Origin of the sequence: Modicisalibacter luteus DSM 23508, from assembly GCF_000378505.1 — a bacterium.
Lineage (GTDB): Bacteria > Pseudomonadota > Gammaproteobacteria > Pseudomonadales > Halomonadaceae > Modicisalibacter > Modicisalibacter luteus.
The window spans coordinates 1-114,710 of sequence record NZ_KB899989.1 but is presented as its reverse complement, the minus strand read 5'-3'; the positions used below and the strand labels follow the sequence as shown (position 1 = coordinate 114,710).

The 114,710-nt window shown below is 57.4% G+C and carries 104 protein-coding genes, 8 tRNA genes and 1 pseudogene (1 of these 113 running past the window's edge); 66 read left to right on the top strand and 47 right to left on the bottom strand.

The genetic code is table 11. The features are described from left to right. Both F568_RS0100570 and F568_RS0100565 read right to left on the bottom strand, forming a co-directional pair. Positions 1-492: the start of a YcjX family GTP-binding protein gene (locus F568_RS0100570; RefSeq protein WP_019016752.1), read on the bottom strand. The gene continues 915 nt to the left of window position 1, outside the view; the window shows 492 of its 1,407 coding nt (coding positions 1-492); its start codon is at positions 490-492; its stop codon lies beyond the left edge, outside the window. Between the two features lie 156 nt (positions 493-648). Continuing rightward, complete coding sequence (locus F568_RS0100565; protein WP_019016751.1) at positions 649-2,244, bottom strand: solute:sodium symporter family transporter; 1,596 nt, start codon at positions 2,242-2,244, stop codon at positions 649-651. Positions 2,245-2,636: 392 nt separating this feature from the next. On the opposite strand from F568_RS0100565, the gene fdnG reads away from it, so the two are divergent. From fdnG to F568_RS24770, 7 genes are all read left to right on the top strand, one after another. Next, a complete protein-coding gene (gene fdnG, locus F568_RS0100555; protein WP_479691215.1) occupies positions 2,637-5,729 on the top strand; it encodes a formate dehydrogenase-N subunit alpha in 3,093 nt (1,030 codons plus the stop codon). 9 nt (positions 5,730-5,738) lie between these two features. Beyond that, positions 5,739-6,656, top strand: a complete 918-nt coding sequence (gene fdxH / locus F568_RS0100550) for a formate dehydrogenase subunit beta (protein ID WP_019016748.1) — start codon at positions 5,739-5,741, stop codon at positions 6,654-6,656. Then, positions 6,656-7,336 carry a formate dehydrogenase subunit gamma gene (locus F568_RS0100545; RefSeq protein ID WP_019016747.1) on the top strand — a complete coding sequence of 227 codons (681 nt, stop codon included), beginning with the start codon at positions 6,656-6,658 and terminating at the stop codon, positions 7,334-7,336. Before fdxH ends, F568_RS0100545 begins: the two co-directional genes overlap by 1 nt. A 53-nt stretch (positions 7,337-7,389) precedes the next feature. Further along, on the top strand, positions 7,390-8,280 hold the full coding sequence (gene fdhE / locus F568_RS0100540; protein ID WP_019016746.1) for a formate dehydrogenase accessory protein FdhE: 891 nt from the start codon (positions 7,390-7,392) through the stop codon (positions 8,278-8,280). Between the two features lie 94 nt (positions 8,281-8,374). Then, positions 8,375-9,835, top strand: a complete 1,461-nt coding sequence (selA, locus tag F568_RS0100535) for an L-seryl-tRNA(Sec) selenium transferase (RefSeq protein WP_229804276.1) — start codon at positions 8,375-8,377, stop codon at positions 9,833-9,835. Beyond that, positions 9,832-11,760 (top strand): selenocysteine-specific translation elongation factor, encoded by a 1,929-nt coding sequence (gene selB / locus F568_RS0100530; protein WP_019016744.1) that lies wholly within the window; start codon positions 9,832-9,834, stop codon positions 11,758-11,760. Before selA ends, selB begins: the two co-directional genes overlap by 4 nt. 16 nt (positions 11,761-11,776) lie before the next feature. Then, positions 11,777-11,872: transfer RNA gene (locus tag F568_RS24770), tRNA-Sec, on the top strand. A gap of 87 nt (positions 11,873-11,959) precedes the next feature. Here F568_RS24770 and F568_RS24765 read toward each other — a convergent pair. From F568_RS24765 to F568_RS0100510, 4 genes are all read right to left on the bottom strand, one after another. After that, entirely contained in the window at positions 11,960-12,112 is a 153-nt protein-coding gene (locus tag F568_RS24765) for a hypothetical protein (RefSeq protein ID WP_019016743.1), read from the bottom strand. 88 nt (positions 12,113-12,200) lie between these two features. After that, positions 12,201-12,497 (bottom strand): hypothetical protein, encoded by a 297-nt coding sequence (locus F568_RS0100520; RefSeq protein ID WP_019016742.1) that lies wholly within the window; start codon positions 12,495-12,497, stop codon positions 12,201-12,203. Between the two features lie 470 nt (positions 12,498-12,967). Further along, positions 12,968-14,518, bottom strand: a complete 1,551-nt coding sequence (locus tag F568_RS0100515; protein WP_019016741.1) for an alkaline phosphatase D family protein — start codon at positions 14,516-14,518, stop codon at positions 12,968-12,970. A 117-nt stretch (positions 14,519-14,635) separates the two neighbouring features. Continuing rightward, positions 14,636-14,857 carry a hypothetical protein gene (locus tag F568_RS0100510; protein WP_019016740.1) on the bottom strand — a complete coding sequence of 74 codons (222 nt, stop codon included), beginning with the start codon at positions 14,855-14,857 and terminating at the stop codon, positions 14,636-14,638. A gap of 108 nt (positions 14,858-14,965) precedes the next feature. On the opposite strand from F568_RS0100510, the gene F568_RS0100505 reads away from it, so the two are divergent. Both F568_RS0100505 and katE read left to right on the top strand, forming a co-directional pair. Then, entirely contained in the window at positions 14,966-15,514 is a 549-nt protein-coding gene (locus tag F568_RS0100505) for a DUF924 family protein (protein ID WP_019016739.1), read from the top strand. Between the two features lie 203 nt (positions 15,515-15,717). Further along, positions 15,718-17,868, top strand: coding sequence for a catalase HPII (gene katE, locus F568_RS0100500; RefSeq protein WP_019016738.1), 2,151 nt, complete (start codon positions 15,718-15,720; stop codon positions 17,866-17,868). A 176-nt stretch (positions 17,869-18,044) separates the two neighbouring features. Here katE and gabT read toward each other — a convergent pair whose 3' ends face one another. Continuing rightward, the gene (gene gabT, locus F568_RS0100495; RefSeq protein WP_019016737.1) at positions 18,045-19,343 is read right to left on the bottom strand and encodes a 4-aminobutyrate--2-oxoglutarate transaminase; all 1,299 of its coding nucleotides are present in this window, start codon (positions 19,341-19,343) and stop codon (positions 18,045-18,047) included. A gap of 33 nt (positions 19,344-19,376) precedes the next feature. Further along, positions 19,377-20,825, bottom strand: coding sequence for an NAD-dependent succinate-semialdehyde dehydrogenase (locus tag F568_RS0100490; RefSeq protein WP_019016736.1), 1,449 nt, complete (start codon positions 20,823-20,825; stop codon positions 19,377-19,379). Positions 20,826-21,042: 217 nt separating this feature from the next. Here F568_RS0100490 and F568_RS0100485 point away from each other — a divergent pair, with 217 nt between their 5' ends. Both F568_RS0100485 and F568_RS0100480 read left to right on the top strand, forming a co-directional pair. Further along, complete coding sequence (locus F568_RS0100485; protein WP_019016735.1) at positions 21,043-23,502, top strand: DUF1266 domain-containing protein; 2,460 nt, start codon at positions 21,043-21,045, stop codon at positions 23,500-23,502. Positions 23,503-23,610: 108 nt separating this feature from the next. Further along, positions 23,611-24,195, top strand: a complete 585-nt coding sequence (locus F568_RS0100480) for a C40 family peptidase (RefSeq protein WP_019016734.1) — start codon at positions 23,611-23,613, stop codon at positions 24,193-24,195. A gap of 28 nt (positions 24,196-24,223) precedes the next feature. On the opposite strand, the gene F568_RS0100475 is transcribed toward F568_RS0100480, so the two are convergent. Further along, entirely contained in the window at positions 24,224-25,111 is an 888-nt protein-coding gene (locus F568_RS0100475; RefSeq protein WP_019016733.1) for a LysR family transcriptional regulator, read from the bottom strand. A gap of 88 nt (positions 25,112-25,199) precedes the next feature. Here F568_RS0100475 and F568_RS0100470 point away from each other — a divergent pair, with 88 nt between their 5' ends. After that, the gene (locus F568_RS0100470) at positions 25,200-26,402 is read left to right on the top strand and encodes an MFS transporter (protein WP_019016732.1); all 1,203 of its coding nucleotides are present in this window, start codon (positions 25,200-25,202) and stop codon (positions 26,400-26,402) included. Positions 26,403-26,415: 13 nt separating this feature from the next. Here the strand turns inward: F568_RS0100470 and msrA are convergent, their stop codons facing one another. Beyond that, a complete protein-coding gene (gene msrA / locus F568_RS0100465) occupies positions 26,416-27,030 on the bottom strand; it encodes a peptide-methionine (S)-S-oxide reductase MsrA (RefSeq protein ID WP_019016731.1) in 615 nt (204 codons plus the stop codon). Between the two features lie 148 nt (positions 27,031-27,178). After that, entirely contained in the window at positions 27,179-27,661 is a 483-nt protein-coding gene (locus tag F568_RS0100460) for an FKBP-type peptidyl-prolyl cis-trans isomerase (RefSeq protein WP_019016730.1), read from the bottom strand. A 387-nt stretch (positions 27,662-28,048) separates the two neighbouring features. Here F568_RS0100460 and F568_RS0100455 point away from each other — a divergent pair, with 387 nt between their 5' ends. Then, positions 28,049-28,333 carry a hypothetical protein gene (locus tag F568_RS0100455; RefSeq protein ID WP_019016729.1) on the top strand — a complete coding sequence of 95 codons (285 nt, stop codon included), beginning with the start codon at positions 28,049-28,051 and terminating at the stop codon, positions 28,331-28,333. Between the two features lie 89 nt (positions 28,334-28,422). Here F568_RS0100455 and F568_RS0100450 read toward each other — a convergent pair whose 3' ends face one another. The 9 genes from F568_RS0100450 to F568_RS0100410 all read right to left on the bottom strand — a co-directional run bounded on the left by F568_RS0100450 (position 28,423) and on the right by F568_RS0100410 (position 37,091). Further along, positions 28,423-28,890: an outer membrane lipoprotein gene (locus tag F568_RS0100450; RefSeq protein ID WP_019016728.1), complete on the bottom strand. Its 468-nt coding sequence runs from the start codon at positions 28,888-28,890 to the stop codon at positions 28,423-28,425. A gap of 208 nt (positions 28,891-29,098) precedes the next feature. After that, positions 29,099-30,697 (bottom strand): isocitrate lyase, encoded by a 1,599-nt coding sequence (locus tag F568_RS0100445; protein WP_019016727.1) that lies wholly within the window; start codon positions 30,695-30,697, stop codon positions 29,099-29,101. A gap of 371 nt (positions 30,698-31,068) precedes the next feature. After that, a complete protein-coding gene (locus tag F568_RS0100440; protein WP_019016726.1) occupies positions 31,069-31,500 on the bottom strand; it encodes a GNAT family N-acetyltransferase in 432 nt (143 codons plus the stop codon). Further along, positions 31,497-32,675: a cupin domain-containing protein gene (locus F568_RS0100435; protein WP_019016725.1), complete on the bottom strand. Its 1,179-nt coding sequence runs from the start codon at positions 32,673-32,675 to the stop codon at positions 31,497-31,499. The genes F568_RS0100440 and F568_RS0100435 overlap by 4 nt, the downstream gene beginning before the upstream one ends. Before the next feature lie 88 nt (positions 32,676-32,763). Then, positions 32,764-34,128: an adenylosuccinate lyase gene (gene purB, locus F568_RS0100430; protein WP_019016724.1), complete on the bottom strand. Its 1,365-nt coding sequence runs from the start codon at positions 34,126-34,128 to the stop codon at positions 32,764-32,766. A gap of 67 nt (positions 34,129-34,195) precedes the next feature. Further along, positions 34,196-34,834 carry a high frequency lysogenization protein HflD gene (gene hflD / locus F568_RS0100425; RefSeq protein WP_019016723.1) on the bottom strand — a complete coding sequence of 213 codons (639 nt, stop codon included), beginning with the start codon at positions 34,832-34,834 and terminating at the stop codon, positions 34,196-34,198. Further along, positions 34,831-35,973, bottom strand: coding sequence for a tRNA 2-thiouridine(34) synthase MnmA (mnmA, locus tag F568_RS0100420; protein WP_026300232.1), 1,143 nt, complete (start codon positions 35,971-35,973; stop codon positions 34,831-34,833). The genes hflD and mnmA overlap by 4 nt, the downstream gene beginning before the upstream one ends. 72 nt (positions 35,974-36,045) lie before the next feature. Next, positions 36,046-36,495 carry an NUDIX domain-containing protein gene (locus tag F568_RS0100415; RefSeq protein ID WP_019016721.1) on the bottom strand — a complete coding sequence of 150 codons (450 nt, stop codon included), beginning with the start codon at positions 36,493-36,495 and terminating at the stop codon, positions 36,046-36,048. Then, a complete protein-coding gene (locus tag F568_RS0100410) occupies positions 36,495-37,091 on the bottom strand; it encodes a pseudouridine synthase (RefSeq protein WP_019016720.1) in 597 nt (198 codons plus the stop codon). The genes F568_RS0100415 and F568_RS0100410 overlap by 1 nt, the downstream gene beginning before the upstream one ends. Before the next feature lie 360 nt (positions 37,092-37,451). Here F568_RS0100410 and clpS point away from each other — a divergent pair, with 360 nt between their 5' ends. Together clpS and clpA are read left to right on the top strand one after the other, a co-directional pair. Then, positions 37,452-37,814, top strand: coding sequence for an ATP-dependent Clp protease adapter ClpS (clpS, locus tag F568_RS0100405; RefSeq protein ID WP_019016719.1), 363 nt, complete (start codon positions 37,452-37,454; stop codon positions 37,812-37,814). A gap of 96 nt (positions 37,815-37,910) precedes the next feature. Beyond that, positions 37,911-40,178 (top strand): ATP-dependent Clp protease ATP-binding subunit ClpA, encoded by a 2,268-nt coding sequence (gene clpA / locus F568_RS0100400; protein WP_019016718.1) that lies wholly within the window; start codon positions 37,911-37,913, stop codon positions 40,176-40,178. A gap of 209 nt (positions 40,179-40,387) precedes the next feature. On the opposite strand, the gene infA is transcribed toward clpA, so the two are convergent. The 3 genes from infA to aat all read right to left on the bottom strand — a co-directional run bounded on the left by infA (position 40,388) and on the right by aat (position 42,183). Beyond that, entirely contained in the window at positions 40,388-40,606 is a 219-nt protein-coding gene (gene infA / locus F568_RS0100395) for a translation initiation factor IF-1 (protein WP_013332816.1), read from the bottom strand. Between the two features lie 127 nt (positions 40,607-40,733). Continuing rightward, a complete protein-coding gene (locus tag F568_RS0100390) occupies positions 40,734-41,471 on the bottom strand; it encodes an arginyltransferase (RefSeq protein ID WP_019016717.1) in 738 nt (245 codons plus the stop codon). After that, positions 41,461-42,183: a leucyl/phenylalanyl-tRNA--protein transferase gene (gene aat / locus F568_RS0100385; RefSeq protein WP_019016716.1), complete on the bottom strand. Its 723-nt coding sequence runs from the start codon at positions 42,181-42,183 to the stop codon at positions 41,461-41,463. Before aat ends, F568_RS0100390 begins: the two co-directional genes overlap by 11 nt. 243 nt (positions 42,184-42,426) lie before the next feature. Here aat and F568_RS0100380 point away from each other — a divergent pair, with 243 nt between their 5' ends. Beyond that, the gene (locus F568_RS0100380; RefSeq protein WP_019016715.1) at positions 42,427-45,774 is read left to right on the top strand and encodes a DNA translocase FtsK; all 3,348 of its coding nucleotides are present in this window, start codon (positions 42,427-42,429) and stop codon (positions 45,772-45,774) included. 163 nt (positions 45,775-45,937) lie between these two features. Further along, positions 45,938-46,570, top strand: a complete 633-nt coding sequence (gene lolA / locus F568_RS0100375) for an outer membrane lipoprotein periplasmic chaperone LolA (protein WP_019016714.1) — start codon at positions 45,938-45,940, stop codon at positions 46,568-46,570. A 64-nt stretch (positions 46,571-46,634) separates the two neighbouring features. Here the strand turns inward: lolA and F568_RS0100370 are convergent, their stop codons facing one another. Further along, complete coding sequence (locus tag F568_RS0100370) at positions 46,635-47,972, bottom strand: replication-associated recombination protein A (protein WP_019016713.1); 1,338 nt, start codon at positions 47,970-47,972, stop codon at positions 46,635-46,637. A 310-nt stretch (positions 47,973-48,282) separates the two neighbouring features. On the opposite strand from F568_RS0100370, the gene F568_RS0100365 reads away from it, so the two are divergent. From F568_RS0100365 to F568_RS0100335, 7 genes are all read left to right on the top strand, one after another. Beyond that, complete coding sequence (locus F568_RS0100365; protein WP_040475743.1) at positions 48,283-48,828, top strand: hemerythrin domain-containing protein; 546 nt, start codon at positions 48,283-48,285, stop codon at positions 48,826-48,828. A gap of 313 nt (positions 48,829-49,141) precedes the next feature. Next, positions 49,142-50,035 carry a LysR family transcriptional regulator gene (locus F568_RS0100360; protein ID WP_019016711.1) on the top strand — a complete coding sequence of 298 codons (894 nt, stop codon included), beginning with the start codon at positions 49,142-49,144 and terminating at the stop codon, positions 50,033-50,035. Continuing rightward, a complete protein-coding gene (murI, locus tag F568_RS0100355; protein WP_019016710.1) occupies positions 50,032-50,829 on the top strand; it encodes a glutamate racemase in 798 nt (265 codons plus the stop codon). The genes F568_RS0100360 and murI overlap by 4 nt, the downstream gene beginning before the upstream one ends. A 52-nt stretch (positions 50,830-50,881) precedes the next feature. Beyond that, positions 50,882-51,988, top strand: coding sequence for a tRNA (uridine(54)-C5)-methyltransferase TrmA (trmA, locus tag F568_RS0100350; RefSeq protein ID WP_019016709.1), 1,107 nt, complete (start codon positions 50,882-50,884; stop codon positions 51,986-51,988). 207 nt (positions 51,989-52,195) lie between these two features. Beyond that, positions 52,196-57,034 (top strand): NAD-glutamate dehydrogenase, encoded by a 4,839-nt coding sequence (locus F568_RS0100345; protein ID WP_019016708.1) that lies wholly within the window; start codon positions 52,196-52,198, stop codon positions 57,032-57,034. A gap of 164 nt (positions 57,035-57,198) precedes the next feature. Beyond that, a complete protein-coding gene (locus F568_RS0100340; protein WP_019016707.1) occupies positions 57,199-58,239 on the top strand; it encodes a hypothetical protein in 1,041 nt (346 codons plus the stop codon). A gap of 120 nt (positions 58,240-58,359) precedes the next feature. Further along, positions 58,360-59,364, top strand: a complete 1,005-nt coding sequence (locus F568_RS0100335; protein WP_019016706.1) for a quinone-dependent dihydroorotate dehydrogenase — start codon at positions 58,360-58,362, stop codon at positions 59,362-59,364. A 135-nt stretch (positions 59,365-59,499) separates the two neighbouring features. Here the strand turns inward: F568_RS0100335 and rmf are convergent, their stop codons facing one another. Beyond that, positions 59,500-59,706 (bottom strand): ribosome modulation factor, encoded by a 207-nt coding sequence (gene rmf, locus F568_RS0100330; protein WP_019016705.1) that lies wholly within the window; start codon positions 59,704-59,706, stop codon positions 59,500-59,502. A 272-nt stretch (positions 59,707-59,978) separates the two neighbouring features. Here rmf and rlmKL point away from each other — a divergent pair, with 272 nt between their 5' ends. Together rlmKL and F568_RS0100320 are read left to right on the top strand one after the other, a co-directional pair. Further along, complete coding sequence (rlmKL, locus tag F568_RS0100325; RefSeq protein WP_019016704.1) at positions 59,979-62,156, top strand: bifunctional 23S rRNA (guanine(2069)-N(7))-methyltransferase RlmK/23S rRNA (guanine(2445)-N(2))-methyltransferase RlmL; 2,178 nt, start codon at positions 59,979-59,981, stop codon at positions 62,154-62,156. Beyond that, positions 62,153-62,482 (top strand): glutaredoxin family protein, encoded by a 330-nt coding sequence (locus F568_RS0100320; RefSeq protein ID WP_019016703.1) that lies wholly within the window; start codon positions 62,153-62,155, stop codon positions 62,480-62,482. Before rlmKL ends, F568_RS0100320 begins: the two co-directional genes overlap by 4 nt. A 2-nt stretch (positions 62,483-62,484) precedes the next feature. Here F568_RS0100320 and F568_RS0100315 read toward each other — a convergent pair whose 3' ends face one another. Then, positions 62,485-62,763: a hypothetical protein gene (locus tag F568_RS0100315; protein ID WP_019016702.1), complete on the bottom strand. Its 279-nt coding sequence runs from the start codon at positions 62,761-62,763 to the stop codon at positions 62,485-62,487. A gap of 105 nt (positions 62,764-62,868) precedes the next feature. Here F568_RS0100315 and pdxB point away from each other — a divergent pair, with 105 nt between their 5' ends. Further along, positions 62,869-64,020: a 4-phosphoerythronate dehydrogenase PdxB gene (gene pdxB, locus F568_RS0100310; RefSeq protein ID WP_019016701.1), complete on the top strand. Its 1,152-nt coding sequence runs from the start codon at positions 62,869-62,871 to the stop codon at positions 64,018-64,020. A gap of 70 nt (positions 64,021-64,090) precedes the next feature. On the opposite strand, the gene F568_RS0100305 is transcribed toward pdxB, so the two are convergent. The 11 genes from F568_RS0100305 to msrB form a co-directional block, all read right to left on the bottom strand. Beyond that, positions 64,091-64,513 carry a DUF2267 domain-containing protein gene (locus F568_RS0100305; protein ID WP_019016700.1) on the bottom strand — a complete coding sequence of 141 codons (423 nt, stop codon included), beginning with the start codon at positions 64,511-64,513 and terminating at the stop codon, positions 64,091-64,093. Between the two features lie 250 nt (positions 64,514-64,763). Continuing rightward, the gene (locus F568_RS0100300; RefSeq protein ID WP_019016699.1) at positions 64,764-66,281 is read right to left on the bottom strand and encodes a tripartite tricarboxylate transporter permease; all 1,518 of its coding nucleotides are present in this window, start codon (positions 66,279-66,281) and stop codon (positions 64,764-64,766) included. 6 nt (positions 66,282-66,287) lie between these two features. Next, on the bottom strand, positions 66,288-66,767 hold the full coding sequence (locus F568_RS0100295; protein WP_019016698.1) for a tripartite tricarboxylate transporter TctB family protein: 480 nt from the start codon (positions 66,765-66,767) through the stop codon (positions 66,288-66,290). A gap of 56 nt (positions 66,768-66,823) precedes the next feature. Further along, positions 66,824-67,804, bottom strand: a complete 981-nt coding sequence (locus F568_RS0100290) for a Bug family tripartite tricarboxylate transporter substrate binding protein (RefSeq protein ID WP_019016697.1) — start codon at positions 67,802-67,804, stop codon at positions 66,824-66,826. Positions 67,805-67,935: 131 nt separating this feature from the next. Next, positions 67,936-69,594 (bottom strand): thiamine pyrophosphate-binding protein, encoded by a 1,659-nt coding sequence (locus tag F568_RS21885; protein ID WP_211213414.1) that lies wholly within the window; start codon positions 69,592-69,594, stop codon positions 67,936-67,938. Positions 69,595-69,615: 21 nt separating this feature from the next. Continuing rightward, the gene (locus tag F568_RS0100280) at positions 69,616-69,933 is read right to left on the bottom strand and encodes an NIPSNAP family protein (protein ID WP_019016695.1); all 318 of its coding nucleotides are present in this window, start codon (positions 69,931-69,933) and stop codon (positions 69,616-69,618) included. 466 nt (positions 69,934-70,399) lie between these two features. Next, complete coding sequence (locus F568_RS25210) at positions 70,400-70,543, bottom strand: hypothetical protein (protein WP_019016694.1); 144 nt, start codon at positions 70,541-70,543, stop codon at positions 70,400-70,402. Between the two features lie 238 nt (positions 70,544-70,781). Then, positions 70,782-71,681 carry a protease HtpX gene (gene htpX / locus F568_RS0100270; RefSeq protein WP_019016693.1) on the bottom strand — a complete coding sequence of 300 codons (900 nt, stop codon included), beginning with the start codon at positions 71,679-71,681 and terminating at the stop codon, positions 70,782-70,784. A 116-nt stretch (positions 71,682-71,797) separates the two neighbouring features. Next, positions 71,798-73,030, bottom strand: coding sequence for a pyridoxal phosphate-dependent aminotransferase (locus F568_RS0100265; protein WP_019016692.1), 1,233 nt, complete (start codon positions 73,028-73,030; stop codon positions 71,798-71,800). 121 nt (positions 73,031-73,151) lie between these two features. After that, positions 73,152-74,102 carry a ribosome biogenesis GTPase YlqF gene (gene ylqF, locus F568_RS0100260; protein WP_019016691.1) on the bottom strand — a complete coding sequence of 317 codons (951 nt, stop codon included), beginning with the start codon at positions 74,100-74,102 and terminating at the stop codon, positions 73,152-73,154. Between the two features lie 75 nt (positions 74,103-74,177). After that, positions 74,178-74,579, bottom strand: a complete 402-nt coding sequence (msrB, locus tag F568_RS0100255; RefSeq protein WP_019016690.1) for a peptide-methionine (R)-S-oxide reductase MsrB — start codon at positions 74,577-74,579, stop codon at positions 74,178-74,180. A gap of 186 nt (positions 74,580-74,765) precedes the next feature. Between msrB and F568_RS0100250 the strand changes: the two genes are divergently transcribed. The 24 genes from F568_RS0100250 to F568_RS0100140 all read left to right on the top strand — a co-directional run bounded on the left by F568_RS0100250 (position 74,766) and on the right by F568_RS0100140 (position 90,017). After that, positions 74,766-74,841: transfer RNA gene (locus F568_RS0100250), tRNA-Glu, on the top strand. 31 nt (positions 74,842-74,872) lie between these two features. Continuing rightward, positions 74,873-74,947, top strand: a tRNA-Gly gene (locus tag F568_RS0100245). A gap of 95 nt (positions 74,948-75,042) precedes the next feature. Continuing rightward, a tRNA-Glu gene (locus F568_RS0100240) sits at positions 75,043-75,118 on the top strand. A 29-nt stretch (positions 75,119-75,147) separates the two neighbouring features. After that, positions 75,148-75,222, top strand: a tRNA-Gly gene (locus F568_RS0100235). A gap of 3 nt (positions 75,223-75,225) precedes the next feature. Further along, positions 75,226-75,301: transfer RNA gene (locus F568_RS0100230), tRNA-Glu, on the top strand. Between the two features lie 22 nt (positions 75,302-75,323). After that, positions 75,324-75,398: transfer RNA gene (locus F568_RS0100225), tRNA-Gly, on the top strand. A 296-nt stretch (positions 75,399-75,694) separates the two neighbouring features. Continuing rightward, positions 75,695-76,660 (top strand): ABC transporter ATP-binding protein, encoded by a 966-nt coding sequence (locus F568_RS0100220; RefSeq protein ID WP_019016689.1) that lies wholly within the window; start codon positions 75,695-75,697, stop codon positions 76,658-76,660. Next, positions 76,660-77,433 (top strand): ABC transporter permease, encoded by a 774-nt coding sequence (locus F568_RS0100215; RefSeq protein WP_019016688.1) that lies wholly within the window; start codon positions 76,660-76,662, stop codon positions 77,431-77,433. Before F568_RS0100220 ends, F568_RS0100215 begins: the two co-directional genes overlap by 1 nt. A gap of 4 nt (positions 77,434-77,437) precedes the next feature. After that, the gene (queF, locus tag F568_RS0100210; RefSeq protein WP_019016687.1) at positions 77,438-78,271 is read left to right on the top strand and encodes an NADPH-dependent 7-cyano-7-deazaguanine reductase QueF; all 834 of its coding nucleotides are present in this window, start codon (positions 77,438-77,440) and stop codon (positions 78,269-78,271) included. Positions 78,272-78,320: 49 nt separating this feature from the next. Then, positions 78,321-78,881 carry a nitroreductase family protein gene (locus F568_RS0100205; protein ID WP_019016686.1) on the top strand — a complete coding sequence of 187 codons (561 nt, stop codon included), beginning with the start codon at positions 78,321-78,323 and terminating at the stop codon, positions 78,879-78,881. Positions 78,882-78,887: 6 nt separating this feature from the next. Beyond that, complete coding sequence (locus F568_RS0100200; RefSeq protein WP_019016685.1) at positions 78,888-79,409, top strand: YiiD C-terminal domain-containing protein; 522 nt, start codon at positions 78,888-78,890, stop codon at positions 79,407-79,409. Positions 79,410-79,500: 91 nt separating this feature from the next. Then, a tRNA-Ser gene (locus F568_RS0100195) sits at positions 79,501-79,588 on the top strand. A gap of 266 nt (positions 79,589-79,854) precedes the next feature. After that, complete coding sequence (locus F568_RS21880; RefSeq protein ID WP_308428046.1) at positions 79,855-80,337, top strand: isochorismatase family protein; 483 nt, start codon at positions 79,855-79,857, stop codon at positions 80,335-80,337. Positions 80,338-80,534: 197 nt separating this feature from the next. Next, positions 80,535-81,284: an alpha/beta fold hydrolase gene (locus tag F568_RS0100185; protein WP_244874804.1), complete on the top strand. Its 750-nt coding sequence runs from the start codon at positions 80,535-80,537 to the stop codon at positions 81,282-81,284. A gap of 197 nt (positions 81,285-81,481) precedes the next feature. Continuing rightward, the gene (locus tag F568_RS0100180) at positions 81,482-81,940 is read left to right on the top strand and encodes a RidA family protein (protein ID WP_019016682.1); all 459 of its coding nucleotides are present in this window, start codon (positions 81,482-81,484) and stop codon (positions 81,938-81,940) included. A 336-nt stretch (positions 81,941-82,276) separates the two neighbouring features. Continuing rightward, positions 82,277-82,663, top strand: coding sequence for an isochorismatase family protein (locus F568_RS26015; protein WP_268247046.1), 387 nt, complete (start codon positions 82,277-82,279; stop codon positions 82,661-82,663). A gap of 19 nt (positions 82,664-82,682) precedes the next feature. Beyond that, entirely contained in the window at positions 82,683-82,964 is a 282-nt protein-coding gene (locus F568_RS26010; RefSeq protein ID WP_268247045.1) for a cysteine hydrolase family protein, read from the top strand. Between the two features lie 47 nt (positions 82,965-83,011). Next, entirely contained in the window at positions 83,012-83,590 is a 579-nt protein-coding gene (locus F568_RS0100170) for a putative antibiotic biosynthesis monooxygenase (protein ID WP_019016681.1), read from the top strand. Next, positions 83,571-84,047 carry a hypothetical protein gene (locus tag F568_RS25345; RefSeq protein ID WP_189459631.1) on the top strand — a complete coding sequence of 159 codons (477 nt, stop codon included), beginning with the start codon at positions 83,571-83,573 and terminating at the stop codon, positions 84,045-84,047. Before F568_RS0100170 ends, F568_RS25345 begins: the two co-directional genes overlap by 20 nt. Before the next feature lie 9 nt (positions 84,048-84,056). Beyond that, a complete protein-coding gene (locus F568_RS0100160) occupies positions 84,057-84,833 on the top strand; it encodes an alpha/beta fold hydrolase (protein ID WP_040475739.1) in 777 nt (258 codons plus the stop codon). Positions 84,834-84,964: 131 nt separating this feature from the next. After that, the gene (locus tag F568_RS21870; RefSeq protein ID WP_019016678.1) at positions 84,965-87,907 is read left to right on the top strand and encodes a sensor histidine kinase; all 2,943 of its coding nucleotides are present in this window, start codon (positions 84,965-84,967) and stop codon (positions 87,905-87,907) included. 4 nt (positions 87,908-87,911) lie between these two features. Then, positions 87,912-88,547, top strand: a complete 636-nt coding sequence (locus F568_RS0100150; RefSeq protein WP_019016677.1) for a response regulator — start codon at positions 87,912-87,914, stop codon at positions 88,545-88,547. Positions 88,548-88,683: 136 nt separating this feature from the next. Next, positions 88,684-89,298, top strand: a complete 615-nt coding sequence (locus F568_RS0100145; protein ID WP_019016676.1) for a helix-turn-helix domain-containing protein — start codon at positions 88,684-88,686, stop codon at positions 89,296-89,298. Beyond that, positions 89,295-90,017 (top strand): pirin family protein, encoded by a 723-nt coding sequence (locus F568_RS0100140; RefSeq protein ID WP_019016675.1) that lies wholly within the window; start codon positions 89,295-89,297, stop codon positions 90,015-90,017. Before F568_RS0100145 ends, F568_RS0100140 begins: the two co-directional genes overlap by 4 nt. A gap of 420 nt (positions 90,018-90,437) precedes the next feature. On the opposite strand, the gene F568_RS23740 is transcribed toward F568_RS0100140, so the two are convergent. The 5 genes and pseudogenes from F568_RS23740 to F568_RS0100115 form a co-directional block, all read right to left on the bottom strand. Further along, on the bottom strand, positions 90,438-90,698 hold the full coding sequence (locus F568_RS23740; RefSeq protein WP_019016674.1) for a putative antibiotic biosynthesis monooxygenase: 261 nt from the start codon (positions 90,696-90,698) through the stop codon (positions 90,438-90,440). A gap of 81 nt (positions 90,699-90,779) precedes the next feature. Continuing rightward, positions 90,780-91,433 (bottom strand): SDR family oxidoreductase, encoded by a 654-nt coding sequence (locus F568_RS0100130; RefSeq protein WP_019016673.1) that lies wholly within the window; start codon positions 91,431-91,433, stop codon positions 90,780-90,782. A gap of 52 nt (positions 91,434-91,485) precedes the next feature. Beyond that, a pseudogene (locus F568_RS0100125) lies at positions 91,486-91,803 on the bottom strand (aldehyde dehydrogenase family protein); the annotation flags it as partial. Between the two features lie 156 nt (positions 91,804-91,959). Beyond that, positions 91,960-92,652 carry a type 1 glutamine amidotransferase domain-containing protein gene (locus F568_RS0100120; protein WP_026300228.1) on the bottom strand — a complete coding sequence of 231 codons (693 nt, stop codon included), beginning with the start codon at positions 92,650-92,652 and terminating at the stop codon, positions 91,960-91,962. Positions 92,653-92,734: 82 nt separating this feature from the next. After that, entirely contained in the window at positions 92,735-92,935 is a 201-nt protein-coding gene (locus F568_RS0100115; RefSeq protein ID WP_019016670.1) for a thiamine pyrophosphate-binding protein, read from the bottom strand. A gap of 608 nt (positions 92,936-93,543) precedes the next feature. Between F568_RS0100115 and F568_RS0100105 the strand changes: the two genes are divergently transcribed. The 12 genes from F568_RS0100105 (at position 93,544) to F568_RS0100050 (ending at position 105,285) form a co-directional block, all read left to right on the top strand. Further along, a complete protein-coding gene (locus F568_RS0100105; protein WP_019016668.1) occupies positions 93,544-93,918 on the top strand; it encodes an alcohol dehydrogenase catalytic domain-containing protein in 375 nt (124 codons plus the stop codon). A gap of 31 nt (positions 93,919-93,949) precedes the next feature. After that, positions 93,950-94,603 (top strand): LysE family translocator, encoded by a 654-nt coding sequence (locus tag F568_RS0100100; protein WP_019016667.1) that lies wholly within the window; start codon positions 93,950-93,952, stop codon positions 94,601-94,603. 52 nt (positions 94,604-94,655) lie between these two features. Next, complete coding sequence (locus F568_RS0100095; protein WP_019016666.1) at positions 94,656-95,057, top strand: RidA family protein; 402 nt, start codon at positions 94,656-94,658, stop codon at positions 95,055-95,057. 790 nt (positions 95,058-95,847) lie between these two features. Further along, a complete protein-coding gene (locus F568_RS0100090; protein ID WP_019016665.1) occupies positions 95,848-96,501 on the top strand; it encodes a hydrolase in 654 nt (217 codons plus the stop codon). 362 nt (positions 96,502-96,863) lie between these two features. Then, the gene (locus F568_RS0100085) at positions 96,864-97,685 is read left to right on the top strand and encodes an alpha/beta fold hydrolase (RefSeq protein WP_019016664.1); all 822 of its coding nucleotides are present in this window, start codon (positions 96,864-96,866) and stop codon (positions 97,683-97,685) included. Positions 97,686-97,831: 146 nt separating this feature from the next. Beyond that, on the top strand, positions 97,832-98,518 hold the full coding sequence (locus tag F568_RS0100080; protein ID WP_019016663.1) for a hydrolase: 687 nt from the start codon (positions 97,832-97,834) through the stop codon (positions 98,516-98,518). A gap of 171 nt (positions 98,519-98,689) precedes the next feature. After that, entirely contained in the window at positions 98,690-100,585 is a 1,896-nt protein-coding gene (locus F568_RS0100075) for an amidohydrolase (RefSeq protein ID WP_019016662.1), read from the top strand. Between the two features lie 69 nt (positions 100,586-100,654). Next, entirely contained in the window at positions 100,655-102,277 is a 1,623-nt protein-coding gene (locus F568_RS0100070; RefSeq protein WP_019016661.1) for an MFS transporter, read from the top strand. A gap of 160 nt (positions 102,278-102,437) precedes the next feature. Next, positions 102,438-102,740 (top strand): GNAT family N-acetyltransferase, encoded by a 303-nt coding sequence (locus tag F568_RS0100065; protein ID WP_019016660.1) that lies wholly within the window; start codon positions 102,438-102,440, stop codon positions 102,738-102,740. 44 nt (positions 102,741-102,784) lie between these two features. Further along, positions 102,785-103,732 carry a pirin family protein gene (locus F568_RS0100060; RefSeq protein ID WP_019016659.1) on the top strand — a complete coding sequence of 316 codons (948 nt, stop codon included), beginning with the start codon at positions 102,785-102,787 and terminating at the stop codon, positions 103,730-103,732. A 312-nt stretch (positions 103,733-104,044) separates the two neighbouring features. Then, positions 104,045-104,656, top strand: coding sequence for a flavodoxin family protein (locus F568_RS0100055; RefSeq protein WP_019016658.1), 612 nt, complete (start codon positions 104,045-104,047; stop codon positions 104,654-104,656). Between the two features lie 104 nt (positions 104,657-104,760). Further along, a complete protein-coding gene (locus tag F568_RS0100050) occupies positions 104,761-105,285 on the top strand; it encodes a hypothetical protein (RefSeq protein WP_019016657.1) in 525 nt (174 codons plus the stop codon). Positions 105,286-106,030: 745 nt separating this feature from the next. On the opposite strand, the gene F568_RS0100045 is transcribed toward F568_RS0100050, so the two are convergent. Then, entirely contained in the window at positions 106,031-106,579 is a 549-nt protein-coding gene (locus F568_RS0100045) for a hypothetical protein (protein WP_156817301.1), read from the bottom strand. A gap of 164 nt (positions 106,580-106,743) precedes the next feature. Beyond that, entirely contained in the window at positions 106,744-107,049 is a 306-nt protein-coding gene (locus tag F568_RS0100040; protein ID WP_156817300.1) for a hypothetical protein, read from the bottom strand. 373 nt (positions 107,050-107,422) lie between these two features. Between F568_RS0100040 and F568_RS0100035 the strand changes: the two genes are divergently transcribed. Next, positions 107,423-107,662 carry a hypothetical protein gene (locus F568_RS0100035; RefSeq protein ID WP_019016654.1) on the top strand — a complete coding sequence of 80 codons (240 nt, stop codon included), beginning with the start codon at positions 107,423-107,425 and terminating at the stop codon, positions 107,660-107,662. Positions 107,663-108,141: 479 nt separating this feature from the next. Next, positions 108,142-109,863, top strand: a complete 1,722-nt coding sequence (locus F568_RS0100025) for a catalase (RefSeq protein WP_019016653.1) — start codon at positions 108,142-108,144, stop codon at positions 109,861-109,863. 61 nt (positions 109,864-109,924) lie between these two features. Here F568_RS0100025 and F568_RS0100020 read toward each other — a convergent pair whose 3' ends face one another. From F568_RS0100020 to F568_RS0100010, 3 genes are all read right to left on the bottom strand, one after another. Beyond that, positions 109,925-110,809, bottom strand: a complete 885-nt coding sequence (locus F568_RS0100020) for a DMT family transporter (protein WP_019016652.1) — start codon at positions 110,807-110,809, stop codon at positions 109,925-109,927. A gap of 235 nt (positions 110,810-111,044) precedes the next feature. Further along, positions 111,045-111,497: a SpoIIAA family protein gene (locus F568_RS0100015; RefSeq protein WP_019016651.1), complete on the bottom strand. Its 453-nt coding sequence runs from the start codon at positions 111,495-111,497 to the stop codon at positions 111,045-111,047. A 67-nt stretch (positions 111,498-111,564) separates the two neighbouring features. Then, complete coding sequence (locus F568_RS0100010; RefSeq protein WP_019016650.1) at positions 111,565-113,391, bottom strand: glycoside hydrolase family 15 protein; 1,827 nt, start codon at positions 113,389-113,391, stop codon at positions 111,565-111,567. A 384-nt stretch (positions 113,392-113,775) separates the two neighbouring features. Here F568_RS0100010 and F568_RS0100005 point away from each other — a divergent pair. Beyond that, on the top strand, positions 113,776-114,710 hold a 935-nt coding region (locus F568_RS0100005), incomplete at its 3' end, for a thiamine pyrophosphate-binding protein (protein WP_019016649.1).

Sequence of the window (114,710 nt, the reverse complement as noted above, 5' to 3'; positions counted from 1 at the left end):
CGATAGCGTTGCCTGCTGGCGCTGGCTCCAACTGAAGAAATCATGTTCCAGCAGCGGCAGATCAAGCAGCCATTCGCCGGGGTAGTCGAACAGGTCCAGCGTCAGCGTGGCCGAGTCGCTGCCCAGGGTGCCGAACAGCCCATTGTTCTCGGGGCGATAGCGGATATGCAGACGCAGCTCGCTGATACCCCGTGTAGGTTCCGGCCACTGCGGTGGCCGTTGATTGAGCGATGCGATGGCTTGATCGTAGGGAAAGCGCGGCACCCCCAGGTCCTGCTGGGCGACTCGCTGGGCACCCAGCAAGCGACCTTGACGGGCCGCGGATAGCAGGTCGAGGCGGGCCTCGATGCCGGCATGGCGCAACTGATGCACCAAGGACGTCAAAAAAGCCGTCTTGCCGGCCCGCGACAGTCCGGTGACGGCCAGCCGCAGCTGCCGGTCACGGCTTCGTTCGATGAGGTTGTTGAATTCGCGTGCCAGGCTCTGGCGCATGGAGTGTCCGTTTTCAATCGGGTTCAGTAGCTTAATCTGAGGATGATCAGCGCTGCTGACAAGTCGCGAAACACAAGTTTGCGATATACCAGTCTGAAACGACAACGCCCTGCCTATGAACTGGGGCAGGGCGTTGTTTTGGCGCGGACGGGATGGTTATCCAGCGAACGCCACGTAGATGGCGATGACCAGGATGACCAGTACGATCCCGGCCGGAATGGCGCCTTTCCATGGCGTCAGGTCGACCTGACCGCTATCTTCATGCACCCAGGCGGTAGTGCGCGGACGTACCTTGCCCAGAATCAGCATAATCGCTACCAGCAGAACGAACACCAGGGCCACGAAGTGGAAGTCGTGTATCACGTTCAGGATGCCCGTGAACGGCGGCACGAAGTAGACCAGACCGATGATGGCGCATCCGCCGATCAGCGAGATCTTGGCCCCAATTGCCGGAACGCGCTTGGTCAGCAGCCCCACCAGCACGACGGCAAGGATAGGAATGAAGTACATCGCGTTCATCTTCTGCAGATAGCCGAACAGGCTTTCCTGGCCTGCCAGCAATGGGGCGATGATCATCGAGGAAAAGGCCAGGAGCCAGCCGAAGATTTTGCCGGCACGGACCACTTGCTCCTCGTTAGCGTTCTTGTTGAACACCTCCTTGTACAGGCCGAGGCTGAACAAGGTCGTCGTACTGTTCAGCGCCGAGTTGAACGATGACAGGATCGCACCAACCATCACGGCGGCGAAGAAGCCAGTGAGATAGGGCGGCAGCACGTTGAATACCAAGTGGCCGTAAGCCTCGTCGGCACGCACGTCCTGATCGGCATACAAATAAAAGGCAATGATGCCGGGTAGCACCAGATAAAGCGGTCCGAGTAGCTTGAACAGGCCGGTCAGCAGCACGCCCTTCTGGCCTTCGGCCAGGGTCTTGGCAGCGAAGGTCCGCTGAATGATCTGCTGGTTGGTGGTCCAATAGAACAGGTTGATCAGGAACACGCCGGTGAACAGTGTAGCGAAGGGCACCTGCTGATCCTCGCCACCCACCGAGTTCAGTTTCTCGGGAATGTTCTGCTTGAGGGTATCCCAGCCGGCCAGGACGCCACCGTCATCACTGACCGCCTGCAAACCGAAGTAAACGATCACGAAGCCGCCAACCAGCAGCCCGATGCCGTTGAGAGTGTCCGAGACGGCAACGGTACGCAGACCACCGAACAGCGCATAGATCGAGCCGATCAGACCGACTACCCAGACTGTGGACCACAAAAGCACCGTATTCGATTGGATACCGGTCAGGCCCTGCAGGTCGAGCATGCCGGCCAGTCCCACCGCGCCGGAGTAGAGAATGATCGGCAACAGGATCACGGCGTAGGCGATCAGGAAAATGATGTTGCAGATCAGTTGCGTGGTCTCATCGAAGCGGATGCGCAGTAGTTGCGGCACCGTGGCGATCCCGCTGCGCAGAAAGCGTGGCAGGAAAAACAGTGCCAGGGCGACCAGCGCGATGACGGCAATGACCTCCCAGGCCATCACGCTCAACCCATCATTGAAGGCAGCACCGTTGAGACCGACCATTTGTTCCGTGGACAGGTTGGTCATCAACAACGAACCGGCAATCAAGGGAAAGGTCAGGCTGCGACCGGCGAGGAAATAGCCGCGGGTACTGTTGTGATCGTCACGCCGCGTGACGAACCAGGTGATCAGGGCGACCAACCCGGTAAAGAAGAGAAACGAGAATAGGGTGAGGGCATGCATAAAGGGCATCCTTGTTTGGCTTGACTGGCCTGCGTCCTACCGGAGCAGCGCGAAGCATCGCGCAGCGACAACGCCAACAGGGTTGCTCGAAACAATTCCGGGCAACCCATATTTGGTGCTGTTCGCCGTTGTACGGTACGCGTACATGCTTCGCTGCGGCTCACGATGCGGGACAGTATATAAACGTGAATCGATTCTTCCATCCTCCATTTGTCGGACATACAGGGTTGCATGTCCGGTTATGCAGTGGCAGCGAATATCTCCATAACATATCGTTACGGAAATTATGGTCTTGAATTAGCTAAAGTTTGCCTTGCTGCGTTGTGTATCACTACGCTTGGAGAACAGGACATGGACGAGCTGGGTGCCTTGTTTCCAGGCTTCCTGGCGGCATGGTCCGAGGTGAGGAGAGAAAAATGACACTACGAGTATCAAGGAGGCAGTTCTTCAAGTTGGGAGCTGCAGGGATGGCCTCGTCTAGCATGGCCATGATGGGGTTTGCCCCCGAACCGGCGGTCGCGTCGGTTCGACATTTCAAGCTGAGTGGCGCCAAGATCACCCGAAACACCTGTACCTATTGTTCGGTCGGGTGCGGCTTGCTGCTGTACAGCCGTGGCGATGCCAGCATCAACAACATCGACGACATTTACCATGTCGAGGGCGATCCGGACCATCCGGTCAGCCGGGGTTCGCTGTGTCCCAAGGGGGCCGGCGTGCTCGATTTCATCAAGAGTCGCTCACGCCTGTCGCACCCACTGGTGCGCGAGCCGGGCAGCAACGAGTGGAAGCGGATCAGCTGGAACGAGGCGCTGAACCGTATCGCCCGGCACATGAAGGACGATCGCGACGCCAATTTCGTGACTCAGGACGAGAATGGCAACACGGTCAATCATTGGTTGACTACGGGCTTCCTGGCGGCCTCGGCGTCGTCCAATGAGACAGCTACGCTGACCCACAAGGTGGTACGTAGCCTCGGCATGCTGGCCTTCGACAACCAGGCGCGCGTCTGACACGGACCGACGGTGGCAGGTCTTGCCCCAACATTCGGTCGCGGTGCCATGACCAATCACTGGGTCGATATCCGCAATGCTGATTTGATTCTCTCTATGGGGGGCAACTCGGCAGAGGCGCATCCCGTGGGTTTCCGCTGGGTCATGGAGGCCAAATATCGCAATAATGCTCGTCTGATTTCCGTCGATCCGCGCTTTACGCGTACCGGCGCAGTTGCAGACTTTCATGCCGAAATACGCACCGGCACGGACATTATGTTCTTGGGTGGGCTGATCAATTATCTGATCGAGACCGACCAGATCCACCATGAGTACGTAAGCAACTACACCGATGCTGCGCTGATCGTGCGTGAGGAATTCGGTTTCGAAGATGGCCTGTTCACAGGGTTTGATGCAACGGCCGGGCAATACGACAAGGAGACCTGGCACTACGAGGTCGACGAACAGGGCTTCGCCCGGCGCGACGATACTCTACAGCATCCGCGCTGCGTATATCAGCTGATGCGCCAGCATTACAGCCGCTACACGCTGGATATGGTGGAAACTGTCTGTGGGACGCCTCGCCACAAGATACAGCGTGTCTGGGACATGATCGCCGAGACGGCCAGGACCGGTCAGACCATGACCATCCTGTACGCGCTGGGGTGGACACAGCACTCGATCGGTTCGCAGATCATCCGTACCGGGGCCATAGTCCAGCTGCTGCTGGGCAACATGGGCATGCTCGGTGGCGGGGTCAATGCCCTACGTGGTCACTCCAACATTCAGGGTCTCACCGACCTGGGGCTGCTCTCGAACCTGTTGCCGGGTTACATGAGCCTGGCGAAGGCCGAGGAGCAGGATTACCGGGCCTACATAGAAGAGCGTGTGCGTCAGCCTTTGCTGCCTGATGAGGTGTCTTACTGGCGCCATTACGAGCGGTTCCATGTCAGCCTGATGAAGTCCTGGTTCGGCGATGCGGCGACCGAGGCCAACAACTGGTGCTACGACTGGCTGCCCAAGCTCAAGGCGGATCTCTACGATGTACTGCATACATTCCATCGGATGAGCCTCGGCGAGGTAAACGGTTACTTTTGTCAGGGCTTCAATCCACTGGCGTCGTTCCCGCACAAGGCCAAGGTCACCGCTGCCTTGTCCAACCTGAAGTACCTGGTGGTCATGGATCCTCTGGCGACGGAAACCGCAGAGTTCTGGAAAGATCACGGAGAGTACCATTCCGTGAATCCGGAAGAGATCCAGACCGAGGTATTCCGGTTGCCCACCACGTGCTTCGCCGAAGAGGACGGGGCCATCGTCAACAGCGCTCGTTGGCTGCAATGGCATTGGGCCGCGGCGCCGCCACCGGGAGAGGCGCGGCCGGACGTGGAGATCCTGGGAGGACTATTCCACCGCCTGCAGTACATGTACCGCGAGGAAGGAGGCGTATTTCCCGATCCGATACTCAACCTGACCTGGCCCTACCGGCGGCCTGATTCACCGGGGCCTTCCGAACTCGCGCGCGAGTACAACGGCTGGGCGCTTCAGGATGTCCACGACGAAAACGGCAACCTGCTGTGTCGTGCTGGCGAACAGTTGCCGGACTTCGGGGCGCTGCGGGCAGATGGCAGTACTTCCTGCGGTTGCTGGATCTACTCGGGCGCCTGGACCGAGGAAGGCAACCAGATGGCCCGGCGCGACAACTCCGACCCTTACGGGATCGGCATGACACTGGGCTGGGCCTGGTCCTGGCCGGTCAACCGACGCATTCTCTACAACCGGGCCTCGGCACGCCCTGACGGCACCCCGTGGTCGCAGGACAAGGCGTTGATCTGGTGGAACGGTAGCCGGTGGGTCGGGGCCGATGTGCCGGACTTCCCCAAGCAGACGCCGCCGTCTGCCGGTCTGGGGCCGTTCATCATGAACCAGACCGGGCGTGGGCAACTTTTTGCCAGGGATCGTATGGCGGAAGGCCCGTTCCCCGAGCACTACGAGCCGTTTGAGTCGCCGATCGGCATGAACCCGCTGCATCCCGATAACCCGCTGGCCAAGAACAATCCGGCCGCCAGGGTATTCGAGGTGGACCGGGAAAACTTCGGAACCTTTGAGGAGTTCCCGCATGCAGCCACGACCTATCGCCTGACCGAGCACTTCCACTTCTGGACGACGCACGCGTTGCTCAACTCGATCATGCAGCCTGAGAAGTTCGTGGAAATCGGTTCGACACTGGCCGAAGAGTTGGGTATCGAGCGCGGCGATCGCGTCAGGGTGAGTTCCAAGCGGGGCTACATCGATGCCGTGGCCGTGGTCACCAAGCGCATCCGACCTCTGCAAGTGGCCGGTCAGACGGTACATCAGGTGGGAATTCCGATTCATTGGGGCTTCAAGGGGGTGGCCAAGAAAGCGCGATTGACCAACGAGCTGACGCCTTTCGTCGGTGACGCCAATACCCAGACACCGGAATTCAAGTCGTTCCTGGTCAGGGTCGAGAAGCTCTAAGGAGGCGCTATGCGAGGCGATCAGATCAATCTGCAAAACATCGTGGCGCGTTCGGCGACGACCGAACCGTCTCCCCAGGTGCGACATGGTGGTGTCGAGGAAGTCACCAAGCTGATTGACGTGTCGCGCTGCATCGGCTGCAAGGCATGTCAGGTCGCGTGCTCGGAATGGAATGACCTGCGCGATGATGTAGGGGAATGTGTCGGCGTCTACGACAACCCGATGGACCTCACTCCCGAAACCTGGGAAGTGATGCGCTTCAACGAGTACGAGGACGAGCAGGGCAATCTGGAGTGGCTGATCCGCAAGGACAACTGCATGCACTGCGAGGAGCCGGGCTGTCTGGAGGCCTGCCCGGCTCCCGGCGCTATCGTCAAGTATGCCAACGGTATCGTCGACTTCAATTCCGAGCATTGCATCGGTTGCGGCTACTGTGTGGCAGGGTGCCCGTTCGACATTCCGCGTATCTCGAAGAAGGACGAGAAGGCCTACAAATGCACGTTGTGCTCCGACCGGGTCTTCCATGGCCTGGAGCCGGCCTGCGTCAAGTCATGCCCGACCGGCTCGATCATGTTCGGAACGCGCGAGGACATGCACGAGCTGGCCGCGGCACGCACCGACTTCCTCAAAGGGCGCGGCTACGAAAAGGCCGGTATCTATGATCCTGCCGGGGTAGGGGGTACGCACGTCATCTATGTGCTACAGCACGCCGACAAGCCGGAAATCTATGGTGGCTTGCCGGAAGATCCGCGTATCAGCCCAATGGTGGATGCCTGGAAGGGCGTAACCAAGCCGCTGATGTCGGCGGCTATCGGGCTTGCCGCATTGTCCGGGTTCTTCCATTACGCCACCAAGGGGCCCAAGGAAGAGCCGGAGGATGATCCTGACGAAGAGAAGGCCTCCGAGGCCAGAGAGGAGGATAAGTGATGAGTCACTCCAACCGTGAACGGGGCATTCTCCGCTACCGCTGGTGGACCCGCCTCAACCATTGGACCGTGGCCATCAGCTTCGTGCTGCTGGTGTTGAGTGGACTTGCGCTGTTCCATCCGTTCTTCTGGTCCCTGACCGGCCTGTTCGGCGGGCCGATCATGACACGTGCCTGGCACCCCTTCATCGGGGTGTTCATGACACTCTTCTTCGTGCTGCTGGCCATTCCACTGTTCAAGGACAGTCTAATCAAGCGCTATGATATTCAGTGGCTCAAACAGATCAACGACGTACTCAGCAACCGTGACGAGCGACTCCCGCCGGTGGGCAAGAACAACGCCGGTCAGAAGCTGGTCTACTGGATCATGCTGGGGTGCGTGCCGATCCTGCTGGTCACGGGAATCATCATTTGGCGGCCCTACTTCGCGGAAGGCATGCCTATCTGGCTGCTGCGTTTCTCCGTGATGGTCCATGCCTACACTGCCTTCCTGGCCATCATTACCCTGGTCATCCATATCTACTCGGGGATCTGGGTCAAGGGCTCCATCCGGGCCATGGTCCAGGGGCGGGTCAGCAAGGCGTGGGCCAAGCATCATCACAGCCTGTGGTACGACGAGGTGATGAAGGAGCGCAAACAGCAACCGGCGGCCAAGGATGACTCCTCTGCCCGCCCACAATAATTTCTTAGGGTGATGATGTGAATCATGCATACGGTAGTGCGCCGGAGGGGGTCATGGACCCTCCGGCGGTTTTGCTTCCCGGGCGCGATGTTTTCGCTGCCCGGGCTCAGCGCCTGCGAGACCTCGCCGGTCGAGTAGAGGCGCTGAGCGACTTTCTCGCCTTCATGGCACAGGTTGCCCAGGCTCAGCAGGCCGCCTTGGAGCAGGGGGTGCCGGCCTGGAAGCCCGAACCCGAGGCATTCACCTTGGCGTTGGAGCATGGAATGGCTCCCCTAAGCGTCGATGCCCTGCGTCGTGACGTCGACCTGCAAGGCGAGCTGAGCGTATTGCTCGACGCGCTGGACCTTCATGTCGGAGAAGCACAGCGCCCCCTGATCGAGCGTTTGCGAAACATGCCCAGCGAGGAAAGGGATAGTCTGGTCGTGGCACTGCTGGACGGACAGCCCGGCCCCGAAGAGGATCGGGGTGTCATGCCCTTGCTGGCTGCGGCGTTGCAGGTAGCCTGGGTGCGCCTGGTAGAGGTGTTGCCGGATGTGCCGAAGCGCCCGCCGGCCGAGGCGAGATCGATCTGTCCATGCTGTGGCTCGGCGCCGGTGGCAAGTGTCATTCAGAATGCCCCGGAGTATCGCGGGGCTCGCTATCTGCAGTGCGGACTGTGTGCCACCCAGTGGTACCTTGAGCGTGCACGCTGCAGTGTGTGTGATCAGACGGGCAAGCTGGAATACCTGAGCCTGGAGGACGAGGAGGGTAATCCTTGGCTGCCTGTTCAGGCGGAAACCTGTGGCGACTGCCACAGCTATCTCAAGATCATGCCGCGGGAGATCGACGCCCGTCTCGAAGCAGTGGCCGATGACCTGGCGAGCCTGGCGCTGGACCTCTCGCTTGGCGAAGACGGCACCTTCCAGCGTAGTGGTTACAACCCGCTGCTCATTGTCGGCGACTGAACCGTCGGCGTGGACGGCAGGCTGTCGATCATGCTATGCCATAGGGCTTAACCGGGCTAAGTGCGATAGCCCATAACGCTTTTTTGGCATGGACATGAACACGACAATGGACGTTAGACGCCGCTTGCCTGCCGTTGACGCCTTGATGGCCGACCCAAGCCTGCAAGATACCCTCAAGCGACACAGCCGTTCACTGGTGCGTCGTTCCGTACGCGAAACGCTGGATGATGCGCGCCGGCGATTGCAGAATCAGGCGCTGGATGCCGACTCGTTGCCTATCGAGTTCGGCGATCTCGTACAGCGCTGCGTGTCCCGCCTCGACACCCTGACCCAGCCCAACAGCCGCGCCGTCTTCAACCTGACCGGTACGGTGATTCATACCAACCTGGGGCGTTCGCCATTGCCCGAGCCGGCCATCGAGGCCATGGCTGAGGCAGCGCGTCATCCGATTGCCCTGGAGTACGACCTGGAGAGCGGCGGGCGCGGAGATCGCGATACGCTGGTCGAGTCCCTGCTCTGCGAGCTTACCGGAGCCGAGGCCGCCACCGTGGTCAACAATAACGCTGGGGCGGTGGTGCTGGCGCTAGGGGCGCTGGGGGCGGGCCGCGAGGCGGTCATCTCTCGCGGCGAATTGATCGAGATCGGCGGGGCGTTTCGCATGCCCGACATCATGCAGGCGGCAGGCTGTAGTTTGCACGAGGTCGGCGCGACCAACCGCACCCACGCACGTGATTTTGAAGGGGCGCTCAACGACGAGACCGGGCTGATCGTCAAGGCTCACACCTCCAACTACGCTATCACCGGTTTCACCAAGAGCGTACCCGAGCACGAACTCGCCGAGATTGCCCATCGGCATGGCGTGCCCTTCTTGGTCGACCTGGGCAGTGGGGCGCTGACCGACCTGGCGGCGCTAGGACTGCCTTACGAAGCCCTGCCGCGCGATACCATTGCCGCTGGGGCCGATGTGGTCACTTTCAGTGGTGACAAACTGCTGGGCGGACCACAAGCTGGCATCATCGTCGGCAAGCGCGAGATGATCGAACGCATCAAGCGACACCCGCTGAAGCGAGCGCTGCGGCTCGACAAGTTGATGTTGGCTGCACTCGAGGCGACGCTGCGTGTGTACCGCGACAGCGATACACCCGCGCGCGACATCCCTGCCTTAGCCATGCTCACCCGACCTGAGGTCGACATTGCCGCCTTGGGCGAGAGGCTGCTTCCCTCTGTTCGTACGTTGCTCGACGATGTCGATGTGACGCTGCAGGACTGCATGAGCCAACTCGGCAGTGGCTCGCTACCGGTCGATCGTCTGCCCAGCCGTGCCTTGGTCTGGCGGCCTCAGGCGCAAGAGCGCCAGGCGCGCGAGCGAGCGCTGCGCTGTCTCGAAATGGCCTTCCGTTGCCTGCCGAAGCCGGTCATAGGCCGCCTGCGCGACGGGGCACTGCATCTCGACTTGCGTTGCCTGATGGGGGAAGCCCAGGAGCGGCAATTCGTGGACCAGCTCAAACTACTCAAGTCGCACTACATCGCAAGCCGGACTAGGGAGGAGACATGATTGTCGGTACGGCAGGACATGTCGACCATGGCAAGACCGCGTTGATCCACTGTCTGACCGGCGTCGACACGGATCGTCTCAAGGAGGAAAAGGCGCGTGGGCTGACCATCGAGGCGGGGTTTGCCTATCCCGAGGTCGAGTCGGACATTGAACTCGGCTTCGTCGACGTGCCCGGTCACGAAAAGTTCATTCATAACATGCTGGCCGGTAGCGCGGGCATCGATAGCGTGTTGTTGGTGGTCGCCGCCGATGATGGCGTAATGCCGCAGACCATCGAGCATGTACAAATCCTGACCTTGCTGGGGCTGTCGCAGGGACAGGTAGCGCTGACCAAATGCGATCTGGTGGATGCGACTCGGCTTGATCGGGTCGAAGAAGACATTCGCCAGTTGCTGGAGGCCACTCCGCTGGCAGAGGCTCCTGTATATCGCGTCTCGAGCCGCAGTGGTGAAGGGATTGATGCCTTGCGCGATTCACTGTGGACCCAGGCTGCCAAACGTCATGAAACGCTGGCCTGGGGCGCATTTCGTCTGGCGGTGGATCGTGTCTTTACCAAGACCGGAGCAGGATTGGTCGTGACCGGAACGGCCTTGAGCGGAACCGTGCGGCAGGATGATGTGCTGCGCCTTGAACCGTCGGGTGTACGCGCCCGAGTACGCAGCTTGCGGCGGCAGCATCGCGAAAGCGAACAGGCCCATCAGGGCGATAGGGTGGCCCTCAACCTGACGGGCAGCGGGGTGGAGCGCGATGCAATCGTGCGTGGCGGCTGGGTGGTTGCAGAGTCGCTGGACACACCACTGCTGCAGCGGGTCGATGTCGATCTTACCCTGCTAGGCAGTGTGGCGGCACTCAAGCATTGGACCCCTGTGCACATTCACTTGGGGGTGGCGCGGCTGACCGGGCGCGTATCTCTGCTGGAAGGCCAACGACTGGAACCCGGTAACAGAATGCTGGGCCAGTTGGTTCTGGACCGGCCCGTGCACGCCTGCCTGGGCGATCGCTTCGTGATTCGCGATCATGGCGGCCAAACGACCTTGGGTGGCGGCATCGTGCTTGATGGAGACCCCCCGCGGCGCGGCCAGCGTGCTCCCAAGCGACTGACCTGGTTGTCATCCTTGGCCGAATGTGCAGAGACAGGAAAGCCTTATCGCCTTGACCGTCCGCTGGAGACTGGTTTGACGCTGTGGCCCGATGGGCTGGATCTCGGCATGCTGGCACGTAACATCAATATCGACCAGCAGTACCTGGCGGCACGAGTCGAGGCGTTGGGAGGGCAGGTCATCACGGTGCAGGGGCAGGCCAGGGCCTTTTCTCGCCAAGCCCTGGATAGCCTGAAAGCAAGAACGTTCGAGACACTGCAGCGCAATCACGAAAGTGAGCCTTCCATGCTGGGGACGGAGCGTGAGCGCTTGCGTCGGCAGGTCATGCCTGGCCTGCCTGGGGCATTTTTCCGCCCCTTGTTGAATGCCATGATCGAGGCAGGCGAGATCGAGCGGTATGGACCGTTTCTAGCGTTACCTGGGCACCAGGCGGCATTGGATGAGGCTGACGAGCGTCTATGGCAGCGAGTCCAGCCGTTGATTGTTTCCAGGCCGTTCGAGCCGCCTCGCGTCCGTGATATGGCCGCCGCTGAAGGGATTGATGAGCAGGTGATGCGTCAGTCACTGATGGCCTGTGCGCGTCTTGGGCGGCTCTATCAGGTCCGCAAGGATCACTTCTTCGAGGCCCCAGCGGTCGAATCCTTGGCTCGCATTGTAAAGGAGCTGGAATCCCGTCATGGCGCCGCACGTGCTGCGGATTTCCGTGACTGTATCGGCACCGGACGCAAACTTGCGATTCAAATCCTTGAATTCTTTGATAGAATCGGGTTCACTCGACGTGTCGGTGATGATCATGTGATTCGCCGACATGACCTGTTCGACTAGCACGACATGCACTCGTGGAAGAGGATCGACCCCCGGTGGGGCGGCCAGGCTTCAAACCTGGTAGGGGCTGCCAGCGGTCCCTGGTGGGTTCGACTCCCACGCTCTTCCGCCATTGATGCCTGGATTTCGTACGCAAAGCGCCCCAGCCGCCATAAGACGGCTGGGGCGCTTATGTGATACGTCAAGCAACCTTGTGGCTTTAGTTGCGACGAGTCTCTTGACTGTCAGCGTGCTCGCGTTCGTTTTTCTCATCAAGGCTGTTCCAAGCCTGCTCACCCTTGCGCTTGGCCTTCTGGCGATTTTCGGATTTCCTTAACCACCAGGCGGCACCTGCTGCAAATAAGCCTTTCATGCAAACCTCCTTGCTGCATCAAGTATGTCCCTTTGGTATGGACGTTTGTGGCCGTCAGGTCAAGGGAGGCGAAGCGCAGGCGAGGCGGTTATTTGACGGCATATGCCTGGGCCGGCTTGTGCCACAGGCGGTCGGTCGCCTTGAGCCAGTCTCCGCATTGCGTACCGGCACCCGCCCAGTCCTGACTCATCCGGCTGATGAAAAGTGAATCTCCCCTTTTTATGTATGGCAGCAGGCTATCCCTTAATTCTCCGGATTCGGTGTCTGCTTGGATCAGCCAGAAAGAGTCCATGACATGCACGTGAGGATAGGACTCTAGGCACTCGTAAAAGCCGTTGTATTCTTGAGGTAAGGTCAGGTCATAGGCGATAGCGTAAATGGCCATAATTTTCTCACTGCGTGTTGTTGTAAGCGAGGCGTTTGACATTGATAGAGTAGCAATAACGCTCGCTAATCGACGACAGGAATCTAACCTACGTTAATGATGAGAAAGTCCAGCTTTTTGACTGGCACAGCATGACTAGAGCCGCCACCGAGGAAAACCCCAGCCGGCATGCAGGAAATCGTGGAGTAGAGAGGCAAACGAATTAGGCCCGGCCATTGCTGGCCGGGCCCTGCAGTACTACGTGCTGCATTACGGTAAGCCTTGCTGGGGATCCTTGGCGTTGATGGCGTCCTGCCCTTCGATGCCTACATTCCCATGTCTCGATCATCCTGATCGCGCACAATCCTGAACTGGCAGCCGTTCCATGGCCGCTGCTCACCGTGGCTTTTACTTTAGTCGTAGCCGCTTCGCTTCGTCAAGAAAAAACCATGATTTTCAGTAGCTTAATCTCGATTAAATAGAGTGTTCCATTAAGATGGAGCCAGGCGCTTCTCGAACAGGGAAGCGCCTGCGGTGTCCTTCAGTGTCACTGTCAGCTCACGCGAGTCAGCATCAAAATCGACCTGACCAAAGAACTGGTATCCTGCCGATGGGGGCAAATTGGCCTGTCCCGGTGGCGGTGCCTTGTAAAAGACCGCCTCGGGGCCAAAGGTCGCGTCCAACTCTCCAGGTCCAAACGTACCTGCGTTGAGAGGACCGCTGACGAACTCCCAGAACGGCGTGAAATTCTGGAAGCTTGCTCTCTCTGGGGAGTAGTGGTGGGCGGCCGTGTAGTGCACGTCGGCGGTCAGCCAGACGATGTTTTGCACGTTGGCCTTGTGCAGGCCCTCCAGCAGGCGAGCGATTTCCTGTTCACGTCCCAAGGGCCGTCCCGATTCAGCGTTGGCTACCGCCTCGTAACGCTCGCCATCCTTGACCACCAGCCCGAGCGGCATGTCGGAGGCGATAATCTTCCACGTCGCTTGGGATTGGCGTAGCCCGTCCAGTAACCATTGCAATTGTGCATCACCGAGAAAGGCGGCGCTGCCACCCGGTGCAGTCTGCCGGTTGTCGGAGTTGGCACCCCGATAGCTGCGCATGTCGAGGCGAAAGACCTCCAGGTCGGGACCATAGGTAAAGCGCCGATACAGGCGATCCGGGGCATCTGCCGTTTGTCGTACCGGCATATAGTCCATGAAGGCACGCCGTGCGCGTGCATTGAGCAGAGAAACGTTCTTTTCCGTATAGCGCGGATCGTCGAGCACTTCGCCGGGGTACCAGTTGTTCACCGTCTCATGATCGTCCCACTGGGCGAACATGGGCACCTCGGCATTGAAGCGGCGCAAGTTGTCGTCGAGCAGGTTATAGGCGTATTGCCCGCGATACTCTTCCAGTGTCTCGGCGACCTTGGCCTTGGCTGGAGTCACGATGTTGCGCCAGGTCGTCCCATCCTCCAGCGTGACGCTCTCCTGTAGCGGGCCATCGGCATAAATGGTATCGCCTGAGTGGATGAAGAAATCGGGCTGAACCTGCCGCATCGTCTCATAGATACGCATTCCGCCCAGGTCAGGATTGATGCCCCAACCTTGGCCGACAGTATCCCCTGACCACACGAAACGTACATTGCGTGACTGGGATGGTGGCAGGCGTAGCCGGCCCATCACTGGTTCACTCAGGGCACGTTCGTCTCCCAGTGCGGCATAGCGCACACGGTAGTGCAGGGATTCCATATCCCCAAGTCCGGTGACGTCGAGTTTGGTCGTGTAGTCATCAACCGGCAGGGCGGTGGGGCCAACCAGGCGCCGAGCTCCCTTGAACGACGGATTATCGGCGAGTTCGAGGATCATCTGCGCGGGGCGGTCACTACGGCTCCAGACCATGGTGCGTCCCGGCTGAATGTCGCCGCTCATGATGCCGTGGGTAATAACTGGCCGGCGTGACTCCGCAAGCACGATTGCCGGGGCGCCAAGCAAACTGACGGCACCGAAGGCGGCACCGGCATGCAGGCTGTGCGATAGGAAGCGACGACGGGACAGGGGCATGGTTTCCTCCTAGAACGAGTTGCCTCTCGGCATTGAGAGCTTGGGCGTTAGCCTGCCTGTCGTATATGACAAGGCTCTGACCACGTCGTGAGCCTGTGATGACAAAGAGATGACCGTTCAGCGCGGAGGCGGCGGCGATACCGGTGTGGCCGGGTCTACGAAGCCGAACAGCTGAAGCAGAAGCGGACTGGCTGCAATCAGGAACCCGAGCACGGCGAGGAGCCGGCCCAGCACTCGATGGGAAGGGCGGCGGGCCAGGTGAAGCCCGACGAGACAGACAATGATGCCGATGAGATTGAAAAGATAACCGGCCATGGCCAGTATCTGCGCTAATGTCATGGGAAACTCTAGTTTCGTAAACGCGATCATGAGCGCATGAAAGGCTCGCCGTCGGGACTGGCGTTACCTACGCTCAGGTTATCAATTTGCGAGCATAGGGGTAGAGACATGAGCGAGACGACGGCCCAGGACATTCTTCAGTTCTGGTTCGAGACACTCGAACCGCGGCAGTGGTTCGTCAAGGACGATGCGCTCGATGCAGAGATCACCGAACGCTTTTCGTTCGTGTTGCAAGCTGCCATTGCGGGGGAGTTGTGGACTTGGCGACGCTCGCCGCAAGGTCGTCTGGCCGAGATTCTTGTACTGGACCAGTTCTCGCGCAATATCCATCGTGGTCAGATCAACGCTTTCGCACAGGATCCGCAAGCGCTGGTGCTGGCTCAGGAAGCCGTAATGGCCGGGGCGGATAGGCATCTCGAGGTGCACCAGCGAGCGTTTCTCTACATGCCCTACATGCATAGTGAATCGTTGCTTATTCATGAAGAGGCTCTAAGGCTATTCGACCAGCCCGGCCTCGAAGACAACCTTGACTATGAACATCGTCACCGGGCAATCCTCGAACGTTTCGGCCGCTACCCGCATCGTAATGCGCTGCTGGGGCGTCCCTCGACCCCGGAAGAGCTGGCGTTTCTCGAGCAGCCGGGCTCTTCGTTCTAAAGCAGACACTTAACGAAAGCACCGCGCGAACTTGCGCTGCGTTAATGGGGCTGTCTACCTTGCAAGGGCAGTGATAACCAAAACCAGACAGAATGTTTGCCTGCCGGTAAAGAGCCGACATGGTCATTTGCCATGTTCTTGTTCATGCCGGTGCGGCCTTATGAGGAGGGTGGACCACACAAGCCAACGAGGAGCGTTTGAGCATGGCGAATAACCCCCATACGAACCCCAACAGCAATGGTCCACACGACGAAAAGTTCAAAACGAGCGAGAACAGTAAGTCGGAGAGCCTCGAAACGTATCGAAGCGACGCCGAAGGACATGATTTACGTACCAACCAAGGTGTGCGTATCTCGGATAACCACAACTCGCTGAAAGCCGGCGAACGTGGTCCCACTCTGATGGAAGACTTCATCTTCCGCGAGAAGCTCAATCACTTCGACAACGAACGTATTCCCGAGCGTATCGTTCATGCGCGGGGCTCTGCGGCGCATGGGTATTTTCAACCCTACGAGACGGCGGCGAAGTACTCCAAGGCGGGGGTGTTTCAGGATCCCGGCAAGAAAACGCCGGTCTTCGTGCGTTTTTCCACGGTGCAAGGGCCACGGGGCTCCAACGATACAGTGCGCGACGTGCGTGGCTTCGCTACCAAGTTCTATACCGACGAAGGTAACTGGGACTTGGTCGGCAACGACATGCCGGTGTTTTTCATTCAGGACGCCATCAAGTTCCCCGACTTTGTGCATGCGGTGAAGCCCGAGCCGCATAACGAGATTCCCCAGGGCCAGTCCGCTCATGACACTTTCTGGGATTTCGTGTCATTGATGCCCGAAGCCACACACATGGTGCTGTGGACCATGTCGGATCGAGCCTTTCCCCGGCACTATCGCAACATGGAAGGGTTTGGAGTCCATACTTTCCGCCTGATCGACAAGCAGGGCAAGGCACGTTTTGCCAAGTTTCATTGGAAACCGCTGGCCGGTACCTGTTCGTTGATCTGGGATGAAGCCCAGAAACTCTGGGGCCGCGATCCCGACTTCAACCGCCGGCAGATGTGGGATGATATCGAGAGCGGCAATTTTCTCGAGTATGAGCTTGGCGTGCAGATTGTCGAGGAGGAGGACGAGCATAAGTTCGACTTTGACCTGCTCGACCCGACCAAGCTCATTCCCGAAGAGTTGGTGCCGGTCACTCCCATCGGTAAGATGACTCTCAACCGCAACCCGGACAACTTCTTCGCCGAGACCGAGCAGGTGGCATTCAGCCCTGCCCATGTGGTGCCGGGCATCGATTTTACCAACGATCCATTGCTACAGGGCCGTCTGTTCTCGTACCTGGACACCCAGATGCTGAGACTCGGCGGGCCCAATTTTCACGAGATTCCCATCAACCAACCTGTGTGCCCGGCACACAATAATCAGCGCGATGCCATGCATCGCCAGACCATTAACAAGGGGCAGGCCTCGTACGAGCCCAACTCTATTGACGGCGGCTGGCCAAGCGAGACACCGGCAGCGCCCGAAAATGGAGGTTTCGAGTCCTACCAGGAACGTGTCGATGCGCGCAAGATTCGTGCACGCAGCCCCTCGTTCGGTGATCACTATTCTCAGGCGACGCTATTCTGGAACAGCCAGACCGATGTCGAGAAGGAACATATCATCGGCGCCTATACTTTCGAGCTCTCCAAGGTGAAACGGCCCTGGATTCGCGAGCGGGTGATCAAGGAAATCCTGCCTAACATCGACCTCGAGCTGGCGCGTCGAGTAGGCGAAAACCATGGTATCGAGACACCAACCAGCAAGCCGGCACCTGCTGAGGAACTGGGCGCCAGCACACTGGTGGATTCGCCGGCGCTGAGCCTGATGGCGCGTCTTCCGGGCAATATCAAGTATCGCAAAGTAGCGATCCTGGTTGCCGATGGTGTCGACGCCGACCATGTCGAGGGCACCAAGTCGCGTCTCGAGGCGGAAGGGGCGCAAGCCATGGTCATTGCTCCGAGCATGGCACCGGTAAAGGCAGCCAGTGGCCAGACCGTGTCGCCGGATGGCATGCTCAACAGCGAACCTTCGGTGACCATGGATGCGGTAGTCGTGGCGGGTGGAGCCGAAAGCGTCACGACACTTTCCCAATCCGGCGACGGCGTGTATTACCTTCAGGAAGCCTACAAGCACCTCAAGGCCATCGCCGCTATTGGCGAGGGTAGGGGGCTGCTGGCCAAGGCCGGTGTTCCCATGCAGGAGGATGGTATCTTCCTCGGGGCAACGGTAGATGACATCTTTACGCCCTTTGCCGAGGCGATGGGCAAGCATCGGGTGTGGTCGCGCGATTCGAAGGCCAACACGATGCCGGCTTGACAGCCTAACTTCACTCGACGAAACGGCGTTGAGACCCGCCGCCTCGCGCGCGAGGCCAGTCAGCTTCCCGATCTGTCTTCGCTCATGACGGCGTAAGGGTAAAATAAGAAGCGGTGACTAATAAGCCCCGCTGACTAGGGTCAGCGGGGCTATTTCATTTCTATATCGGGTTGCGGTCAGGCCGTTGTCGCGCTGCGGCTGCTCGCCAGTTCCTTTAGGGCTTCCTCGATGATGCCGAGTCCTTCTTCGAGGATGTCATCCTCGATGGTCACCGGCATCAAGAAGCGAATGGAGTTGCCGTACAGACCACAGGAAAGCAGGATCAGGCCCTTCTCTCGGGCGCGCTTGCAAAGTGCACCGGCCAGGTCGGCATCCGGAGTGTGGCCGTTCCTGTCGGACACCAGATCGAATGCTGCCATGGCGCCCATGTTGCGAGGGTTGTCGATACAGTCGAACTCCTGCTGCCACTGGGCAAAGCGTTCAGCGAGCTTGTCACCCAAGGCTTGGCTTTTCTCGAGGATGTGCTCTTCCTCGAAGACCTCCAGCACGGCGAGGGTTGCAGCACAGGAAACGGGGCTGCCGGTATAGGTGCCGCCCAGCGAGTTGCCGCTGCTGGCATCCATGTGCTTGTCGGTACCGACTACGGCTGAGATCGGCATGCCGTCCGCCATGCTCTTGGCCATGGTGATGATGTCCGGTTCCACGCCGCTGTGTTCAATAGCGAACATCTTGCCGGTACGTCCGAAGCCGCTCTGCACTTCGTCGATGATCATCAGCATGCCGTACTCGTCGCAGATCTCGCGGATCGCCTTGAGGAAACTGGCCGGGGCCGGATAGAAGCCGCCCTCGCCAAGTACCGGCTCGAGTACGATCGCCGCCGTGTCCTTGGGGTTGGCGTCGGTCTTGAGGGCCATCCTTAGGCCACGCAGGGCTTCGTCTTCGCTGACACCGTGATACGGTACCGGATACGGAGCGCGGAAGACATTGCCTGGCATGGTGCCGAAGTCGGTGGCATAGGGCGCGACCTTGCCGTTCATGGCCATGGTCATAAAGGTACGACCGTGGTAGCCGCCGTCGAAGCAGATGACGTTGTTACGCCCGGTGGCCGCACGAGCGATCTTGACGGCATTCTCCAGGGCCTCGGCACCGGAGTTGGCGAGCATCACCTTGGCATGGCCGCGTACCGGCGTGACCTGGCTGAGCTTTTCGGCCACTTTTACATACCCTTCGTAGGGCATGACGGTCTGGCAGGTGTGCATTACCTTGTCGAGCTGGGCCTTTACGGCTTCGACCACCTTGGGATGGCGATGGCCGATATTGAGCACCCCGATGCCGCCGGCAAAGTCGATGATACGGTTGCCGTCGGCATCCCAGATCAGGGCATTCTCGGCGCGGTCGGCGAACTGTGTCGCAGGGCTGGCGGCACCGTTGGCGACATAGCGCTGCTTGAGTTCGTTAAGTTGGGCGTTATTCATTTCTTCCTCCTTGTCATCCCCGGGCGGTGATGATCACAGCCCGCCAACGCAGACATATTTTAGTTCGGTAAACTCATCGAGGCCGTGACGTGACCCTTCACGGCCCAGCCCCGATTCCTTGATGCCGCCGAAGGGGGCCAGCTCAGTGGACAATATCCCTTCATTGACGGCGACCATGCCATATTCCAGGCCCTCCATGACATGCCAGATACGCCGGTAATCGCTGGCGTAGAAATATGCGGCCAGGCCGAACTCGGTGGCATTGGCCATGGCGATCGCTTGCTCGTCGCTCTCGAAGCGGAAGACGGGCGCCAGCGGGCCAAACGTTTCTTCCCGGGCGACCTGCATCGCATCGGTGACGTCAGCGAGCACGGTGGGCTGGAAAAAGGTTCCGCCCAAGGCGTGTGGTTCTCCGCCGCAGACCAGGCGAGCGCCATTACCGAGGGCATCGCCGATATGCGCCTGTACCTTGGCGACGGCAGCAGGATTGATCAGTGGCCCCTGTACGACGCCGTCCTCAAGGCCATTGCCCACCTTTAGTTCGCGGACGCGCTTGGCCAGCTTCTCTAGGAAAGCGTCGTATATTCCTGCCTGAACCAGCAAGCGATTCGTACAAACACAAGTTTGGCCGGAATTGCGGAACTTCGAGGCAATGGCGCCTTCCACGGCCGCATCCAGATCGGCATCGTCAAAGACGATGAACGGCGCGTTGCCGCCGAGCTCCATGGAGGCCTTCTTGACCGTCCCGGCGCATTGCGCCAGCAGCTTCTTGCCCACGGGAGTCGAGCCGGTGAAGGATACCTTTCGAACACGCGGATCCGTGGTCAGTACTTCGCCGATTTCGGCGGGTTGCGATGCCGTTACGACATTCAGTACACCGGCCGGGAGACCGGCGTCTTCGGCCAGTTTGGCCAACGCCAGAGCAGTCAGGGGCGTAGCTTCGGCGGGCTTGATCACGACCGGGCAGCCAGCGGCCAGAGCGGGTGCACATTTACGCGTGATCATGGCCAATGGAAAGTTCCAAGGGGTGATGGCCGCTACCACCCCGATGGGTTCGCGGAAGACCAGAATACGTTTGTCGGCGCCGTGCGAGGGCAGCGTTTCGCCAGCGACACGTTTGGCCTCCTCGGCATAGTACTCGACGAACGAGGCGCCATAACCCACTTCGCCCTTTGACTCGGCGAGCGGCTTACCTTGCTCCAGGGTCATCAGCCGTGCCAGTTCGTCTCCGTGGGCAACGATCAGTTCGTACCAACGACGAAGCAAGGCTGCCCGCTCCTTGGCCGGGCGCTTGCGCCAAGCTGGCCAGGCAGCCTCGGCACTCGCCACGGCAGCGCGGGCATCATCGGCATTCAGATCGGGGATCTCAGCCAGCGTCTGGCCAGTGGCGGGGTTGGTCACGGCGAAGCGACGCTCGGCATCGTGCCACTGGCCGCCGATATAGGCTTTCGGAATCAATAGGTCGGGCAGAGCGAGGGACATAGGGCAATGCTCCAGTAGTCCAGAGGGGCTATCATGTTTGACGGACTGTGCATTATATAAAACATTTTGCCAAGCCCCACTATAAGGGGACCCGGCATAAATAGGTCTTTTCGCTAGGTATCTTCGAAGCGACGTGGCAGCATCGGCGTTGTCTCCGCTTTCCGTTAAACTATGAGGCCGTTAATCCATTCGTTATGAGAGATTCAGAGGTGAGACCTTGGCCGATCCGCTAAAAGCCTGGTGGGCACAGCAACTGGTCCTGTGCGGCTGGGCCTTCGAACCAGATCCCACCGACATGGAGCCGACCATTGCTGTGGCTCGATTGGCGCAGTTGGGGGTGGTCGAACGCGGTGAGCTGGGCTGGCGACTGCTGGAGGCCTTTCCTCCCGGCGTACCGAATCCTCAGTTTCAGCTGGCCGCACTGGAGCTGATCGCATTGGCAGCGTCAGCAGGCTGGTTGACGAATGAGCAGACCGAGGCTTGGGTTCAGCGTGTAGCGAAGAGCATCCATGCCCAATACGCATCTCTGGATGAGTGGTTGGCCGCTTTGAAAAAGGCGCGTCTTGAGGAGGGCTGGTCACACGGTGACGAAGAGTTCGCCTTGGCCGGGGAGGCGTTGGCACAGCTTGAACATCAAGGCGACGGGATCACGTGGGAGGTTAGCGGCGTCCACTTGAACAAGTGCCGGAACCTGCCGCTTTGGCCTGAGCAGGAGAATGAGCGGACCTGGGCGCTACGGGCAATCTTCGCACCGGTTCTGGCTTTACCTCCGCAGCCTGAGCGCGACTGGCCTGATGTCACCGATTGGCTGGAAAACGAATGGCAGATACGCAGTCGCGAAGAGCTGATACGTATCCTGCTGTGGCTCGGTGGGCAGGGACATCGCTATGGCTGGGACCAGGACGCAGCCCGGCTGCTCGATGCCGATGTGACGACGCGTCAATCCTGGCTGCGCGGGCTCAACGATCAACGACGCTATGGTCAGGTGATGCTTGCCTATCTCGAGCAGGGTGAGCCGCTGGAATGGGCCGCCTGGGATTGGTTGCGTCTGGTCGACCTCGCCTATGCCGGTCTGATGCTTGGCTGGTTGAGGGCGGACGAAGCCGAGGATTTTGCTGCGCATGCCGCTGACTTGCTGATGCGGCGTTACAGCGACTGGATGGCGCTGGTTCAAGCCTATCAACGTGGACGAAGCCTGTTCGAGGGACACCGCTATCCCACCGATCAGGCCGTGCCCGAGCTGGCTCTGCTGATGAACTCGCCGGTCAGCCCATGGCGGGTCCCGCTGCAGGGACTAGTGACGGAAGTGCAGCGCGAGCGTTCACGCCTTGCCCTGCGCCGTTGGCGTTCCGATACTCGGCACTGGGTGTTGGCGTTGGCCTCGGTGCGTGAGCCTGACCTGCTTTATCGTCAGGGTATCGGTGTAACTCTCGACGAGGCACGCCGACAGGATGCTCGACGATATCTAGCCGAGACGCTCGGGCTGTTTCCGGACGAAGGTGTCGATGGCCTGGCGCGCTATTGGTTGCCCGCCCAGTCCCATCATCTCAATCAGTTGGCTATCGATGCGGCCCACGGCGCGCTTCCGCCGCTGGACACCGATTTCGGGCGTCCTTCGGAGGAGGCCATTCATCTACGCGAGCGGTTGCAATCGTGTGTTCGACATGCCGCGACGATTCACATGGCCGAGAAATATGCTTTCTATCTGCTGATGGCAGGAGACAGCGGTGATTTCGATGCTGCCGGATTGGCCCGCGTAGCCGAGTCGCTACGTGGCGTGCTGTGCCGGCTATATCCCAACCCAAAACGACTGCTGGAGGCTTGGGCCGCTTGGGAAGCGGCCCTGCCTGAACTGCCCGAGGATACGCTGGTTTACGATATTCGCTGGCATAGGGACGATCCGGGAAGCCCGTTCCACTGGCTGGACTGGCGTCAGGCGGAATGGCAGGAGCCCGGTCCTCGCCCGAGCCTGACGCGCCTGACGGCTCTGTCGCTGGCCGGCCCGCTTAACCCCGGCATCTGGGGGGAGCCCCAGCGGGAGAGCCGGGCGGAGCGTGAGGCACTTCAGCAGTGGCTGGATAGCCACTATGGTTTGCACAGTCCGGAGGGGCTGCAGGAGTTTCTTGGCTTTTTGCTCGAGGTGGGAGACCGGCAGGAGTACCAGATAAATTATGCCCCATACACGCTCAATCGTGCGCGCCTGGAGGAGGAAATCGCCATCCTCGAGTCGGGCGAGTGCGGTGAGGAGGAGCGTAATCACTTGCTACGTCTGCGGCGGGTAAGGGACAACGAGGCAGGCTGCAACGATATCGACATGACCGCCTGGGATCTGGCTCAGGCAGTGGATTTGGCCATCGCCGGTCGTAGCCTGGATTGGGTGAGCACCACCTTATTGGATGATGTGCTCGATACTGCCTTGGCCGAAGCCCAGCGGCATTATGGGAATTGGCGTGACTATGCGCTCGGGCTGTACGCCGGATTTGCCTTCTTCATGGGGGAAACCGAAGAGCGAGAAAGTTTCCTGGCTCGCTTTCGCGAGGGGTTGACGGCATGGTTGAGTGGAGCGCCACCACTTGCCGGTTCCTGGGCAAGCCTGGATTTTCCCGGCGCACGGCCGCGCCATTGGGCACCCTTGCACATCGATACGCTACCGGGTGATGCGCGGACAATGCATTAACGCCGTTCGAGTCGTCATGTACCGGATACACCGCAACGATTTGGGATACGCTGCTTGGCGCCAAGCGCAGCGAGACGTTTTTGCTTTGATGCGAGAGTTTGCTCGGCAATGAATTATCAATTTCTGCTGGCCTGGGCGATGGCTGGCTTACTGGCCGGTTGTGCCGGCACACCGCAGGATAGCGGAAGCCAGACGGAGAGAAGCAGTGGCTTCCATGCTAGTGGCAAAGCGCATGTGATGGGCTCAGCCACCCAGTTGGCGCAACGCTGGGGAACACTTCGGCGTTCCTCATTGAGGACAATGCGCCAGGCATTGCTGAATGAGCATGAGCGCTGGGAAGGCACCCCCTATGTGCTGGGCGGGGAAGGCCTTCGAGGCATCGACTGCTCAGCGCTGGTTCAACAGGTTTATAGAGAGGCGTTTGCGCTGGAATTGCCGCGTACCACAAGCGCCCAGATGCATGAAGGCAAAGTTGTTGCGAGGGATGCCCTGGAGGTTGGCGACCTGGTGTTCTTCCGCCCACCAGGTGTGTACCGCCATGTCGGCATCTACGTCGATGACGGCTACTTTCTGCATGCGTCGACGTCGCAGGGCGTGAAGCTGTCTCGGCTCGATAACGTCTACTGGAATCGACACTACTGGCAGGCCCGGCGTCCCATGCCGCTGAAGGAAATTGCGCAGCGCTTCGAGTAGCGAAAAGACTGGCTACACTTGGCCTCTCTTAGAGACTTGCATGATGTTCGAGTACGAAATCGACGAACGTCTGCTCGGCTCTCGATAGATAGGCGCCGTGCTTCCAGGCAAATGACAGGTCCAGCCAGGCGGCCGGCTCGAACGATACTGCTGCAAGGTCAGGTTCCTCGACGACTCGGCGCAAGAAGGTGGTAATGCCGAATCCCTGTCTTACGATCGCTTTGGTCAGAGGAATCAGGTTGGACTGGAAGGCGACCTGAGGCTGTTGGCCGGTTTCGACGGCTAGGCGGTCCACGAATTCTCGATGAAAGTAACCGTCCTGAAAAAGCACCAAGGGTTCGCCTAGAACTTCCCGGGCCGTTACACTCTCTCTTTTCGCAAAGCGGTGATCCCGGGGCACACAGACGACCATTTCCTCGCGCAGGAAATGGCGTCGCTCCAGCCCTTGGGTCGATACATCGTCTGTGACCACGCCGAGATCGAGTTCTCCATCTGCAATCATACGCTGCAAGCGCCGTGTCCCTGCTTCGACAACGGTCAAGCGAATCCCCGGATGGCGAGACTTGAAGCCCATTAACAGGGGCGGAAAATAATAGGATCCAAGCATCGAGGGGATGCCGATGCGCACTTCGCCTTTTACCAGCCCATGGACTTCTCTCATCGCCAGTTCTATCGACTCGGCCTGACCGAGCAATTCGCGGGCGTGACCCAGCAGCAATTCGCCCTCCGGCGTTAGGCTGATTCGACGTTCATGACGATGGAAAAGGCGCAACTCCAGGCGGGACTCGAGACTGGCGACGGTCTGGCTGACGGCTGATTGCGCAACATGCAGTTCGTGGGCGGCACGTGTAAAGCCACCATGCTCCGCGACCGCCAAGAAATAACGTAACGCCCTAAGGTCGAATGATAACTTCATAAGTAAAAAAGATCGTTGCTATCTCCAAGCCCTATTTGGCTTATTGTTTTGAATACCGGATCATGCCCGAAAGTACAAGGAGTTATTCATGATCCAAGCACATAGCCGAGACTGGTGGAGGGCCACATTGGCACTGTGCCTGGGCTCGTTCACCGTTTTCGTCAATCTCTATGCGGCGCAACCGCTACTGCCGGAGTTGCGGCAGGTCTTCGATGTTTCCACTCTGGCCGTGGCCATGGTCATGGCAGTTTCGACCATTACCCTGGCGGGAGCGCTGCTGGTATTCGGACCGCTCTCCGATGCCATCGGTCGCGGTGGCATCATGCGTTTCACGCTGCTGATCGCCACACTCTGTTCGTTGCTCATTCCCTTCGTCGACAACTTCACCTCGCTTCTCATCATCCGGGCGGTGCAGGGCTTCGTGCTCGGTGGTCTACCCGCCGTGGCAATCGCCTGGATGGGGGATGAGTTCGATAAGCGAGCGCTAATGCTGGCCGTGGGGCTATATATCAGCGCCAATACGCTAGGCGGTATCGGTGGGCGTGTCATGGGCGGGATCGCGGGTGAATACGGTGGATGGCATGCCAGCTTTCTGACCGTAGGATTGGTGAGTCTGGTTTGCCTGGCGGTATTCTGGCGCTTGCTACCTGAGGCGCGTGAGTTCAAGCCGGCCCCGTTACGTCTTGGAGTTGCCCTGAGCTCTCTAAGCGGCCATCTGTGCAACCCTCTGTTATTGGGCGCCTACCTGATCGGTGGGCTGAACTTCTTCATCTTTATCAATCAGTACAGCTACATCACGTTCCGTCTCAATGAGGCCCCGTATTCACTCTCCACTCAGTGGCTGGGCATGATCTTTGTCACGTATCTGGGGGGGACTCTGGGGTCGGCATTGTCGGGGCGTGTCGCCCAACGCTTGGCGCAGCCGGTATGCATGATGCTAGGTATCGGGATCTTCATGGTCGGTACGTGGGTGACAATGAGCGAGGCGTTGCCAGTGATCCTGGCCGGCCTGGTCATTAATGCCTTTGGCTTTTTCTTTTGTCACTCCATGGCTTCGAGCTGGGTGAGCCGACAGGCACAGATGGCCAGGGGAAGTGCATCGTCACTTTATTTAGTATTTTATTATGTAGGAGCCAGCCTTGGCGGCTTCTATCTCGAGCCGTTCTGGCAGGCCGCCGACTGGTGGGGCGTGGTGCTGGCCTCATGGTTGGTACTGAGCGTGACCCTGGCACTTTCCCTCTGGCTGTGGCGAAAAGAGCAACATTCGACGCTGGTCGAAGCGAATTCGTGATCGGTACCGGACATCAAGATTTGCCCGGTAGCCCGGCCTGATTCCCCCATATTTCCTCGAGGCGCTCGGTGCGCCCGCAGCCGGCCTTGTAGAAGCGATAGCGTACCGGATTTTTCTCGTAATAATCCTGATGATACTCCTCGGCAACCCAGAACTTGCCCGCCGGGGCGATACGGGTCGCAATGTCTCGGCCGAAGCGCTGTTCGAGCTCTGATCTGGTCTTTTCCGCCAAGTGTTTCTGCTGTTCATCATGGTAGAAGATCGCGCTACGGTACTGACGACCCGCGTCGCAAAATTGGCGATCCTCCGCGAAGGGATCAATGTTGTGCCAGAACGCCTCGAGCAACGTAGCGTAATCGACTTGCGAGGGATCGTATTCCACACGAACGGCTTCGGCGTGGCCGGTGGCTCCTCGAGCAACCTGCTCATACGAAGGGGATGTCTCCTCTCCCCCGGTATAGCCGGAGACGGTGCGCTGAACGCCTTTGATTTCGTCGTAGGCTTCCTCCACGCACCAAAAACAGCCACCGGCAAAGGTCGCGTTGGCCGTCTCGGTTGTGTCCTGAGCCTGGGCGGGTAGGGGGATGAGAGCTAAGATTGTCCAGCCGAGAGTCAGGATTGATGTCATGACGTCACCTACGTCAAAGGATTTACTGGCTTCGAGCCAGGATAGCTATTCTGGGCCCCATGGGCATGATCGCAAGCAAAAGAAAGGGCAACCGTGAATGGTTGCCCTTTCGTGGCACAGCCGTAGTATCGGCTTGTTGTAGATCAGCTTAGTGCTGATGGCCACCTTCGCCATGAACGTGGCCATGCTCTATTTCTTCAGAGCTCGCCTCGCGCACCTCGGCGATTTCAACATCGAAGTTGAGCTTTTGACCGGCCAACGGATGGTTACCATCCACGGTTACGGTATCGCCTTCGATATTGGTGACGGTGACCATGAGCGGGCCGCCCTGAGTCTGGGCCTGGAACTGCATGCCTGGCTCGACGTTCTCGACACCCTGAAAAGCATCGCGAGGAACTTCCTGCACTAGGGCAGGCTGAGTCTCGCCGTAGCCTTCTTCAGGGCTGACGGTCACTTGCAGCTTATCGCCGCTCTGGCGACCTTCCAGCTCCTTCTCGAGGCCGGGAATGATATTGCCCGCGCCATGGAGATAGGTCAGCGGTTCGCGACCTTCCGAGCTGTCCAGCACCTCACCTGCATCGTTGGTCAGGGTGTAATGGAACGCGACAACGGAATTTTGCGCAATCTGCATGTTGAGATGGACCTTTCGGTGAGTGCATGTCATTTCAATGGTAACGCGTCCATCTGCACCTGTCAGGGGCGCCGAGGATTTTTCATGGTCGAGTAAACTGACTTGACTGCTGTTCAAGCGCGTAGTGGCACGTATTGTCGTCCGTGTCACGCTTTTGGGTTGAGGATAAGGAGGCAAAATCGGCAGGCTGGTTGGGCGACGTTTTTTCTCCGTAGCCCAGTTGCACGGGCATTATCGGCGGGGGTACCCTGCCGATAACCCGATGACAGATCGGGATGTGCGTCGGCACATCAAGGATAAACATTCACTAGATGTCGATGTCGTCAGCGCATTGCCACGTCTGGTGAGTTTGCGATTATGTCTATGATTTATTAGGAGAAATGCCATATGACCGTGACTCTAATCTGGCTGATCGCCTTTGGCGTCATCCTGTTTCTCTCGCTCAAGAGCTGGAACGGTGCACTGGGCAGTGCCTTGGAACGTAGGTTGCCTTATACATCAAGGAGCAGTGAGGACGACCGTTGGATCTGGAGCGTAGGGCTGGCGGTAATTGGCGCAACGTTTATTGTAAGCCCTGTTTCCATGTTGCTGACCCTGCTGTTGATTGGCCTGATCAGCTGGCTCGTGGTGAAACTGGCTCGTTGGGGACTGTCGAAAGCCAAGTCACACTAAGGCCGATAGCCACAACGCCCCCAAGGAAAACCCCCGCAGCACGCTGCGGGGGTTTTCGTTTCTTCAGGACATGGCTACAACGCGCCTCATCAGTAGGGGGCAACGCTCATGTTAGCTCCACTACCGACCAAGCGAACACGTTGTCCAACCTGCCACTGCCGGTCCGCCTTTTGTACGACGATCACGGTATCGCCCACGTCCCGGCGCACCTCGATCTCATAGGCGTTGGTCTGGTTGGCCTTGTCCTCGATCTTGCTGCCAGCCACGCTACCACCGATGGCGCCTGCCGCAGTGGCAATGGTACGGCCCGAGCCCCCGCCGATCTGGTTACCCAGCAAGCCACCGATCACGGCACCTCCCAGCCCACCGATTACGCCACTGTTCTGATCTTCGGCCTGGATGCGAACCGGGCGCAGGGCTGTGATGGTACCGTAGGTCACGGTCTGGCCGGTTTTGGCCTGGCTTCCCCGATAGACGTCTCCCGAGTAGAGGTCGGAGTTGGCACATCCACCTAGGGTCAGCAGGCCCATGGCGATAACGGGAAGAAGACGCTTCATCAAACCCTCCTCAACTTGGCGGAGGCGCCAAGTGATCAATCATTGAAAACGCTGTTCTAAAACAGTGTAGCGAGTCACGACAGCTTAGACCAGAGTCAGGTCGTGTTGGTGCCCGCCGAGATAGTGCAGATTATGTGAAAAAAAAGCCAATAAAAAGGGAGGCCGTAGCCTCCCGGTGTGACGTGAGTCAGCTTGTGCTAGCCAGGCTTCAGGCGAACTGATTCATGGTGTTGTCCTTGCCGCCGGCCTTCAGGGCGCGCTCGCTGGAGAAATACTCCTTGTGGTCGTCGCCCAGGTTGGAGCCGGCCATGTCCTGATGCTTGACGCAAGCCAGGCCTTGGCGAATCTCCTGGCGTTGTACGTTCCTGACATAGGCCAGCATGCCTTCGTCGCCGAAGTAACCCTTGGCCAGATTGTCCGTGGACAAGGCCGCAGTATGATATGTCGGCAGTGTGATCAGATGGTGGAATATACCGGCGTCGCGTGCGGCGTCGCGCTGGAAGTTGCGTGTCCACTCGTCGGCAACGGCAGCGAGCTCGGTCTCGTCGTACTCGGCACTCATCAAGCGGGTACGATCATAGGCAGAAACATCCTTGCCTTCCTGCTCCCAGGCGTCGTAGACCTGTTGGCGGAAGTTGAGTGTCCAGTTGAAGGAAGGTGAGTTGTTGTAGACCAGCTTGGCATCGGGCACGACCTCACGGATCCGGTTGACCATGCTGGCAATCTGCCCGACATGGGGTTTCTCGGTTTCGATCCACAGCAGATCGGCGCCATTCTGCAGGGCTGTAATGCAGTCCAGAACCACGCGATCCTCTCCTGTGCCCGGACGGAACAGATAGAGGCCGTTGGGCATACGCAAGGGTTTCTTCAACTGCCCATCGAGCTTGATGATCATTTCGCCATCGGCGAGGTCGTCATCGTTGCAGATCGGCGTCGTGTGAAGGAAGCTGTTGTACTGTGCCGCCAGGTCTCCCGGCTCAGTGCTGACCGGAATCTTTTGGGTCAGGCCGGCTCCCAGCGAGTCGGTGCGCGCCACGATGACACCATCCTCGACACCCAACTCTAGAAACGCATAACGCACGGCATTGATCTTGGCCAGAAAGTCTTCATGAGGCACAGTCACCTTACCGTCCTGATGGCCGCACTGCTTGGCATCCGACACCTGATTCTCTAGCTGGATACAGCAGGCTCCGGCCTCGATCATGCGCTTGGCTAACAAATACGTTGCTTCTTCGTTGCCGAAGCCGGCATCGATATCGGCAATGATCGGCACGATATGGGTCTCGTAATGATCGATCCTTTCCTGCACGGCGCGGGCCGCGATTTCGTCTCCCTTGGCGCGTGCGGCATCGAGTTCGCGAAACATGTGGCCCAATTCGCGAGCATCGGCTTGGCGCAGGAAGGTATAGAGCTCCTCGATCAGTGCCGGTACAGACGTCTTTTCATGCATCGATTGATCGGGAAGCGGGCCGAACTCGGAACGCATGGCAGCTACCATCCAGCCGGAAAGGTAAAGGTAGCGCCCCTTGGTCGTCCCGAAGTGCTTCTTGATGGAAATCATTTTCTGTTGGCCGATGAAACCGTGCCAGCAGCCCAGCGACTGGGTATAGCATGATGGATCCTCATCATAGGCGGCCATGTCGCGGCGCATGATGCCTGCTGTATAGCGGGCAATGTCCAACCCGGTGCGAAAGCGGTTCTGAAGCGTCATGCGCGCAGCATGTTCGGGGTTGATCGTGTCCCATTTTCCAGCATGCTTTTCACGTAGCTGAGCGAAGTTGTTAACGGTTTCCCGATAGGCTGACATAGTGGCTTCCTTGTTTCGTTGAGTGTCCGGGCGGCACCTTCGCTCGGTGCCTTAGCAATATTTCCTGACGCAGCCGGAGCGGTTCATCGCTACGAATTTGGTGCTGCGTTGCGGAAAAAGCTCGGGATCTGTCCGGCTTGTCCTCTTTTCGCCATGACTTCTCGTGAGTACATGCCTGGACTACAGGCGCCAAAGTTCATGGGCGTTAAACGGCTGTTTTATTGCCGCCTTGTCATGAACTATGGCCCATGGTTGCTGGGCTCAACAATCCACACTTAGGGGCAGGAAGCGTTGTAGTATGACTACAGGAAACGGGCTATTTGCATAATCCTGTAGTCATATTTCGGAGAGAGGCGGTTTCGCCAATAGGATCAGCAGGATAGGGGAAGGCGCATGTTGCGGTGCGGGATGCCGGCGTCGAGGAATTCTTGGCCATAAGCTTGAAAGCCTAGCCTTTCATAGAAAGGCAGGGCATGGATCTGAGCTGCCAGCTGGACTTCGGCATGTCCTTCAAGTTGCGCTGCTTCGATGGCCTTACGCATGAGTGCTAGGCCAATGCCGCGTCCTCTAGCCTGGGCCAGCACGGCAACACGACCGATATGGCCATCCGGCAGCAACCGAGCCGTGCCTACCGGTTGTCCTGCATCGAAGGCAATGAAATGAAGGCATGCGGGATCTTGGCCGTCCCATTCCTCTTCTTCGGGTACGTGCTGCTCGTCGATGAAGACGCGACGCCTGAGTTCAGCCGCTGCCTGGCCCAGCGTCTGCCAGCCCCCCTGGGTAACGTGAACGTCCGCTATCATTCGTCTTCCTGGTCATCCAGCCAGCTCAAGCTGCCGTGGTCGAGTAGGTACGCAAGCAACTCGGCGGCGCCATCATGGTTCAGCAAATCCGCATTGATAGGAGCGTTGCCGGCCAGATCGCGGGCGAGCGGGAAAGGGCAATCTACGGCATCGCCATCGACAAAAAGCGTTGCCATTCCATCTTTCCCGCTACGATAGGCGAAGCGTGAGCCCAGCGTCCGCGCCAATGTCATACCGTTCTGTAGTTCCGCGACAAGGGACTCGACATCCGTCGGGCTATCCTGAGGGACCAGTTGGTCAAGGTACTTGGGCTGAGTCATCGCGCGGCCGAACCATTGAACAAGCTGTGCTGGGTTGTCCAGCGTATCCAGAATCATTGTGCGCATACGCGCCAGCGAGGCATCATCTATCTCACCGGGATGGAGAGCAGGGGTAAGGTCAGGGTCGGCGTAACGCAGTGAGTCGGGTAGCGACTCACCCAGGTAATCGGCATAGGAAGTTACCGATTCGTCGGCGGAAAGCGCACGAAAGCCTACCGAGAAGGTCATGCAATCCTCTGATCGGCTGATGCCGTGATGGGCCCAGCCGGGGGGAAGATACAGCATGTCTCCGGGCGCTAGCTGCCAATGTTGGCCGGGTTCTATCTCGAAGCGCTCTAGAATACGCAGGTCGATGCCTTGAACAATGGGCGTGTCTTCGCGCACCTTGCCACCCAGTTGCCATTCCCGCGTGCCGCTGGCCTGCAACAGAAACACATCGTACTGGTCGACATGAGGGCCGACGCTGCCACCTGGTGGCGCATAACTGACCATGATGTCGTCGAGTCGCCAGCGCGGTAGAAAATCGAAGGCATCGAGCAGGGCGCTCACATCCGGCACGTAGTGATCGACGGCCTGAACCAGCAGTGTCCAGTCGCGTTCGGGCAAACGCGCAAAAGTGGTTTCGTCGAATGGGCCGTGCGAGACCTGCCAGGGTTTTTCGGCACCATGCTCTTCGACAAGGCGGGCCTCGACACCTTCCTCGCAGGCCAGTCCAGCGAGTTCATCCGGTGACAGGGGAGATTCGAAATTGGTGAAGGCGCCACGGATCAACAGCGGTTTCTTCTGCCAGTACTCGGCCAGAAATTGAGCGGGGGTCAGCCCGCCGAGCAGGGACAGTGGGGTATTGGCGGACATGGAATTCTCGCATGAGTGAGTAGAAAAGAGACAGGCACAAGAAAACCTGTGCCTGTGCTCGTTGCCAGCAAGAGTAGCCTGAACGCGTTTACAGCGCCTTGGCCTGCTCGGCCGCATTTCCGATGTAGTTGGCCGGGGTTAATGCCTTGAGCTCGGCCTTGACCGTCTCCGGCAGTTCCAGCGTGTCGATGAAGGCGGCAAAACCGGCCTGGTCGATGCGCTTGCCGCGGGTCAGTTCCTTGAGCTTCTCGTAGGGCTTCTCGATGCCATAGCGGCGCATCACGGTTTGAATCGGCTCGGCAAGGACTTCCCAGCTATGGTCCAGGTCGTCATTGAGCCGCTCGGGGTTGGCCTCGAGCTTGCCAATGCCCTTGAGTGTGGCGTGATATGCAATCAGGCCGTAGGCCAGGCCAACGCCGAGGTTGCGCAGTACCGTCGAGTCGGTCAGGTCGCGCTGCCAACGTGAGATGGGCAGCTTCTGGGCGAGATGCCCAAGCAGGGCGTTAGCCAGGCCGAGGTTGCCCTCCGAGTTCTCGAAGTCGATGGGGTTGACCTTGTGAGGCATGGTCGACGAGCCGATTTCTCCAGCCACGGTCCTCTGCTTGAAATAACCCAGCGAGATGTAGCCCCACACGTCACGATCGAAGTCGATCAGGATGGTGTGAAAGCGGCAAAAAGCGTCGAATAATTCGGCGATATAATCGTGCGGCTCGATCTGGGTGGTGTACGGGTTGAAAGTGATACCCAGACTTTCTATGAACTGACGCGCATTGGCTGCCCAGTCGACTTCCGGGTAGGTAGCAAGATGCGCATTGTAGTTGCCCACCGCGCCGTTGATCTTGCCTAGCAACTCAGCAGATTCGATCTGCTTGAGCTGACGGCGCAGGCGGTAGGCGACATTGGCCATTTCCTTGCCGAGGGTGGTGGGGCTGGCGGTCTGGCCGTGGGTGCGCGACAGCATCGGCTGTTCGGCATGGTCGTGGGCCAGACGCTCCACGGCGGACACGATATCGCGCATTACCGGCAGCAGGACATTCAAGCCGCCCTTGAGCATCAACGCGTGCGACAGGTTGTTGATGTCCTCGCTGGTGCAGGCGAAGTGAATGAACTCGGTAACCGCATGCAACTCGGGGACCGTAGCAACCTTCTCCTTGAGGAAGTACTCCACCGCCTTTACATCGTGGTTAGTGGTACGCTCGATTTCCTTGATACGGGCCGCATCCTCGACCGAGAACTCGGATACCAGCGTATCGAGAAAGGCCTTGGCCTCGGCAGAGAGTGACGGTACTTCCTTGATCTGCGGATGCGCGGCCAGACATTCCAGCCAGCGGACTTCGACGGTGACACGGGCGCGAATCAGACCGAATTCGCTGAAGTGCTCGCGAAGGGCCTCGGCCTTGGCTTCGTAGCGGCCATCGACGGGTGACAGGGCGGTGAGAGGAGAAAGTTGCATAGTAATGTCCGATGCGTCGGGCACCCGTTCATGCAACGAGGGGCGCCACGGTTCAGGTTACGAAAGGTCAGTTCAATCGATCCAGGGCCTTCTTGACCGCTCCGCGCTGGAACAGCAATTTCCAGCGACGGCCGCCTTGCTGATGCCATAGCAATGCAAAGCGAATTCCGCCGAGCAATGCAGTGCGCACCCGCTCCGGCATCATGCGTTGCTGGAGTAGGCTGGGGTCGCCCTGGACGACGATGCGCTGACGAAAGGTCGAGATGGTGTCTTGATAGAGCTCGCCCAGGCTGGCGACGACATTTTCATGAGTTTCACCAAAATGTTCGACCTGGCCCTGGATACGGGTCAGGCGCTGACCCAGCGTATCCATCATCTGAGGTTGCTGGCGAAGCTTCTGCATCAGCATCAGCAGAGAAAACCCATAGCGCAGTACAGCCGGGTCGGAACGATCCCTGCCGACTACGGCATTGAGCACTTCAAGTCCTTGGCGCAGGTTATTGTGATGCCCGCCATAAATGCTCTCGAACGTGGTCGGGTTGGTGTCGACCGTTGCGTGGATCAGAGTATTCCAAGCGCGCTCGTCGCATTGGCCGGTACGCGCCAACTGATCGACGATGGCGGCGGCCTGGAAGACACCGGCCAAGGCAAGGGTCTGGCGAAAAATCGGGTCGTCAGGGGCGGTTTGAATGGGAGTTGCAGTCATGCAGCGTGTGCTCCTCGCTGCCAGGCATCGCGAATCACGCCGCCACCCAGACAAATTTCGCCATCGTAGAGAACCAGCGATTGCCCCGGGGTCACCGCCCGCTGAGGTTCGTCGAAGACAACGCAGACGCCGCCATCTGGACGCGTAGTCATCCGGCAAGCGACGTCTTGCTGACGATAGCGTGTCTTTGCACGTAGGCGAATATCGTGTCCCGGTGGCTCGCCGGCGACCCAGTCCATGGCCTCGGTCGCGAGGGCGTCGGTATAGAGCAGGTCATGATGCTTGCCCTGGACGACGATTAGCACGTTGCGCTCCAGATCCTTACCGGCCACGTACCAGGGGGCGTCGGAATATTCAGCAAGACCGCCGATACCTAGTCCCTGGCGCTGGCCCAAGGTGTAATACATCAGGCCCATGTGCTCACCGATGACGTCGCCTTCCGGCGTTTCGATCCGGCCGGGTTGCGCCGGCAGGTACTGCTGGAGGAAATCTCGGAAACGGCGCTCGCCGATGAAGCAGATACCGGTAGAGTCCTTCTTGCGTGCCGTCACCAAACCGTGTCGCTCGGCAAGTTCGCGCACCGCCGGCTTTTCTAGCTCGCCGACGGGAAACAGCGTACGTGCGATGGCGGCTTCGGGGACGGCATGCAGGAAATAGCTCTGGTCCTTGCCAGTGTCGAGCCCCTTGAGCAGGCGAGCATGTCCATCACGCTCGCCACGCCGAACGTAATGGCCGGTGGCGATATTCTCCGCGCCCAGCATCTCGGCATAGTCAAGGAAGACCTTGAACTTGATTTCCCGGTTACAAAGGATGTCCGGGTTAGGGGTTCTGCCGGCGCGATATTCGGCCAGGAAGTGTTCGAAGACGTTATCCCAGTACTCGGCTGCAAAGTTTGCGGTATGCAGTTTGATACCCAGCTTGTCGCATACGGCTTGGGCGTCCGCCAGATCTTCCTTGGCGGTGCAGTACTCGGTACCGTCGTCTTCGTCCCAGTTCTTCATGAACAGGCCTTCCACCTCGTAGCCCTGCTCGAGCAACAGCAGGGCGGAAACGGAAGAATCGACACCGCCGGACATGCCGACGATGACTTTACCCGTGGCAGAGGGCCCCGTGGGTCTTGACCCCGTGGCTTGAGACATAGTCGCTCTCGGATGGGATACGGTGAAATTGATTGTGCAGAATTATACCTGAAACCAACGTGCAGCTTCGAGTCATCGCTCGCGGATTACGTCCAGAGGAAAGCATTGCCCGCGGCGCAGGTCGCGAATGCGTTGCATGACCAACGGGCTACGCAGGCGCTTGGCCCGGTTGAGGTCGTCGATTTCATCGAGGGTCAGCCAATGCGCTGCCACAACGCCCTTGTCGAGCGTGTTGTCCAGGTGGGCCAATGGCAGGCCGACGAACGAATGGCTATGAAATACCAAGCCGTCGGCAGCGGTAAAAATATAAAGGCCGAGGTAATCGGTAATGGCAACCTGCCAACCAGCTTCCTCGCGGGTCTCTCTGGCGGCAGCATCGGTCAGGCGTTCGCCGGGCTCCAGGTGGCCAGCTGGCTGATTAAACAGGCTGAAAGGGCCACCATGGTCTTCCTCGACGAGCAGGTAGCGCCCACTACGTTCTATTACCGAGGCTACAGTGACTCTGGGGCTCCAGCGTTTCATCAACGTCTCCTTGTTCGGCGGGATGGTGCCTGCCGATGACGTACCGATTGCGGGGCATGCAGCGTTTCACTCCGCCATTCTCCCGGTGACAGGCCATCCAGGCGCCAAGGCCCGATGGCGACACGAATCAGGCGAAGCGTGGGGCAACCGATATGGGCAGTCATGCGCCGGACCTGACGGTTCCGGCCTTCGCTGAGCGTCAATTCCAGCCAGGAGGTCGCCATACCTTGGCGCTGACGAATCGGCGGATGGCGAGGCCCCACGTCGGGCTGTATTAACTTTCTCGCCTTGGCAGGGCGAGTAAGGCCATCCTTTAGTGTCACGCCTCGGCGAAGCGCGTCAAGCCTTTCCTCGTCAGGATCGCCTTCCACCTGTACCCAGTAGGTCTTGGGCTGCTTATGTCTAGGGTCACTGATATGATGGATCAGTGCGCCATCGTCGGTGAGCAGCAATAGGCCCTCGGAATCGTAATCGAGTCGTCCGGCTGCATAGATGCCGGGAACGTCGATCACCTGGGCAAGGGTATCCCGCCCCTGATCGTCGGTGAATTGCGAAAGCATCCGGTATGGCTTGTGCAGCAGATAGATCTTGCTCATCTCATCTCGTGGCAGAGGCGCGGCGGAAAAAGTGATACGAGACTATCCGGGCCTGGAAGAACTGCCAACACCTGACAGTCCCATGAGGCTGTTGCAGGCTTGCTACACTGACGTTGAAGGCTGGGCATGATCCACCATAGGTGGTGTTCCGAGCCCTCGCATCCCGCATTTTCTACTGGTTGATCCGTTTGCGATATGAGCGGGTTATTTTCATTCTGGCTCTTGCAAGGTGCTGCGGCTGCACGCATCTTGCTAGTGAACTCCGAGTGTCTTTCTACGTCTAAGTGAGTGACGTCGTAGCACTTCGGCTTGTGTTGATGGGTTAAGCCTCTTATGTTCAATACAGACGAGAGAATTTCGATGACCGCCGCGGTGCAAGCAATCTGGGCAGGAATGACCCGCCCCCCACGGCCGGGAGAAGAAGATGAGGGGGATCTGTCCGTCAAGTCGGCAGACCCCCAGTTGGAAGAACCGCCGCGTTACAAGGTGGTCCTGCACAACGACGACTTCACGCCGATGGAGTTCGTTGTCGAGGTGTTGCAGACCTTCTTTCATATGGACAATGAGAAGGCCGTTCAGATCATGCTGGCGGTGCACACCCAGGGCAAGGCCACCTGTGGCATCTTTACCCGCGACATCGCGGAAACCAAAAGTCATCTAGTCAACGAATACGCGCGAGAATGCCAGCATCCTTTGCTGTGCGATATCGATAGGGCCGACTGACGCCTGGCAACGTGACAGTCCGGGTTTGCTAAATTTCCCGATGTGCCCGATTGTGAAAGTGCCGACGATGCCCGAGGCGGCGAGAAGGGGACTGCCATGCTGAGCAAAGAACTTGAACTCACCCTGAACACGGCCTTCACGGTGGCGCGCTCCAAGCGTCATGAATTCATGACCGTCGAGCACCTGCTGTTGGCCTTACTGGACAACGCCTCCGCTGCGGATGTACTGCGCGCCTGCGGAGCCAACCTGGACAAGCTACGCTCGGACCTGCAGGACTTCATCAACTCAACGACTCCCTTGATACCTGAAGGGCAGGATGATCGCGAAACCCAGCCGACCCTGGGCTTCCAGCGTGTCCTGCAACGTGCCGTGTTTCACGTGCAGTCTTCAGGCAAGAGCGAAGTGACCGGTGCTAATGTGCTGGTGGCGATCTTCTCCGAGCAAGAGAGCCAGGCAGTTTATTTCCTCAAGCAGCAGAACGTGGCGCGCGTGGATGCCGTCAACTACATCGCCCACGGCATTTCCAAAGTGGCTGGGCACGGTCAGAACCCGTCGCCCTCGCAGGACGCCGAGGAGGGCGAGGAAGGCATGAGCGAAGGCAATGCGCATCCGTTGACCGGTTATGCCACGAATCTCAACGAGCAGGCCCGTCTGGGTAAGATCGACCCGTTGATCGGGCGCGATCACGAGCTTGAGCGCACCGTGCAGATTCTTGCGCGGCGCCGCAAGAACAACCCGCTGCTGGTGGGTGAGGCGGGTGTTGGCAAGACCGCCATCGCCGAGGGCCTCGCCAAGCGTATCGTCGAGGAAGACGTTCCCGATGTCATTAGTGACGCTGTGGTCTACTCCCTCGACATGGGTGCGTTGCTGGCGGGAACCAAGTATCGCGGCGATTTCGAGAAACGCCTCAAGAGCCTGCTTGCCGAGCTCAAGAAGCAGCCCAATTCCATCTTGTTCATCGACGAAATCCATACCGTGATTGGGGCGGGTGCCGCGTCCGGTGGCGTCATGGATGCGTCCAACCTGCTCAAGCCGCTGCTGTCTTCCGGCGAGCTTCGGTGCATCGGTTCCACGACGTTCCAGGAGTTCCGCGGCATCTTCGAAAAGGATCGGGCACTGGCACGTCGCTTCCAGAAAGTCGACGTACTCGAACCCTCAGTCGATGACACTATTCGTATCCTCAAGGGGCTGCGCGGTCGCTTCGAGGAGCACCATCAGCTGAAGTACACCGATACGGCGTTGGAGAGTGCGGTGCGTCTGGCGGATCGCTACATCAACGACCGGCACCTGCCGGACAAGGCTATCGACGTCATCGACGAGGCGGGGGCGCATCAGCGTCTGTTGCCACCGGAAGTACGTGTCTCGACCATCGATGTCGAACAGGTCGAAGCGGTAGTGGCATCGATCGCGCGGATCCCGCCGAAGAGTGTCTCCAGCTCGGATCGCAAGTTGCTCTCCAATCTGGAGCGTGACCTGAAAATGCTGGTATTTGGTCAGGACGAGGCAATCCAGAGTCTGTCTGCGGCGATCAAGCTGTCGCGGGCCGGACTCAAGTCGCCCGACAAGCCGGTGGGTAGCTTCCTGTTCGCCGGTCCGACCGGTGTCGGCAAGACTGAAGTGGCGCGTCAGTTGGCTCAGTTGATGGGGATCGAGCTGGTGCGCTTCGACATGTCCGAGTACATGGAGAGGCATACAGTGTCGCGCCTGATCGGTGCGCCTCCCGGTTACGTCGGTTACGACCAGGGTGGCCTATTGACCGAGGCGATCACCAAGCAGCCACACTGTGTGCTGCTGCTCGATGAGATCGAAAAGGCGCACCCGGAAGTCTTCAACCTGCTGCTGCAGGTCATGGACCATGGGCGACTGACCGACAACAACGGGCGTGAAGCGGACTTCCGTCACGTCATCGTGATCATGACATCGAACGCCGGGGCTGAGCAGATTTCGCGTCGCTCGATCGGTTTCCAGACTCAGGATCATTCCACCGACGGTATGGAAGTCATCCGCAAGACGTTTACGCCGGAGTTCCGGAATCGTCTGGATGGGATTATCCAGTTCCACGGTCTGGTACCCGACGTGGTGCGCAACGTTGTCGATAAGTTCCTGGTCGAACTTCAGGCACAGCTCGACGAGAAGCGTGTCCAGCTCGATGTCAGTGAGGAGGCTAGGGTCTGGTTGGCCGACAAGGGCTATGACCCGGAGATGGGGGCGCGTCCAATGGCTCGTGTGATCCAGGAGAAGCTGAAAAAGCCGTTGGCCGAAATGATCCTGTTCGGTGATCTGGCGGACAATGGTGGCTTGGTCCACGTGACGGTGGAGGGCGATGAGTTGCACCTCGCCACCGAAGCGGAACAGGTGGCCTAAGCTGTTTGTGGCCTGCAGGGTAGCGAGACAGTGCCTTGCAGGCGACACGTCTGACCGAAATCGGGTTAATAACGTTTGCTGATTGACTAACGAAGCGCCCTGTCGCAAGACGGGGCGTTGTTTTTTTCAGGTATCAACCGAATATGCGAGCCAACGATGCCGTGCAGAACGTGCTGCACAGCCGGTCTTGCCCTGAGGTGTCCCGCGTATTAGCGTGAGCGATAGACGATACGGCCCTTGGACAGGTCATAAGGCGTGAGTTCGACCTTGACCTTGTCACCGGTCAGAATACGGATGTAATTCTTGCGCATCTTGCCTGAGATGTGAGCCGTGACCACATGGCCATTCTCTAGCTCGACACGGAACATGGTGTTGGGCAGGGTGTCGACGACAACACCTTCCATTTCGATATGATCTTCTCGTGCCATATAAGGCGTACCCTCGTGGTTGGTCGTTACGCATGACAGCCAGACGTTACGCCTGAGCGTCGCCCGTGCTGATCAAGATAGCCCGATATTGTGCCGCATGCCGAGCATTAAGGCAAAAAGCACAGCTTCAGAGGGGGATGGCTAGACGCCAGTGTCGCCCATCAAGATATTCCAGCGGCTGAAAGGCCCGTTTGTAATTCATCTTGCGTGATTCGCGTATCCAGTAACCGAGATAAACGTGTGGCAAGCCGAGTTCGCGTGCCATCTCGACCTGGCGCAGTACGGCATAGACGCCCAGGGAGCGGCGTTCGAACTCGGGGGCAGGGTCGAAGAAGGTATAGATTGCCGACAGGCCATGGCTGAGGTGATCGATGGCCGCAACCGCCAACAGTTGTTCGTTGAGACGAAACTCCAGTAACCGCGCATAAGGATGGTCGAGTGTCAGGAACGTGCGGTACTGCTCATGGCTTGGGGGATACATGTCGCCGTCAGCATGTCGCGTCCGGATGTAGCGAGCATAAAGCTCATAGTGCTCGGCGTCGAAGGCGGCGGGGCATTCCCTCATCGTCAGGTCGCCGTTGCGCCTTAGAAGCTTGCGCTGCGTGCGATTGGGAGAAAACTCATTGACGGGAATACGTACAGAAATACATGCGCTGCAGCCTTCGCAATGAGGGCGATAGAGGTGGCGACCGCTGCGACGGAAGCCGAGGAGCGCCAAGGCGTCATAGACGTTTTGTCCCGGTGACTCCTGCGGATCCAGAAACAGCGTGGTTGCCTCTCGCTCAGGCAGGTAACTACAGGCATGAGGCACTGTCAGGAAGAAGCGCAGGTCCCGCGCCGGCTGTTGCGGTGCGCTACTGCTCACGTTGGGTGATCTCCTGCATCACTGGCGAAGTGGCGTACATGTCCCAGCTCAAGGCCGGTTGGTCGACATATTCCTCAAGATAGACGATGAAATCGTTGCGGGCGATATCCCTTGCGCCCAGGCTGACGAGATGCGGCGTATGCATTTGACAGTCGATGAGTCCGCCCCCGTTGGCCTGCATGTATCTCGTCAGGTGTACCAGCGCCACCTTGGAGGCATCGCTTTCGACGCTGAACATCGACTCTCCGAAGAACATCCGGCCCAGAGAAATACCGTAAAGGCCACCTACTAACCGCTCGTTTCGCCACACTTCGATGGAATGGGCGTGGCCCAGCCGATGCAATTGGCGATAGGCCTGTTGCATCGGGGCGGTTATCCAGGTTCCCTCGGCATCGGCGCGGCTGGTGGCGCAGGCATTGATGACGCCATCGAAGTCATGGTCACAGGTCACCTTGAATCCTGCGTTGCGCATACGCTTGGCCAAGCTGCGTCGCACACGGACCTCTGCCGGAAACAGCACCAGGCGCGGATCAGGACTCCACCAAAGAATGGGCTGACCTTCCGAGTACCAAGGAAAGATCCCGCGTCGATAGGCGGCAAGTAGCCAGTCGGGCGTCAAGGCACCGCCGGCTGCCAATAGGCCGTCCGGTTCATCGAGTGCGTAATCCAGAGGCGGAAAGGCGACAGGCTGGGAAGGTAGCCAGGGCAGCATAGGCATGGGTCGATTGGCTGATGTGATTGCCGTTCAGTCTGACGGCCTTTTGGAGCGATCTCAATGCCCCCGCCATGCCGTGAAGTGATCGTATGCTAACCCCTGTGCCACGCGGTTCAGGCTCGGTATGATGTATCCCTTGAAAAGATAAGCCATGTTCGCCTGTGGCTCGAGCGATAAGCGCCTGGTTTTGGTGAGCATGGTATTGAAGGGGGTAGTCAATTGAGCGCCAAGAAGAAACCCGTGAGTCGCCGTGCCACGGCGACCCAGGCCAAGGAGAAAGCCCGTCGTTTCGGCCTTCGCCTGCAAGGAGCCACTCGCGAGGGTGCGGTGATCTTGCTGCTCGCCGCATGCGTGTTCCTGCTGTTGGCCATGTTCAGCTATACGCCCCAGGATCAGGCGTGGACCTATAGCGGTCCTGAACAGGAATTAGATAACTGGATGGGGATCATCGGGGCCTGGTTGTCCGATGTGCTCTATTCCCTGTTCGGGGTCAGTGCGTTGTGGTGGCCCGGTATGCTGGGGTTTGCCGCTTGGCGTCTGATGCGCCTTCGCGAGATCCGGTTGGAATGGGATGCCACGGCATTGGCGGTACGGGCCGGCGGCCTGGTTCTATTGTTGCTGGCTACCACGAGTTTGGGGGATATGCATTTCTATAACCCCCAGAGCGACCTGCCATACTCATCCGGGGGAATTCTGGGGCAAGGTCTCAACGATACGCTAGCCCCCCTGATAGGCATGCGTGGGGCCACCTTGCTTGCGCTGGCCTCTTTCCTGTGCGGCTTTCCCTTGTTTACCGGCATGTCATGGCTGACCGTCATGGACGAGATCGGGCTGAGGGTACAGCGGGGCCTTGGTTGGATCGCGCGCCAATTCGGAGGCGCCCGCGATCAACTCGCCACGCGTCGCGAGGCCCGAGAAGAAGCCTTGCAACAGGGGGCGCAGGAGGCTGATGCGGACGAGGCCGGAGGTACCGAGGAATCGATTCCTTGGTGGAAGCGTTGGTTGGGTCGAGGTCGGGCTCCCGAGCTGGAGCGTTGGGAGGCTGAGCCCGCTCTGGCTGGGGGGCAGCGTCTCGAGCCTCAGTTGAACGGGGTCGAGGAGGGGCGAGCATATGCGGAACAGCGCGAATCCCTGCGTACCGAGCGCGATACGTCCATTCCCTGGGATATTCCCGAGCGCACACCCTCGGCAAAGCAGCCAAGCGCTGCGTACACCGCTCAGGAGGCTCGGGTTAACGCAGCTGCCAATACCGCGTCAGCTTCTGCTGCAGGGGACGAACGGCAGCCACAGCAAAAGCCCGAAGAGGATACTTCACGGTCCAATTTCAAGGCGGACGTGACACGCCGCCGCTTTGCCGAGCCCGGGATAGGCGACAAGTCAGCAGAGCGCTCCGTGCATGCGCCTGCCGAACCGATCCTCCCCGAGGATGACGAACCGGAAATTCCGTCCAGCCTGGCACGGCCCATCGCCGCTGAGCCTGGGGATCGACAGGCAGCATCTCCATCACCTGCGGCTGTGGCGAGGCCGGAAGCGTCCCGCCAGGATAGGCAGGCGTCGTCCCTGACACCGTCTGATTCGGAGATGACGTCCTCTGAGCCGGAGATGAATACTTCGGGAAATCGCGTGCCGGAAGCCGAGGCATACACCGATACCCGGCAAGAGCCCGTCATGTCGGAAAATAGTGCAACGACTGACGAGAATGTTTCTGAGCCGCGCCGAGCGGCGCCAGCCATCGGTTGGGATGATTGGGACGAAACGGAAGAGGAAAACCCGCAGCCACCGATGCGTGAGCCACGCATAAGTTGGAACGATGCCATGGCGAGCGACCCTGAAGAGAAGCCTGCTGCCGGTGATTCTAGTGACATGGCCAGCAAGGCGGAGGAGACGGTTCAACGCGAGGAAACCGACCCAGGGAAGACTGCCGTCTCTGCCGAGGCGGCCGAAACGCAAGATGTATCGCCTCGCCTGGCCAGTGCGGAGCAGGCCCGTGAAGCGACCGTAGCCCCGGATGGACCGACGCTATGGACGGTCGAGCATCTTCAGAACAACCGGCCTGTCATGGACAACTTGCCTGAGCCTGATGGCAAGCTGCCCTCCTTACGGCTGTTGACGCCACCGGATCCCGCTCAGCCCAACTATACGCCACAACAGCTCTCCGACATGGCCGAGCTGCTCGAGGTTCGCCTGCGCGAATACGGTGTCAAGGCTGAGGTTGTCGAGACCTGGCCGGGGCCGGTCATCACGCGTTTCGAGATCAGGCCGGCCGCGGGGGTCAAAGTCTCCAAGATCAGCAATCTGGCCAAGGATCTGGCACGCTCGTTAATGGTCAAGAGTGTGCGTGTGGTCGAGGTAATTCCCGGTCGTCCTACCGTGGGTATCGAAATACCTAACCCCAACCGGGCAATGATCCGTCTGCGAGAGGTGATTGACTCCGATGCGTACCAGCAGGCTGGCTCGGCGCTGACCCTGGCGCTGGGACACGACATCGGTGGTGGCCCGGTAGTGGCCAATCTGGGCAAGATGCCGCACCTGCTGGTCGCCGGTACAACCGGCTCGGGCAAATCGGTGGGTGTCAACGGGATGCTCATCTCGATGCTGCTCAAGGCGACGCCCGACGATGTGCGCATGATCATGGTCGATCCCAAGATGCTCGAGCTATCGGTTTATGATGGCATCCCGCATCTGCTGGCGCCGGTGGTCACCGACATGAAGGAGGCGGCCAACGCGCTGCGCTGGTGCGTGGCCGAGATGGAGCGGCGTTATAAACTGATGGCCGCCATGGGAGTGCGCAACATTGCCGGCTTCAATGCCAAGCTCGATGAAGCCGAGCGGGCGGGGGCGCAGGTGGCCGATCCACTATGGGAGCCGCAACCCTGGCAGATGCATGAGCAGCCGCCGGTTCTCGAGAAGCTGCCTTATATCGTGGTGGTTATCGACGAATTCGCCGACATGTTCATGATTGTCGGTAAGAAGGTTGAAGAGTTGATTGCCCGTCTGGCCCAGAAAGCACGTGCCGCGGGGATACATCTGATCCTGGCCACGCAGCGTCCGTCGGTGGACGTGGTGACCGGCCTGATCAAGGCCAACATTCCTACGCGCATGGCCTTCCAGGTTTCGTCCAAGGTCGATTCCCGCACCATTCTCGATCAGGGAGGGGCCGAGGCGCTGCTGGGGCATGGCGACATGCTTTACCTACCTGCGGGTTCCGGCATGCCGACTCGTGTTCATGGGGCCTTTGTCGATGACGACGAAGTCCATCGGGTCGTCGAGGACTGGAAACGTCGTGGCGAACCCGAGTATATCGACGAAATCCTCACTGGCGGGGTCAATGCCGACGCGCTGACAGGGCTCGAGGCCGAAGGCAGTGGCGATGGCGACGATGCCGAGCAGGATGCGTTGTACGACGAGGCGGTCATGTTCGTTACCGAGTCGCGGCGGGCTTCCATTTCCGCCGTACAACGCCGTTTCAAGATCGGCTACAACCGTGCGGCTCGCTTGGTCGAGTCCATGGAGGCAGCAGGTGTGGTCTCGTCGATGGGCACCAACGGTAGCCGCGAAGTGCTGGCGCCGCCCCCCGTCGGTGACTGACCCGTAGGGTTGAATCAAAGCGGTGGCTCGTAGCCACCGCTTTGCATTATGCAGACAATGAGGACATCCGTTGCGCCGTGCAGTCATCGTCGACGCGTTGCGGTCCAAAGTCTGGCGGAAACGAAACACGCACCGTCCGACTGGAGTGAACCAAGGAGAAGGCATGAAGTTGATCAAGAGCCTGGCTGTACTGGGTGTTGCCCTGATGGTGCCCATGCTGGCCCACGCCGACGAAGAGGCGGCCGAGCGTCTGACTCACCTGCTCGAGCCGTTGAAGACCTATTCTGCAGATTTCGACCAGCAGATTCTCGACGGCTCCGGTCAGCGCTTGCAGGAGGCCAGCGGTCATATCTGGCTGTCGCGTCCCGGGCAATTCCGCTGGGAAGTCGAGGCCCCGTATCATCAGGTCGTGGTGTCCAATGGACAGGAGGTGTATCTCTACGATCCCGATCTCGAGCAGGTAACCATCCAGCCACTAGATACGCGCGTTACCCACACACCGGCGCTGCTGCTTTCGGGCAAGGCCAACGCATTGACTGAGAACTACGAGGTGTCTCGTCAGCAGCAGGGCACCACGGAAACCTTCACCTTGTTGCCCAAGTCACCCGATACGCTGTTTGAGGATCTCAAGTTGACCTTCCGCGGCGAGCAGTTACGCGGATTGCAGATGAGCGACAGTACCGGTCAGCGCACGGCGATTGCCTTCGCCGATGTCGAGGCTAACGCCCCAGTCGAGTCATCCCGGTTCGAGTTTAATGTACCTGAAGGGACCGACGTGATTCAGGAAGCTCATTGAATATAGCGTCAGTATCGAAGAAAACCCCGGTGAGCGCCGCTCACCGGGGTTTTTGTTATGTAGATCACCCGGCCTGGTTGTCTGCCTGGTTGTCCAGTTCGGCGCGGTAGTCGAGCATCTGTTTGAAACGTTTTTCCTGCCCGTACTCGCTGGGTTCGAAGAATCTCATGTGAGGTAACCGATCCGGCCAGCAGTCATGGGCGCTGCCCGCCGGGTAACCGTTGGGCTCGTTGTGCGCATAGCGATAACCCTCGCCATGACCTAGCGAGGCCATGAGTCGGGTCGGTGCATTGCGCAAATACGTTGGTACCTCGATATCGGGATGTTCGGCCACAAAGCCCTTGGCGCGTTTCCAGGCCTGGTCGATGGCGTTGCTCTTGGGCGCCACGGCCAGGTGAATCGCGGCATGGGCGATGGCACGTTGACCCTCGTAATCGCCGAGGCGCAGGTAAGCGTCCCATGCGGCCATGACCAGCGGCAGGGCACGGGGTTCGGCATTACCGACATCCTCCGAGGCGATGGCCGCCAGGCGACGGATGACATCCAGTGGGTCGCCGCCGCCCTGCATGAACTGCGCCATGTACAGTAGTGCGGCATCGGGCCGTGATGAACGCACCGACTTGTGGATCGCCGACAGTAGATCGTAATAATGATCGCCCTGCTTGTCGAAGGCGCTGGCCTGGTGGCCGATGACCTCGGCCAAGGCATCCTTGATCAGGCGCTCCTGACCCCGATCCTCCACTGTAAAGTCGCAGGCCGTCTCGAGCAGGCCGAGGGCGCGTCTGGCATCACCGGCGCTCGCTCGTGCCAGGATGGCGAGCACCTCATCCTCCACCTGGATATTGCGCTGGCCCAGGCCTCTCTCCCGATCTTGCAGGGCGCGCCGCATCACAACGATCAGGTCGGCCTCGTCGAGCTTCTTGAGCACATAGACGCGGGCTCGCGAGAGCAGCGCCGAATTGACCTCGAAAGAAGGATTTTCGGTGGTGGCGCCAATGAGAGTCAGCAGCCCCGACTCCACGTGAGGCAACAGAGCGTCCTGTTGGCTCTTGTTGAGACGATGGATTTCGTCGAGGAACAGCACCGTGGGGCGCTGCTGACCTTGGGCGGCCCGTGCACGCTCCACGGCGGCTCGAATGTCCTTGACGCCGGCCATGACCGCCGAAAGATGCTCGAGCTGGGCCTCCGAAGCATCAGCAAGAATCTCGGCAAGTGTCGTCTTGCCAACGCCGGGGGGGCCCCAAAGTATCATGGAGCGGAGCGTGCCGCTCTCGGCCATGCGTCGCAGTGGCTTGCCTGGCCCGACCAGGGCCTGTTGGCCGATATAGTCGTCGAGGCGCCGTGGTCGCATGCGGAATGCCAAAGGGGCGCTATCTTGTGAGGCGTGACTGAACAAGTCCATGGGAACCGTTGATCCAGTGGTTGGAGTCGCCAAGGGCGCGTTACTCAAACGATACCATGCGTTGGCTGCATGCCGAGGGAGTGCGTATCGTCTTTTGCTTTTTCAACGAGCGTAATTTCGATATAGCCACTAGGGTAAACATTCAGGTTCGTGTAGAGAGACTACAGGTTCACCGTTGTGCCCCGTGACTCTTGCGGAATGCGGGGCATGGACGGCTGCAAGAAGGTACAGGTCATCGCCTAAACTGTAGTCAGCGTGGCGATATCCCCAACGTCGGTCCACGTAAGCAGAGGAGATTCCTACCATGCCCATGCTCACTCAACTGCGCCAGGATCATGCCAACATGGCGCGGCTGTTGCACGTGCTCGCGATCAAGCACAAAACGCTGGACCATGGCGAACGTCCCGATTTCCACCTTGTACGTGAAGTCGTGGATTACATTCTCGATTACATGACGGGGTTTACCGTGCCGCTGGAGCGAATCTGCAGCGAACAATTGCTGACCAAGGTTCCCGAGGCCAACACGCTGGGGTGTCGACTCGCCGAAGACTACCAGGCCCTTAACGAACGCCTGGCCCGCCTCTCCCAGGATATCGACATGATTCTCATGGATGCCGTGGTCCCCATGGATCGTTTCGCCGACGACCTGAAAGCCTATCTCGATGCGCATCGCGCCTACCTGCGAGCAGAGCGGGAAGAGTTGTTTCCCCTTATGCGTGAATACCTAGACGAAGAGGAAATGCAGGTGCTTGCCGATTCGCTACCGGAGGGAGCTCAGGCCGAACTGGAGCGTCTTCAAGAAGCCTACCCTGAACTGTATACCGAATTTCGGAATGCCCCCTCGCCCCTGGCCTGAGCTTGCCTAGGTAGAGGCCGGTCTTCTTAGGCCGGCCTCTGGCGTTCAACTGAGGCAGTTCACCCTCGCGCGTCGTGTGGGACATGACGCTGTCGCCGCTGTTAGGGCGCTGACCGATCTGCTTCCGAGGCAGGGTCGACAGTTACCCAGAACCTGACGGACGTAAGAAGGGCGGCTGCCATTCATCCGGTCATCGCCTGAGTCACGATTCGAACCATGTAAAAATAACCAGCGCTTGGAGGCCGATGAGGGTCGGGCCAGTTTGACGTCGGTCAGGTAGAATGCGCACCAGTGGAAACGGTGAGGGATAGGGATGGACCGGCTTCAGGCAATGCAGACCTTTCGGGCCGTGGTCGAGGCCGGCAGCTTCGCGGGCGGTGCCCGGCGGCTGGGCCTGTCCAATGCCATGGTCAGCAAGCAAGTGGCGCGTCTGGAGGAGCAACTCGGGGTAAGGCTGTTGGCCCGGACGACACGGCGCCTGCACCTGACGGCCGAAGGGGATCGTTACCTACGCGGAGCGGCGCGTCTGCTCGACGAACTGCACGAACTGGAAGCAGGGCTGGGTGAGCAGCGGGGAGAAATCCGTGGCAGGCTGCGCCTCTCGGCGCCGCTCGATTTCGGCGTTCGCGAATTGGTGCCGGCGCTGCAGGCTTTTGAACACAAGCACCCGGCCGTGCGCCTGGAAGTAATGCTGGAAGACCGCCGTGTCGATCCTCTGGCCGAGGACTTCGATCTGGTCGTGCGCATCGGTGAACTCGAGGACTCGAGCCTGATCGCGCGCCGTCTGATGACTATGCCAATGCATGTCTATGCAGCTCCCAGCTACTTGGAGCGCTATGGCGTTCCGCATCATCCCGATGAGCTACGTGCACATCGTTGCCTACATTACAGTCTGCAACGTGACGGACCCAGCTGGACTTTTCTGGTCGATGGCAAGCTGCAGCGCTACCGTTTCCAGCCGATAATGACCTGCAATAATGGCGGGGCGCTGGCCGAAGCGGCGTCACGTGGCATGGGCCTGGTCTATAAACCGGCCTTTCTGGGCGAGCCGGAAGTTGCCAAGGGGCGACTGGTACATGTTCTGGATGATTTCGTGACCCCTCCATTAGGGGTGTACCTGCTCTACGCCGAGCGCGCCCTTATGCCGGCTCGCCTGCAGGCGTTGATCCATACGCTTTGCGACTACTTTTCCGGAGAGAACGGATGAGTGGGCCGATCCTCGTCTTCGATTCCGGTGTCGGTGGGTTGTCGGTTGCATCAGCAATACGTCATCACCTGCCGCACGCCGCTCTAGCCTATGTCTGCGACAACGCCATGTTGCCCTATGGCACCAAGCCCGACGCTTGGCTGGTGGGGCGAATCGTCGATGTCTGTCTCGCTGCCGTGGATGCCTGCAACGCCTGTGCCCTGGTCGTGGCCTGCAACACGGCAAGTACGCTGGCCCTGCGCGAGCTGCGTAGCCGGCTGGATATCCCCGTGATTGGCACCGTACCTGCCATCAAGCCAGCGGCCATGACCACGCGCAGTGGGACGATCGGCTTGCTGGCGACATCGGCCACCGTACATCGCCCCTATACCGATGCCTTGATTCGTGATTTCGCCGCCCAATGCCAAGTGGTGCGAGTTGCGGCCGATGGTTTGGTTACCCTGGCCGAACGCAAGCTGGCCGGCTTGGGGTTGGATGATGCGCTTCTGTCCGCAGAGCTGGCGCCGCTTTGGGCGCATCCCGAGCTAGACACCGTTGTTTTGGGGTGCACGCATTTCCCCCTGTTGATCGATCAGTTGCATATGCAGGCACCGAGGCAGATCGGCTGGGTCGACTCGGGCGGGGCCATCGCTCGTCGTGTCGTTGCCATCGTCACATCAATGGCGAAGGGCAGCGGTCCAGGTGCGGCTTGGGCCACGGCGCCTACGCCGGCGTTGGCCACGGCGCTGTCGGGCTACGGCTTTGCTGCTCCTCAAGGGCTCGAGGTGAGAGCCGTGCCGCTGACCCTGCGTTGATTTTTACTTTCCGTTCTTTATTTATCTTCTTTTCAACAAGCAAGGAGACTACGTGGCCATACCCGTCGTCGAACCCGAGCGTTACCAGGAACAGCTGGACGCCAAGCGCGAGTCGCTCGTCGAACGCTTCGCACCTTTCGAGCCGCCAGCACTCGAAGTGTTTGCTTCACCGCCCAGTCACTATCGGCAGCGCTGCGAGTTTCGCGTCTGGCATGAAGGTGACGACCTGTATTACGCAATGTTCGAGGTGGACCCCGAGGATCCCAAGACAAAGTCGGTCATACGAATCGATCAATACCCTGTCGCCAGTCAGCGTATCAATGACTTGATGCCTCAACTGCTCGATGCCATCCGTGATAATCCCGTACTGCGGCGCAAGCTTTTCCAGGTCGAATTCCTGACGACACTTTCCGGCGAAGCGTTGATCACCATGATCTACCACCGGCCGCTGGACGAAGCTTGGGAGCGGGATGCACGCTGGCTGCAGCAGCATCTTGACGTTTCCATCATCGGTCGGGCCCGCAAGCAGCGACTGGTCCTGGATCGCGATCACGTCTGGGAGCGGCTCGAGGTTGATGGCCGGGTGCTGCAATATCAGCAGGTGGAGAACAGCTTCACCCAGCCCAATGCGTCCATCAGCCAAGCCATGCTGCACTGGGCGAGAGACGTGACTGCCCATAGCCAGGCGGGCGATCTCGTCGAGCTATATTGTGGCAATGGCAATTTCACCGTCGCGCTGGCCGAAAATTTCCGGCGTGTCCTGGCCACAGAGATTTCTCGCACGTCGGTGGCGTCTGCCAATGTCAATCTCGAGGCCAACGGCATCGCCAATGCTGTGGTGGCGCGCATGTCCGCCGAGGAGTTCTCCTTGGCCCTGGCCGGCGAGAAAGGCGGCCGTAGAGTGGCTGAGATGGCGCTGGACGACTACGATTTCTCCACGGTACTGGTCGATCCGCCCCGAGCAGGGCTGGATCCACAGAGCTGTGAGCGTCTCAGGGAATATCCGCGCATCGTCTATATTTCCTGCAATCCGGCGACCTTGTTCGACAATCTGCAACAGTTGCACGATACCCACGCCATCCGACGCTTCGCGCTGTTCGATCAGTTTCCCTGGACGAACCACTGCGAATGCGGCGTGCTGCTCGAAAGGCGTGCCTGACCCGAGAGGGCGTATACCGAGAAAGGCGAGGGATTGCCCTGTAACGAAAAGTCAAGAGGCAATGCGCAACTGATATGCTCCATGAAAGTTGGGGCATGACGATAGGGTTGTCCGGGGAGCTGGGGTACGCTCGCATAACGCGACACACTCGTCGCGCCGATGAACATCCCTCCGGTCAATGATGACCGGGTGCAGCCGAGGTGATTGATGCAACACGTCGCAATCGATGGCAAACAGGAATTTCTTGCCCAGCTTCGCGAGCAACTCGCCAAGCGCCTTCCCCAGGAAAAAGTGAAGGCGATTGCAGCCTTCGCCGAGGATTTCTACGCCAGCGCCCCTTTCGAGGATCTCGCCGAGCGTCACATCGATGACATCTACGGAGCGACCCTGGCCGTCTGGCACTTCATGCAGCAGCATGATCCCCAGTCACCCAAGGTCGCGGTCTATAACCCCGATTTCGAGAAGCATGGCTGGCAATCCTCGCATACTGTGGTCGGCGTTCTGCAGCGGGACATGCCGTTTCTGGTCGACTCGGTGCGCATTGAACTCAATCGGCGCGGCATCACCGTCCATGCCATCCACAATGCCGTCATGGCCGTCGAGCGCGACCAGCAGCACCGCCTGAAGCGGGTCTCCGCGGCTAATGCCAAGAACGCCCCCGAATCCCGCGAATCGGTGATCGTCATCGAAATCGATCGCCACTCCGATTCGGCGGTGCTCGAGGATCTCGAAGACAGTATCCGCGATGTGCTGCGCGACGTGCATACCGCTGTCGAAGATTTCGACGCGATGCGCGATCGGGTCGCTGCCGCGCTCGACGAGGTGAAGGCGTCACGACCCGCTCAGATCGAGCCGGACAACCATGAGGAGGCAATCGCCTTTCTCGAGTGGTTGAGGAACGACAATTTCACCTTCCTGGGGTATGACGAATACGAGGTCGTTCGGGAAGAAGGGCAAGATCAGCTTCGTCACGTCAAGGGCAGCGATCTGGGCGTTTTCAAGCTGGACCAGCCTCGCTACCGAGAACGTATTCGCAACGATCTGGGCATCGAGGGCGATCATTACGTACTGGTTCCCCAGTTGCTGTCGTTCGCCAAGAGCGCCTACCACTCACGTGTCCATCGCCCGGCCTATCCTGACTACATTTCCGTCGATCGTTATGATGCTGAAGGTAACGTAATCGGCGAGCGGCGTTTTCTCGGGCTGTATGCCGCGGCGGTTTACAATGATTCGCCGCGGCACATCCCTATCCTGCGCAAGAAAATCCAGGCCGTGATCCAGGCGACGGGCGTCGACCCGCGTGGCCACGATGGCCATCAGCTGCGCCAGATTCTCAATGTCTACCCGCGCGACGACCTGTTCCAGATTTCCACCGAAGAGCTGACACGCACCACGCTGGGTATCCTCAATATCCGCGAGCGGCGCCGGGTGCGGCTGTTCATCCGCGAGGACCGTTTCGGGCGATTCTATTCCTGCCTGGTCTTCGTGCCCCGAGATGTGTTCTCGACCGACTTGCGCGTGCGAATCCAGAACCTGCTCTGTGACGAGCTCGATGCTACCTTTGGCGACTTCAATACTTACCTGTCCGAGTCGGTGCTTGCACGGATCCAATTGATCCTGCGCTTCAATGGCGACAAGCCGGTGGAATACGACATCCGCCGACTCGAGAAGAAGGTCGGTATGCTGTCTCGCAGTTGGCGCGACGACCTGCAGCATGCCATGGTCGAGGGTTTTGGCGAGGAACAGGCCAATCAGCTGATGGATCGCTACCGGGAGGCGTTCCCCGGAAGCTACCGGGACGACTTCTCGGCCCGCACCGCCGTCTACGACCTGCACCATATCGGTGAGCTCGAGGAGGGCCAAGCGCTGGCGCTGAGTCTCTATCGTCTGGTCGAGGAGGAAGAGGACGGTGTCAATCTCAAGCTGTTCCATGCCGACCGTCCGGTTCCTCTGTCCGACGTATTGCCGGTGATGGAAAACCTCGGGCTGCGGGTGTTGGGCGAACGGCCCTACAACATCCAGCGTCAGGATCGGGATTTCTGGATTCACGATTTCGATCTGGAGCACCACACCAACGAGATTGTCAACCTACAGGAGATGCGGGACACCTTCATCGAGGCGTTCAAGCGCATCTGGGTGGGCGATGCCGAAAACGATCCGTTCAACCGCCTCGTGATCGGGGCCAATCTGGCCTGGCGCGAAGTGGCGGTACTGCGCGCCTATGCGCGATACCTCAAGCAGTTGCGCTTCGGCCTGTCGCAGCTCTACATCGCCACGACACTGGCAAGCTACCCGGAGATCACGCGGGAGCTGGTCACTCTGTTCGAGTTACGCTTCGATCCCGACCAGCAAGCGCAGGAAAGTGAAATCGATGCCTGTCTTGAGCGCATAAACGGCCAGCTCGATGCTGTGGCCAGCCTCAACGACGATCTGCTGCTACGGCGGTATGCCGAGCTGATCCAGGCGACGTTGCGGACCAATTATTACCAGACGGATGAGAACGGGGATCACAAGGGCTACATCGCCCTCAAGCTCGAGCCGGCCAAGATCCCGGACATGCCCAAGCCGCGGCCGATGTACGAAATCTTCGTCTATTCGCCGCGTGTCGAAGGGGTGCATTTGCGCGGTGGCAAGGTGGCCCGGGGCGGGTTGCGCTGGTCGGATCGTCACGAGGACTTCCGTACCGAGGTTCTCGGGCTGGTCAAGGCGCAGCAGGTCAAGAATGCGGTCATCGTGCCGGTCGGTGCCAAAGGTGGGTTCATATGCAAGCGCATGCCCGACACCACCGATCGCGATGTCATCCAGAAAGAAGGCATCGCCTGCTATCAGATCTTCATTCGTGCGTTGCTCGATGTGACCGACAACCTCGTCGGCGGAGAGGTCGTGCCGCCCAAGGCCGTAGTGCGTCACGACGATGACGATCCCTACCTGGTGGTCGCGGCCGATAAAGGTACAGCGACGTTCTCGGACATCGCCAATGCGATATCGCTTGAGTACGGTCACTGGTTGGGCGATGCCTTCGCCTCGGGTGGGGCTAACGGCTATGACCACAAGAAGATGGCCATCACCGCGCGTGGTGCGTGGGAGTCGGTGAAACGCCACTTCCGCGAACTGGGCGTCAACACCCAGCAGGACGAGTTCTCGGTGCTGGGCATTGGTGACATGGCCGGCGACGTGTTCGGCAACGGTATGCTGCTGTCGGACAAGATCCGTCTCGTCGGCGCCTTCAACCACATGCACATATTCATTGACCCCGACCCTGATGCCGAAGCGTCCTTCAAGGAGCGCAAACGTCTCTTCGATCAGCCGCGTTCCAGTTGGGAGGAGTACGACAGTAGCCTGATTTCCGAAGGCGGGGGCATCTTCAAGCGCAGTGCCAAGTCGATCGCCATCACACCGCAGATGAAGCGGGTGTTCGGTATCGAAGCCGACAAGCTGTCGCCCAACGACCTTATCAACGCCATGCTCAAGGCCGATGTCGACCTGATCTGGAACGGCGGGATCGGCACGTACGTCAAGTCCCGTGAGGAAACCCATGCCGATGTGGGCGACAAGGCCAACGATGCACTGCGGGTCAACGGTGAGGACCTGTGTTGCCGTGTCGTTGGCGAGGGAGGCAATCTGGGACTGACCCAGCGCGGGCGCATGGAAGCTGCCAGGAACGGTGTGAGGGTCAATACCGACTTCATCGACAACTCCGGTGGGGTCGATTGTTCCGACCATGAGGTCAACATCAAGATTCTGCTCGACGATGTGGTCAAGCGTGGAGACATGACCGACAAGCAGCGCAACCAACTGTTGGCGGAGATGACCGAAGAAGTCGCCGCGCTGGTGCTGCTGGACAACTATCGCCAAGCCCAGGCGCTATCGTTGTCAAGACGCTTGGCTCAGGATGGACTGGGGCCGTTCCGCCGGTTTATCAATGAACTCGAGGCGCATGGCCAGCTCGATCGCGAGCTTGAGTTCCTGCCCAGCGACGAGTTACTGCTTGAGCGCTCCAACGCTGATGAGGGGTTGACGCTACCCGAGCTGTCAGTGCTTATCTCGTATGCCAAGAGTACGTTGAAAAGCGACCTCATCGCCTCAGAGGTGCCCGACGACCCGTATATCCAGACCCACCTCGAGCGGGCCTTCCCCAAGGTGCTTGTAGAGCGTTTCGGGAACGAGATGTACGAGCATCGTCTCAAGCGGGAGATCGCAGCGACCCAGATATCCAATGATCTGGTCGACCATATGGGCATCGTATTCATGCGCCGCCTGATGGATTCTACCGGAGCCGGACGGGCCGACATCACGCGTGCCTACATCGTGGCCCGCGATAGCTTCAATCTGGAAGGCCTCTGGCAACAGATCGAAGCGCTAGACAACAAGGTCGATAGCGAAGTCCAGTACGCCATGATGCAGGACTTGATGCGACTGCTTCGTCGTGCGACACGCTGGTTCCTGAGGCACCGTACCAGCATGACGGTCAAGGAGAGCATCGAGCACTTTGCTCCGAGGTTGACCCAGCTTCAGGAGACGATAGGTGACCACTTGCGAGGTGACGATCATGAGGCTTGGCAGGCACGCTGCGAACAGCTGATAGAGGCTGGCGTGCCTGAAGACTTGGCTAATGTCATCGCCGCGACCCGCAATCTCTATGGAGGATTGGGAATCATCGAGGCCGCCAAGCAAGCCAACGAGAAGGTTCAGCGCGTCGCCGAAGTCTATTTCGAGATTGGGCATCGCCTGGAGTTGCCCTGGATGACCGAGCAGGTCAATGCCCTCAAGGTGCGTGATGCCTGGCAGGCACAGGCGAGGGAAACCTTCCGTGACGATCTTGACCGCCAGCAGCTGGCATTGACGGTTAGCGTTCTCAACATGGAGGACAGCTCACTGGACGTAGGGCCGCGCGTGGATCAGTGGCTGGCTCGGCATTCTGATCTCCATGAACGTTGGTGTGGGTTGGTCAACGAGGTACGTCATGGCGCTCAAGGGGGCTTCCCGTTGTTTGCCGTGGCAATTCGCGAGCTGGTCGATCTGGCCGAGAGCAACGGCGAAAGCTGAAACTGCTCCTCGTTGTAACCCGCAAACCGCCCGGCCATGCCGGGCGGTTTGCGTTGACAATGAAGCTTGGCTTACTGTGCAAGGTTTAATGACAGACCACGCCAGTCGGGGGCGCTCTGGTATGCTGTGCCACGACCGGATGAATGCTATTGCAGAGAGACCCTATGAAACTTCGCGTATTACCTATCGTCGTGGCTCTGGGGCTGGTCGGCCCGGCATCGCAGGCATTAGCTGACAGTCCAGCACTGCAACGCGCCCGGGAGGCCGCTGACAAGGTCGACATGAGCAAGTATTTCACGTCGCGTACCGACGCGCGCAGCCAGAGCTTCGGTTTTGGAGGAACGCATGAGCATGCGTTCACGGTCGATAAGGCTGGTCAGTATGCCTTCACCAGCAGCACCTTGCCGGGCGCTTCGAACGATTACCGGATTTCGGCTGTTGTCCTCGACGAGCAGGGCAATGTCATGGCGCGTGGCCAAGGGCTGGGGAAAAACGGCGGGTTGCGCTTGGTCGAGCAACTCGAGCCAGGTGACTACACGTTACAGGTTACAGGACACAAGTTCGGCTCTGAGAGTGCAGGGGGTAATAGCTATAACATCGAAGTGGCGGGGCTTGATGACCAAGGGCGCCAATTGAGCAGCAAGCAAAGTGGTATTGACGGCGGATTGGGGATTCGCTTCGGCGGGCCGGGGCGTGACGGACGCACCACGGCTTTTGTGGACAGCGATGCAGTTGCCGCCATTGCTGCGCCACGCGTGGCCAACGAGCCTGCTGGGGCCAATGCTGGCGGCTCGCAGTCTACGGCTGGCGCCGCGTCTTCGCCGGAATCCTCCGCCACTCAGGCGATGGAGACGTCGAAGGCAGAGGCCATGCCGGCGGCTTTCGATGAAATCGTGGCCGACATCGATATCCGGACCCGTGGCGAGGTGCTGAACTTCGATGTCGTCGAGGCTGGCACTGTTTCCGTTACCAGCTCCACCTTTTCTGCTCGTGAAACCGAGTATCGTCTCGAAGCCAGGATTCTCGATGAGCAAGGCAAGGTAGTGGCTAGTGACAAGGCCTCGGGGTTCGAAGGCGACTTCGCCATTCGCACACGTCTGCAACCGGGTCGCTATACCGTTTGGGTGAATGGTCAAAAGTTCGGTAGCGCCAGCAGTGGCGTGAACAACTACACGTTACGTATCCAGCAGCTCGATACCCAGTAAGCGTATACCCGATATCCTGTGCCCTGCCTGTGTGAGTGTTCATCGTTCCAAGGACACTAAGCCTGGCGGGGCGCTTGCGTTATACTCTCGGCGTTTTTCTTCGCCGCTGCCGAGTTGCCCATGTATTCCCTTGTTCGTTCACTGCTGTTCCGTTTGGATGCCGAAACCGCTCATGGATTTTCCCTTTCCATGCTGGATGCGATTCATCGCCTACGGTTGACCGGCACGCAGGCACGAGTCGATGACCCAGTGGAAATCATGGGCCTTAAGTTTCCCAACAGGGTGGGGCTTGCAGCCGGGCTGGACAAGAATGCCGATCATCTTGATGCCCTGGGTGCCCTTGGGTTCGGCTTCGTCGAGGTGGGGACGGTCACGCCCAAGCCTCAGCCGGGCAATCCCAAGCCCCGCCTGTTCCGCCTGCCCGAGCAGGGTGCCATCATCAATCGCATGGGCTTCAATAACGCCGGTGTGGATCATCTGGTGCGTAACGTGCAACGCAGTCATTACGATGGAATCATTGGTATCAACATCGGCAAGAATCTGACGACGCCGGTCGAGCGGGCCGTAGACGATTACACGATCTGCCTGCAGCGGGTACACGCTCATGCCCATTATGTGGCTGTGAACATTTCCTCGCCCAATACCCCCGGATTGAGAAACCTGCAGTTCGGTGAGCATCTGGACAACTTGCTTGGTGCACTGCGTGAGCAATGCTCCCGGCTCGACCGGGAAAGTGGACGACGCGTCCCGCTCGCGGTCAAAATTGCTCCTGACATGGATGACAACGAGACCGCCCTTGTGGCCAAGGCCTTGAAGGCCAACGGTATCGATGCCGTGATCGCCACCAATACTACGGTGTCACGAGATGCCGTGATTGGTTTGCCGAATGCCGAAGAGCAAGGGGGATTGTCGGGCAGGCCGGTATTCGAACCCTCCAATACAGTGGTTCGCGCCTTGCGTCGCCATTTGCCTTCGATGCCGATCATTGGCGTCGGGGGGATCGACAGTGGCGAGACAGCCCATGGCAAGCGCGACGCCGGTGCGGACCTGGTGCAACTGTACTCGGGCTTCATCTATCGCGGGCCTGCGCTGGTTGCCGAATGTGCGAAGGCGCTTAAGGTTTGATTGAAAAGGGGTAGTCGGATGGAAAACAGAAAGGCCCGCTATGCAGGCGGGCCTTGAAGGGTGTCATCCTTCACCGAAGCACATGCCGGTAGCGGGGGTTCCGACAACCGGTGAAACGGTGAGCATTCGGATGGGTCACATGACCATGGGGTTTTTGTGCAGTCCGGAGACGCCGGTCATGCCGGCCCAATGATCCCCACGACCTTCACGCCAACCGCTCATCCAGTACTCACGCAGATTCACGTCCTGACTGGGACAATCGTCACGAGAGCGACCAGTGATACCGGCCTTGTAGCCGTGAACATAAGCACGCTGGAAGCGATCACGTTTCTGTCGTTTCATCGGATGGCCTCTTTGAAGAACCGATTTGGATATCGAGACTTTGCGAAGGCGAAACACGTCGTGCAATACGCTTGGCGTCATTGCAGATATTGCCGTCGCAACCCATAGGGCCCATGGACAGAACGCATGCGTGTCATCAGTAGCTACTGATTTAATTACTAGTTCAGAATGACCAGATTTGTCGAGTCGCGTTTTGTAAACAAAACGTTACCTAACGGTTACATGATTGAAATCAAAGGATCATGCTGGCGTGATCCCGGAGTCTTTTACTTATGACAGTATCCCAGTCCGCCAAGATGGCCTCATTCTTCGTCACTTGCCCCAAGGGGGTGGAAACACTCCTTGCCGAAGAAATCGCCGCGCTGGGCGGTGAGATCGTCAAGACGACCGTTGCCGGGGTACATCTCAATGCCTCGCTCGATGTAGCCTATCGCGTCTGTCTGTGGTCCCGCCTAGCCAACCGCGTCATTCTCCGCCTTGTGCAGGAGGAGGGCGTAGAAGCTCCCCAAGATCTGCATGGGGCCGCCAGAAAAATCGACTGGGCGAGCCATGTCATGCCCGGGGTGAGTCTCGCGGTGGATTTTCATGGTCAGTCGGCCCAGATCCGTCATACCCGCTTCGGGGCACAGACGGTCAAGGATGGCATCGTCGATGCATTGCAGGCGGTGGGGCGCGAGCGCCCCAATGTCGACCTGCGACAGCCTGATCTGCGTATTTATGCCCACCTGCATCGCGGTCGATTGACCTTGGGAATCGACTTGTCAGGCGACAGCTTGCACCAGCGTGGTTACCGCAAGGAGCAGGGGCATGCGCCGCTCAAGGAGAACTTGGCGGCCGCATTGCTATTGCGTGCCGGCTGGCCCGAACGTGCTCGCCGGGGCGAGCCGTTGATCGACCCCTTGTGCGGCTCGGGTACGCTGGTCATCGAGGCGGCGCTGATGGCGGCAGACATGGCCCCCGGACTGCATCGGGAGCGCTATGGATTCCAAGGCTGGGCGGGGCATGACCAGGCTGTGTGGCGTGAGCTCAAGCGCGAGGCCGAAGCAAGGGCCAGCCTTGGCCGCCGTCGCATCAAGTCACGCCTGTATGGTCTCGATATTAGTCCTCAGGCGCTGTCCGCCGCCAAGGCCAATGCCATGCGAGCCGGCATTCCGGCACTGATCGACTTCCAGGGAGGGGCAGTAGCCGAACTCAAGCAACCCACTGGCATCGAGCGGCCAGGGTTGATCATGACCAACCCTCCCTATGGGGAGCGCATCGGCGAACTTCCCGAGCTGGTTCCGCTATATGCGGCCCTGGGCGAACGTGCGCGTACCGCGTTTCCTGGTTGGTCAGTGGCGCTTTTTACGGCCAATCCCGATCTGGGACACCGTACCGGACTGCGTGCTGAAAAGCAGTATGCCTTCAAGAATGGGCCGCTGGACTGCAAGCTACTGTTGATTTCCGTTCCCGAGGCGTCGGCTCAACCGGCAGAGGGCCTGCAGGAGACGGGCAGCAAGCGCTCCGAAGGTGCCCAGATGTTCGCCAACCGGCTGGAAAAGAACCGTAAGCGGCTGCGTAAATGGCTCAAGCAGAGCGGCGAGACTTGTTACCGCGTATACGATGCGGACATGCCTGAGTACGCACTGGCCGTGGATGTCTACGGTGATCGCGTGCACGTGCAGGAATATGCCCCGCCCCGGTCAATCAACCCTGCCCAGGCTCAGCGCCGCCTGATGGATGCGCTTGAAGTGCTTCCCGGGGTGCTTGGAGTACGTCCAGAGCTGGTCTATTTCAAGCAGCGGGAGCGACAGGCGGGAAAAGCACAGTACGAGAAGCGCGACAGCAGCGGCGAGCGCTTTCAAGTGCGTGAGGGCAAGGCGCTGCTATGGGTCAACCTGCAGGATTACCTCGATACTGGCCTGTTTCTCGATCATCGCCCGGTGAGGCGGCTGTTAGGGCAGATGGCCGAGGGCAAGCGCTTCCTCAACCTGTTCTGTTATACCGGCACGGCCACAGTGCAGGCAGCGCTCGGGGGCGCTAGCGATAGTGTCAGCGTCGATCTATCCAACACTTACCTGGAGTGGGCACGCGATAACCTGTCGCTCAATCGGCTCGACCCCAGCCGCCACCGAGTGATCCGTGACGACTGTCTACGATGGCTGGAAACCGCAGGCAGCGAATTCGACCTGATTTTCCTTGATCCGCCGACGTTCTCCAACTCCAAGCGTATGGAAGGCACGCTAGACATCCAGCGCGACCATGCGCGGCTGGTGAATCTTGCCATGGCACGCCTGGCACCGGGTGGTACGCTGGTATTCTCCAATAACCAACGTCGTTTCCAACTCGATGAGGCATTAATTCAGCGTTATGCAATGGAGGACATCACTTCCCGCACCTTCGACCCGGATTTTCAGCGCCGCCTGAATCTGCATCATTGCTTTCTCATCCGTCACCGGGAATCGACATGACGCGGCTGAGGCTTTACACCACGCTAGGTTGCTATTTATGTGAGCGGCTGGAGACCGAGCTAGGGCGCATGGGGTGTGCCGACATTCTTCTAGAACACATCGACATCGCTGAAGACGAGGCGTTACTGGCGCGCTACGGGGCACGCATCCCTGTGCTTAGTGACGAGTGGGGCAACGAGCTCGAGAGAGGCTTCGAGCATGAACGATTGGCAGCCTGGCTCGAGACGAGAGGGCTGCTTGCCATTCGGCATGATGAGACTGGAGCCTATGCCGGAACCGGCCAGCCGGGAGCGCGGCTGGTTCGGGGGCGTCGCTTCCTGAAATGACCTCAGAGCCCCAATAGCGACAATTGGCGAACGGCATCGCGCCCTTCGGGGCTATCCTCGCTAGTCTCCAGCACTTTGCGAAAGCCGCGCGAGGACTGGATGTGATCCACGTCGTCGAGCCACATCATGGCCTGGCCATAGTCGTCAGCCAACTGGTGCTTGAGCCCGCCGAACTGCGTGCCTATCTGGCCCCAGGCGCGACTGAATATCCAATCACCGAACATGTCCTGATGGACATGCACGAGGACGTAGTCGTGTTCACTTTCCCAGCGGACGATCACGATGGCTCCTGAAATAACATGGCTTGTCGCTATCGGTAGCGCAGCCTAAGATGACCAGCGTCATTGTAACCGCCCGCCGGCCACGAACAAGGAGCGAAACATCCCATGCGCATTCTAGTGGACCAGAACGTTCCGTTGGCCGAGGAATTTTTCGCCGATCTGGGCGAAATAACCCGCATGCCCGGGCGTGAGATGACGCGCGAGGCCGTCCGCGACAAGGACATACTCATTGTGCGCTCGATCACGCCGGTGAATGCGGAGCTGCTGGAAGGCTCCCGCGTCAAGTTTGTAGGGACCTGTACCATCGGCACGGATCATATCGATCTCGACTATCTACGCGACAGGCGCATCGCCTTTGCCAGTGCCCCGGGCAGCAACGCCGATTCTGTCGTTGATTATGTCCTCTCCTGCCTGTTGATGCTGGCCGAAGAAGATGACTTTGCCTTGGCCAAGCGCACCGTAGGTATCGTCGGGGCCGGCAACGTGGGCAACCGGCTTTGGCAGCGCCTCCAGGAACTCGACGCTCGTTGCCTGGTCTGCGATCCACCACGTGCCGAGGCGGAAGGGCGCACGGATTTTGTCGACCTTGATACTCTGATCGAACAGGCGGATATCCTCTGCCTGCATACGCCGCTGGTTCGCGACGGCGACCATCCTACCCACCATCTCATGGACGCGGCACGCATCGAGTCGCTCAAACCGGGAACCGTTTTGATCAATGCCGGTAGGGGGGCTTGCCTGGATAACGCCGCTCTTCGTCAGCGATTGGAGAGTCGCGGTGACCTGCGTACGGTGCTCGATGTGTGGGAAAGCGAGCCGGCCATTGATGAAGCGCTCTATTCCTTGGTCGACATCGCCACTCCACACATTGCTGGCCATAGCCTGGATGGCAAGATGCGTGGCACTGAACTGGTCTATCAAGCATTGATGGAGCATTTCGGCTTGCCTGCGCGACGCAAACTTGGGCAGATCAAGCCCGAGCCTTGGCTGCATAAAGTCGTACTCACAGCCTGGGCACCACCGTTGGAAGCCTTGGCGCTATGTGTGCGGGCCTGTTATGACGTGCGCCGGGACATGGTCGGTTTCGAAAGGTACCGCCGTCGTCTCGGCATGGCAGCAGGGTTCGATCGCTACCGGGCTGAGTATCCGGTTCGCCGGGAGTTCTCCACCCTGCGAGTCGACTTGAAGAAGAACAATGCCGGACTACGAGACGCCATCGAAGGTTTCGGCTTCAAGCTGAAACTAGCAAACAAATAATGTAAGGGTGTGACTCCCTGTTTTGTGGCAGTCACACCCTTTCATTGAAGCAGGTCTGAATCGCCTTCGTTTACCACAAGGCCCGAATCGGCTTGGGAAGTACCTCCTTGACCTTGTCTATCTGGCCAGGATCGACATGGGTCGAGAGCGTTGCAAAGACGGCCCGTACCGCGTCCGTCGTATCGGTTTCCTGGCTGGTCTTGGCGAGTTCGTCATCGATCTGCTGCAAGAACTCCTCTCGAGTCCGTATCCTGTCTGGCTGATCGGATGGCTGCCAGCGTTCGTAATAGCTTCCTCTGATCAGTAGGGGGAGTTGTGCGCCGAGATTGACCGCCAAGGGTAGAGGCAGCCGATCCCGTAAGCACCTCAGTACAGCGCCTAGTTCGTGCCATGCTGTCTGCCGGCTGACCTGAGTATCCTCCATGATCTCGTCGAGCCAGATATGGGTCGTGTGCAGCGTCCTGTCGAAGACCTGGAGTCCGGTGTCGCTCATGACAAACTCCTTATTGTCTGAAGAGTTCCGGAAATTACGCACGCTTGAAAACACGCACTGGCAACTGTAGCCACCTCAACGGTGAGTGTTCATGTCAGCCTTTATCTTTTTGCAACGATATGAGGTCTACAGCCGAAGCGTCTGAGTGCCTTTCGACAGGTTCAGGGGCTCGTTCCGAGTGCGTCAAGGCGTCCAGGTCTGGGCAGACTGAGAAGATGGATCCCGCGTCCACGTAGGCCGCGGGACAGGATCAGCCCGGCACCGGGGCGGCCTTGGGCTTGCGGATAACCATGAAGTAGAAGAACACCCCTGTCAGCGCCAGGAAGAACAGGCTGTCGGGGCTGGTCAGGAAGATCATCGGATTACCATCGCTGATCGATAGCGCCCGACGACAGTACTCCTCCAGGCTAGGCCCGAGCACGAAGCCCAGCAACAGGCAAACCGTCGGGTACGCCTGCTTGCGCAGAAAGTACGCCAGAATCCCGAACAGGAGCGCCAAGGTCATCTGAAACGCCGAATACGTAGCCACATAACTTCCCACCAGGGCGATCACCGCGATGCTGGAGTACAACACATCCCGCCGGATGGAGACGATACGCAAGAAGTAGGGGCCAAGCAGATAGAGTGTCAGGGGGACCAGGACCAGGGCGCTGATCAGCAGGGCGGCGAACATGGGGGCGACCAGGCTAAGCTGGGAGTCCATGAACTGCGGCCCCGGTTGCAGGCCATTGATGACCAGTACACCTAGCACGATCGCCGTGGTTGGGTCGCCGGGAATTCCGAAAGTCAGCATCGGCACGAAGGCCCCGCTGCACATGGCGTTATTGGAGCTTTCTGCTGCGGCGATACCTTCAGGGTTGCCTTTACCGTAGCGCTCCGGATGCTTGGAGGAACGCATGGCTTCCGCATAGGACACGAACGCAGCCATGGAGCCTCCGGCGCCGGGGAGTGTGCCTACCAGGTAACCGATCACGGCGGACTTCAAATACCGATACATTCCGATTTCGCGGATTTCGCTGAGTGGCGGAATAAAGTCACGACGACGTACGGGCGGCGCCTCGACCTGGTTGGGGTCGACAGTGCGATTGTGTCGGTTATTTGCCTGGACCAGAAGCTCGCTAACGGCAAAGGTTCCGATGATGAGCGGCATCATGTCGATGCCCTGAACCAGTACACCAGTGCCGAAGGTAAAGCGCGCCATGGGCTGCATGACGTCGATACCTATCGTGGCGATCATGAGACCGAGCATGGTCGTGATCAGGCCCTTGGAGATCGACTTCTGCTGGGAAATAATGATCACGACCAGCGCGAAGGCGATCAGCGAGAACTTGCCGGGTGTGCGGATGAGCAACGCGGCGTCGGCGGCCAGCGGGGCGATAAGCATCAGCAGCAAGGCGCCGATGGAGCCACCGATCATCGAGGCCAGCGCTGCATGGCCCAGTGCCTTGGCGCCTTCGCCCCGCTGTTGCATGGGGTAGCCTTCGATGGCGGTCATCATCGAGGCCGGTGCGCCGGGAATATTGATGGTCGTTGCCGTAATGCTGCCGCTGCACATACCCGCCATGAAGATGCTCGCACAGGCTACCAGGGCGGTCGTCACATCCAGGCTGTAGGTCAGGGGAAGCAGCAGGGCGATGGCCAGGACCGAGGTAAGTCCCGGTACGGCGCCGAAGAACGTACCAATGAGGAAACCGCCGACCATGTACAGCAGGATTTCTGGATCGGCCAGTGCTGCAAAGCCGTTGAGGATGCCAAAGAAAAAGTCCATGAGTCACTAACTCCACAGGGTCGGTAGACGGACCTGGAAAGCTACTTCGAACAGGAGATAGCCGCATACGGTGATAATCAGGGTGGCTACTAGCTTGACTGGCAGCCCTTTGGCGCCTTCTCCGAAGAGCATCGTCAGGGCGAATACATATATCGCTGTAGCGACGAAATAGCCGATGTAGGAAAAGGCGAAAATATACAACCCCGTCAGCAGGGCGACCCATAAGGGGCCTAAACGTCGCTTGTCCTCATGGGACTCAGCGGACTGGTCTGTGTCGCTGGGTGTCTGGAAGATACGCCAGAGTACGCCGGCGATGGCAAGGAACATAATGAAGGCGATGGCCAGGGGAAAGAACGAGACGGTCATGTTGCCGTCACGAATCGGCGGTCCCATCTGTACGGCTTCGATAAAGTAGATCGTTGTCAGGATGAGCAGAGCGACGGGGACGAGCAACCGGCCGTCGCGAAGGCGTGTAGGCAGCGACATGGCTTTCTCCGTAGGATTCGCTCCCGCCGCAGCAGGAGCTGCGGCGGGGAACCGGCTTATTTCTCGAGCAGGCCCTGTTCGGCGAGCTCGTCCATCGTGGCGAAGAGGGTCTCCTGGGTTTCCTCGGCCCACTGTGTCACCTCTTCGCTACCCAGCCAACTCGGCGCGACACCGACCTTGGGTAGCCACTCCTGGAAGGCCTCGCTCTCGTAGGCTTCCTTGTAAGCCGACTCCAAGGTCTCCACAGCCTCGTCCGGTGTACGGGCAGGCACGGCCAGGACGATGAAGCTACCCATCTGCAGTTCCAGCCCTGCTTCAGTGGCCGGGGGTACGTTGGGGAAGGCTTCATTCTGCTGGTCCGAGAACTCGACCAGACCGCGCGCGTCACCAGCCTCGATCAATGGCGCAAAGTCGCCGAGACTGGTCACCACGAAATCGACCTCACCATTGAGCAGGGCTTCTTTCTGCGGTGCGGCCCCGCCTGGATAGGCTATGACCTTGAACTCGACGCCGGCCTCGTCCTGCAACTGCAGGAGGGTCAGGTGAGTACGTGAGCCCATGTTCTGCAGACCTACACGGATTTCTCCCGGTGCTGATTTCGCCGCATCGATCAAACCTTGAATGGTTTGATACTCGGAGTCGTCGGGAACAATGACGGCATCCGGCTCGCTGGTAATCCGCGCGACCAGCTTCAACTGATCGAGGCTGTAACCGGGCAGCATGCCTTGCCAAGGCACGGTGACAACGCTGTCATAAGTCAGGGCCCCGAGCGTATGGCCGTCGGGGCGGGCCTTCATCAATTGCAGCAGGCCGGTGGCGCTCATGCCGCCTTCGATGTTCTCGACATAGGTCGAGACAGGCAGCGATTCCTCCGCGATATTGGTGATCTTGCGCACGATACCGTCAGTGCCGCCGCCGGCACCCCAGGGTACAATGACGCGAATATCGCGAGTGGGAAAATCGGCAGCCTGGGTGGCTGTGGCGGACACGGTGATGGCGAGTGCCATGCCGAGTTGTGTCAGGCGTGGTTGAAACATATTCCTACCTCCGGATTGTTTTTGAACACGTGCGTTGTAGGTGATTTGCCCGTGGGTTACGGGACGAGCTATCTGTTCTTGTTATGTGATCTGCTTGGGCTGCGTAACTTTGAACATGTCGTTCGACTCGCTCAGTGTCTGGGTGGCGTCGCAGGAGCGTCGTGAGGAAGACGAATCTCCAGCAGTGATGGACCAGCGTGCTCCACGCAGCGTGCGATGGCCTCGGGAAGTTGAAAGTTATGCTCAATGAGCTCCGCGTGTAGATGAAATCCTTTGGCCAGCGTGACGAAGTCGGGGTTGACCAGAGAGGTGCCCGAGACGCGCCCCGGGAACCGCCGTTCCTGATGCATGCGAATCGTGCCGTAGCTGGCGTTGTTCACTACCACGAAGATAACGGGCAAGCCTTCCATATGTGCGGTCGCAAGTTCCTGAATGCTCATCATCGCGCAGCCATCGCCGCCAAACGCCACGACCTTGCGTTCTGGGTAAACGAGCTGGGCAGCAATGGCAGCGGGAATTCCATAGCCCATGGCACCGCTGGTGGGGGCTACTTGCGTTCGATACCTGTGAAAGCGGATATAGAGCTGCAACCAGAGCGTGTAGTTGCCAGCGCCGTTGGTATATAGCGTGTCGTCCGGCAACAGGCGTGTGAAAACCTCCAGAACGCTTTGCATGTCCAGGCCCTGTTCGCTGAACTGGGGCTCGGCATAGGCTTCGTAGGCCTGACGTGCGGCTTTCAGGTATGCCCGACGTGTTTCGTCGCCAGTCACGGCAAGCCGCTGCAAGGCCTCGGCGAACTCCGGCGATGTGGCATTGATCGGCAGCCTGGCTTGGTAGACCCGCCCCAGCTCGCTACTGTCGGCATGCACATGGACAAGGGACTGCTGCGGACTCGGCGGTATCAGTAGTGTGTAGCCTTGGGTTGTGGCTTCACCAAGCCGGGCGCCCAGAGCAATGACTAGGTCGGCCTCCTTGACCAGAGCGTTGGCATAAGGCGGCGCACCCAACCCAAGCCGGCCGACATAGGCCGATGAGTCGTTGTCGATGAAGTCCTGACAGCGAAAGGAAGCCAGGATGGGGATATGGTGCTGTTCTGCCACATGCCGGATCGCGTCACCAGTCGCCTGGCTCCAGCCGCCGCCGCCCACGATCATGAGGGGACGCTGCGCGCCGGCCAGCAGGCTCGCCAAGTTCTGCATCGATGATTCATGTGGGCAGATAGGGATGCGCTGGGCAGGTGACGCATCATGAACGGCAACGGCGTCGTCTAGCATGTCCTCTGGCAATGCCACCACCACCGGCCCGGGGCGTCCGCTGATGGCGGTCTGGAATGCCCTGGCAATGACCTCAGGAAGACGCCTTGCGTCTTCCACTTCGGTGGCCCACTTGGCCACCGAACCAAACATCTGGCGATAATCTATTTCCTGGAATGCCTCCCGTTCACGCATCTCGCGGGCAACTTGCCCGATAAACAGGATCATCGGGGTCGAGTCCTGACGGGCAGTGTGTATGCCGATGCTGGCATGGGTCGCACCGGGCCCACGAGTGACGAAGCAGATACCTGGCTTATTGGTCAGCTTCCCATACGCTTCGGCCATGTTGGCGGCGCCGCTCTCATGGCGGCACGTCGTCAAGCTGAGCTGATCCTGGCTGTCGTACAGGGCGTCCAACACGGATAAATAGCTTTCGCCAGGCACAGCGAAGGCACGTGTAACGCCATTAGCCAAGAGCGCATCAACAAGGATTCTGGCTCCGCTGCGCATAGGCGGCTGGTTCGGGAGATCGTTCACGCGCGGCCTCGTCACTGAGAGCTAGAGGGGGGAGAAGCTGGTCGAGCGCAGCAACTTGTTAGTCTGGTGTTGTACGTTGCCGGCTTCTGCACTTTTGCGGCGGTAAGCGATCCAGTCGGGATCGTTCTCCATGGCCGTTCGGCGGCGTTCGCGATCTGCAGCGCTCTCGTAGCCCCACAAATGCACTACCTGATTCTGCGTACCCGTTTCGGTGACAAAATAACCCAACAGGTTGCCCAGATGTTTCAGCTGAATGGGCAGGCCTTCCTTCTCATAAAGTTCGAGAAATGCCTTGAGGCGCCCCGGAACCATGGTATAGGTCCTCAAATCCACAATCATTGCTGCGCTCCATTATCGTTGTTCTGTATTTGTAATACATATGATTTTGTCTAGTAATACGACGATAGTGGCAATATGGAGCAGTAAAGACAGCTTAGCGGAATGTTGGAACTATAAGGACTGGCCCGCAGCCACGGAGCTGCACTGGAAAATTCGCACTAACCCAAGCTGAGAGATGAGTCAGGTGAAAGGTGCGCAACGACAAGCTCAACACGCTGCAGGTGATGCGCTAACAACATCATGTCCTGATAGGGTTGGGCAGGGCCCCGTCATATAGCAGGTGACAAATGCGTCGCTCTGGAGGCATGGCTACACAATCATATGACGCAAAAAGGCCTGGACCCTGTGCAGTACAGTATCCAGGCCTTGGGCGTCTGTTCAAATGTGGCAGGGCTTTGGCTCAGGCAGCTTGCCTAACTGGTCGCTATGGCTGATAAAAATATCGCCATCCTGGGCCAGCAAGCATTTAGATCGTGCTGTAGTAAGGAGCCCGCTGAGCCTGATAACTCTGATATGCACCTTCGGTCATGAGTGCCAACACACGGTAGGCTTTCTTGCCAATGCGCTTGAACAGAGAAGGTTGAGCAGTTGTGACGGTCTGGGTAGCCATGTTGAGACCCCTTTAGGCGTGAAGTATGCATATAGCATGCGCCTTGTTAGACTTTAGTTCAAGATGTTAGACGTTAGTCTTACACTGGCGGTCATAACGTCCCCCTGCCGGGTCGGGCTCGGTGAGTGTGGCTGCAGGTGCGATAGGCGAGTCATCACGTGCTGGCGAAGTGATTAGGCGTAAACCAAAAAGCCCCCACCAAAAGGCGGGGGCTGGCAGGATGATGAAGCGTATCGATCTATTGGCGGTACGCTGATTCCTTTAGTGCACGGATACGGTCATCCAGTGGTGGGTGACTGGAGAAGAGGCGTTCCATGATCTTGCGCGACTGGCCAGCCGTAATGCCGAAGGCCGTGAGAGTATCCGGCATCTGGTTGGGCATCTGTGTTTCCGCCTTGAGGCGGGCCAGGGCATTGATCATCGCGCCTGAACCAGCCAACTTGGCACCGGATGCATCGGCGCGGTATTCACGGAAGCGCGAAAACCAGGCGACGATGATCGAGGCAATCAGGCCGAAGACGATCTCGGCGACGATGACCACGGCGAAGTAGCCCATGAATCCCAGGCCCTCGTTGTCATCACGGCGCAGGAAGCTGTCCAGCAACTGGGCAACGACACGTGCGAAGAACATCACAAAGGTGTTGAGCACGCCCTGAATCAGCGCCAGGGTCACCATGTCGCCATTGGCGACGTGACCAATCTCATGGGCCAGCACCGCCCGGATCTCCTCGGGACGCATGCGATTGAGCAAACCGACCGAGACGGCGACCAGCGCATCGTTCTTGTTCCAGCCGGTGGCGAAGGCGTTGGATTGCTGGGCCGGGAAAATACCTACTTGCGGTGTCTTGATGCCGGCGTCGCGAGCCAGTTCGGCCACGGTATTGACTAGCCATTGCTCGTTGGCATCGCGCGGTTGTTCGATGACCTGAGTTTTCGTACTCCACTTGGCCATCTTCTTGGACAGGAACAGCGATACCAGCGAGCCTGCCATGCCGAAGACGAAGCAGAAGATCAGTAGGCTGTTCATGTTCAGCCCATTGGCCTGCAAGTATGGCTCGACGCCAAGCAGGCGCAGCGTGATGCTCGCCACCAGCACGACGGCCAGGTTGGTGGCGAGAAACAGGATGATGCGCATCATGTAGTAAACCCTCAGTAGTCAGGAAACCAGGGGAAATTCAAATCCTTGTTGGCCACTTAGATGCGTCCCGGGCGGCCGAGTTTCAATCGCTTACCCAACGATTGGGTGGAGTGTCTTCATTGGCGGTAGCGGGAGAGAAAGCGTGCGAAACGGTCCAGGGCGTCCTCCAGCTGATCCGCCCAAGGGAGGGTGACGATGCGCACATGGTCCGGCTCGGGCCAGTTGAAAGCCGTGCCCTGCACCAACAGAATCTTTTCCTGCAACAACAGATCAAGGACTAGCTTCTGGTCGTCCTGGATATTGAATATCGCCGGATCAAGCTTGGGAAAGGCATAGAGCGCGCCTTTGGGCTTGGTGCAAGAGACGCCCGGAATGGCATTGAGCTTTTCGTAGGTGATGTCGCGCTGGGCTCGCAGCCGCCCACCCGGCAATACTAGGTCATTGATCGACTGGTAACCGCCCAGGGCAGTTTGAATGGCATGCTGGGCTGGCACATTGGCGCACAAGCGCATCGAGGCCAGCATGTTCAGACCTTGGATGTAATCCCGAGCCTGTTGCTTGGCGACATTGCCCGACAAAATCATCCAGCCCGAGCGAAACCCGGCACAGCGGTAGCTTTTTGATAGGCCATTAAGAGTAACGACCAGCTGATCCTCTTCGGCCAGCGCGCCGGTGGACACGTGCTCGACATCATCGTAAAGGATCTTGTCGTAGATCTCGTCGGAGAACACCACCAGGTTATGTTCGCGGGCGATGCTCAATAACTCCCTGACCACGGACGGGGGGTAAACGGCGCCGGTGGGATTGTTGGGATTGATCAATACCATGGCCCGCGTATGCGAGGTGATCTTGTTGCGAATATCGGTGAGATCCGGCGCCCAATCCGCCTGCTCATCGCACAAGTAATGAACGGGACGTCCACCGGACAAGTTGGCGGCCGCGGTCCACAGCGGGTAATCGGGAGCTGGAATCAGCACCTCGTCACCGTCGTTGAGCAGGGCCTGCATGGCCATCACGATCAGCTCGGATACGCCATTGCCGATATAGATGTCTTCGATGCCGACGCCGGGAATCTGCTTGCGCTGACACTCCTGCATGATCGCCTTGCGCGCCGAGTAAAGGCCTTTGGAATCACAATAGCCCTGTGCGGTCGGCAGGTTGCGCATCACATCCTGGAGAATTTCTTCCGGTGCCTCGAACCCGAAAGGGGCCGGATTGCCGATATTGAGCTTCAAGATGCGCTGGCCTTCATCCTCGAGACGCTTGGCGTGGTCGAGCACCGGGCCGCGAATGTCATAGCAGACGTTGTCGAGCTTGTGCGATTTCCTGAGAGTGGTCGGGGTGTCCATTGGGATTCCGTTAGCCGTACGGTGAGGGACGGCAAATCAAAGAGTTCGTGCCAATACCGGCTGTGTGCGGCGAAGCACAGCATATAACGCGGCAGAGGTAGTGCCAAAGGGCAAATACCGTTCAGACGGGGGCACTTTCCTGGTCGTCGTCATGGCTTTCGGGCGGAGGAATGTCGCTCGGCGTCTCGAGTGTCAGGCGGCCTAACTTGCCATCACGCAGTTCATGCAACAGAACTTCCGCACCGCGATGCATGTCTACCTCGCCTCCGGCACGCAAGCCGCCGCGTTTGCTGGCGATTTCCCTGACGATGGCTTGCCCGTCGAAGCCGGCCAGAGCCAGCAAATCGATCCGGCGTGGGCCGTCGGCTTCGACATCGGCTGCCTGGGGGGCGGGCGTATAGGGAGGCAGTTCCTTGAGCTTGAAGCGACTGGTCAACGCCTCGGGGTAACGCTTGGCCAGTTCAGCCGCGGCAACGATGGCAACATCCAGATAATCGATGGCCGTGTCGCGGATTGCGCCGCTGGCAGCCAAGCGGTAGGCGCTGGCCTGGTTCTCGATTTTCGGCCACAGCACTCCTGGCGTGTCGATCAGGGCGATGCGTCCTTCAATGCGAATTTTCTGCTGACGCTTGGTCACCGCTGGTTCGTTGCCTGTCTTGGCGATCTTGCGGCCGGCAAGCCCGTTGATCAGCGTCGACTTGCCGACGTTGGGAATGCCCATGACCATGACGCGAACATCGCGGTCGGCGCGTACCTGGCCGGCCAGCTCGTGGCATAGCTTGGGAATACGCTTGAGTTCACGAGCCTGGGTGGTGGTTACTGCCAGGGCGCGGGTGCCTTCCAGGGCATCGAAGTGGGCGACCCACTCCTCGGTGCGCGCGGGGTCGGCCAGGTCGGCCCGCGACAGAAGCTTGAGCACCGGCTTGTGCTCGGTCAGATCGGCGAGCATGGGATTGGCGCTGGAGTAGGGTAGGCGGGCGTCGAGCACTTCCAGCACGACGTCTATCTCTGGCAATGCCTCCTTGATCTGGCGGCGTGCCTTGTTCATGTGTCCCGGATACCAACCGAGCATGGCGTCACCTTGTACCGATAGCGATGAAAAGGGCGCCCATCTTAGCAGATCGGCGCCATCAACGCGGTTAGGTGTCTATTCGCCGGAATGAAAGGTCAGTGCTACGGAATTGATACAGTAGCGCAACCCCGTGGTCTGCTGAGGGCCGTCGGGAAAGACATGGCCCAGGTGGGCATCGCAGCGTGAGCACACCACTTCTGTACGACGCATGCCGTGTGAGTCATCAAAGTGTTCCTCCACGGCTTCCCGACCCAACGGACGATCGAAACTGGGCCAGCCGCAGCCTGCATCGAACTTATGCTCGTTTTCGAATAGCGCGGCACCACAGCACACGCAATGGTAGATGCCCTGTTCGTCATTCACCTGATACTCACCGCTGAAGGGTGGCTCCGTCCCTTTCTCGCGTGTCACCTGGTACTGCTCTGGGGTGAGCTGTTCGCGCCATTCGGCATCGCTCTTCTCGAGTTTCTTGCGCATGGTGTCCTCCCGTTGATTGGCTGGTGACGCTAGGTGTAGATATTGCCCGTGCTTACCCAAAGAGAGTGGGGGAATTACGGGTACATTGCCAAATCTCATGGCGATAGCGAAGCGGGCGTCCTTGCGCTTGACAGCCTCGGCAAGGCTAATTAATATACGCGCCACCTCGACGAGGCAAGGCACTGCGTCCCATTCGTCTAGTGGTCCAGGACACCGCCCTTTCACGGCGGTAACAGGGGTTCGAACCCCCTATGGGACGCCACTTTCTCATCGAGTACCGGATTGGTGTATAAGCGGGAATAGCTCAGTGGTAGAGCATCGCCTTGCCAAGGCGAGGGTCGCGAGTTCGAATCTCGTTTCCCGCTCCAAGCATCGTTTCGGTAGCAAGGCTGGTAAAGAGTTGGTAAAAGGGGTTGCGAGCTGGCATGCCAGTCCGATCGACTCATGATTTTCCGCTCTATGCGTCCCATTCGTCTAGTGGTCTAGGACACCGCCCTTTCACGGCGGTAACAGGGGTTCGAACCCCCTATGGGACGCCACTTCCGGTTTAACGTAGTATGCAAGCTATGCGGGAATAGCTCAGTGGTAGAGCATCGCCTTGCCAAGGCGAGGGTCGCGAGTTCGAATCTCGTTTCCCGCTCCATGCGTCCCATTCGTCTAGTGGTCCAGGACACCGCCCTTTCACGGCGGTAACAGGGGTTCGAACCCCCTATGGGACGCCACTTGCTTGCTTCCTCTCGATAGGCGGGAATAGCTCAGTGGTAGAGCATCGCCTTGCCAAGGCGAGGGTCGCGAGTTCGAATCTCGTTTCCCGCTCCATCGTTTTTTGATCTTCTAGCGTGGTTGGGTTGCAAGCTGGAATGCCAGCCTGCAGGAATACCAACCAGTCGCCTTCTCATTTCCCGCTCCACCTTTTTCTGCTTTCTACCTTCTTTACTGTTTCCCATGGTATGCGCTGTTGACCAGCGTTGCAGCGGCGTTGCTTGCTACTGACTACGTTAGCCTATAGGTCGATATCTCGGTTAAATCGTTAGCCAGGCATTGATTTTTATGATTCAGGCCGCATCTTACTGGTTTTCTTTTCCCTAACGACCGACTGACGACAGGTGCCTTTGATGGCGGAACCGGCTTTGTCCATCCGTGGGCTGACCAAGGTCTACGGCAATGGCTTCCATGCCCTTAAGGGCATCGATCTGGATGTCCCGGAAGGAGATTTCTTTGCGCTGCTTGGCCCCAATGGGGCGGGTAAATCGACCACCTTGGGTATTGTCTGCTCGCTGGTCCAGAAAACCGCCGGTCAGGTAAAGATCTATGGAGTCGATATCGACCGCGACTTCGCCAAGGCCAAGTACCATCTGGGTGTAGTGCCCCAAGAGTTCAACTTCTCCCAGTTTGAAAAGGTCGAAGATATCATCCTTGCTCAGGCAGGCTATTACGGGCTGCCGCTACGCCAAGCCAAGCCGCGCTGTGATCAACTGCTCAAGGATTTGGGTCTGTGGGACAAGCGCCATGGGCCGGCACGTATGCTATCCGGAGGCATGAAACGCCGGCTGATGATCGCACGGGCGCTCATCCATCGTCCGCGTCTGCTCATTCTCGACGAGCCGACTGCCGGAGTGGATATCGAGTTGCGTCGCAGCATGTGGGACTACATGCGACGCATCAATCGTGAAGAAGGCACCACCATTATCTTGACTACGCACTATCTCGAGGAAGCCGAGAGCCTGTGCCGCAATATCGCGATCATTAATCATGGCGTGATCGTCAGGAATACCTCGGTACGTGATCTGCTGACCGAGCTCGACACCGAAACCTTCCTGCTCGACCTGGCGCATCCGATCACCGAGGTGCCCCGAGTCGAGGGCTTCGAGGTCGAGAAGGTCGACAGCGCGCAACTCGCGCTTTCCGTCAGGAAGGGGCAGCGCCTCAATGACGTTTTCACCCAGCTTTCCGAGCAAGACATTCAAGTACTATCGATGCGCAACCGCGCCAATCGCTTGGAAGAGCTATTCGTCACTATGGTCGAGGGTAACAACGCCAAGACACAGGCGGAGCAGGCAGCCCAGGAGGAAGCGCAGTAATGAATCCCCAGCAGATCCTGATTTCTCTGTGGACTTTGGTCGTCAAGGAAGTGCGCCGTTTTACGCGCATCTGGCCGCAGACACTACTGCCGCCCTCGATCACCATGACCATGTATTTCATCATTTTTGGCAACCTGATCGGCTCGCGCATCGGTGAGATGGATGGCATTAGCTATATGGCCTATATCGTGCCGGGGCTGATCATGATGTCCGTTATCACCAATAGCTATTCCAACGTTGCGTCGTCGTTCTTCTCCAACAAGTTTCAGCGCTCGGTGGAGGAGATGATGGTGTCGCCGATGCCCAACTGGGTGATCCTGGCGGGCTTCGTGCTTGGTGGCATGGCGCGTGGCCTGGGGGTAGGGCTGATCGTGACTCTGGTGTCTTTCTTCTTCACCGATCTGAATATCCACCATCCGTTGGTGACACTGGGTGTGGTGACCATGACCGCAACGCTGTTCTCCATCGGCGGTTTTATCAATGCCTTGCTAGCACACAAGTTCGATGATATTTCCATCGTGCCGATCTTCGTTCTCACGCCGCTGACCTATCTGGGTGGGGTGTTCTACTCGATCAACATGCTGCCGGAGTTCTGGCAGAGCGTGTCGCTGGCCAACCCGATCCTGTACATGGTCAATGCCTTCCGTTACGGCATTCTGGGTGTTTCCGATATTCCGGTCGCGGGAGCGCTCGTTGCGATCGCCATTTTCATCGTGGCCTTCTTCGTCCTGGCATTGTGGATGCTGGAGCGGGGTAAGGGCATCAGGAGCTGACGTCATGACACATCGCCCCGACACCCTCAAGGATGCGCCGCTGGGCCGCGAGTCGGCGTACCCCGAGCAGTACGATCCAGCGCTGCTATTCCCCATTGCACGAACCGCCAATCGCGCCCCGTTGGGGATCGATGACGCCGATCTGCCTTTCGTCGGTGAAGATGAGTGGCATGCCTTCGAGATGTCCTGGCTCGATAGTCGCGGCAAGCCTATCGTCGCCGTTGCGAGGTTTCGCCTGCCGGCCACGTCGCCCAATCTGATCGAATCCAAGTCCTGGAAGCTCTACCTCAATAGCTTCAACCAGACCCGTTTTGCGGACCGTGGCGAGGTCCTTCGGATACTTGAGAAGGACCTGACAGCCGCTGCCGGTGGCGTTGTCGACGTCAGCTTGCTGAGTCTCGACGACGATGCGCTGATGCCGCGTCAGTTACCCGGGGAATGCATTGATGGGCTCGATATCGAGGTTACCGACTATGCACCCAATCCCGAACTGCTCTCCGTTAGCGATGAGATCGTCGAAGAGAGCCTGTACTCGCATCTACTCAAGTCCAACTGCCCGGTGACCGGGCAGCCGGACTGGGGGAGTGTGCTGATCCGTTACCGTGGGCCGAGGATAGATCGTGAAGGGCTGCTGCGTTATGTCGTGTCCTATCGCCAGCATCAAGATTTCCACGAACATTGTGTTGAGCATATCTTTACCGACCTGATGGCCAAGGCGCGCCCGGAGCGCCTGCTGGTCATGGCTCGTTATGTTCGGCGGGGCGGTCTCGACATCAGCCCGTGGCGCGGTACACCCGGTGAGCACCCACCCGAGCCACTGCGATTGGCGCGGCAGTAACAAATTACGATAGAGTATTGAGAAATATTCTCTTTTGAAGGGCGCTGCCATGGATGCAATGACGCTGCTGCACGAACGAAATTCAATGGGCAAGCTGATGGGGCCGCCCCCCAGCCGTGACCAGCTTGACGCTATGTATCGTGCCGCGCTTAGAGCCCCCGATCATAAGGAGCTGACGCCGTGGCGTTTCATCGAGTTCAGCGGTGATGGTATCAATCGTTTGGGCGACTTGTTTGCCGAAGGCGAGAGACGTGCCAATCCAGGCATTGATGAAACCCAGTTGGAGTCAATTCGCAAGAAGCCCAAGAGGGCGCCTATGATTATTGCCGTCATTGCCAAGGTGACGCCCAACCTGCCCAAGGTGCCACCGGTCGAGCAGGTGATATCGGCAGGCTGTGCCGCTCACGGCATACTGCTTGCTGCTCAGGCCTTGGGCCTGGGTGCAATGTGGCGTACTGGCACCTTCGCCTTCGACGAAACAGTACGGCAAGGTCTCGGCCTGGAGGAACATGATCAGATTGTCGGTTTCCTCTACCTGGGCCAATTGGGGGGACGTCACAAACCGCTACCCGAACGCAATCCGAGCGATTTCGTCGAGCGGTGGGACTAGCACGCCATGCGACATCCCGGCGTTCCTTTTCCACGTCTGCCATTGCCCGAAGCCAACCGTGCAGGGCAGGGCGAAGACATGGAGGCGTTTCAGCACTGGTTGAATGAGGCGATTCCGCTAGTTGGGCACTTGGGCCTGAAGCGTATGTATTGGCAGCATGAGTCGCTGATCTGGGAGCTTGCGCTCGGGCCCAACCTCAACGACAAAGGCACAGGATTCGGTGGCTCACTGGCAGCACAGACGACACTGATCGGGTGGTGCTGGGCCACGCTCTGGTTGCGTGCGCATCAGCGTGAACAGGACGTGGTAGTTGCCAAGGCTGGTCAACGTTTTCTTGCCCCGGTCAATGGCAATTACCGTCTGGAATGCCGGCCGCGCGATGAGGATGGGCCTCAGCAGCTTGATGCGCGTCTAAAGAGTTCTGGCAAAGGGCGCCTGGCTCTTGTGCAACAGTTATTCGTAGGCGATTCGCTATGCCTCGAAGCCGAGGGCGATTATGCCGTACTGCCTGCTACATCCACGCCTTGAAACCAAAAAATGGCTTGCAATCGCGGGCTTAGCTCGCTACCATTTGCGCCGTTCTTGAGGGATGCCAAGCGCATCGCAAGGACCACAATGTGGAGAGGTGTCCGAGTGGTCGAAGGAGCACGCCTGGAAAGTGTGTAAGTCGAAAGGCTTCGAGGGTTCGAATCCCTCCCTCTCCGCCAAAGAATATGAATAAGCCGCTGATTTCAGCGGCTTTTTTTGTTTCTTATGTCTAGAAACCCACACTTTAACCTACACTTTTGAGTTGGCTTTACCTGGCTTGTCTCGGATGCGTCTGGACGATCCAGGGAGTTCAAAAGGTCCTTTGGGTAGCCCCTCCCTACCTACATTAGCGATCTAAGCTGGCTGACTCATGTACTTGTGGCAGAAAGCCGCTATGGAAGAGCTGGACAATTGAAGCGGGTGTAAGTACGGACACTTTCCCACAATCCTGACGAGTGTAATCGCTGCCCAAGGCGGTAATATCTTTCCTCAGATCACTGATGTATTCCCCGACCAGGAGGTGATCGACCGCACATTGATCAACACTTGGGAAGACAAGCCGACAGTAGACGCGGTCAAGGCGACGGGCCGCAAGCAACTGATCATCGCTGGTCTTTGGACCGAAATATGTGTCGCGATGCCGGCTATCCAGGCTGCTGGTGAGGGATGGGATGTCACTGTAGTCACGGATGCATCAGGTGGTGTTTCGGTTGAGGCCCACGAAGTCGCCATCCAGCGCATGATTGCGGCCGGCGTAAATATGATGACTTGGGTGGCTGTGGCGTCTGAGTGGCAGCGAGACTGGGCGCGGACCGAACATATCGATGAGCTGATTGAGGTGATGCAGCAGCATGGCGGTGGCAGCGGTATCGCGTACATGTGGGAGCAGCAGTTGCTCAATACGCCAGTGCCTGATAGCGCAAAATAGTCGGAGCAGGGATGACGAGACTTATTCAGCGATGTGTGAAAGTTGATAGCTTGCGAGTCTCGTTATCCCTCCTGCAACAATCCGCCATGCCCGCAGCCAGTATACGTTGATTTAAATAAATGGCCGTGAAATGCCCATAGATAGTTTCCCTATACCGAGTCACGACCTTTTGTTGTGAACAACTCAAGATCGTTGAAATGCCGGTCAGCGCTTTGGCTTCTTCCGTCAACCCGGACGGTGTTTTTAGTCTCTTCCACCAGTTCTTGAAACCTCTATTCATCCAAACGCGACATCTTTGTTCTATTGTCTTCGTTATTAGCGCCTTATCGTCTCAGTGGTATCCGCCAACAGGAGCTGTATCCCTGACTACGTTCACTACCAGCGATAACGTTACACTCCTCTATAAGGATTGGGGCTCGGGCCAGCCAGTCTTTTTCTCGCACGGTTGGCCGCTTTCCTCAGACGCCTGGAATAACCAGATGCTGTTTTTTGGTCAGCAGGGCTACCGGGTTATTTCGCATGACCGCCGGGGCCACGGACGCTCGGAGCAGACCTGGGATGGCAATAATATGGATCGTTATGCTGATGATCTCGCAGAGCTTTTTGAGCATCTGGATATTCGCAATATCATCATGATCGGACACTCCACTGGCGGCGGGGAGGTGGCGCACTATATCGGTCGTCATGGTTCTGCGCGGGTGGCTAAAGTCGTATTGGTTGGTGCGGTGCCGCCTTCGGTACTTAAAACCGATAAAAAGCCTGATGGTTCGCAATTGCGGAGTTCTACGGAATTCGTGCGGTTACTGCCGCGAACCGCTTCCGCGGAGTTGGCTTCCGCTCTGGTCAACGGCTCGATTCTGAAAGTCTACCCCGGCGGTTCGCACGGACTCGCCCATATTGATGCCGATCAGTTCAACGTGGATGTATTGGCGTTTATCCGTAGTTGACACTTCTGCGATGTTCGAACGCTGTTTGGGCATCATGGATCACATAATCATACCAAGCAAAGACAGTCGTCCAATAATAAACGCGGTCAGCTTGCGATAGTTAATGGGTGTTCTACGACATTCAATACATTTGTCCGAATTGTAAACGTGCAGAATCTTATCAACCTGTCGGAAATCGCCTTAATAGAGGGACTATCATGAAAAATACAGAACTGGTCAAAAAGGTCGCGAATTTTGGCGTCGCCTGGGAAGGCGCCTACGGCTACGTTCAGGCTATCCAAGTCAAGGACACTATCTATCTGTCTGGACAATTGAGCCATGACGTCGAAGGGAATTTTATTGCGCCCGCGGTACTGGATAAGGTAGGAAAACCAGTTGACTACTCTCAGATGGAGGAGCAATTCCGTCAGACATACGTCAATGCTAAAACGATGCTTGCTGAGTTTGGTGCGACGTTGGATGATGTTGTTGAAGAAGGCGTGTTTGTTCTAGATGGGCCTTCAGGCTTCGCTGCCGCCGCTAAGGTTCGCAAAGAAATGTATGGTACAAATATACCACAGTGCGCTAGCAGCATCTTTGGTGTGTCTCAACTGGCACTACCTGTGCAGCTCGTCGAAATTACGTTCCGTGCTGTGATTGATCGCCCCTCAAACTGACCATGTAAAGTTATGGAACAAAAAGAGGTGACGGTACATCAACTCTTGCCGCTTGCCGTTTCTGCGGAGTTGGCTGCTTAGATCGTCAGCGACTCCATCCTGAAAGTTTACCCTAGTGGCCCGTATGGGCCTTGCGCAGATTGATGCCGATAAGTTTAACGCCGACGTGCTGGCGTTTATCCGTAGTTGATATTTGAGGACGCTCGAATGTTGTTCGGGGGTTCTCATCACACTCTTATCCCAACCTAAGACAGCCATCCAAGAATCAGCGGCGTTACTTTGCGACAGTGAATTGGCGTTTCACGAAACCCATCGCATCTGTTAAAGGTGATCCCAATGCAGAACCCCAAGCTTGAAGTCCTTACGCCCACCAATTCTCAGTTGATCTTCATCGACCAACAGCCGCAGATGGCTTTCGGAGTTCAGTCGATTGACCGACAAGCTTTGAAGAACAATGTTGTTGGCTTGGCAAAGGCCGCGAAAGTATTCGGCATCCCGACGATCATTACCACTGTCGAGACCGAGAGCTTTTCGGGCCACACCTATCCCGAACTGCTGGAAGCCTTCCCTGATTCGCCCATCCTCGAACGTACGTCGATGAACTCCTGGGATGATCAGAAAGTACGCGATGCACTCAAGAATAACGGGCGAAACAAAGTCATTGTTTCGGGTCTTTGGACAGAAGTCTGCAACACCAATTTTCGCGCTCTCGGCGATGCATGATGCCGGGTACGAAATCTACATGGTGGCTGACGCCTCCGGTGGCACCAGCCTGGCGGCCCACGACTACGCGATGCAGCGGATGGTGCAGGCTGGGGTAGTACCAGTGACATGGCAACAAGTGTTGCTGGAGTGGCAGCGTGACTGGAAGAACCGCGATACCTACGACGCGGTCATGGCCGTGGCGAAAGAGCATTCCGGTGCTTACGGCATGGGCATCGATTATGCCTACACCATGGTGCACAAGGCGGAAGAGCGGGTGAAGCACGGCCCCACGCTGGCGCCGGTTCACGCAGATATCTAGGCCGTTACGGGGCGGCTCTGGCCGCCCTGATGCTGGAGTTACCTGTCATGGTTCAACAGTTGCACGAAATTGTTACGCTGGTCGTTCGCCACCGCGTGCGCACTGCACAGATTAATTCTTACGAAGCTTGGCTACGACGGATCATGGATGTCGCCAAGCAGTTTGAGGGCCACTTGGGCGCCAATGTGATGCGCGAACGTAGCGAAAGGTCGACGTTCTTCACCATCGTCTTGCGTTTCAGCTGTACACAGCGGCTGCAAGCATGGCTCGACTCGGTTGAACGCAAGCAGTTGATCAATGAAGCGATGTCGCTGTTAGTTGATGGCGACCAAACAGAAGTAAGTACTGTGAACGAGTTCTGGTTTACTCCAACGGAGACAAACACCAAGCCGCCGCGCTGGAAGCAAGCTTGCGTAACTTTTCTAGTGATTCTACCGCTTAGCCTGCTGGTGCCGTTAGTCTGGCGCCCGGTATTCGCGAATCTGCCTTGGCTGAGTGGGTACTTTACTAGTGGTCTATTAATCACGGCCACCATCGTTCTGCTGGTGGTTTACGTTTTTATGCCGATGGTCACCGGTTGGTTTGAAGGCTGGCTACAAAGTAACGATGACGGCGCTACGTCATGACCAACAAGCCCGCCGAGTAGATCACAAGTGTTTAGCGCAGCTGATCGCTGATCGTCAATTCCGGTGCCCTTGGCAGCTTTTTTCCAGCGGCTTCAGGCTCGACTCCCTCATCTATTCAAGGATGCATCATGTTTTCGGACATTATTACTTCAATGGCGATCTGCAAACGGTGGAACGAGATAAGCCCCGAGCAAATGCTGTCGCAATCAAGAGAGGGGAGTTTATCGCTGTCGGCAGCGATGCCGAGGTCATGGCCTTTCGGAACGTAGCAACCGAGGTTATCGACTTACAGGGGGACACGGTGGTTCCTAGCCTGAATGATTCCCACCCTCATCTGATTCGTGGCTGTCTTAATTACAATCTTGGCCGACGCATCGAATCAGCTGAACGGCATTTTCAGCAGCCGGGCGTGGAGCTTGTGGTAAAGCACCATTCAATGCATGTAGCAGGCTACTAATTGCCGATCGTGGGCTATCATATCTGTTTTATTCAAGGCGACTGGCTAAACCCAACGGTATGGGAAAAGTTCGAGCGCCACTTCAAGGCCTGCGGCTACACATGCAGTGTCTTGTCGCTGCCAGACACAGGCGAGCAAGGTTGGTATCGAGTTCTACATGGAAAAAACGGCAGATCGTCGCCCCTTAAACGTTTGGTGGATTTCTACGCGAAGCAGATTACCGCCTTTCCGGCGCCGTCTATTCTGATTGGCCATGCGATGGGCGGGCTGGTGGTTCAGCTGCTACTGGATCGCGGTTTGGGCGTGGCTGGCATCGCGATTGCTCCGCGGCCGCCGCAGCGGGTCTACCCAGGTATTCTTTCGCTGTTGCAGACAATTACCGCAAGAGTTGAGCGGCTCGATGGAATGCGCTTTCTGCGCATGTCTCCCAGGGAGTTTTCACGACGGGTTGCCTATCCAGGAGATCAGTTTGCAACCGAGCAACTGTATGAAAAATTTGTAGGCAGAGTCCCGCAAAACCTGATGATAACTGCAGCAATGGGCGTGGGTGGCAGGCTACTCTTCACTCAGGAGCGAGGGCCGCTATTACTGATCTCGGCTGATGATGATCGAATGGTTGCCAGTTCTGTGGTTTTAGCCAACTATTTCTATCAGAGGCGGTCCTTGGCGCCGACAGACTACATCACGTTTCCCGGGCACGGCCATCTGCTTATTACACAGCCAGGCTGGGAGCATGTCGCGGATCGAATTATTGAATGGCTCCAACAGCAGTTGGGCTGGTTTTGAAACCGCTCAACGGCCTCGGTACTTCACACATGTTTTAGGTGTATTCCTTGCGAACATCTGTGATTTTGCTGCTGAGCTTAGTGCTTAGCTGTCTTGCTTGCTCAAGTGTAGTGGCACGCATCTCGAACGAAATGGATCACCGTCGCTGGACTGCCAGCGACCAGGGCCCCACTGCAGTGGGCGCGCTTGCGCAAACCGTTGATGGGTACCTTTGGCTGGGTACCCATGATTCCTTGTATCGCTTCGATGGTTTCGAGTTCGAGAAATTCGAGCCTGCTGATGGTGAGCCGCTAGGGGTAGTCTCCGCGCTGGACAGCACGGCGGAAGGACTATGGGTGGGTTTTCGTATCGGTGGGGCCCGTTTGATCAGCGCAGATGGCGTGATGCAACCGGCTGATCCAGGCCTTCCGAATGGGGTGGTATACAGCTTTGCTGAGGATCAGCAGGGGCATGTCTGGGCCGCGGCGGATGAGGGGCTTGCGCGTCATGATGGCACAGGTTGGCGCCCGATTGGCAAGGAGATGGGCTTTACTGGCCGCCATGCCCGAGCGGTGCACGTTGATGCAGATGGGTATATATGGGCAGCGAGCGAAGAGGAACTTTATATGCTCCCCCCTGGAGCATCTTTGTTCATGGGGACAGGCATCAGGAGTCAATCAATCAGGGAAATAGCATCATCCCCCTCAGGCGACGTGTGGATAACTGATCGCCTCAGGGAGCGGTTACTGCGGTTGACAAAGACAGGTTCTTCTGGCGTCGAGTTTGAAGAGATACCGATATCAAGTGCGAACAGTATCGTTCTGGATGAGCAGGGAGGTGTCTGGCTGGGTACGCATGGATCCGGTTTGCATTACTTTGCTGACGGAAAGATACATGAGCCCACAGAGGGCAGAGATGTAAGCAACTCGTATACCGCTCGTGACGGACTTAGCTCTGATTATGTATTGGCTCAGCTCATCGACCGTGATGGCACTCTGTGGGTAGGTACGAATGCGGGGCTGGATCGACTCCAACGTAAGACCCTGGCTCCCCTAGCTATATCTACCGGCGTGGGCAGTACTGCACTGGCAGTTGATGGTGATGGCTCACTCTGGGTCGGCTCCGACAACGGCCAACTGAAGGGTTTCGGGAGTGCCAGCCATTCCACCTTTGAATTAGATATGCCGATCAACTCATTGGTGAACAGTCAGCAACATGGCTTGTTGATTGGCGGGTATCAGGGCGTTTTCTCACTTTCGGGCGATGAACCGGTGCACGTCGCAGAATTACCTGTCGAATCCACCCCGGAATCTGCCATTAGGACGATGGCGGTAGGAAAAAATGGCGATATATGGGTCTCAGTTAACAGAGAAGGGCTATTCGTCTGGGCTGATCAGCAATGGCAAGAGATTGACCCATTTAGTGATTCGGAGCGTCAGGTAATGCCTGTGAGCGCCTCCCGAGACCCATCAGGGAAACTGTGGTTCGGCTACCGAGACAACCTTCTGGTGTCCTTTGCCGAGCAGAAGTTCGAGCGCTGGAGCTACCAGGAAGGACTGGACATTGGCCATGTCACCGCCATGCTGCATCTGCCAGAACGCACCTGGGTGGGTGGCCAGCATGGTCTGGCCTATCTTAAGGATAGACGCTTTCATCGTCTAGATGTGCCGGCCGCCGGATCATTTCAGAATATCTACGCCTTAGTCGCCGTGCCGGCCGAGAAGAACGCTGGAGAATCCGGGATGGACATCTGGGTTCATAGCCGCGGTGGCATCTTTAAACTTCCTGCAGCAGAGATTGAGCGAGTGATAGCTGGCGGTGACACACTCTTGTACAGCTCTCACGATCACATTGGCCGACTACCCATGGATCCCCACAAAGTATTGCCACTGCCCACGGGGGTCTCTACGCCTGAAGGCACGCTATGGTTTGCTACCGGACAAGGCGTCGTCCGTATTGATCCCGATAAACCAAGTGATATGACACATCCACCTGTCATTACCATCCAGGCACTTACAGCCGATGGTGTCGATATTGACATCTCCGCCTCACCTGTTCGTTTATCAGCACCACCGCAAAGGCTGGTTATTGACTATTCTGCGTTAAACCTCACCGCACCAGAGACGATGCGCTTTCAATACCGACTTAGTGGCCATGATTCGGAATGGGTTGATGCAGGGCGTTCCAGGCAAGCTGTATTCTCGCGCCTGCGACCAGATGATTACGAATTCCATGTCCGTGTGCTTGATGAGAGTGGGCAATTCCATCGTCCTGAGAAAGCTTTGATTTTCAACGTTCCCCAGGTTTTCTATCTGCGTCCATGGTTTTTACTGCTTTGTTCAGGGGCGCTACTGGCGCTCGTGTTCTGGATATCCCGTGTTTATACGCAACGAGAAAAAGCAGCCCTTCGAACACGCCTGGAAGAGCGCTTTCATGAGCGTGAGCGCATCGCACGCGAGCTGCATGACACCTTACTGCAAAGCGTGCAGGGCATGATGCTCAGCTTCCAGGCGGTCGCCGACAGTTTGCCTAAAGACTTCCATGCTCGTCATGCGATGGAGCGTGCGTTGGACCGGGCCGATCAAGTGATTGCCGAGGGCCGGGACCGAATTACGGGGTTGCGCGGCGAAATAGCTCCGGCGGAAGATCTGACTGTTGCATTCCAATTGTTACAGCAGGAGGCCGACGCTTCGTTTTCTGTAGCCTACCGCGTCAGCAACGTGGGCCAGCCGTTGCCGCTGCGCAATGAAGTTCGTGACGTTTTCTATCAGGTGGGAAGAGAAGCGGTTTTCAATGCATTGCGTCATGCACAGGCCACGCAGATTTTCGTTACCTTTACCTACGCTAAGGACAGATTCGAGATGCTTGTTGCTGATGACGGAGTTGGCATTGATCCAATCTACCAACGAATGCGCGGGAGACCTGGGCACGGCGGTTTGAGGGGCATATACGAACTTGCCGACAGAATTGAGGCAAATCTGATGATCGTTAGCGGCGTCCAAAGCGGTACGCGTATCAGGTTGATATTGCCTGGCACTATTGCCTATGAAAAAGCAATCGATGACAAACACAACCGTTCAATCAGGACAGGGTAAACATATGGTCGATCATCAGGAGCCCATCTCCGTATTGGTAGTCGATGACCATTCTCTGATACGCGAGGGTATCGCGGCAGTAGTGGACAATTATGAAGACATAAGTGTAGTGGGTGAAGCTTCCAACGGGTTGGAGGCAATCCGTTTGTACCGGACAACGCAACCGGACGTTACGCTTATGGATGTTCAGATGCCTGAGTTCAATGGCATTTGTGCCATTAGCGCCATCATGTCGGAGTTTCCGCAAGCATGCATCGCGGTACTCACCACCTACCGAGGCGATGTAAGAGCGTTGAAAGCGATCAAGGCGGGGGCGCGCGGCTATCTCTTAAAAAGTATGCTGCGCCGTGAGCTAATTGACACGATAAGAGCTCTGGCAGCCGGTAAACGGCGTTTCCCACCGGAGATCGCTGAAGAACTGGCGGCCCATATTGATCAGGAGGGCCTGACCGGCAGGGAGCTTGAGGTACTGCAATGTGTCGCTCGCGGCTTGTCGAACAAGGAGACCGCTGTCGCTCTCGCGATAGGTGAAGAGACAGTAAAAGGACATCTTCGAAATATCATGGACAAACTCGGAGCCAACAATCGAACACATGCGGTGACTATTAGCATTCAGCGCGGGATTATCGATCTTGCGTAACACCCCCCCTTTAGTGTTGTTTAATGCCTCCCCGTTTGAGGCTGTGTGAGGCCACGCGCTAACGCCATCCTGTTCTACTCATGGTGACGAATTAAGCAAGTTACCCGAGTTTGCCCTTGGCCAAGGAGCGTAAGCTATGAACGGGAGTGTCAGCACATGTTATCCAGTGAGCAGTACCTCTTCTTGTGGTCACGAGTGGTTGAAACAGAATAGGCAACTGCTGACGTTGCTAACGGAAGCGGAGCGAGCGATTGATCACGATCTCGACATCGCTTCGACTTATTTGTATCAGGCGATCGCCTTGCTAACGATTGAGAATCAGAGCGAAGGGGCGCAGCGCATACACAAGGGAGGATTGGCACGGTGGCAGATCTCGCGTGTCAATGAATTCATAAATGAGCATCTTGACCACTGCATTCGCACAACCGAATTAGCTGCGTTACTGGGTTTGAGCGTCAGCCATTTTTCGCATGCGTTCAAGCAGACGACCGGAATGACGCCATTAATGTATGTGACTGCCAGGCGAGTGGAGGCCGCGGAGAGATATATGCTCTGTTCCACGCACCCATTAAGCGAAATTGCGCTTACTCTCGGATTTTGTGACCAGTCACACTTTTGTCGGGTATTTAGACGCGAAACAGGCTTGTCACCGCAAACCTGGCGAAAGCTGCATACGGCTAATCCCTCTTCTCAGGCGGCGTTAACTGCCGCTACATCCCATCAAACAACACAGGTCGGGAGTACATTATGATTAGCGTTCGAGCAGCAGCACAAAGAGGTCAAGCTGATCATGGTTGGCTGCGATCAGCGCATACTTTCTCGTTCGGTTCTTATTTTGACCCTGAGCAGACGGGCTTTTCCGATCTGCTTGTGATCAATGATGATCGAGTAGATCCTGGGATGGGCTTCGGCTCACATTCGCATCGTGACATGGAGATTTTCTCCTACGTGTTGGAAGGTGAGCTAGCGCACAAAGACTCGATTGGCAATGGTTCCAGCATCAAACCTGGCGATGTGCAATTGATGAGCGTGGGGGCTGGCATCGTGCATAGTGAATTCAACGCATCACAAAGCGACATGGTACATTTTCTTCAGATCTGGATAGTTCCTTCCCAAGCTAACCTGCTGCCCCGTTATCAACAGTTTTCGATCGATTCATTAAAAAAACGTGGCCAATTGGCTTTAATCCTGTCGCCAGACGGCGATGAGCAGTCGTTAGTCATCAATCAAGACGTACGGGTTTATGTTGGAGAGTTTGATGGGAACGAGGCAGCGAATCTGGAACTACCTACTGGACGCTATGCGTATGTCCAGATTGTTCGAGGCTCTGTTTCTTTAAACGGCGAGCTGTTACAGGGCGGAGATGGAGCCAAGATTATGGATGAGGCTAACCTCAAATTCAACAATGGACGTGGCGCAGAGGTATTGGTGTTTGACCTGCGGCCGATTATCGGCGTCAGTCGGCCCTAATATGGAGCTCGTTCCTACGTTCTGAAAATGCAGACCAAGGGGGGCTGTAGCATCCTATACGTGCCGAAGACGACGTCTGTCAAAAGCCTGCTGATGAATCGCTATCGTCAGGCAACCCGAGTTATTTAACGAGTTCGTTATTAAAAAGCTACCTTGATTTGCGCCTGATATCTCCCTCAGTGATCGCATTCTTCACAGCTTCCTCGTCAAAGGTCTAGCGGAACAACCAGCCGGCAACGAGGCGAACTACCCTGGGCATGATTAAGTATACGAAGAGGGCAAGTATGGTCGCGGCGATAATTCTAGGGCGCACATCCCAGACGTGATCGCAGGAATTATGTTGAATAGCGGCTGATACAGTACCGGAGTTATTATAGCTAGAGGCCATATTACAGTGGTTGTTATAAGTCATTGTTATATCTAGTGGGTGCTTGGCTTTCGAGGTCGGGGTGTGAACCAGAAATCAATTCCACTTTTTATTTCCAGTTGTTCATCAGAAGCGAGTGCGAACACGATAGACGATAACCACTCCTCTCGGATGCTTGAGCCCAGCCATGCTTCTGCTGCAGAGTTGCTGGAAAAACGCACAGCAGCATACTCATGGGCGTTGGCCGCATGCCTCAAGGAAGAACTCAGGTCTACAAAGACCTTGAGCTTGGCTTTAGCGATGTCCTCAAGCATGTGATTTACCATGACGGCGACATTTTGATGCCTAAATTGTGTGCCCCTCTCTTTGTTGCTGGCTCCTTAGATGCATGCGTTTCAAATGATAGTCATTGCGTTAACGGCTTCCGGTATCGGCGTATTTCCTTCAGTTAGTTCAAGAATCTTTCGACTCACTGCGGGTGTGTGGAGTAGCGTTGCGAGAGTTGCCGCCACATCATCACGGCTGACTTCGGTGTGGATCTGGGCGACTCCAAGATTGATCGTCCCGGCGCCGGTTTTATCCTCTAACGCGGATGGACGCAGGATGATCCAGTCCAGACCACTCTGGGAGAGTTCTATGTCTGTACGCTTCTTCACCATGATGTAGTGCTCAAAGCCTTCGTCCATATGCCGTTCACGCCATGCCTCGGGAAATACCGAGATCAGAAGAAAGCGCTTAATACTAGCCAACTTGGCAGCGGCGATCGATTTGGTGATGCCATTCCCATCGATTGCTTCGGTCATCTCGCTACCAGCGCCCCCAGCACCAGCACTGAAGACAATGGCGTCACTTCCCCGCATGGCTTCCGCCAGTTGCTGCGGATCAGTGCTCACGAGATCACCGAAGGTGCCGGTTATACCAATACTAGCGAGCATTCCAGCCTGGTCTGGCTGCCGGTAGAGGCCATCGACCTCGTCGCCGCGCTCCTTTAGGATGCGTGCTAAACGAAACCCTATTTTACCAGTGACTCCCACAATAAAGATCTTCACCTTGACGACTCCTGCAAGAAAATGGTTAGCAGTTCGGTAGCGCTGGTGGCGCTCAAAGTCCGGCAAGACTGACGTACTTGAGAACGAGATACTCCGCAATGCCATGTGAGGAGCCCACGCTGCCGAGACCGCTGTCCTTAACGCCGCCGAAGGGGGCAACTTCGGTGGTAACCAAGCCTGCATTTCCGCCGACCATCCCACTTTCCAGTGCCCTTGAAACACGGAGCACGCGGGATAGGTCACGGGTATAGAAATACGCAGCCAGTCCGAACTCAGAGGTGGCTGCTTCAACGGCCTCTTGCTCGGTCTTGAAGCGGAAAAGAGCGGCGACTGGATTAAAGGTTTCCTCCTTGGCAATCACCATCGAGTCAGTGGCGTCAGCAACCGGCCGATTTGATCTGGTTTAACATCGCATCCCTCTCTTTTTTGAGTAGTGTATTCTTAACTATAAGCGCGATCTGACCATCAGTTCCTGCATGGCCTGATCGATCCGTTCACTCGTTCTGAGTCATTATCTGCCAGATATTCATGACTTCTTGCTATCCGCGAGTTGTTTTAGCAGAACAGTTGCGGCTGGTGCCGAGGACGCTGGATTTTGACCAGTGGTCAGTAGGCCATCAGTGATGACATAGGACGCCCAGTCGTCGCCTTTCGAAAAGATACCGCCTTTGGCCTTCAGCTCATCCTCAACCAGAAAGGGCACTATGTCGGTCAGTTCGACAGCAGCTTCTTCACTGTTAGCAAAACCAGTGACTTTTTTGCCTTCTACCAGCGGACGGCCACTGGGGGTCTTAACGTGACGAAGTAAGCCAGGAGCATGACAGACAAGTGCAACGGGCTTTTCTGCTGCGAGGAAGGATTCGATCAGCGCAATCGAATTCTTATCTTCAGCTAGATCCCAAAGCGGACCGTGGCCACCGGGATAGAACACGGTGTCGAAATCGGCTTGCGAAATGCTGTCCAGACGAACGGTGTTGGCAAGTTGGGCCTTGGCATCTGCATCGTCTTCAAAACGGCGAGTGAGATCTGTCTGGAACGCAGGTTCGTTGCTTTTTGGATCAAGCGGCGGCTGGCCGCCTTTGGGCGATGCCAACACAATCTCCGCACCAGCTTCCTTAAATGTGTAGTAGGGAGCTGCCAGTTCTTCGAGCCAGAAGCCAGTTTTGCGGCCAGTGTCGCCAAGTTGGTCGTGCGACGTAAGAACCATTAAAATTTTCATGTCTTTCTCCAAGATTTTAGGTAGCTTATATTAGATCGGTCGTCTCTAGACGAGGCGTAAAAAAGGGCACTCGAGCAGTGCCTCAACATTTCCCCCCGGTCAGCCGGCCATAGGTGACTGCGATGAAACCTGCTGACTGCTCATGGCGCGTCAATACCAGCTTGATACTGGCGCGGCGCAACGACTCCAGCAGATCCAGGTTTTCTTCACCGGGAATACCGAACACGTACTCGACACCTTCGTTCTCAAGGCACTGCACAACGACATCCGCGGCCTTGGCCATTTCTCCTCCGAGTCGAGCATGTTTTAGCGTACGAGTCAGAAAGAGGTCGTAGGCCGCGCCCTTGCTTGTTCCTCGGCTGCCGAGTAGGTGAGAGGAGTATTACCGAGCGGCCATAACGGGTATTGGACCAACCTCTGGTTTTGGAATCAGCTTGCGGTGATAAATCCGGATGCGCAGACGTGCTGCAAGGCGGGGCATGCTGGTGGGACTTCCACGGGAGGCGACCATAAAAGGCATAGGCGGTTAGAAGTGCCTGAGAGACTTAATATCGTAAAGCAATCCATTGACCGCATAAATGTTCCAGATTCGTACGTCTGTCCAATTTTCAGACAGTCGTTTTGGGGAGACTGGAGATTACTTTCAGCAGTATTGCAAGACTGAGGGTTAACTAAAAATTGGCCTCTCTCTACGCCATCGTCAAGGTGACAGCTCCGTGTTTACGCCATGGCGATCATCAGTATTTACGCGGGAGTGAACATTGAAACGGAAGGTGCCGGCTCTCTAATCCTGGTAATGATCATGGCGCTTGTAACCTTGGCAACACGTTGGGACGACATGTATGTGATGTCCTTCTCCGATACCCCGTCTTGTCGAAGCGAGGATCTACAATGAAAGCGCAATTAATTAAATCATTAGGCGGCCCGGAATCGTTCGAACTTACCGAGTTGCCCAAGCCAGTGCCACAGGCGGGACAAGTGCTGGTGCGGGTACACTCAACCTCCATCAACCCGCTGGATTACCAGGTACGACGTGGCGACTATCCAGACCTTGTGCCATTGCCGGCCATTACCGGGCATGACGTGTCGGGTGTTGTCGAAGCCGTTGGGCCAGGTGTGACGAGCTTCGTGCCAGGCGACGAAGTCTGGTACACCCCACAAATTTTTGACGGCCCTGGAAGTTATGCCGAGTACCACGTTGCAGCCGAAAGCATTGTCGGAAAGAAGTCGACTTCGCTGAATCATCTCGAGGCGACTGTAAGGTAGATTTTGAAACGCGCTCTAAGGAGTGTTCACTATGTTGCTCACTGAGTATTTGTTATTCGCAATGATTGCTGCGATGCAAGTTGGCTCGCCGGGACCCTCGACAATTCTTTTGGTAAACAATGCACTGGTGCATGGCCCAAGCCGGGCTATCTTGATACTCACTGGAGATCTGGTGGCTATCGCCGGGCTCGCAGTTTTCTCACTACTGGGAGTTGGTGCGCTACTGGAGGCAAACCCAACTGTGTTTAGGACCGTCAAGGTTGCCGGTGCTGTTTATCTTTTATGGCTCGGTATGCAGCAGTTTTGCCTGGCTCAAAATATTCGTATGACCAGCGAACAGCCTACAACGCTGCAAAGCATACCTGTACTTTGGCGACAATCGTTCATGGTTGGGCTCAGCAACCCCAAGGCGATTCTATTTTTCTCATCGCTGTTGCCGCAATTTGTAAGTACCCGACAGGACTCGCACATTTATGCGTTACTTCCGCTAATTATGCTATTTGTGTTTATCAAACTGATCGTGTCGAGCGCTTACGCATTTGCAGCAAGAACAATGGCAGCGAAGCTGGCTAAACCGGGTTCCGCCGTTTGGGGCAAGCGCGCTACGGGGGGAGTATTGGTGGTTTTTGGGTTAGTAATGGGTGTCACTGCTTTTAGAGGGTGTTTAAAAATTATCAGGACGTGAGCGCCAACGTTGTTTATATCATGCGATAAGGTTAAATAATCTGGAGAGCAACATGAGAAAACCTGAATTTTTCGTCACTCCCGGCTACGGTGATAAAGCCTTAGAAATGTTGAATTATTCACAGGCGGTTAGAGTCGGTAACCGTGTGGAGACATCTGGACAAGGCGGTTGGGATAATGAGTTCCAGATACCGGGCTCGCTAGTGAAAGAGATTGAGCAGGCCTTTGAGAATGTGGGACGTACACTGGCCACGGCTGGTGCGGGCTGGGAGCATGTGATCCACGTGAACTCTTATCACAAGGGAGGCTTCCCGCCGGAGGTTAATGAGACCATGACCCGGTTGTACCGTCACTATATGCCTGACCATGCGCCTATATGGACTCAAACCGGCACAGATGCCCTGGGATTGCCGGAGATGCGTGTTGAGATTCGCGTCACGGCCATTGTTGAGTAGCTTGCGGACACGTTTGAGTGGCGCTTGCTATCATCAGCCCTCGCACGTTACGCCGTTTACTGGAGGTTATGTACCTCCAAACATTGGTTACGGCCTCCGATCCGGGGCAGGAATCGGTCTGAGATAGTTGGTACCAATCCCTCTCTCTTTCAATGTAAGGCGGTAAGCAGCGGTCAAAAGTTGGCCAATCCCCAGCCCGGCTGACATCACAGCCAATAGACCGCTGCCGTCGTTGGCGCAGTAAGAACCTATGCTCATCTCAAAGCGCTCAGAGCCTTTCTCCTATATCTGCGAAAGGGGTTTATCCGTAGCGGTTACCTTGCGAGTCGCCCGGTTCAGCAGCTTGATTTGCAAGTACCTTTCATTTTGGCAGTCGTTGACATTCGTTTGGGCTGGCGCAGGTTGAAACCGATCGCTTCAACTTCGATGTGCTTGCGTTTATCCCCTCTTAATACTTGTGGCGCCTGAACGGTCTTTGGGCGTCGCTCATTACACGCGCATCCAAATTTCGGGCAGCCATCCAATAATAAGCGCCGGCTCTTTGTGATAGTGACCAGGCGTTTCACGAATCCCATCGTGCTTGTCAAGGTCGACCACAATGCAGATCTGCTTGCATTCATTCGCTCATGACGAGGCGATGGCAATAGGTAACCGCACATGAGGCGAATAACAAGCGGCATTCATGTCAAGCGTAAGTGCAGCAGTATCTAATTCCGGGCAATGTCGCCGCTGGCGCATTGCTAACGGAAACCAAACTCTCAAAAGATGGCAACCGACAGAGGATATATTCATGACTTTTCGTAATGGCCTTGCGTCTCTTCTTCGTCCCGAAGACTCGGTGGTGCTGCTGATAGACCACCAGCCTTACCAGCTCGCGAATCTGAATAGTCACGAACCAACGATGGTACTTAACAATTCTACGGCGCTTGCGAAGGCTGCCAAAGCCTTCAACGTTCCCACCATCCTGACGAGTGTAATCGCTGCCCAAGGCGGTAATATCTTTCCTCAGATCACTGATGTATTCCCCGACCAAGAGGTGATCGACCGCACATTGATCAACACTTGGGAAGACAAGCCGACAGCAGACGCGGTCAAGGCGACGGGCCGCAAGCAACTGATCATCGCTGGTCTTTGGACCGAAATATGTGTCGCGATGCCGGCTATCCAGGCTGCTGGTGAGGGCTGGGATGTCACTGTAGTCACGGATGCATCAGGCGGTGTTTCGGTTGAGGCCCACGAAGTCGCCATCCAGCGCATGATTGCGGCCGGCGTAAATATGATGACTTGGGTGGCTGTGGCGTCTGAGTGGCAGCGAGACTGGGCGCGGACCGAACATATCGCTGAGCTGATTGAGGTGATGCAGCAGCATGGCGGTGGCAGCGGTATCGCGTACATGTGGGAGCAGCAGTTGCTCAATACGCCAGTGCCTGATAGCGCAAAATAATCGGAGCAGGGATGACGAGACTTATTCAGCGATGTGTGAAAGTTGATAGCTTGCGAGTCTCGTTATCCCTCCTGCAACAATCCGCCATGCCCGCAGCCAGTATACGTTGATTTAAATAAATGGCCGTGAAATGCCCATAGATAGTTTCCCTATACCGAGTCACGACCTTTTGTTGTGAACAACTCAAGATCGTTGAAATGCCGATCAGCGCTTTGGCTTCTTCCGTTAACCCGGACGGTGTTTTTAGTCTCTTCAACCAGTTCTTGAAACCTCTATTCATCCAAACGCGACATCTTTGTTCTATTGTCTTCGTTATTAGCACCTTATCGTCTCAGTGGTACCCGCCAACAGGAGCTGTATCCATGACTACGTTCACTACCAGCGATAACGTTACACTCTTCTATAAGGATTGGGGCTCGGGCCAGCCAGTCTTTTTCTCGCACGGTTGGCCGCTTTCCTCAGACGCCTGGGATAACCAGATGCTGTTTTTTGGTCAGCAGGACTACCGGGTTATTGCGCATGACCGCCGGGGCCACGGACGCTCGGAGCAGACCTGGGATGGCAATAATATGGATCGTTATGCTGATGATCTCGCAGAGCTTTTTGAGCATCTGGATATTCGCAATATCATCATGATCGGACACTCCACTGGCGGCGGGGAGGTGGCGCACTATATCGGTCGTCATGGTTCTGCGCGGGTGTCTAAAGCCGTATTGGTTGGCGCAGTTCCGCCCTTGATGTTGAAAACCGAAAGCAACCCTAACGGTACCCCAATGGACGCCTTTGACGGCATTCGTGCGGGTACTGCCTCGAACCGCTCACAGTTTTTCCGAGATCTGACCGTTCCGTTCTACGGTTTCAATCGGGAAGGGGCCGCGGTCAATGAAGGGCTTCAGGAGGCGTTCTGGTTGCAGGGCATGCAGGGTGGGATCAAGGCGCACTATGACTGCATTCACGAGTTCTCCGAAGTCGATTATACCGCTGACCTGAAAGCCATCGACAAGCCCGTATTGTTCATCCACGGCGATGATGATCAGATCGTTCCACTCGCGGCGTCTGCTGAATTGGCTGCTGAGATCGTCAGCGACTCCATCCTGAAAGTCTACCCTAGTGGTTCGCATGGGCTTGCGCAGGTTGATGCCGATAAGTTCAACGCCGACGTGCTGGCGTTTATCCGTAGTTGATATTTGAGGACGCTCGAATGTTGTTCGGGCGTTCTCATCACACTCTTATCCCAACCTAAGACAGCCATCCAAGAATCAGCGGCGGCACTTTGCGACAGTGAATTGGCGTTTCACGAAACCCATCGCATTTGTCAAAGGTGATCCCAATGCAGAACCCTAAGCTTGAAGTCTTAACCCCCAGCAATTCCCAGTTGATCTTCATCGATCAACAGCCGCAGATGGCTTTCGGGGTTCAGTCGATTGACCGACAAGCTTTGAAGAACAATGCCGTTGGCTTGGCCAAGGCCGCGAAAGTGTTCGGCATCCCGACGATCATTACCACTGTCGAGACCGAAAGCTTTTCGGGTCATACCTATCCTGAATTGCTGGAAGTGTTCCCTGATGCGCCCATCCTCGAACGCACGTCGATGAACTCCTGGGATGACCAGAAAGTACGCGATGCACTCAAGAATAACGGGCGAAACAAAGTCATTGTTTCGGGTCTTTGGACAGAAGTCTGTAATACCACTTTCGCGCTCTCGGCGATGCACGATGCCGGGTACGAAATCTACATGGTGGCTGACGCCTCCGGCGGCACTAGCCTGGCGGCCCACGACTACGCGATGCAGCGGATGGTGCAGGCTGGTGTAGTACCAGTGACATGGCAACAAGTGTTGCTGGAGTGGCAGCGTGACTGGAAGAACCGCGATACCTACGACGCGGTCATGGCCGTGGCGAAAGAGCATTCCGGTGCTTACGGCATGGGCATCGATTATGCCTACACCATGGTGCACAAGGCGGAAGAGCGGGTGAAGCACGGCCCCACGCTGGCGCCGGTTCACGCAGATATCTAGGCCGTTACAGGGCGGCTCGGGCCGCCCTTATATTACGTTTGCACCCAGCAGTTGAGAACATACCGCCAAAACGTCTGTGGTGCTAAGACGTCGATAATATTCTCGCTGGCATTGTGCAGTGGATCAGGACATAGCACCTCTACCACAGGCCTTAACAAAGGAGTATCCATCATGTCCGATTCTGCTCCCGACATTATCTTCCATAACGGCCAGATCACGACTCTTGATAGGGCGAACCCTAACGCCACTGCCGTCGCGATCAAAAATGGCAGGTTCCTAGCCGTCGGCTTGGATCAGGAGATCATGGCCTTGGCCAGCCCAGCCACCCAGGTCGTTAATCTCCAGCGCCGTAACGTACTGCCCGGCCTGTTCGACAACCATACCCACGTGGTGCGCGGCGGCCTGAACTATAATCTCGAACTGCGCTGGGACGGCGTACGCTCGCTGGCCGACGCAATGGACATGCTCAAGCGCCAAGTCTCCATTACCCCCGCACCGCAATGGGTGCGCGTGATTGGCGGCTTTACCGAGCACCAGTTCGTGGAAAAACGCCTGCCGACCCTTGCAGAAATCAATGCGATCGCTCCTGACACCCCTGTGTTCCTGATGCACTTGTATGATCGCGCTCTACTTAATGGTGCTGCCTTGCGCGCCGCTGGCTATACCAAGAACACGCCCGAACCGCCTGGCGGCCAGATCACCCGCAATGCCAACGGTAATCCCACCGGCCTGCTGCTGGCCAAGCCCAACGCGATGGTTCTTTACTCCACGCTCGCCAAGGGGCCGAAGCTGCCGTTTGACTACCAGGTAAACTCCACTCGCCACTTCATGCGTGAGCTGAATCGCCTCGGAGTGACCGGCGTGATCGATGCGGGTGGGGGCTTTCAGAATTACCCGGAAGACTACGACGTTATCCAGAAGCTTTCTGACGAAGGGCAGATTACCGTTCGTCTGGCCTACAACCTGTTTACGCAGAAACCTAAGGAAGAAAAGGAAGACTTCCTGAAATGGACTTCCAGCGTGAAGTACAAGCAGGGCGATGACTATTTCCGCCACAACGGCGCCGGCGAGATGCTTGTGTACTCGGCTGCCGACTTCGAGGATTTCCGTGTAGAGCGCCCCGACATGCCGCCAGAAATGGAAGACGAGTTGGAAGAAGTCGTGCGTGTGCTGGCAGAAAACAAATGGCCCTGGCGGTTGCACGCTACCTACGACGAAACTATTACTCGCGCGCTGGACGTGTTTGAGAAGGTTAATCAGGATATTCCGCTGGAAGGCATTAACTGGTTCTTCGACCACGCTGAGACCATCTCTGACAAATCCATTGACCGCATCGCTGCACTGGGTGGCGGCATCGCGGTGCAGCATCGCATGGCCTACCAGGGCGAATATTTTGTCGAACGTTATGGAGCCCGCGCTGCCGAGGCGACACCACCCGTCAAACGCATACTCGAGAAGGGCGTTAAGGTATCCGCTGGTACCGATGCTACCCGTGTGGCCTCGTACAATCCTTGGGTGTCACTGTCGTGGATGATCACCGGCAAAACGGTCGGCGGTCTCGGCTTGTATCCACGAGAGAATCTGCTCGATCGCGAGACAGCACTGCGCATGTGGACCGAGAAGGTGGCCTGGCTCGCCAACGAGGAAGGCAAGCGGGGCCGCATTGAGGCCGGTCATTTCGCTGACTTTATCGTACCGAGTAGGGACTTCTTCAGCGTGCCTGAAGACGAAATCTCCTTCCTGACCTCCGACCTGACGGTAGTGGGTGGGCGCATTGTCTATGGTGACAATGATTTTGCATCACTGGACGACAATTTGCTGCCGCCTGCCATGCCTGACTGGTCACCGACGCGCACCTTTAAGGGCTACGGTGCCTGGGGCGAGCCCGAAGGTGCAGGTAAAAACTCCTTGGCACCGTTGCACGCCCAAGCGATGACCAGCTGTGGCTGTGCAAGCGCGTGTGGTCTACACGGCCATGATCATGCCCGGGCCTGGGCATCCAACGCGCCGACGTCTGATCTGAAAGGCTTGTTCGGGGCTCTCGGCTGCTCCTGCTGGGCCGTCTAAAGGTGAACGCCTAATGCATGCGTACGCTTCGTTGGAGCAAAGACCCCTTGGGTTGCAGGAGCTAGAGACATGAGCCAGGCCCAATCCACTCCTCTTCCCGTACCTCCGGACAGTGCTTTTGCTCCGTTGCGGCAGACGCTCTTCGCCGTACTCTGGACGGCCACCATTATCGGCAGCATTGGCAGTTTCGTGCGTGATGTGACCAGTGCCTGGCTGGTGACTGATCTATCCTCTTCGCCAGCGGCCGTCGCTATGGTTCAGGCTGCCGCTGCTCTGCCGGTTTTTCTCTTGGCGATCCCGGCAGGTGTGCTTTCCGATATGCTCGACCGGCGTAAGCTGCTGATCTGTATTCAGCTTCTGCTGGCTTGTGTCAGCGTTTGCCTCGTTATTCTATCGCTTACGGATCAGCATTCTGTGGCATCACTGATAATGCTTACTTTTATAGGGGGTATAGGTGTTGCTCTGATGGGGCCAACTTGGCAGGCTATCGTCCCCGAGCTGGTAGACAAGAAAGACTTCAAGAACGCAGTGGGACTCAACTCGCTGGGGGTCAACATTGCTCGTGCCGTAGGTCCCGCTTTGGGCGGGCTGCTGCTGGCCAGCATGGGGGCAGCGTTTACCTATGGAGTAGACGTTCTGAGTTATGTAGTTGTCATCGCTGCGCTGATTTGGTGGAAACGGCCAGCAACGCAACGGGATGGCCTATCCGAACGCTTCCCAGGTGCTTTTCGGGCCGGGCTGCGTTATGCCCGCGCCAGTCGTGAGCTGCATGTTGTCCTGCTGCGCGCTTTTCTCTTCTTTGCTATGGCTAGCTCAGTCTGGGCACTGCTGCCTCTAGTCGCACGTCAGTTACTGGAAGGCGGCCCAGGCTTCTATGGCATATTGCTTGGCGCAGTTGGTCTGGGCGCAATCGGAGGGGCTGTTATTATGCCTCGCTTGCGTATGTACCTTAGCGCCGACGGCCTACTTCTAACGTCGGCATTGGTCACTTCGGCCGTCATGGCTTTGCTATCCCTGGCGCCGCCTAAATGGCTCGCAGTGCCCTCTCTGTTGATCCTTGGTGCGGCATGGATTACAGCGTTGACGACGCTCAACGGTGTAGCCCAGGCAATTCTTCCCAACTGGGTACGTGGCCGCTCTCTGGCGGTATATCTGACTGTGTTTAATGGTGCCATGGCCGCGGGCAGTTTGGCATGGGGGATAATCGCTCAAGGGATTGGCGTACCGTTGGCGTTACTATCTGGCGCGGTCGGGCTAGTAGCGATCGGATGGATTGCACATCGTATCAAGTTGCCCAGAGGCGAATCCGACTTAATGCCGTCGAATCATTGGCCTGAGCCACTGACAGCAACTCCAGTCGAGTATGACCGCGGCCCGGTGCTTATCCAGATAGAGTACCGAGTAGCCCTCGCAGATCGTTCAGCCTTTCTGAAAATATTGGCTAGGCTCTCGGCTGAAAGACGGCGCGATGGCGCCTATGCCTGGGGCATTACCGAGGATTCCGCCGATCCCAGCTTGATGCTGGAATGGTTCCAAGTCGAATCTTGGGCAGAGCATCTACGTCAACATAAGCGCGTTTCTAAATCAGCCGCCGATATCCAAGAGGAGGTTATGGGTTTCCACCAAGGGAAGGAGGGTCCGGTTGTGCGCCATTTCCTGACTTTCAATCATCCCCATGAAGGCCGAGCGTAAGACCTGATTCAATCGGCTAAGTACTAAGCCTAGTCCTAATTTTAAGTAAAGGTCTTAAGTGCTGGTCTTAAGCGCTATGGAAATAAAAGGCTCCTGATAACTATTAGCTTATAGAACACATACTGAGTTGTTTGCCGGGTAATACGACAAGGAGAAAGCAATGTCTGGTACACCTGAAGCTTCTTTTACCATTGAGCATGAAACCAGCGATAACAAAGGGCGCTATGTAGTTGAGCTCAATGGGGCCAAAGCAGAGATGACCTATTCGAAAGCGGGTGATGCGATGATCATCATTGATAGCACCGAAGTGCCTGATGCCATGCGCGGACAAAAAGTGGGTGTTGCGTTAGTCGCAAAAGCGGTCGAAGACGTTCGCTTCTCGGGCAAGAAAATCATGCCGTTATGCCCATTTGCAAAGGCACAATTTGCGCGTCACTCAGAATGGCACGATGTGCTTTTGTAAGGTGCTTACTACATTTTTCTACCTCTCACTTCTGGAGAAAACCTATGAGTTGGATGCCTGATTTAGAGCCCAAATGCCCCACCGCCGGTAGTTTGAATGACATAGAGACACTAATTGTTCCACGTGCACGAGACCTGGGTGGTTTCGAGGTGCGACGTGCGCTCCCTGCTCCGAAACGGCAAATGGTGGGGCCGTTCATCTTTTTTGATCAGATGGGACCCGTTGAGTTTCTTAAAGATGAAGGCATTGATGTTCGCCCCCATCCTCATATTGGGCTGGCTACGGTGACTTATCTATACCAGGGGGAGTTTCAGCATCGTGACAGCCTAGGCACTAACCAAATAATCCGTCCTGGCGCGGTTAATTGGATGGTGGCGGGCAATGGGGTCACTCATTCGGAGCGCACCAGTGCTATCACTCGTCAAAATAAGCACTCGGTGTTGGGGATACAAACCTGGGTAGCGCTTCCCGAAGCTTATGAAGACCAGCCTGCCAGTTTTGAGCATCATGGTGAGGAGTCGCTACCGGTGCTGGAAGGCGAGGGTAAAGAAGTCCGCCTGATTCTGGGCACAGCCTGGGGAGAGCGGGCACCGGTACAAACCTTCTCTGAAATGTTCTATGCGGATGTCGTACTGCAGCCAGCTGCAAAGCTCCCATTGCCGGATGGCCATGAGGATCGTGGTATTTATGTCATGTCCGGTAGTGTCATTATTGCAGGGGAAACCTTCGACGCTGGCCGCATGATGGTGTTTCGGCCAGGCGACCCGATAACGGTTGTAGCGGGCGAATCCGGCACTCGGCTGATGCTACTGGGGGGCGAAGCCCTGAATGGACCACGGTATATTTCCTGGAATTTTGTCGCCTCTTCCCAGGAAAAACTGGAGGCCGCCAAGCAGGCTTGGGTAGAAGCGGATTTCGAAAATGGTCGCTTCCGCCTTCCTCCAGGAGATGATGCTGAGTTTATCCCTTTTCCTGGGCAGCCTGGTAAATAACATCTTACAAAAAAGCTAGCTGCCTGGGGCAGCCAGCTTCCTGAACTTGTAGGAGCAATAATGATTAGCTGGGCATACGACCAACCCCATCACTATTGAAATCATCTATCGCCTAACGTTCGCTGTTCATCATAAAAAGGTCCATGACCCACGACTGGCTCATCCAGCGGAAATTGCTGGAGCACCTACGTGGGAGGAAGCTGGGAATCTCGAGGGCTTTGACGTGAGAGGGGAAGATGGCCCCTGAGCCAGCTTGAGGATACCCATACCTGCAGCCACACTCAGGGTATTATCGAGCTTGGAGCCATACCCATGGCGCTTACGGCATTTGCCATCAACTGCACCCTCAAACCCGCACCCGGCGAGTCCTCATGCGAGCGGCTTATATCCGAGACATTGGCAGAGCTTGAACGCCACGGCGTAAGTGGCGAGCAGATTCGTGCTGCAGATTTCAACATCAAGCCTGGAGTGACCTCAGACGAAGGTGAGGGTGATGAATGGCCTTACATTCGCCAGCGCATTCTGGACGCCGATATCTTTATCTTGGGCAGCCCGGTCTGGTTAGGGCATCACTCCAGTATCTGTCAGCGTGTACTTGAACGGCTCGATGCCTTCCTTGGCGAGAAGGATGACCACGGAAGGCTCGTATCGTACGGTCGCGTGGCGGGTGTGGTGGCTGTAGGGAATGAAGATGGCGCACATCACATTGTTGCCGAACTGTTCCAAGGCTTGAACGATGTTGGTTTTACCATTCCCGCCAGTGCCTGTACCTACTGGGTGGGCGAGGCAATGCAGCCAACCGATTTCAAGGATTTGGAACAGACACCAAAGAATATCCAAAGCGCTACGGCAGGGCTTGCTCGAAACTGTGCTCACCTCGCCAAACTGCTAAAGCAAGCCCCATACCCTGACCAAGAGAGCTGAAACATTGGAGAGCTAGTAATAACGCTATATTACAGAACTGATTTCAGTGATTGGCAGCGAGGCGATACTCGATAGCTTTGCACCGGTAAACCAAGGAGCGAAACATGCACATGGAAGAGCGTACGGAGCGGAACAGCATGATGGGCGACGCCTTGAAAGGGGCAGTGGCGGGAGCATTAGCTGTATGGGTAATGGATCGGTTCGATTGGTTTGACTATCACCGCGAGGACGCAGAAACGCGAGAGCGGACCAACGAGGTGCGTCCTGGTGGGATGGATCCTGCGCATGTCGCGGCGAACAAAGTTGCGGAGGCAACCGGTAGGGAGATGACACCTACTGACCCTCACCCAGCTGGACAGCTTGTGCACTACAGCCTTGGTATTGGTCCAGGCGCACTCTACGGTGTCTTGAGGCATCATTATCCCGTAATCAAGACTGGGCGAGGGGCACTCTATGGGCTTGGGCTATTTATAGGACAGGACGAAGCTCTGAACTCGCTCACGGGTCTGGCAGCTAAACCTCAAGAGTACCCATGGCAGGATCATGCGCGGGGGTTAAAACAACATCTTATTTACGGTCTGGTCATGGATTCCGTCTTGAGAGTATTCGACAGGGCCACCAAGAAATAGGCTAGTCCGTATTGGCTGATAGACAGTTTAGAGTGAGCGTAGTGATTTGTGGCTTCTCGTGTCCCGCGATGCCAGCGGTCAGGGTTCCGGGGTGCCAGAATCTTCAGTTAGTGCTGGCCATCTTACGCAGCGGGAGATGCTGATCCTGCTGCGCCTCGCTCGGGCCTGCGTCGTTTCTTTTCCGTCTATATGGTCAATGTCTTACAACACGGATTGGATGAGCCTCGTACCGCTCGGTCAGGAGCATGATGCGGGTACGACTGAGGCTCGTCCTCTTTGAGTACGTTTCCGGCCTGTTGTGAGCCTCCACCCGACGAAAAATCTGGTCAGGAAAACAGCGCATCCTTTTCAGGATGAAATTCGTAGTAGCCCCAAAACCTACACCGCTATCTACCCTGGCCTACATGGTAAGACGGGATTAGCTGCTCTCTTTCCAGCCGCATACCGGGCAGAATACATCCCGACGAGCCAAGGACAGCTCAACAAGGAGTACGCAGCCAGGATGGCTCGACCAGGGATAAGAACAGCAGGGAACGGTAAAGGTAAGCCAGGGCAGGGAAGCCCAGCAGACCCCCAGCATGGATGCTGGGGGGCTGCTTTCTAGCGCGCCCGTATCACTTCAGGGCAGCAATTAGCTGGCGAAGGGCAAGACGCTGATGTCAGCCCGCCCTCAAGTAACATAAAGAGAAAAGAGTGGTTCTTCTTCTTCGAAAAAACGATGAACTGTTGTTGCATGACGCTCATGTTATGAGCCGTTTTCTGCATGAACAAGAATATCGTTTTTTATGGCTTTTACGTTGTCCCTTATCTTGATATTTATCTCTTTCACCCTGATGCGCAAATGTCCATGGTTAACGACGTCTCGTTCAAAACGGTCCAGCGCATCTTGAAGCGTCATTTCATCGAATCGAGGAAGAAGCCGATAGAAAGTTTGGCGAGGCGCGCTAGCTGAAGGGATAGGGCTGGTGATTAACTCGTTGCCATGCCAGTAGAACTGCCATTCGCCACGTTCGATAGGGGCCTCTAGCGTTGTAGGTGGGGGGGACAACTCGTGTAACGTAAAATGATCCTCAGGCTTCGGGGGGCGGTCGGCCTGCTTCAGCAGTTCACGGTACTCCTCCGCTAAAGATAGCGTGGTCTCAGCTAAAGCACCTTCGGCTTGGGCGAAGGTAATTTTCGTGCTCGTTTCACCGTTCTCGAAAACCCCTGCGATGTGATGTTCGATCGGCACCCAAAGCGCGCCATTTTCTAAGACGGCCTTGGCCGGTACGCGTCCTTCATAGGTGCGAGTCATTTGCTTCATTGCTACAAAGTACTCTATTCAAAGGGTTTACCAGACAGTAGCGGTAAACCATGCAGTGATGCAAAGCCACTGAGGATTTCTACGGGGCCTAGGGCAGGAGCACGCCCGGCCGTAGCAGGGCGTGTCTGTTGCCATACTCGCCAAGCATTGAGCTATTACCAGTCTCTAGGCCGCGCCAGTGAGCTCTTCTCTCGCTGCCAAGGACGATACGGCGCCATCTGGTTGATGGGTTGTTGATTCGTATAGCGCGCCTTGATCAGCGCATCGCTGTCATCCAATCGGTTTTCGCTTCTGGCTAATGCTACGGTAGCTTCATTTCCCATTCTTACGCCTTGCTGGTGCAAATGCTGGGAAAGTGGCTGCTTCATTGCTCGATAGGCTCTATCCGTTGCATCGCTTGCCAGCGCGGGAGTAGTCAGCAGAGCTGATAGCACTAGTACTGTTACCTTGCTGAGTTTCATGGTTTTAGCCTCTTGAAGGGACGTCCTCTGACATAAAATAGGATCGATGATCTTCAGCGAAGGTACGAATCGAAGATGGTGAAAGTCAGTATTAAAACAATTAATGCCATAAAACCTCATGGGGAGGTTCTTGGTAAGCAAGATTGAGTTAAGTGTTATAACAGTATTCAGCGCTCGTGCTGACTCACTCTTTACATGCGCACGATCTATATATGAACCATGGCCGATCCAACAATAAATGCCTGTTAGTTTGACGTTGGGCAGGAAGTGCCTCATCTATGATGGTTTACCGTTGGGCGCTGATCTAGAGTTGTCTTGCTGCGTCAGGCGGCGTAGTGAACCGGGTACGGGTGAGAAATCGGGAAGAGAGTCAATGATCACGAAAGACGAAATCGAGCTTGCCAGGAAGGCACCGTGGCTGAATCTGCCACGTGTCGATGACGAAGGGCCAGAGAACAGCGCACTGTTTTTGATAGGTCTGCAAATCGAGCAGTTTGCCCAGCGAACCAGTTGCGATAGGGCCATTTCAGACGCTGTCGACGCCTACGCTAAGGTTGGGTTGGACCAGGAGTTAGCCGAAACAGCCATCAACTACGTAAAATGCTGGGGCTGATCGCATTCGGATCTGGCCTGTAGACACCGCTAAGCAAGCCAAGGCGTGCGCCTTGGCTTGCTGTGTACGTGAACTAGACGGTACATGAGAGTTAGCGGCGCTGGACTCAGCCCTTTGAGCGACGAGGATCGATGCTGCGCGGATAGGTGCGTTCATCGGTAATCCGCCCGTCTGAGCTATGAATCTTGACCGAGCCCTGTTTGTCGCTCATATAGTCTTGTGTACGGCCTCGTCCTTGGTAGAGGCGGTTACCAAATCCTCTTCGGAGCCTTGCTTGCGTAAGCGCCAGCTGCCGCCGCTTTTCGTCAAATGGTAGTTATCCATCTCCCTCTCCTATGTCGTCATTCCATGATGCCTTTCTCAGCCTAGTCAAATTAGTTTTGGTTTTCGTAACGATAGAATCAGTTTCCCTCTACCTGACCATGAGGCCTGCTACTCTGTTCTAGGACCGCTTGGCAGCATTATTCGAGGAGGACGCTATGAGCAATGGACATCAGGATACCGGACGTCAGCTGACGAACCGTCAGGGGCATCCGATCACCAACAACCAGTCTCAGCGCACGATCGGTAGCCGTGGGCCGGCAACGCTGGAGAACTATCAGTTCCTGGAAAAGATCAGCCACTTCGACCGTGAGCGCATTCCTGAGCGTGTCGTGCATGCGCGTGGTTTCGTGGCTTATGGAGATTTCGAAGCCACCGGCAAAATCGGTGATGAGCCAGCATCCAAGTACACTCGCGCAAAAATCTTCCAGGAAGCCGGCAAAAAGACCGAGCTGGCAATCCGTTTCTCAACCGTCATTGGTGGTCGCGATTCTTCGGAAGCTGCCCGCGACCCGCGCGGCTTCGCAGTGAAATTCTACACTGAAGATGGCAATTGGGATCTGGTTGGCAACAACCTCGCTATCTTCTTTATTCGCGATGCAATCAAGTTTCCGGATGTTATTCACTCCCTGAAGCCGGACCCGGTAACGTTCCGCCAGGAACCCAACCGTATCTTCGACTTCATGAGCCAGACACCCGAATCCATGCATATGCTGACGCACCTGTTCAGCCCGCGTGGTATCCCGGCAAGCTATCGCCATATGGAAGGTTTTGGTGTCAACACCTACAAGATGGTCAACGCCCAAGGGGAGACCGTTCTTGTCAAGTACCACTTCCACCCGCGCTGTGGCGTGGCGAGCCTGACCGATGAAGAGGCAGCCAAGGTGCAGGGGCAAGACCTCGGCTCGGCGTCCAAGGACCTGTACGAGTCCATCGAGCGCGGTGATTACCCGCAATGGGACATGTTCGTGCAGATCATGGAAGATCACGATCACCCCGAGCTGGATTGGGATCCGCTTGATGACACCAAGATCTGGCCGGAAGATCAGTTCCCGTTGCGCCACGTTGGCGTCATGACGCTCAACCGCAATGTGGAAGACTTCCACAACGAGAATGAGCAGATTGCCATGGGCACTGGCGTGCTGGTTGACGGTCTGGATTTCTCGGACGACAAGATGCTGATCGGCCGTACGTTCTCCTACTCCGACACACAGCGTTATCGCGTCGGGCCCAATTACCTGCAATTGCCGGTTAACCAGCCCAAAGGTGTCAAGGGCAAGGTTTATACCAACCAGCGTGGTGGTGAAATGTCCTACGGCGTCGACCTTGCGCCGGGGCAGAACCCGCACGTCAACTACGAGCCATCGATTCACAACGGCCTGCAGGAAGCGCAGCGCGAAGAGCCCAACAATCCGCCCGAAGTCAATGGACGCCTGACGCGTAGCGTCATTGAGCGTCGCAATGACTACATTCAGGCGCGTGGCCGTTTCAATACCATGATGGACTGGGAGCGTGATGACCTGGTCAATAACATGGGCAACTTGCTGGGTCAGTGCGAGCGTGACGTTCAGGAACGCATGCTGTGGCACTTCTTCCTTGTTCACGACGAGTATGGCAAGCGTGTCGGCGAGAAGTTGGGCATGTCTGCCGACGATGTACGTCACCTCCAGCCGCTGCCCAAGCAGGTGCTGACCGAAGAGGACAAGCGCCGCTTGGAGAACCTGGGCAACAACGGTGACAAGATCGACAGCACCGTATGGGGTCAGTGGACCAGCTCGGTCGTCAATCGCCAAGCCAAGGCGGAAGATGTACTCAATGGCAGGCTCGACGATCATCTTTCTGGTGGGATGACTGCTCAACAGCCTGAGCTGAGCAAGTAACACCTGCCAAGCAATAACGTACCGAACCCGGGCATGAATGGATGCCCGGGTTTTTCTTTGCCTAGGCCTTGGGGCGTCCGCGTAAGGTCAGCATGACGCCGCTTATTACCACCAGGCTGCCGATGACCTGAACCCAGGTAATTGCTTCTCCCAGCAATACCCAGGCTCCCAGCATGGTGAAGACCGGTAAGAGATTGAGAAATACCGCGGCACGGGTAGGGCCGACATCGCCTATGGCACTACTGTAGAGCAGCAAGGCGATGACCGAAGGGAAAATGCCAAGATACGCCAGGCCCAGCGCTTGGGAAGCGTCGATGCTGGGTATTTCGCCTTGCCAGAACCACTCCAGCATGGCTAGCGGGGCTAGTACGAGATTGGCGATGATCAGCATGGCAAGTAGCCCACCGTAGCGGGGGAACTTGGCAATGTGTGACTTGACCAGCAGCGAGTAGCCGACCCAGACCAGGATAGCCAAGGCCATGAGGACGTCACCCGTGGAGATTCCTGTAGCCTGAGCCGAATCGCCTTGAGTGATGACAGCAATTGCACCACTCAAGGACAGTGCAACGCCGAGCCATTGCAGCCAACGGTAGCGCTCGCCGAGCACCACGAAGCTGACCAGGATCGTGACTACTGGAATGGTGGCTTCGAGTATCGCAACGTTAGTAGACGAAGTCGTTTTCAGCGCGGCATAGATCAGCGCATTGAAGAAGGCGACACCGGTCAGGGCCAGGGCCAGCAGGGGGCGCCAATGAGCGCGAAACGTGGGTATGGCCCGCAGCATCTGGGGCAGGCCCAGGGGGGCCAGCAAGAGCAGGGCGATAAATACCCGAGCCCATGAGATAGTCAGTGCCGGCAAGTCGGCCAGCGCCTTACCGACCAGAATATTGCCTGAGAAAATCAGGACCGTAAGTAACAGAAACAGGTAGGGGCGAAGCGACGGCATTCATGCTCCGGTCATCGTGTCGAGGGCAGGTTAAATGACACAAGGTAAGCCAAACGCCTGCTGCTCGCAGCAAAATGGCTTGGCCCAAGTGGGCATGCCGGACTAACGCGCCATGCCATTGCGCCTGGCGCAGGCGAGCCTGAATGCTACGTTTCCTCGGAAGAGCATCCCCGAAGAGGCCACCTCGTATTTCGCCCCGGCCCGATAACGGCGTGGTTGTCCGAAGTCGGTCGTCTCACACCTGCCGATTTAGGCCACCTTGCCTTGTCTGCGCATCGCCGCCAGGGCGATTGGCCGTTGGCCCTGCGAACGCCTCGGGCAGGTGACAGGCCCATGTCATGGCTTCCTGCTTCTCCCGGTTCGAGAAAACCCGAATCCTGATGGGATGAAACAGCTGGTTTTCCAGCATGGCCATGGGGCGTACCCAGAGGCGGTTGGACGTAACCGCGACTCGATGGAAATGCTCCAGCTGGCCAAGCTGTGTCAGGCCGTAGCCGATATCGCGGATGAGTGCCGTGGCGGTCATCCAGCGCATGGCATCGATCTCGGCATACAGGCTGACCTTCGGGTGCTGGCGCTTGGCATCTTCGATGGCATCGATGACCACCTGCAATTCATCGGCCGTGACACGACCCGCAGCCCGGAAAGCAACCACATGCGGCGACGGGGCAACGATCAATTCAAGCATGGCAGCGATCTCCGATCTCCAGTGAACTGCCTGTTAAGCGTAGCAGCGGCAGTACAAAGTCGAGGACTCATTCTTCTCCACGCTCTTGAGCGGGGCCTCTCTGTCCCTGCTTGCCACGGCTTAGGTTATGGGCACTGTTGATCAGGCCGACATGCGAGAAGGCCTGAGGAAAGTTACCGAGCAGGCACTTGTGGACAGGATGGTACTCCTCGGAAAGCAGGCCGAGGTCGTTGCGTACGGACAGCAACTTGTCGAAGAGTGCCTGGGCATCGTCGCAGCGATCAAGTAGCACCAAGGTGTCGACCAGCCAGAAACAGCAGACCAGAAAAGCGCCTTCGCCGTTACTCAGGTTCTGCTGTTCCTTTTCCCGGCTCTGGAAACGGTACACAAAGTCGTCACGGACGAGATGCTGTTGAATGGCCTCGATCGTCCCCAGCATTCGTGGGTCGTCAACGGGCAGGAAGCCGACCTGAGGAATCAGCAGTAGTGAGGCGTCGAGTGTGTCGGCACCGTAATACTGTACGAAGCTGTTGAGTTGCTTATTGAAGCCTTTTTCACAAACCTCGTCGTGGATGCGCTGACGCAGCTCCTTCCAATGCTCGATATCCCCCTCGAGCCCGAACTCCTCGACACTCTTGATGGCGCGATCCACAGCGACCCAGGCCATGACCTTCGAGTGCGTGTAATACTGTGGCTCATCGCGATGTTCCCACAGGCTCATGCCTTTTTCCTGCCAATGCGCTTCCAGGTAGTCGATCAACTGGCATTGGATTGCCCATAGGTCCTCGTCGGGCTCGATGTCGTGCAAACGGCCAAGATGTAAGGCGTCCATGACCTCGCCGTAGATATCAAGCTGTTGCTGCCGATAGGCGTCATTGCCGATACGTACCGGGCCATTACCCCGGAACCCGGCCAGCCACTCGATATCGTGCTGATAGATGCGCCGCTCCCCGGCAAGGCCATACAGAGGCTGTAGCTTGCCAGGATCGCCGGCAACGGCCCGCAGCAACCACTGGCGCCAGGCCAAAGCCTCAGAGGTGTACCCGGATGTCAGCAGGGCATACAGCGTGAAAGTGCTGTCACGCAGCCAGGTGTAGCGGTAATCCCAGTTGAACGAACCGCCGATCTTCTCGGGAAGCGAGGTCGTCGCTGCGCCGACCATGCCACCGGTCTCTATATGGGTAAGCCCTTTGAGAACCAGAAGTGATCGGATGACTGGCTCGCGGTATTGGTCATCGATTTCGCAACGGCTGCTCCACTCCTGCCACCATTGCTCGGTCTCGTAGAGCGCCTGTTCTGCATCACGGCTGGGGGGCGCATCGCAGAACGAACGGTACCAGGTCAGGACGAAAGGAATGCGCTCGCCTTCTTGAACGCAGAAGCTGGCGGTCAGCAGGCTTGTATCCTTGCGTGATTCCAGGGGTATCGGCGTTTCCAGTCTTATCCCGTCCGGGCCCGCAACGACCGTTGCTCCAGAGTCATGCTTGTTTATCCAGGGCGCGATGTGGCCATAGCCGAAGCGAAAGGCGGCGTCATGGTGCATTTCCACACGTCCCTTGCGACCTTCCACGATACGCACCACGTCGAGAACACTGTCGTTCTCACGCGCCAGCGGCATGAAATCGATGATGGCGACCTGGCCCGAGTCGGTCTCGGCTACTGTCTCGAGCACTAGGGTCTCGCCCCGGTAGCGGCGGGTCGTCGAGCGAATCGCGTCGCTGGGCCAGATTTTCCAGTAACCGTTGTCATGATCGCCGAGAATAGCGGCACAGCAGGCATCAGAATCGAAGCGAGGCAAACACAGCCAGTCGACAGAGGCATCTCGATCGACCAAAGCAGCGGTACGCATGTTACCGATGAAGCCATAGTCTTCGATCCGTTTACGCTGCGGCATGCCTCTATCCTTGTTCTGAAGTGTAGGTTATTCGGCGGGTTATAGTTATATAGTTGTACTATGTCATTGTCTTGTTTCAAACAAATACAATTCTTTCAAATATTTCAAGTAGTAGCCTGAGGCCTCGAGAAGCATGGACAATAATACATAAGCTGATTTCGAGTGGTTGGTTGCGCCTTTAATGTGACTTCCGTTCTCTAAACAAAGACTTGCGTCATGCGTTGTATGGCTAACGAAATATAAGCGAGACACAGCCGGGATATAACCACCAAGGTAAATTGGCCATGTTCCTTTTGACCGTCTATATCTTTGACGTGTCCTTAGTTGAATAACATTGGTTAAGGCATTAATGCCTTGGCCTCGTTCCGCCATGGAGGCTTCGACATGAGTGAGTTGGTCGGTGACTTTTTGCTAAAACGGTTATCGGAATGGAATGTCAAGCGTATCTACGGGTATCCCGGTGACGGCAGTAACGGGATCATGGGAGCACTGAACCGGGCAGGCGAGCAGTTCGAGTTCATCCAGACCCGGCACGAGGAAATGGCGGCGTTCATGGCCTGTGCCCACGCCAAGTTCACCGGCCAAGTGGGTGTATGCACGGCAACCTCCGGCCCGGGGGCGATTCACCTGCTCAATGGTCTATATGATGCCAAGAAGGATCATCAGCCGGTCGTTGCCATTGTTGGCCAGCAGGCACGTGCGGCCATGGGGGGCGAATACCAGCAAGAGGTTGATCTTGTTTCGTTGTTCAAGGACGTCGCTCATGAATACGTGCATATGGCGACCAGTCCAGGACAGATTCGCCACTTGGTCGATAGGGCCATACGTATTGCCCTGTCCGAGCGTACCGTGACTGCCATCATCATTCCCAATGACCTGCAATCCCAGCCTGCCGTTGAACAGCCTCCGCATGCGCACGGCACGATCCACTCCGGTGTCGGCTACTCTCACCCGCGCATAGCGCCACACGAGGACGACCTCAAGCGGGCGGCCGCCGTGCTCAATGAAGGCGAACGAGTCGCCATCCTGGTTGGGGCTGGGGCGCTCAATGCCACCGATGAAGTGATACAGGTCGCTGAGAAGCTAGGCGCGGGTGTCGCCAAGGCATTGCTGGGGCGCGCAGCGCTCCCCGACGACCTGCCATTTGTTACGGGCTCTATCGGTCTGCTCGGCACCAACCCGAGTTGGGAGATGATGTCGAACTGTGACACGCTGCTGATGATCGGTTCCGGTTTTCCCTATTCGGAATTCCTGCCCGAGGAAGGGCAAGCTCGCGGCGTGCAGATCGACATCGATGGTCGGCAAGTGAGCATGCGCTA

Excerpts from the sequence above, each read along its gene's own strand:
- F568_RS0100505 (WP_019016739.1), top strand. The coding sequence starts at position 14,966 with ATGAGCGAGACGACGGCCCAGGACATTCTTCAGTTCTGGTTCGAGACA.
- F568_RS0100215 (WP_019016688.1), top strand. The coding sequence starts at position 76,660 with ATGAATCCCCAGCAGATCCTGATTTCTCTGTGGACTTTGGTCGTCAAG.
- F568_RS0100300 (WP_019016699.1), bottom strand. The coding sequence starts at position 66,281 with ATGGACTTTTTCTTTGGCATCCTCAACGGCTTTGCAGCACTGGCCGAT.
- F568_RS0100200 (WP_019016685.1), top strand. The coding sequence starts at position 78,888 with ATGCGACATCCCGGCGTTCCTTTTCCACGTCTGCCATTGCCCGAAGCC.
- F568_RS0100025 (WP_019016653.1), top strand. The coding sequence starts at position 108,142 with ATGAGCAATGGACATCAGGATACCGGACGTCAGCTGACGAACCGTCAG.
- queF (WP_019016687.1), top strand. The coding sequence starts at position 77,438 with ATGACACATCGCCCCGACACCCTCAAGGATGCGCCGCTGGGCCGCGAG.
- F568_RS0100065 (WP_019016660.1), top strand. The coding sequence starts at position 102,438 with ATGTCTGGTACACCTGAAGCTTCTTTTACCATTGAGCATGAAACCAGC.
- F568_RS0100180 (WP_019016682.1), top strand. The coding sequence starts at position 81,482 with ATGAAAAATACAGAACTGGTCAAAAAGGTCGCGAATTTTGGCGTCGCC.
- F568_RS0100320 (WP_019016703.1), top strand. The coding sequence starts at position 62,153 with ATGACGCGGCTGAGGCTTTACACCACGCTAGGTTGCTATTTATGTGAG.
- F568_RS0100455 (WP_019016729.1), top strand. The coding sequence starts at position 28,049 with ATGACCGTGACTCTAATCTGGCTGATCGCCTTTGGCGTCATCCTGTTT.
- selB (WP_019016744.1), top strand. The coding sequence starts at position 9,832 with ATGATTGTCGGTACGGCAGGACATGTCGACCATGGCAAGACCGCGTTG.
- F568_RS26010 (WP_268247045.1), top strand. The coding sequence starts at position 82,683 with ATGGTGGCTGACGCCTCCGGTGGCACCAGCCTGGCGGCCCACGACTAC.
- F568_RS0100050 (WP_019016657.1), top strand. The coding sequence starts at position 104,761 with ATGCACATGGAAGAGCGTACGGAGCGGAACAGCATGATGGGCGACGCC.
- msrB (WP_019016690.1), bottom strand. The coding sequence starts at position 74,579 with ATGCGCAAGAAACTCGAGAAGAGCGATGCCGAATGGCGCGAACAGCTC.
- F568_RS0100370 (WP_019016713.1), bottom strand. The coding sequence starts at position 47,972 with ATGGACTTGTTCAGTCACGCCTCACAAGATAGCGCCCCTTTGGCATTC.
- F568_RS0100145 (WP_019016676.1), top strand. The coding sequence starts at position 88,684 with ATGAACGGGAGTGTCAGCACATGTTATCCAGTGAGCAGTACCTCTTCT.
- gabT (WP_019016737.1), bottom strand. The coding sequence starts at position 19,343 with ATGAATAACGCCCAACTTAACGAACTCAAGCAGCGCTATGTCGCCAAC.
- F568_RS0100450 (WP_019016728.1), bottom strand. The coding sequence starts at position 28,890 with ATGAAGCGTCTTCTTCCCGTTATCGCCATGGGCCTGCTGACCCTAGGT.
- F568_RS0100290 (WP_019016697.1), bottom strand. The coding sequence starts at position 67,804 with ATGTTTCAACCACGCCTGACACAACTCGGCATGGCACTCGCCATCACC.
- aat (WP_019016716.1), bottom strand. The coding sequence starts at position 42,183 with ATGCTGCCCTGGCTACCTTCCCAGCCTGTCGCCTTTCCGCCTCTGGAT.
- infA (WP_013332816.1), bottom strand. The coding sequence starts at position 40,606 with ATGGCACGAGAAGATCATATCGAAATGGAAGGTGTTGTCGTCGACACC.
- F568_RS0100150 (WP_019016677.1), top strand. The coding sequence starts at position 87,912 with ATGGTCGATCATCAGGAGCCCATCTCCGTATTGGTAGTCGATGACCAT.
- F568_RS0100280 (WP_019016695.1), bottom strand. The coding sequence starts at position 69,933 with ATGATTGTGGATTTGAGGACCTATACCATGGTTCCGGGGCGCCTCAAG.
- F568_RS0100510 (WP_019016740.1), bottom strand. The coding sequence starts at position 14,857 with ATGACATTAGCGCAGATACTGGCCATGGCCGGTTATCTTTTCAATCTC.
- F568_RS25210 (WP_019016694.1), bottom strand. The coding sequence starts at position 70,543 with ATGGCTACCCAGACCGTCACAACTGCTCAACCTTCTCTGTTCAAGCGC.
- F568_RS0100185 (WP_244874804.1), top strand. The coding sequence starts at position 80,535 with ATGCCGGTCAGCGCTTTGGCTTCTTCCGTCAACCCGGACGGTGTTTTT.
- hflD (WP_019016723.1), bottom strand. The coding sequence starts at position 34,834 with ATGACTGCAACTCCCATTCAAACCGCCCCTGACGACCCGATTTTTCGC.
- F568_RS0100490 (WP_019016736.1), bottom strand. The coding sequence starts at position 20,825 with ATGTCCCTCGCTCTGCCCGACCTATTGATTCCGAAAGCCTATATCGGC.
- F568_RS0100475 (WP_019016733.1), bottom strand. The coding sequence starts at position 25,111 with ATGAAGTTATCATTCGACCTTAGGGCGTTACGTTATTTCTTGGCGGTC.
- F568_RS0100435 (WP_019016725.1), bottom strand. The coding sequence starts at position 32,675 with ATGTCCGCCAATACCCCACTGTCCCTGCTCGGCGGGCTGACCCCCGCT.
- F568_RS0100140 (WP_019016675.1), top strand. The coding sequence starts at position 89,295 with ATGATTAGCGTTCGAGCAGCAGCACAAAGAGGTCAAGCTGATCATGGT.
- F568_RS0100515 (WP_019016741.1), bottom strand. The coding sequence starts at position 14,518 with ATGCCCCTGTCCCGTCGTCGCTTCCTATCGCACAGCCTGCATGCCGGT.
- F568_RS0100035 (WP_019016654.1), top strand. The coding sequence starts at position 107,423 with ATGATCACGAAAGACGAAATCGAGCTTGCCAGGAAGGCACCGTGGCTG.
- F568_RS0100080 (WP_019016663.1), top strand. The coding sequence starts at position 97,832 with ATGCAGAACCCTAAGCTTGAAGTCTTAACCCCCAGCAATTCCCAGTTG.
- rlmKL (WP_019016704.1), top strand. The coding sequence starts at position 59,979 with ATGACAGTATCCCAGTCCGCCAAGATGGCCTCATTCTTCGTCACTTGC.
- purB (WP_019016724.1), bottom strand. The coding sequence starts at position 34,128 with ATGCAACTTTCTCCTCTCACCGCCCTGTCACCCGTCGATGGCCGCTAC.
- F568_RS25345 (WP_189459631.1), top strand. The coding sequence starts at position 83,571 with ATGACGGCGCTACGTCATGACCAACAAGCCCGCCGAGTAGATCACAAG.
- F568_RS0100020 (WP_019016652.1), bottom strand. The coding sequence starts at position 110,809 with ATGCCGTCGCTTCGCCCCTACCTGTTTCTGTTACTTACGGTCCTGATT.
- F568_RS0100410 (WP_019016720.1), bottom strand. The coding sequence starts at position 37,091 with ATGAGCAAGATCTATCTGCTGCACAAGCCATACCGGATGCTTTCGCAA.
- F568_RS0100100 (WP_019016667.1), top strand. The coding sequence starts at position 93,950 with ATGTTGCTCACTGAGTATTTGTTATTCGCAATGATTGCTGCGATGCAA.
- htpX (WP_019016693.1), bottom strand. The coding sequence starts at position 71,681 with ATGATGCGCATCATCCTGTTTCTCGCCACCAACCTGGCCGTCGTGCTG.
- mnmA (WP_026300232.1), bottom strand. The coding sequence starts at position 35,973 with ATGTCTCAAGCCACGGGGTCAAGACCCACGGGGCCCTCTGCCACGGGT.
- clpS (WP_019016719.1), top strand. The coding sequence starts at position 37,452 with ATGACCGCCGCGGTGCAAGCAATCTGGGCAGGAATGACCCGCCCCCCA.
- F568_RS23740 (WP_019016674.1), bottom strand. The coding sequence starts at position 90,698 with ATGCTTGAGGACATCGCTAAAGCCAAGCTCAAGGTCTTTGTAGACCTG.
- F568_RS0100265 (WP_019016692.1), bottom strand. The coding sequence starts at position 73,030 with ATGGACACCCCGACCACTCTCAGGAAATCGCACAAGCTCGACAACGTC.
- F568_RS0100055 (WP_019016658.1), top strand. The coding sequence starts at position 104,045 with ATGGCGCTTACGGCATTTGCCATCAACTGCACCCTCAAACCCGCACCC.
- F568_RS0100335 (WP_019016706.1), top strand. The coding sequence starts at position 58,360 with ATGTATTCCCTTGTTCGTTCACTGCTGTTCCGTTTGGATGCCGAAACC.
- F568_RS0100015 (WP_019016651.1), bottom strand. The coding sequence starts at position 111,497 with ATGCTTGAATTGATCGTTGCCCCGTCGCCGCATGTGGTTGCTTTCCGG.
- F568_RS0100120 (WP_026300228.1), bottom strand. The coding sequence starts at position 92,652 with ATGAAAATTTTAATGGTTCTTACGTCGCACGACCAACTTGGCGACACT.
- lolA (WP_019016714.1), top strand. The coding sequence starts at position 45,938 with ATGAAGTTGATCAAGAGCCTGGCTGTACTGGGTGTTGCCCTGATGGTG.
- F568_RS0100305 (WP_019016700.1), bottom strand. The coding sequence starts at position 64,513 with ATGAGCGACACCGGACTCCAGGTCTTCGACAGGACGCTGCACACGACC.
- F568_RS0100470 (WP_019016732.1), top strand. The coding sequence starts at position 25,200 with ATGATCCAAGCACATAGCCGAGACTGGTGGAGGGCCACATTGGCACTG.
- F568_RS0100045 (WP_156817301.1), bottom strand. The coding sequence starts at position 106,579 with ATGACTCGCACCTATGAAGGACGCGTACCGGCCAAGGCCGTCTTAGAA.
- F568_RS0100115 (WP_019016670.1), bottom strand. The coding sequence starts at position 92,935 with ATGGCCAAGGCCGCGGATGTCGTTGTGCAGTGCCTTGAGAACGAAGGT.
- F568_RS0100205 (WP_019016686.1), top strand. The coding sequence starts at position 78,321 with ATGGATGCAATGACGCTGCTGCACGAACGAAATTCAATGGGCAAGCTG.
- F568_RS0100460 (WP_019016730.1), bottom strand. The coding sequence starts at position 27,661 with ATGCAGATTGCGCAAAATTCCGTTGTCGCGTTCCATTACACCCTGACC.
- F568_RS0100010 (WP_019016650.1), bottom strand. The coding sequence starts at position 113,391 with ATGCCGCAGCGTAAACGGATCGAAGACTATGGCTTCATCGGTAACATG.
- fdhE (WP_019016746.1), top strand. The coding sequence starts at position 7,390 with ATGGACCCTCCGGCGGTTTTGCTTCCCGGGCGCGATGTTTTCGCTGCC.
- F568_RS0100365 (WP_040475743.1), top strand. The coding sequence starts at position 48,283 with ATGCTCACTCAACTGCGCCAGGATCATGCCAACATGGCGCGGCTGTTG.
- katE (WP_019016738.1), top strand. The coding sequence starts at position 15,718 with ATGGCGAATAACCCCCATACGAACCCCAACAGCAATGGTCCACACGAC.
- F568_RS0100415 (WP_019016721.1), bottom strand. The coding sequence starts at position 36,495 with ATGAAACGCTGGAGCCCCAGAGTCACTGTAGCCTCGGTAATAGAACGT.
- F568_RS0100480 (WP_019016734.1), top strand. The coding sequence starts at position 23,611 with ATGAATTATCAATTTCTGCTGGCCTGGGCGATGGCTGGCTTACTGGCC.
- F568_RS0100040 (WP_156817300.1), bottom strand. The coding sequence starts at position 107,049 with ATGAAACTCAGCAAGGTAACAGTACTAGTGCTATCAGCTCTGCTGACT.
- F568_RS0100520 (WP_019016742.1), bottom strand. The coding sequence starts at position 12,497 with ATGGCCATTTACGCTATCGCCTATGACCTGACCTTACCTCAAGAATAC.
- F568_RS0100105 (WP_019016668.1), top strand. The coding sequence starts at position 93,544 with ATGAAAGCGCAATTAATTAAATCATTAGGCGGCCCGGAATCGTTCGAA.
- F568_RS0100440 (WP_019016726.1), bottom strand. The coding sequence starts at position 31,500 with ATGATAGCGGACGTTCACGTTACCCAGGGGGGCTGGCAGACGCTGGGC.
- F568_RS0100545 (WP_019016747.1), top strand. The coding sequence starts at position 6,656 with ATGAGTCACTCCAACCGTGAACGGGGCATTCTCCGCTACCGCTGGTGG.
- F568_RS0100090 (WP_019016665.1), top strand. The coding sequence starts at position 95,848 with ATGACTTTTCGTAATGGCCTTGCGTCTCTTCTTCGTCCCGAAGACTCG.
- fdxH (WP_019016748.1), top strand. The coding sequence starts at position 5,739 with ATGCGAGGCGATCAGATCAATCTGCAAAACATCGTGGCGCGTTCGGCG.
- pdxB (WP_019016701.1), top strand. The coding sequence starts at position 62,869 with ATGCGCATTCTAGTGGACCAGAACGTTCCGTTGGCCGAGGAATTTTTC.
- F568_RS0100360 (WP_019016711.1), top strand. The coding sequence starts at position 49,142 with ATGGACCGGCTTCAGGCAATGCAGACCTTTCGGGCCGTGGTCGAGGCC.
- msrA (WP_019016731.1), bottom strand. The coding sequence starts at position 27,030 with ATGACATCAATCCTGACTCTCGGCTGGACAATCTTAGCTCTCATCCCC.
- F568_RS0100060 (WP_019016659.1), top strand. The coding sequence starts at position 102,785 with ATGAGTTGGATGCCTGATTTAGAGCCCAAATGCCCCACCGCCGGTAGT.
- F568_RS0100220 (WP_019016689.1), top strand. The coding sequence starts at position 75,695 with ATGGCGGAACCGGCTTTGTCCATCCGTGGGCTGACCAAGGTCTACGGC.
- F568_RS0100085 (WP_019016664.1), top strand. The coding sequence starts at position 96,864 with ATGACTACGTTCACTACCAGCGATAACGTTACACTCTTCTATAAGGAT.
- F568_RS0100340 (WP_019016707.1), top strand. The coding sequence starts at position 57,199 with ATGAAACTTCGCGTATTACCTATCGTCGTGGCTCTGGGGCTGGTCGGC.
- F568_RS26015 (WP_268247046.1), top strand. The coding sequence starts at position 82,277 with ATGCAGAACCCCAAGCTTGAAGTCCTTACGCCCACCAATTCTCAGTTG.
- F568_RS0100295 (WP_019016698.1), bottom strand. The coding sequence starts at position 66,767 with ATGTCGCTGCCTACACGCCTTCGCGACGGCCGGTTGCTCGTCCCCGTC.
- rmf (WP_019016705.1), bottom strand. The coding sequence starts at position 59,706 with ATGAAACGACAGAAACGTGATCGCTTCCAGCGTGCTTATGTTCACGGC.
- F568_RS24765 (WP_019016743.1), bottom strand. The coding sequence starts at position 12,112 with ATGAAAGGCTTATTTGCAGCAGGTGCCGCCTGGTGGTTAAGGAAATCC.
- F568_RS21870 (WP_019016678.1), top strand. The coding sequence starts at position 84,965 with ATGGATCACCGTCGCTGGACTGCCAGCGACCAGGGCCCCACTGCAGTG.
- F568_RS0100095 (WP_019016666.1), top strand. The coding sequence starts at position 94,656 with ATGAGAAAACCTGAATTTTTCGTCACTCCCGGCTACGGTGATAAAGCC.
- F568_RS0100070 (WP_019016661.1), top strand. The coding sequence starts at position 100,655 with ATGAGCCAGGCCCAATCCACTCCTCTTCCCGTACCTCCGGACAGTGCT.
- F568_RS0100075 (WP_019016662.1), top strand. The coding sequence starts at position 98,690 with ATGTCCGATTCTGCTCCCGACATTATCTTCCATAACGGCCAGATCACG.
- murI (WP_019016710.1), top strand. The coding sequence starts at position 50,032 with ATGAGTGGGCCGATCCTCGTCTTCGATTCCGGTGTCGGTGGGTTGTCG.
- F568_RS0100445 (WP_019016727.1), bottom strand. The coding sequence starts at position 30,697 with ATGTCAGCCTATCGGGAAACCGTTAACAACTTCGCTCAGCTACGTGAA.
- ylqF (WP_019016691.1), bottom strand. The coding sequence starts at position 74,102 with ATGCTCGGTTGGTATCCGGGACACATGAACAAGGCACGCCGCCAGATC.
- F568_RS0100345 (WP_019016708.1), top strand. The coding sequence starts at position 52,196 with ATGCAACACGTCGCAATCGATGGCAAACAGGAATTTCTTGCCCAGCTT.
- F568_RS0100565 (WP_019016751.1), bottom strand. The coding sequence starts at position 2,244 with ATGCATGCCCTCACCCTATTCTCGTTTCTCTTCTTTACCGGGTTGGTC.
- clpA (WP_019016718.1), top strand. The coding sequence starts at position 37,911 with ATGCTGAGCAAAGAACTTGAACTCACCCTGAACACGGCCTTCACGGTG.
- selA (WP_229804276.1), top strand. The coding sequence starts at position 8,375 with ATGAACACGACAATGGACGTTAGACGCCGCTTGCCTGCCGTTGACGCC.
- F568_RS0100170 (WP_019016681.1), top strand. The coding sequence starts at position 83,012 with ATGGTTCAACAGTTGCACGAAATTGTTACGCTGGTCGTTCGCCACCGC.